This window comes from Modestobacter muralis (genome assembly GCF_010682105.1).
Taxonomy (GTDB): domain Bacteria; phylum Actinomycetota; class Actinomycetes; order Mycobacteriales; family Geodermatophilaceae; genus Modestobacter; species Modestobacter muralis.
On sequence record NZ_JAAGWH010000017.1, the window covers coordinates 1 to 92,058 of the forward strand.

Here is a 92,058-nt window from a genome sequence, read left to right on the forward strand (position 1 = left end):
GTCGAGGTCGTGCTGCCAACCCGCGTCGTCGGCAGCGTCGACGCACGCCCGCGCGCTCGGGAAGGTGAGCACCCGGCCCCCGCGGGCGGCCACCCGGTCCAGCTCGTCGGCGCCCTGTCCCCACCAGACGAAGAACGTCCGCCCGTCGAACACCAGCCCCTCGGGCCGGCCGGACACCGGCAGCTCGTCCGTCAGCTCGGCCACGTGCGCATCGTCTCCCGCATCGGGGGTCACACGACGGGTGCGTGGGCCCCGTCGCGGAAGGACGAGACGGCGGCGGCCGGGAGCGGGCGGGACAGCAGGTAGCCCTGCACCAGGTCGCAGGCGTCGGCGCGCAGCAGCTCCAGCTGGTCGACCTCCTCCACGCCCTCGGCGACGACGGTCAGCCCGAAGGTGTGCGCCGCCCGGATGATCAGCGCCACGAGCTCGCGGTTGCCCGCCTCGGCCGAGGCGATGAAGCTGCGGTCGATCTTGAGGGTGTCCACCGGCATCGAGCGCAGCTGGCCGATCGAGGTGAAGCCGGTGCCGAAGTCGTCGATGGCGATGCTCACCCCGTGCGCACGCAGGGCAGCGAGGTTGTCGATGGCAGCGGGGTCGTCGACGAGCACGGTCTCGGTCACCTCGACGATCAGCAGCTCGGCCGGGAAGCCGGAGGCGGCCAGGGCGGCCAGGACGTCGTCGACGACGCCGGCCTCGGCGAGGTGCCGGCCGGAGATGTTCACCGCGAGCGTCCGGTCGGCGGCGGCCGGGTCCTCCGCCCGCCACTCGGCCAGCTGGCGGGTGGCCTCGTTGAGCACCCAGCGGTCCAGCTCGCAGATCAGCCGGGTGGCCTCGGCGGTGGGGATGAACGAGTCCGGCGGGACCATCCCGTGGCCGGGCCGGTTCCAGCGGATCAGCGCCTCGTAGCCGGTCAGCCGGCTCGTCGCGACGTCCAGCACCGGCTGGTAGTGCAACTGCATCTCACCGTTGCGCAGCGCCGCGGTGATCGCGGCCTCCAGCTCGGCCCGGGCGGTCAGCTCGGCGCGCAGCGCCTCGTCGAACACCTCGGCCCGGCCGCGACCGTGGCCCTTGGCCCGGTAGGCAGCGGCGTCGGCCTCGGCGAAGAGCACGTCGGCGTCGGTCCCGGCGTCACGGGCGACCGCCACCCCGACGCTGGCACCGATCCACACCTGGTCGGCACCGATGTCGATCGGCCGCGCGGTGACCGCGACGACCCGCTCGGCCAGCTCGACCAGGTCACGCTCCTCGGCCACCTGCTCGACGAGGACGACGAACTCGTCCCCACCCAGGCGGCAGACGACGTCTCCGGAGCGCACCGTGGCCAGCAGCCGACGGGCCACCTCCTGGAGGACGGCGTCCCCGTGGGCGTGGCCGAAGCCGTCGTTGACGGACTTGAAGCCGTCGAGGTCGACGAAGAGCAGACCGGTCATCGCGCCGGACCGCTGGGCCCGGTGCAGTGCCGCGTTGACCAGCACCCGCGCCTGGGCTCGGTTGGACAGCCCGGTCAGCGGGTCGTGCGTCGCCTGGTGGGTCAGTGCGAACTGCAGCCGCTCACGCTCCCGCACCGACTCGACGATCTGCTGCACGGAGGCGTGCACCACCTCCCCGAGCGGGCCCGGGAGCGGCTGCTCGAGGACGGGGCTGCTGAGGTCTCCCTCGGCCACGGCGGCCGACTGGGCCTGGATGCGGCGCAGGCTCGCGACGGCGGAGCCCAGCGCGGTCGACACGGTGCGCACCTCGCGGGGCCCACCGCCCTCGACCTCGACCAGTTCGCCGCGGCTGACCCGGTCGGCCTGGCCGGCGAGCACCCGGAGCGAACGGGAGATGCTGCGGCCGGTGAGGGCGGCACCGAACGTGGCGGCCAGCAGCGCGCCGAGCGCGCCCAGCAGCGTCCGGTCCCGGCGTCCGTCGGCGGCCTCGTGGTCGGCGGCCGCTGCGGCCTGCGCGTTGCCGACCGCGGTCTGCAGCAGCCCGGTCAGGGCGGCGTCCCGGTCGGTGTTCTGGCTGACCAGGGCGGCCACCTGCAGGATCGAGATCGGCGCGGCGGAGGCGTCGTCGGCCTGGGCGGCCAGGACGTCGTCGACCGCGGTCAGCGTCTCGGAGGTCCGGACGGCGTCCCAGGCGGCCACGAGCGCCGGCTGCGTGAGCTCGTCCATCTGGGCGCGCGCGTCGGTGTAGGTGCGCCAGGCGGCACGCCAGTCCAGCGCGGGGCCGTCGGTGCCGGAGAGCGTGGTCTGGGTGCTGAGGAACAGCGGGATGGCGCGGCTGGCGGTGCGGGCCAGCCGGGCGACGAGCTCGACGTCGCGGGTCGCGCGGTTGGTCCCGACGGAGACCTCGTCCCCGCGGGCCGCCGACGCCGCGTCCCGCTGGGCGGCCGTCAGCATGTCCGAGACGGCCAGGTACCCGGTGTAGGTGTCCTGCGGGGTGTCCTGCCGGCCGGCGGCGCCGGCCCGGACGCCGGCGAGCTGAGCGGCGGCCCGCTCGGCGACCTCGGCGCCCACCGACCCGGCCGGCACCGAGGCCAGCGCGTCGTCGGTGACCTGCTGCGACTGGGCGAGGGCTCCCTCGGACTGCGCCAGCTGGGCCTGGACGAGGGCGGACGGCAGACCGGTCGCGGCAACCGCGGCGGGATCGCGCAGGACGGCGAGGGACAGCACCGGGATGATCTCGTGCTCAACGCTGCTGCGGGCGGCGTCGAGCTGGGCCACCGCGCGCACCGCCGCCTCGGCGCTGGTCGCGGTCGCGGCCTCGGCGACGGCGCTGCGCACCAGGAAGGCGGTGAGGGCGATGACGCCGATCGTCGGGACGAGCACGAGCGCGGAGAGGTACACCCACAGCGGAAAGCCGCGGCCGGCCGTACGGAACGCCGATCGAAGTCGCATGCACTCCCATCGGCGTCCCGACACGCGCCGTTGAGCGCCCCGCCCGAAGGGGTGAGGCGTCAGGGGGTGGGCGCGGAGGGTCTCGAACCCCCGACCACTCGCTTGTAAGGCGAGCGCTCTACCGCTGAGCTACGCGCCCGCGGGCCCCGCTGCAGGGTCCCGCCGTGAGCCGGCGGGGGCGAGGGGGGCCTTCGATCAGGCTGCCGTGGGCAGCGCCGCGACGGCGTCCTTCCAGCCGGACTGTGCGCGGGGGTCACCGGGCTGGTTGACCTCGGCGAAGGCGATCGTCCCGTCGGCGTCGACCAGGAAGGTGCCGCGCAGCGCCATGCCGGCCTTGTCGTTGAAGACGCCGTAGGCGCGGGCGGTGTCCCCGTGCGGCCAGAAGTCCGACAGCAGCGGGAATTCGAAGCCCTCCTTCTCGCGGAAGGCCTTGAGGCTGAAGGTCGGGTCGGTGGAGATCGCGACCACCTCGACCCCGGCCTCGGTGTAACCGGCCAGCTCGTCGCGGAGCTGGCAGAGCTCGCCGGTGCAGATGCCGGAGAAGGCGAAGGGGTAGAAGACGACGAGGACTGGCCGACCACGCAGGTCGGCGAGGGACACGACGTGCTTGTCCTGGTCCGGGAGGCTGAACTCGGGCGCGACGTCGCCGACGGAGAGGCTCATGCCCCGATCGTCTCGCACTCAGCCGAGGCCGATGAAACGGCCCCCTCGCAGGGGCCCGCCGCGAGCGTGCGAGCGGTGGGGGGCGAGGGGTCCTTCAACTCGTTCAGCGACGGGAGCGCGCGGCCTTCGGGGTGACGAGGCGGATGCCCGACCAGTCCTTGGCCGCGGAGATGCTGGAGGTCTGCGCGAGCCCGGCGGTGGGGGCGGCCTCGGTGACGTCACCGGGCTCGACGTGGCCGGGGCGCCCGGACTTCGGGACCAGCAGCCACACGACGCCGTCCTCGGCGAGGGAGGCGATGGCGTCGACGAGGGCGTCGATCAGGTCGCCGTCGTCCTCGCGCCACCACAGCAGGACGGCGTCGGCCACCTCGTCGGAGTCCTCGTCGACCATGTCGCCGCCGGAGAGCTCGACGACGGAGTCACGCAGCTCCTCGTCGACGTCCTCGTCCCAGCCGAGCTCCTGCACGACCATGCCCGGCTTGATCCCCAGCCGGGCAGCCATGCTGGTGCTGCCCGAGTCGACGCTCATCCCTGCGGTTCCTCCGTGTGCTCGGCGGCCCGGTCTGCTCCGGGCGTCTCGTTCCTGGTGCGGTGCCCCGTCGCGGTGCGCGGGGCGGGTGTCCTGCAGGGATGGTGCCCTGTCCAGGGCCGACCCGCCTGGGCGGGACCCCCGGTGGACCTCGTCGGGCCACCGTTGCAGCGGAGCGTAGGGCATCGGCGGCGCGACGCAAGGTGTCCACCCGGATGCGGGGTCCGGAGGAGGCCCCCGGAGGCGTTCGCGGACCTTGTTGGGGGTCCGATCGCGAGGCAACGTGACGTGCGCCGCCCCGGCAGGAGACCATGGGGGCATGAGTGCACCGCAGCAGTCGGACGGAGACCCCGCCCGCATCACCGGCAGCCCCCGCGCGGTCATCACCGACGGCCGGCCGAGTCAGCTCCCGGACACCGACCCGGACGAGACCCAGGAGTGGCTGGAGTCCCTCGACGCGGTCGTCGACAACGCCGGTCGCAACCGCGCCCGCTACCTGATGCTCCGCATGCTGGAGCGCAGCCGCGAGCAGCAGGTCGGCGTCCCGGCGCTGCGCAGCACCGACTACATCAACACGATCGCGCCGGAGCAGGAGCCGTGGTTCCCCGGCGACGAGGACGTCGAGCGCCGGATCCGCGCCTACATCCGGTGGAACGCCGCGATCATGGTCCACCGCGCGCAGCGGCCGGGCGTCTCCGTCGGCGGCCACATCTCCTCCTACGCCTCCTCGGCCTCGCTGTACGAGGTGGGCTTCAACCACTTCTTCCGCGGCAAGGACCACCCCGGCGGCGGCGACCAGATCTACTTCCAGGGGCACTCCTCCCCCGGCATCTACGCCCGCGCCTACCTCGAGGGCCGGCTCACCGAGGACCAGCTCGACGGCTTCCGCCAGGAGGTCAGCCACCCCGGCGGCGGGCTGTCGTCCTACCCGCACCCCCGGCTGATGCCGGACTTCTGGGAGTTCCCCACCGTCTCCATGGGCCTGGGCCCGATGAACGCGATCTACCAGGCGCGGTTCAACCGGTACCTGCACAACCGCGGCATCGCCGACACCTCCGACCAGCACGTCTGGGCGTTCCTCGGCGACGGCGAGATGGACGAGGTCGAGTCGATCGGCCCGATCGGGCTGGCCGCACGTGAGGAGCTGGACAACCTCACCTTCGTCGTCAACTGCAACCTGCAGCGCCTCGACGGCCCGGTCCGCGGCAACGGCAAGGTCATCCAGGAGCTGGAGTCGATCTTCCGCGGCGCCGGCTGGAACGTCATCAAGGTCGTCTGGGGCCGCGGCTGGGACAAGCTGCTCGCCGCCGACCGCGACGGCGCGCTGGTGAACCTGATGAACACCACGCCGGACGGCGACTACCAGACCTACAAGTCCGAGGACGGCGCCTACGTCCGCGAGCACTTCTTCGGTCGCGACCCCCGCACCCGCAAGCTGGTCGAGGGGATGAGCGACAAGAAGGTCTGGGACCTGCAGCGCGGGGGGCACGACTACCGCAAGGTCCACGCCGCCTACCAGGCCGCGATGGACCACAAGGGCCAGCCCACGGTCATCCTCGCCAAGACCATCAAGGGCTGGACGCTGGGCAGCCACTTCGAGGGCCGCAACTCCACGCACCAGATGAAGAAGCTGACGGCCGAGGACCTGGCCAACTTCCGCGACCGGCTCTACCTGCCGATCCCGGACGAGGCGCTGGACAAGACCCTGCCGCCCTACTACAAGCCCGCCGCCGACTCCGACGAGATGCAGTACATGCTCGAGCGGCGTCGTGCGCTGGGTGGGTCGATCCCCCGCCGCCGGCACACCGCCGCGCAGCTCAAGGCCCCCGACGACAAGGCCTTCGAGGTCGTCCGCCGGGGCTCGGGCAAGCAGGAGGTCGCCACCACGATGGCGTTCGTCCGGCTGCTCAAGGAGCTCATCAAGGACCCCGAGCTCGGCCCGCGCTTCGTACCGGTGATCCCCGACGAGGCCCGCACCTTCGGCCTGGACTCGCTGTTCCCGACGAAGAAGATCTACAACCCGCACGGCCAGAACTACACCTCGGTCGACCGCGAGCTGATGCTGGCCTACAAGGAGTCCACGACCGGGCAGATCCTGCACGAGGGGATCAACGAGGCCGGCTCGTCCGCGTCGTTCATCGCCGCCGGCACGTCGTACGCGACGCACGGCGAGGCCATGATCCCGATCTACATCTTCTACTCGATGTTCGGGTTCCAGCGCACCGCCGACGAGTTCTGGGCGGCCGCCGACCAGATGACCCGCGGCTTCCTGCTGGGCGCCACCGCGGGCCGCACGACGCTCAACGGCGAGGGGCTGCAGCACGAGGACGGCCACTCGCTGCTGCTGGCCGAGACCAACCCCGCCGTCGTGTCCTACGACCCCGCGTTCTCCTACGAGGTCGGGCACATCGTCAAGGACGCCCTGCGCCGCATGTACGGCGAGGACCCGGGCGCTCCGCTGGGTGGGGACCGCGACCCGAACGTCATGTACTACCTGACGATCTACAACGAGCCCTACGTGCAGCCGGCCGAGCCCGCGGACCTGGACGTCACCGGCCTGCTAGCCGGGATGTACCGCTACGCCGAGGGCCCGGCTGTGGAGGGCTCTGCCGACGGTGGCGAGGTCGCCGACGGCACCAAGGCACAGGTCCTCGCCTCCGGCGTCGCCGTGCCGTGGGCGCTGCGGGCGCAGGAGCTGCTGGCCGAGGACTGGAACGTCTCGGCCGACGTGTGGTCGGTGACCTCGTGGAACGAGCTGCGCCGCGAGGCCCTGGCGGCGGAGGAGTGGAACCTGCTCAACCCCGCCGAGGAGCCGAAGGTCCCCTACGTCACCCAGCAGCTGGCCGACGCCCCCGGGCCGGTCGTGGCGGTGTCGGACTGGATGAAGGCGGTCCCCGACCTGCTGTCGCCGTTCATGCCGCACGGGATGGTCTCCCTCGGCACCGACGGGTTCGGCCTGTCCGACACCCGCCCGGCGCTGCGGCGGCACTTCCGGGTCGACGCCGAGTCGATCGTCGTCCGCACGCTGGCCTCGCTGGCCAACCGCGGCGAGATCGAGCGCGACGTCGTCCGGCAGGCCGTGGACAAGTACCGCATCGGCGACGTCCAGGCCGCCCCGGAGGACACCAGCACCACCCCCGAGCAGCAGCCCGAGGCGTAGTCCCCCGCGGCGGCCAGCCACTGCCGTCCCGACGGTGATCAGGTGACCTGATCACCATCTGTCCCCCCGCGCCAGCGTTGGTGCGGGGGGACAGTCGTTGGTGCAGGGGGACGTCGGTTCGACGTCCGGCACGTACACGCACCGACGGACGCCGCGGCGGGAGCGGGCGTCCACAACGGCGGGCGCCGTCCACAGATCCGCGCGCACGGTCCTCGATGTGGTGGGCACGTCCGACGGTGCTTAGGTGCACACCTTCCTCGCCGACTCGATGCGCCGCCACGCCGACGTCTTCACGACGGCCGAGGCACTGGCCGTCGGCGTCGACCGCAACGCCATCGGCCCCCTCGTCCGCTCGGGAACCTGGCGGCGGGTTCGGTACGGCGTCTACACGACCGGCGAGGTGTGGCGCCGACACGAGGCCGGAGGGCGGACCCACCGGCTGGAGTGCGCTGCCGCGCTCCGCCGCCTCGACCGCCCCGATGTGGTCGTCAGCCACGACTCGGCCGCGCGCCTGCACCGACTCGTCCTCCCCCGGTCGGTCGACGCCGCGATACGACTGACCGATCCAGAGCACTTCCGCACCGGCCGTGGCTACCGCATCAGTCAGGCCTCGCTGCCCCCTGCGGACGTCGTCGTGCACGAGGGACTGCCTCTGACCACGGTCCCCCGGACACTGGCCGACGTCGGGCGGGAGTGGTCGTTCATCGACACCGTGGTCGCTGCCGACGACGCACTCGCCGACGGCCGGACGACGCCCGACGAACTGCGGGCGGCCTCCCTGGCGCAGACACACTGGACCGGCTGCGGCGACGCCGCACGTGCCTTCACGGCGGCACGGACCGGTGCGCACTCACCGCACGAGACGAGGACCCGCGTGGCCCTGCTCGCCGCCGGGCTGCCCGAACCCCTCCTGCAGCAGGCGGTCCTCGTCGACGGACAGCTCGTCGCCGTCCTGGACATGTACTGGCCCGAGCAGGGCGTGTTCGTGGAGTGCGACGGCATGGTCAAGTACGCCGACCCGTGGCGCGGTCGGACACCGGCCGAGGTGCTGTGGGAGGAGAAGCGCCGCCAGGACCGCCTGCTCGACCTGGACCTGCACGGTGTGCGGGTCGCACCGGAGGACCTCCGCACCGACTGGCACGGGAAGGTCGCGAGGCTGACCACGCTGCTGGACCGGGGGCAGCGCGTGGCCCCTCGCGTCCGGACCACCTTGTGGCACGGTGGGCTGCGGATGCCGCATCCAGCCGCCACCGCTTGATGCCGCCGTCCCCCTGCACCAATGGCTCGCCCCCTGCACCAACGCTGCTGCAGTGGGCCAGACGGTGATCAGGTGACCTGATCACCGTCCGGCGCTGCAGACCGTCAGCCCGCCAGGGCCTGGACCGCCATGAGGGCGTACATCGCGACGCCGGCGGGGAACGCGGCCTCGTCGAACACCACGAGGTTCGAGTGGTTGCCGGGCGCCGTGGCCGGGTCGAGCTCGGGCAGCCGGGCGCCGAGGAAGGCCATCGCGCCGGGCACCTGCTCGAGCACGTAGGAGAAGTCCTCCGCGCCCATCAGCGGCTGCGGCATGACCGCACTGGCGTCGGCGCCCAGCAGGACGGCGGCGGCCTCGGTCACCTGCGCGGCCACCTCGGCGTCGTTGACCGTGACCGGGTAGCCCTCGACCCGCACGAACTCCCCGCGCAGCTCGTGGGCGGCGGCGACGTGCTCGCCGACCCGCTGCACCGAGGCGACCATGTCGGCCCGCCGCTCGGGTGACAGGGTGCGGATGGTGCCGTGCACCAGCGCGGTCTCCGGGATGATGTTGTCGGTCCGGCCGGCCTCCAGGTGCCCGACGGTCACGACGGCGGGGTCGAAGACGTCGACGCGGCGGGTGACCATCGACTGCAGCGCCAGGATGATCTCCGCGGCCACCGGCACCGGGTCGGCGGACATGTGCGGGGTCGAGGCGTGCCCGCCGCGGCCGTGCACGGTGATCGTGAACTGGTCGGCCGAGGCCATCATCGAGCCGGGCCGCACGTTGATCGTGCCGGTCGGGAACATGGTCGAGATGTGCACCGCGAACGCGCCGCTGACGGGGGCCTCCGGGACGACGTCGAGCAGCCCCTCCTCGAGCATGAACCGGGCGCCGTGGTGGCCCTCCTCCCCCGGCTGGAACATGAACACGACCTGCCCGGCGAGGGTGTCCCGCCGCTCGGCGAGCAGCCGGGCCGCGCCCACGAGCATCGCGACGTGGGTGTCGTGGCCGCAGGCGTGCATGACGCCGGGGTTCTCGGAGCCGAAGTCCAGGCCGGTGTCCTCGGCCACGGGCAGCGCGTCCATGTCCCCACGCAGCAGGTAGGTGGGGCCGGGGCGCCCGCCGCGCAGCACACCGACCACCGACGTCGTGCTCGTGCCGGTGGTCACCTCGATCGGCAGGTCAGCCAGCGCTTCCAGGACCAGCGCCTGGGTGCGCGGCAGCTGCAGCCCGATCTCGGGCGTGCGGTGCAGGGCGCGGCGGAGCTCGACCGTGCGGTCGGCGTCGGCGCGTGCGGCGGCGAGCAGGTCAGCGGCTACGGATGCGTCGGCAGGCATGCCGCACAGTCTGTAGCAGCGCTCACGACCGCGGCGACCCGCTAACGTCCCCGGCATGTCCTGGGACGACAGCCGCCGATCGTTCACCGAGGCCGCGCACTGGTTCCTGCCCACGGTCGACCGGGTGGGCGAGCGGTGGGCGGAACCCGGCCTCGGCGAGTGGGACGTGCGCGCCCTCGTCGGCCACACCAGCCGGTCCTTCCTCACGGTGGAGAGCTACCTCGCCCGACCCGCCGCCGGCGTCGAGGTGGGCTCGCCGGCGGACTACTACGCGGCCACCCGCGCGATCGCGTCCTCCCCGGACGTCGCCGCGCGCGGGCGGGACGCCGGTGCCGCGCTGGGCGCCACGCCCGCCGCTGCCGTGCACGAGATCGCCGCACGGGTGCTCGCCCTGGTCGGCACCTGCGACGGCACCGAGCTCGTGACGACGATCGCCGGCGGCATGCGGCTGGCCGACTACCTGCCGACCCGGACGTTCGAGCTGGTGGTGCACACCCTCGACCTCGCCCGGGCACTTGGCGAGCCGCTCGACGTCCCCGCACTGCCGGCCGCCGAGGCGCTGTCCCTGGTGGTCGGGCTCGCGGTCACCGGCGGGCAGGCCGGAGAGCTCCTGCTGGCCGCGACCGGCCGGACGACGGGGTTCTCAGTCCTCTGACGCCCAGGCCGGTCGGGCGGCGTCCAGCTGCCAGACCAGCACCAGGTCCCCCTCGACCGGCTCCACCCCGACCAGGACGTCGTCGCCGCGGACGACCACCCGCAGCCCGTCCGGCACCCCGGCCCCTGCGGGTCCGAGCCAGAGCCGGGCGTCGGCGCGACCCAGATCGACCCAGCCGGTGGGCCGCAGCAGGACGTCGTGCGCCGGCTGCGCACCCGGGGCGGCCGCCCGCAGGTACGTCTGGACGACGTGCGCCCCGCCGGCGCCGGCCACCTCGTCGTGCTCCAGCCCCCGCCCGGCCCGCAGCACCGCGACGTCCCCCGGGCCCAGGACCGCCTCCCGCCCCCAGGCGTGCCGCAGCGAGCCGGTCAGCAGCACCGCGACCACGTCGACGTCGGCGTGCGCGTGGCGCCCGTAGCCGGCGTCGGCAGCCAGCCGGTCGTCGGCCATCCGCAGCAGCGGCCCCAGCGACCCGTCGTCCGGCGCGAGCAGCACCCGTGAGCTCATCCCGTCAGCCTGCCCGGCCAGGCGCGGGCCGCAAGCGCGACCAGCAGCGACCAGGCCACCCCGAGCGCCCAGCCGCCGACGACGTCGGACAGGAAGTGCACGCCCAGCCACATCCGGGTGCACCCCACGAGCAGGGCCAGCAGCACCCCGGCGAGCAGCGCCCGGCGGCGTCCGGCCGGCGCCAGCAGGGGCCAGGCGACCACCAGCGCGACGGTGACCAGCGTGGCGACGCCCGAGGCGTGGCCACTGGGGAAGCTGAGCGAGTCCAGCTCCGCCCCGCCCCCGGCGAACTGCGGGCGCGGCCGCCCGACCAGCTCCTTGAGCAGCGTGGTCAGCGGCCCCACCAGCGCGGTGGCGACCAGCACCCAGCCGGCGGTCCGGAGCGCGCGGCGCCGCACCAGCCAGACCAGCGTCGCCAGGACGACGACCCCCCGGAACGCCGAGGAGCCGGGTGCGGTGGCCACCTGCAGCACCGCCTCGTGCAGCCCGGACCGGTCGTCGCCGGCGTACAGGGCCCGGCTGACCGCCCGGTCCACCCGCAGCACCGGCCCGGACCCGGCCGCGACGGCCCAGCCGAGGAGGGCGAGCACCGTGACGCAGAGGGCGACGACCGCCGTCGGCCGACCCGGACGGGCGGTGTGCACGCACTCCACGATCCCCGACGGCCCGGCCCGTGACAGGCTCGGGGCATGGAAGCCGCCGGACGGACCGGGGAGAACGCGCCCTCGGAGGCGACGCTGCGCCGGCTCGAGCGCGCCTCGGGAGCCCTGGCGACGCAGGCCGTGGCCCGGATGGACGAGGAGCTGTCGTGGTTCCGGGCGATGCCGGCGTCCCAGCGCTCGTGGGTGACGCTGGTGGCCCAGGCCGGGATCGCCTCGCTGGTCGAGTGGTGCCGCAACCCCGGCCGGCCGCCCCGGCTCACCGGTGAGGTGTTCGGCGCCGCGCCCCGCGAGCTGATGCACGCCGTCCCGCTCAAGCGCTCGGTCGACCTGATCAAGGTCACCGTCGAGGTCGTCGAGGACCGGGTCGAGCAGGTCGCCGAGCCCGGGGACGCGGACCGGCTGCGGCTGACCGTGCTGCAGTTCAGCCGGGAGATCGCCTTCGCCGCCGCGCACGTCTACGCCAGCTTCGCCGAGAACCGCGGCGCCTGGGACGCCCGGCTGGAGGCGCTCGTCGTCGACGCCCTGGTGCGCGGCGACCGCTCCGAGGAGCTGCCCGGCCGGGCCGCGGCGCTGGGGTGGGCCGGGACCGAGCCGGTGTTCGTGCTGGTCGGCTCCGCGCCGCCGGACGGGCAGGACGCCCGCGCCGCCGTCCGCCGGGCCGCCCGGTCGCTGGGCTGCGAGGTGCTGGTCGGGGTGCACGCCGACGAGCTGGTCGTCGTCCTGGGCGGGGCCGCGGACCCGGCCGCGGTGACCAGCCGGGTCTGCCGGGAGTTCGGCGCGGGCCCGGTCGTGCGCGGGCCCCGGGTCGAGTCGCTGGCCCGCGCCGGGGAGTCCGCGACCGCCGCGCTGGCGGGGTTGCGCGCCGCGGCCGCCTGGCCAGACGCACCCCGGCCCGTGGAGGCCGAGGACCTGCTGCCCGAGCGCGCCCTGGACGGCGACCCGCTGGCCCGGGCCGCCCTGTCCGAGCGGGTCGCCTCACCGCTGCAGGACGCCGGCGGTGAGGTGCTCGAGACGGTGCGCACCGTGCTGGGCACCGGGGGCAACCTGGAGGCCAGCGCCCGCGCGCTGTTCGTGCACACCAACACCGTGCGCTACCGGCTCAAGCGCGCCGCCGAGCTCACCGGGTACTCCGCGACCGACCCCCGCGGGGCCTGGACGCTGCAGCTCGCCCTCGCCCTGGCCCAGCTCGAGGGCGACCGCTCGCTCTGGCACTGACCGCCGGAGTTGTGGCCTCACCCACCGACACGCGGCCCCGCGCCCGGTTGACCGGGCGCGGCTTGTAGGGATCCTCCAAAGATCCCCCCGTGTTGTTCGTGGGCGATGCCAGCCCGCGCGCGCCGTCGGACTGGCACGGTGAACAGGTGCTCGCCGTCCTCGCCCCCGGTCAGGGGGCCCAGAAGCCCGGGATGCTCACCGAGTGGCTCGACCTCCCGGGCGCCGAGTCCTTCTTCCGCTGGGCCGGAGCGATCGCCGACGCCGACCTCCTGGAGCTCGGCACCACCGGTGACGCCGAGGCCATCAAGGACACCGCGGTGACCCAGCCGCTGGTCGTCGCGATGAGCCTGTTCATCGCCCGCGAGCTGGGCGGCATGCCCGGCCCCGTCGTCCACTCGCCGCAGGCCGGCCGGGACGTCGTGATCACCGGCCACAGCGTCGGCGAGCTCACCGCGGCTGCGCTGGCCGGCGTGCTGTCGGTGGAGGCCGCGATCGCGCTGACCGCCGTCCGCGGCCGGGCCATGGCCCGTGCCTGCGCGCAGACCCCGACCGGCATGTCCGCCGTCCTGGGCGGTGACGCCGAGGAGGTGCTCGCCGCGATCGAGCGGCACGGGCTGGTGCCGGCCAACATGAACGGCGGCGGGCAGGTCGTCGCCGCCGGCTCCCTCGACGGGCTGGCCGCGCTCAAGGCCGACCCGCCCGCCAAGGCCCGGATCGTGCCGCTGTCGGTGGCCGGTGCGTTCCACACCTCCTACATGGCCCCGGCCCGCGAGGAGCTCGAGGCGCTGGTCGGTGGCCTGCGCCCGGCCGACCCCAGCCGGCTCCTGCTGTCCAACGCCGACGGCGCCGCGGTCACCAGCGGCGCCGAGGTCGTCTCCCGGCTGGTCAGCCAGGTCACGAGCCCGGTGCGCTTCGACGCGTGCCTGGCCACGCTGCGCGACCTGGGGGTCACCGCGGTGCTCGAGCTGCCCCCGGCCGGTGCGCTGGCCGGCCTGGCCAAGCGGGAGTGGAAGGGCGCCGGCATCGAGGTGCTGGCGCTGACCGGCCCGGCCGAGCTGGAGCGCGCCCGCGAGCTCATCGCCGCCGAGCGCGGCCGCGCCGAGGCCGAGCACTCCCCCGACTGGCGGGTGGTCGTCTCCCCCGCCCGCGGCACCGTCGTCCCGGCCGAGGTGCCCGAGGGCACCCACGTCCCGGCCGGCACCCCGCTGGGCCGCATCCGCAGCCGCCGCGAGGAGGTCGACGTCTCCGCCGGGTACGACGGCGTCCTGGCCGAGTGGCTCGTGCAAGACGGCGACCTCGTGGACGCCGGAGATCCGCTCGCCCGTCTCTACCCCCAGGAGTCCCGATGACCGCCATCACGCTGCGCAAGGGCGCGCCCGGCGCGCAGATCCTGGGCCTCGGGTCCTACCGGCCGCGCCGCCGGGTCACCAACGACGAGCTGTCCACGATGATGGACACCAACGACGAGTGGATCCAGAGCCGCGTCGGCATCGCCGAGCGCCGGTGGGCGTCGGAGGACGAGACGCTGGTGGAGATGGCCGTCGCCGCAGGCGGCAAGGCGCTGGCCGCCAGCGGTCTGGCCCCCGAGGACGTCGACCTGGTCATCGTGGCCAGCGCCAGCCTGACCGCCCCCATCCCGGGCATCGGCCCGCAGGTCGCCCACCGCCTCGGCATCCCCCGCCCCGGCGCCTTCGACCTCAACGCCGGGTGCGCCGGGTTCTGCTACTCCCTCGGCCTGGCCAGCGACGCCATCCGCAGCGGCGACGCCCGCAACGTGCTGGTGGTCGGGGTCGAGCGGCTCACCGACGTCACCGACCTCACCGACCGCACCACCGCGGTGATCTTCGCCGACGGTGCGGGCGCGGCCGTGGTCGGCGCCTCCGAGGAGCCCGGCATCGGCCCGGCCGTGTGGGGCAGCGACGGCGACCAGTACACCGCCATCGAGATCGCCGCGGGCCGCTCCACGATGACCATGGCCGGCCAGGCCGTCTACCGCTGGGCCACCACCAAGCTCACCGAGACCCTCGTCGCGGCGATGGACGCCGCCGGGGTCACCGCCGCCGACATCGACGTCTTCGCCCCGCACCAGGCCAACCTCCGCATCGTCGAGTCGATGGCCAAGAAGCTGGGCCTGCCCGAGAGCACCGTGATCGCCCGCGACATCGTGCAGTCGGGCAACACCTCGGCCGCCTCCATCCCGCTGGCGCTCACCGCGCTGCAGGAGTCGGGTGAGGCGGAGTCCGGCGACCTGGTGCTCGTGCTCGGGTACGGCGCCGGTCTCACCTTCGCCGGCCAGGTGCTCCGCCTGCCCTGAGACACTCCGACCTCGCCGGGACACCCGTCCCGGTCGACGGCGACAGCTCGTGAGGGCCGCCGCCACTTCGTGCACAGAGAGGACCCCCACGTGCCCAGCACTGCAGAGATCCAGGCCGGCCTCGGCGAGATCCTGGAGGAGGTGGCCGGTGTCACCCCCGCCGACGCCACCCCGGAGAAGTCCTTCACCGACGACCTGGACGTCGACTCGCTGTCCATGGTCGAGATCGCCACCGCGGTCGAGGACAAGTTCGGCGTCGCCATCCCCGACGACGAGCTCGCCAACATCAAGACCGTCGGCGACGCCATGTCCTACATCGAGAAGAACCAGGGCTGATGAAGGACCCCGTCGCCTCCCGGGACGCGCTCCGCACGCCCCGGGACCCTGCGACGGGGCCGATCCAGCACGTCCCCCGGCCGACCGGCCAGACAGTCCCAGGAAGGAACGTCCCATGAGCACGCCCACCGCCGACGTCGTCGTCACCGGGCTCGGCGCCACCACGCCCCTCGGTGGCGACGTGGCCTCCACCTGGGAGGCACTGCTGGCCGGCCGGTCCGGGGTCAGCCGGATCACCGACGACTGGGTCAAGGAGTTCCCGGCCCAGCTCGTCGCCCGGCTCGCCAGCGAGCCCGGCGAGACCCTCGACCGGGTGCGCATGCGCCGGCTCGACCGCAGCCAGCAGGTCGCGGTCGTCGCCGCCGAGGAGGCCTGGCGTGACGCCGCCGGCGCCGACTCCGGGGTCGCCCCCGAGCGGATCGCCGTCGTCTTCGGCACCGGTATCGGCGGTGCGCTGACCCTGCTGGACCAGGACGACATCCTGGAGGAGAAGGGCCCCAAGCGGGTCTCCCCCTTCACCATCCCGATGCTCATGCCCAACGGCCCTGCTGCCGCGGTCGGGCTGGCCGTCGGCGCGAAGGCCGGCGTGCACGCCCCCGTCAGCGCCTGCGCCTCCGGTGCGGAGGCCATCCGCTGGGGTCTGGACCTGCTGCGCCTGGGCCGGGCCGACATGGTCGTCGTCGGTGGCACCGAGGCGTGCGTGCACCCCCTCCCCATGGCCGGCTTCGCCGCGATGCGCGCCATGAGCACGCGCAACGACGATCCCGAGCACGCCTCGCGCCCCTTCGACAAGGGCCGCGACGGCTTCATCCTGGGCGAGGGCGCCGCTGCGCTCGTGCTCGAGCGCGCCGACGCCGCCCGGGCCCGGGGCGCGAAGGTCCACGCCGTCCTCGCCGGTGCCGCCGGCACCTCCGACGGCTACGACCTGGTCGCCCCGCACCCCGAGGGCGAGGGCGCTGCCCGCGCGATCGGTGCCGCCATCCGGGACGCCGGGCTGACCGCGGCCGACATCGGCCACGTCAACGCCCACGCCACCTCCACCCCGCTCGGTGACACCGCCGAGGCGACGGCCATCCACGACGCGATCGGCGACCACACCCTCGTCACCGCCACGAAGAGCCAGACCGGCCACCTGCTGGGCGCCGCCGGTGCGCTGGAGTCGGTGTTCGCGATCCTCGCGCTGCGCGACCAGCTCGTGCCCGCGACGGCGAACCTCGACGACCTCGACGACAACCCGGCCGTGCAGGCGCTGGACATCGTCCGGGGCGAGGCCCGCAAGGCCACCTTCGACGCGGTCCTCAACGACTCGTTCGGCTTCGGCGGCCACAACATGGCCGTGGTCTTCACCAAGGCCTAGCGGCCCCTGCCCTCACCAGTTCGCGGCGGGCCCCGTGGGCCGGCCGCGCTCCACTCCCGCTCCGAGGAGCTGCTCATGACCACCGTGCACGCCGAACCGCCCGCCGCGACCGTCGACCCGCGGGACCCCGAGCACCGGCTCGGGCAGTTCTTCGACCCAGGCTCGCTGCAGCTGCTGGCGGCCCGGGACACCTCCGGGGTCCTGGCCGCCCGCGGCACCGTGGCCGGCTCGCCGGCGATCGCCTACTGCACCGACGCCACCATCATGGGCGGGGCGATGGGCCTCGACGGCTGCCGGCACATCGTCGACGCCATCGACGCGGCGCTGCGCGAGCGGGTGCCGGTCGTGGGCATCTGGCACTCCGGCGGTGCCCGGCTGGCCGAGGGCGTCGTCGCCCTGCACGCGGTCGGTGAGGTGTTCGCCGCGATGGTGCGCGCCTCGGGCCGCATCCCGCAGATCTCCGTCGTCCTGGGTGCGGCCGCCGGTGGTGCGGCCTACGGCCCGGCGCTGACCGACCTGGTGATCATGAGCCCGGCGGGGCGGGTCTTCGTCACCGGCCCGGACGTCGTCCGCTCGGTCACCGGCGAGAACGTCGACCAGGAGCAGCTCGGCGGTCCCGACACCCACGGCCGCCGCTCCGGCGTCGTCCACGTGGTGACCGAGAGCGAGGCGGAGGCGCTGGAGACGGCCCGGACGGCGGTCGACCTGCTCGCCGCCCAGGGCAGCTTCTCCCCCGCCGAGGGCGAGCCGGCCGTCGACCTGATGAGCCTGCTGCCCGAGCAGCGCAACCGCGCCTACGACGTCAAGCCGCTGGTCGCCCAGCTGCTCGACGGCCCCGGCCTGGAGCTGCACCCCCGCTTCGCGCCCAACGTCGTCACCACGCTGGGCCGGCTCGCCGGGCGCACCGTGGGCGTGGTGGCCAACAACCCGCTGCGGCTGGGCGGCTGCCTGGACTCCGCCTCGGCGGAGAAGGCGGCCCGGTTCGTGCGGATGTGCGACGCCTTCGGCGTGCCGCTGGTCGTGCTGGTCGACGTCCCCGGCTACCTGCCCGGCGTGGGCCAGGAGTGGGACGGCGTCGTGCGGCGCGGTGCGAAGCTGCTGCACGCCTTCGCCGAGGCGGTGGTGCCGCGGGTGACGCTGGTGACCCGCAAGTCCTACGGCGGCGCCTACATAGCGATGAACGCCCGCTCGCTCGGTGCGACCGCGGTGTTCGCCTGGCCCGGTGCCGAGGTGGCCGTGATGGGCGCCAAGGCCGCAGTCGGGATCCTGCACCGCAAGAAGCTGGCCGCGGCGCAGCCCGGTGAGCGCGAGGCGCTGCACGCGCAGCTGGCCGCCGAGCACGAGCGGATCGCCGGCGGGGTCAACCGGGCGATGGAGATCGGGGTCGTCGACGAGGTGATCGAGCCGTCGGAGACCAAGCGCCGGCTGGTGGCCGCGCTGGCCGAGGCGCCGTCCGGGCGCGGGGCCCACGGCAACATCCCGCTGTGACCCCCGCCGGGATCAGCTGAGCTGATCGTCGGTGCTCCTGGCTCACCGTGTGCGCTGAGCCAGGAGCACCGACGGTGAGCCAGGACGACGCCGGCGGTGCTGCACGCGACGCGGCCCGGCTCCTCTGCGGAAGGGGCCGGGCCGCTGTCCGTGGTGCTCCTGCCGGTCCGCCACGGCAGCACGTGGCGTCCGGCCCTGCCTCCGGGTCCGGCGGTAGGCCCTAGACGACCTGGTGCAGCCAGGTGACGGGGGCGGCGTCGCCGGCGTGGCGGTAGGCCTCGAGGTCCTCGTCCCAGGCGGCGCCCAGGAGCAGGTCCACGCCGTGCCGGAAGGCCTCGACCGAGGAGGCGGTGGCGGCCAGGTGCCGCAGCTGCTGCTCGCTGATGACGAGGTCGCCGTTGGCGCTCACCGGAGAGCGGTGCACGCCGCGGCCGGGCACGTAGGACATGCGCTCGCCGTCGTTGCCGTGGCTGGCCTCCTCGGTCACCTCGAAGCGCAGCATCGGCCACTGCTTGAGGGCAGCGACCAGCTTCGCCCCAGTGCCGGGGACGCCCGTCCAGGCGACCTCGGCACGGTAGGCACCGCGCGCCATGGGCTGGTCGGCCCATGACAGGGAGACCGGCGCGCCGACGACGCGCTCGAGCGCCCACTCGACATGCTGGCAGAGCGCCTTCGGGCACGAGTGCACGAAGACAACACCCTGGGTTGACCGTCGCTGCACGGCGCACCTCCATCTGCTCGACTGACTCCGTCTTCCCCAACGGACCTGTCGTGCGGTGGACTGCTCTCGTACGTCGGCGGCTCTCAGAGCGACCGCTTCAGAGTTTGCCGGATCATGACCCCGTCGCGCCAGCCCGAGTTGCTGTGGGTGAGACGTCTGGGACGCGAGTGGTCCAGCGGGGCGCGCATCAGCGCAGCTCAGCGACGATCTTGTGGCGACACGTGGACGATCACGCCCCAGATCGTCCAGCTGTCGCCGACGGTCGCGCGGGCGCTTCACGGTGCCGTGCTCCAGGACGGCCGGTGAGCGGTGTCCGGATGGCACGGTCTTGTCGCTCGGTAGGCTGCCCGGGTCGCCGGCGCAGGTCAGCGGCGCGGGGGCGGTAGCTCAGCCGGTCAGAGCATGGGACTCATAATCCCTGGGTCGTGGGTTCGAGCCCCACCCGCCCCACACCGCTGGTGTGGTCCCTGTGTGCGTCGGACGGCTGGCGCCCGCCGAGGTGAGGCGGTCCCGGGACGTCGACATCGACGAGGTGCGATCCTGCGCGACATGACCGACGTGATCAACGACCTCGCGGCTGAAGCCGCAGCCGCCTTCGACGGCGGGGTCGCGTACACCTATGCCGCCCAGGACGCCCTGACCGCGCGCATCCTCGTCGTGGAGGAGGGCGGACTCGCCTTCCCCCGGGGGAACGACATCGGGGGACCGGACGACGTCAGCGCCGGCACGTGGAGCGGCATCCTCGAGGGGGCCGGCTTCGAGCCGGGGATGTACTCCTGGTGGAACGCCATCCCCTGTGGCCTGGACCGGCAGCCCACCGCGGACGACAAGGCGCGGGGACGCAAGTACCTGACCCGCGTCATCGCCCTCCACCCCGACCTCGAGGTCGTCCTGGCGATCGGGACCGTCGCGCACCAGGTCGTCGACGCTGCCGGCCCCCGCGCCAGGGTGCTGAAGACGCGCAGTCCAATGCGGGCCAACGCCGCCCGGCGGGAGGAGATCCGCGCGATGTTCGAGCGCGCCCGGCTGGACGCCTACCCGGTGGGGCTCCACCGGGACGAGTGACGGTCGTCGACGACGACGGCACGGCCGCGGCCGGGACGACGGACCCGCGACGAGGACCCGGCCGTCGTCCTGCGCGTCGTCGACCCGGACGGGCGAGCAGCGCGGAGCCGCCGTCCGACCGGAGGTGACCGGGCCGCCGTCGTTCTACAGTCCGGGCATGGCTGACAAGAACCGTGTCCCTCGTCCGCTCGGGTGGTGCAGCGCCTGCCTGGCCGACGACCAGCGGGAGCACCCGGCCGTGACGTCGCACCAGGGCACGTCGCTGTGCCGGGAGCACAACGCCGCGGCCCACCGCGAGCAGCAGGCCTCCCTGCGGCTGGGCGACCTGGCCGCCCAGGCCCAGACGCAGGCCGAGGCCGCCGTCGAGGAGGCTCGCAAGATCCTGGCGCGCGCCTGGCACCTCCGCGACCAGCGCTGACCCGGCGGCCCAGCACGCCGGCGCCGTCCGACCGAGGATGAGCCCGTGCCCTTCGACACCACCGTCAGCTACCCCGCCTCCCCCGACGCCGTGCTCGCCGTCCTCACCGACGAGCAGTTCCTCCGTGACCGCGCGGCGGCGCTGAACGCCCAGGTGCAGGAGGTGACGGTCACCGGGCCGGCCAGCACGGTCCGGCTCTCGGCACCCACCGCCGGCATCCCGCCGGTGTTCGCCCGCTTCGTCGGCTCCGCGGTCGGCGTCACCGAGCGCTCGGCCTGGGCCCCCGACGGCGAGGGCGGCCACCGCTCGCCGCTCGACGTGCAGTCGGAGGTCTTCGGCCGCGAGGTGCGGGTCACCGGTGAGCGGCGGCTGCGCCCCGAGGCCGGCGGCACCCGGTCGACGGTCACCGGCGACGTGCGGGTCGACGCCCCGCTGGTCGGCAGGCAGGCGGAGAACGCCGTCCGCGAGCTGATGACCGTGGTGCTCCGCAAGGAGGACGAGCTGCTCCGCGCCCGGCTGGGCTGACCGGACCGTCGGTGGGCCGCGCGAGGATGGGGGGCATGGTCGCCTTCTTCCTCCCGCGGGCCAGCGACGACGAGCAGGCCGAACGGCTCTACGACGCCCTTGCCGAGTTCGCCGGTTGCGAGCCGGCCCCGGCCGGGGCGCGGGTCGCGTCGATCGCCTTCGACCAGGACGGCGCCCAGTGGGTCGCCGCCGTGGGCGAGCCGCTGACCGGACGCCGGACCTCTTCCCGGCTGCGCCGGGGCGAGCTGCTGGAGCACACCGAGGAGCTGGGCTCCCCCAGCCGGGTGCTGGCGATCTACCCGGGCACGCCGTTCGTGGTGGTCACCGACGCCGCGCCGATCACCCCGGCCGCCTCGGAGTGGGCCAACCCGTTCACCGTCACGCCCAGCGCGGTGACCCTCTTCGACCGGTGAGTCAGCGGCCCTGGCGCTGCCGGTAGCGGGCGGCCCGCTTCTCCGCCGCCGCGCGCCGCCGCTGCGACTCCGCCGCGGTCCGGCCCACCGCGGCCTGGTCGCGGACCGCCTGGGCGGTGCCCGGCAGGAAGCCGGCCTTCTTCACCCGGTTCTCGGTCGTCTCGGGCATGTAGGCGAAGGAGAAGATCAGCCCGAGCAGCAGCCCGCCGAGCGCGGTCATGCCGCGGATCCAGAACGGCCCGGGCACCAGGACGAGCACCAGCACGATCGGCACCGACATCTGCACCAGCGCCCGCGCCAGGTGCCGCTGGCCCCAGGTGGCGGTCGTCGTGTCGTGCAGCACCCAGGCGCGGTGCCGCTCGGGCAGGCCCGCCCCCATGGCGTAGCCGAGCCAGCGCAGCGGCCCGGGGCGGTGCAGCTGCGTCCCGTCGTCGGCGGACCAGGAGTCGTCAGGCACCCACCCTGTGTACCGCAGCGCGGCGTGAGGCGGGTGAGGCGGACGGGTCCCGAAAGGTCGCCGCAGGCCCTCCCCGGCAGCGCCGGAGGGGAGGACCATCGACGCATGCTCGCTCTCGTGGTGGACGACGTCGTCCCCTTCGAGGACTGGGCGGCCGCCGCCCGCGCCTCGCTGGGGTTCCTGCACCGCACCGTCGGTCTGGACGCCTGGATGGTGACCCGGGTCCAGCCGCCCCACCAGCACGTACTGCTCTCCCATCCCCGGGAGTCCGTCCCCTGCGGCACCTCGGTCCCCTGGACGCAGTCCTTCTGCCACTCGATGGTCAACGGCTCCGGCCCGCGGGTGGCCACCGTCGCCGCCGCCGTCCCGGCCTACCAGGACCTGGTGGCCCTGCACGGCGAACGGGTGGCCGCCTACGTGGGTGTCCCGCTGGTCACCCGCTCCGCTGCGCTGTTCGGCACCCTGTGCGGGGTCTCGACCCGAGCCCAGCCGCGCTCGCTCGCCCGGCACCTCCCGCTGGTGGAGATGAGCGCCCGGATGCTCAGCACCCTGCTGCCCGCCGACGCCTGAGCGTGCTCAGCGGGCGACCAGGTCGCGGGCGTCGATCCGCCCGCGGCCCACGTAGTACAGCGTCGTCCCGTCGCCGATCGGGGTGTCCCAGGGCGGGCTGACCGCGAGCCCGTCGGCGGTGCGGACGGCGAGCACGGTGGCCCCGAACCGCCGTCCCAGGTGGGTCTGGCAGTCGCCGAAGGCGGTGAACCCGTGCCCGGCCGGCAGCCGCAGCGAGTAGGTGTTGCCGTGCCCGCCGGCGCTCATCAGGTCGCTGTAGACCTCGGTGATGCCCGGGTCCAGCGCCTCCTCGGTGATCAGCGTGGGCATGTGCCACTGCACGCAGGCGATCCCCGGGTTGACGTAGCGCAGGTTGTCGCGCCGGCCGAGGTCGCGCAGCGCCGCGACGGTGTGCACGCCGGGATTGGCGTGCTCCACGGCGACGGCGATGGCCAGGGTCTCGTTGTCGTCGCGCCCGTCGACGATCACCGTGCGGGCCCGGTGGACGCAGGCCCGGGTCATCACGTCGGCGAGGGTGAGGTCGCCGCGGACGAAGGACACCACCGGGTCCTCCGGGACCGGGTTCTCCCCCACCTCGTCCCACGCGCACAGCGCGATCGGGGTGGCGTTCTCCGCGTGCAGCTCGGCGAGCATCCGCTCGGTCCGGCCGGGCGTGTACCCCAGGACGACGACGTGCTCGCTGAGCTCCAGTGCTCCCACACCCTTCCGGCGCTTGCCGCGGGCCGACTGCAGGTAGTCGGCGAGCCGCGAGAACAGCAGGGTCAGCGTGACGATCCCGCCGACGATGACGTACGTGCCCACCAGCCGGCCGGCCCCCGACTCCGGGAAGAAGTCGCCGTAGCCGACGGTGGCGGCCGTGACGACGAAGTACCACCAGTAGTTGCCCGGTGCGGCGATCTCGCTGTCGGCCGGCTCCACCAGCGCCATCGCCAGCCAGCTGCTGAGGAACACCAGCACGATCACGGCCAGCGGCAACCGCCAGCCGTGCAGCCGGCTGCCCAGCAGGCGGGTCAGCCGGGAGATGAGGAGGAACACGGATCTCCCGCCGGGATCGGACGCTGCGCGCAACCTACCGTCCGGGCACAGGGCGTTTGGCCAGGTCGCGCGCGGAGCACCCACGTGATCATGACGTCCGGGCCCGCAGAGGGCGAGCGGCTCGTCGGCGGGCGCTACCTGCTGGGCGCCGAGCTCGGCCGCGGCGGCATGGGCGTGGTCTGGCAGGCCACCGACCAGGTGCTGCAGCGCGAGGTCGCGCTCAAGGAGATCACCTACCCGGTGCACCTGACCGACGACGAGCGCGCCGTGCTGCGCGAGCGCACCCTGCGCGAGGCCCGGGCCGCCGCCCGGCTGGACGACCCGCACGTGGTCACCGTCCACGACGTCGTCGAGGAGGACGGCCGGCCCTGGCTGGTCATGGAGCACGTGCGCTCCCGCAGCCTCCAGCAGGTCCTGGAGGACGACGGGCCGCTGAGCCCGTCCGCCGTCGCCCGGATCGGGCTGGACGTGCTGGCGGCGATCGAGGTCGCGCACGCCGCGGGCATCGTGCACCGCGACGTGAAGCCGGGCAACGTGCTGGTGGACGACGCCGGCCACGCCTGCCTCACCGACTTCGGCATCGCCACCTCCACCGACGACTCCTCGATCACCGCGCAGGGGGCGGTGCTGGGCTCGCCGTCCTACATGGCGCCGGAGCGTGCCCGCGGCGAGCAGTCCACCCCTGCGATCGACCTGTGGTCGCTGGGCGCGACGCTCTACACCGCCGTCGAGGGCCGCACGCCCTTCGACCGCGGCGCCCCGATGGCGACGCTGCTGGCGGTGGTCGACGAGGAGCCGGCGCCGGTGCGTGCCGCCGGCTCGCTGGGCCCGGTGCTGACCGGGCTGCTGACCAAGGACCCCGGCGCCCGGATGACGGCGGCCGAGGCCCGGCGCGCGCTGGAGCAGGTCGCCGCTGGAGTAGACCCCGAGCCGGCCGGACGGCGCACGCCCGTGTCCGGCGGCGCCGAGGAGGCGGCGCGCGGCGGACAGGTCGAGCGCTTCGACCTGGCCGACCTGCTGGCGCTGGCCTCCTCGTCCAAGGCCGTGATGAGCACGGTGGTCCGCGGCGCCCGCGACCAGGCCAAGGAGGCCGCCGACCGACGGCGCGCCGACGCGGCGGCGGCGCCGACCCGCACCCGGCGCGAGCGGCGACAGGCGGTCAAGCAGCGCCGGTTGCGGTTCAAGCGGCGCTGGGTCGTCGTCCCCACGGTGCTGCTGGTCCTGCTCGTGCTGCTCGTCCTGGGGGCGCTGGCGCTGCTGGTCACCGGGGTGGTCGAGCTGTCCTGACCCGGCGACGACTGCCCCGGTGGGCGGGCGGGTAGGCCGCTGGCATGGAGAGCCGTGACCTGCTGCTGACCGCGTTCGACAACGTCGAGGAGGTCGTCCGGAGGTCGGTCGACGGGATCGACCCAGCGCTGTTGAACGAGCGCCTGGACCCCGACGCCAACACGATCGCCTGGCTGGTCTGGCACCTGACCCGGGTGCAGGACGACCACGTGGCCGAGGTCGCCGGGACAGAGCAGGCGTACACGGCCGACGGCTGGGCGGACCGGTTCGGGCTGCCGTTCGAGCCCGGCGCGATCGGCTACGGCTTCAGCAGCGCCGACGTCGCGGCCACCGTCGTCACCGACCCGCAGCTGCTGGTCGAGTACCACGCCGAGGTGCACCGGCGGACCGCCGCGTTCCTGCGCACGCTGTCGGCGGAGGACCTCGACCGGGTCGTCGACGAGCGCTGGGACCCGCCGGTGACCCTGGGCGTCCGGCTGCTCAGCGTGATCGGCGACGACCTGCAGCACGCCGGTCAGGCCGCGATCGTGCGCGGGGTCCTCGAGCGGCGCTGAGCGCGCCGGGGGGCGGACGCCGGAGCCGCTCTAGCCGGGCCGCCAGAGGTGGGCGGGGGCGTGCGGCATCGCGACCGCCACGGCGGCCGCGATGCTGTGCACCCCGAGCCGCTCGCGCACGTGCTCCATGTGCTTGCGCACCGTGCCGACGGAGATGACCAGCTGCTCGGCGATGGCGGCGTAGGACAGCCCGTTCGCCGCCAGCGCCAGCAGCTCCCACTCGCGCGGGGTGAGCGCGGGGACGCCGGCCCGGCGCCGTTCGGCGTCCAGCCAGATCTCCTGGAGGTGCGGGCGGAGCAGCGTCGCGATCTGCCGGTCCCGCTCGGAGAAGGAGCCGGAGTGCCGCATGAGGACGACCCGCCGGGCCTCCCCCGGCGCGGCCGGCAGCGACATGATCATCGCAGCGCGCAGCTCCGGGAGGACCTCGCAGATGGGGTCGGCCAGCCGGTCCCGTTCGGTCGCGAGGAAGTCGCCGGTGTCGACCACCCGGCGGAGGTCCCCGGACCGCTGCGGCCACGAGCACGGCCCGTGCCACCAGTACTGCCAGAAGGGGTCCTCCGGGGCCGAGGGCGCCGGGCCCGCAGGGTCGATCCGCCGCGGCCCCGGCTCGACCGAGTGGATGAGCAGCGTCCGGCTGGCCCGCAGCTCGTGGTGCTGGTAGTTGACCTCGAGGTCACAGGGCACCAGCCGCTGGAGGCCCTCCAGCAGCGCCCAGGGCATCGCCGGCCCGGGCTCGTCCTCGTGCGCCTCGTCCAGCACGCGCACCAGGGCGTCGACGTCCGCGGCGTACAGCTCGCTGGTGCTCACGACACCCCCCCCGGCGGAGGACCCGGTGTCCTCACGCTAGGCCGGTGCGAGGCGCAGCGGAATACGCCCGAGAGCGGATACCGCGGGGACACCGGGGAGCGTCAGCCTGGACGTGCCCCGGTCATCCCGCCGGCGCACCTGATCCACCCACCCGGGCCGCCCCGCGGCCGAGAGGACCTCTCATGTCCGCGATCGCACACCTGCCTGGTCCCGCCTGGGCAGCCGCCCACCGCACCGCCGTCCTGGTGCTGGCGATGGTCCTGCTGACGGCCACCGTCCTGCTGGCGGTCGTCCTGCTGACCGGGGACACCACGGCCGCGGTACCTCCCGCCGCCCGGACCTTCCCCGACCTGCCCGCCTACGAGGACACCTGTCCGAACGCACGCGTCGGGGCGGCCTGCTGAGCGCCGGGAGCGCCGATCAGGACGCGGGTACGGCCAGCCGGCGGCACTCGGCACAGGTGGAACGGCCGGCACTCATCCGGTCCCACTGCTGGGAGCCCCAGACCTGCACGATCGCGCCGCACACGGCGAGCTCCACCTCCCCGTCCAGCTCGTCGGTGGGGCGGTGCGCCTCCACGGCGTGCCAGGACATGGGCTGGTCGACGGGCTGGGCCCAGTAACGCCGGTCCGGCCTCGCGAAGCCCACGGCGTACGTCAGCCGCTGCACTGTGGTCACGAGAGAGCCTGTGCCCTGGGACACGTCATCTCAATCATCTGCTGCACGATGCATCGTGCACCGCCGATCAGCGGTCGGCGTCCTCCGCCAGCTCGGCGAGCGCCAGCCGCAGCGCCGCGACCCGGTCCTCCCCCAGCGACCGGGCGAGCGCGGACTCCCGCGCCTCGACCAGCGCCTCCCACCGGGCCAGCCGGGTGCGGCCCGGCCCGGACAGGTGGACGACGACCCGCCGGCCGTCCTCGGGGTCGGGCAGCCGGTAGACCAGCGCCGCGTCGACCAGCCCGTCGACGACCCGGGTCGCGGTGGGCCCGGGCAGCTGCAGCCGGGCGACCAGCTGGCCCATCGTGGACCCGGGCGCGGTGGCCAGGGCACGCAGCACGCGGTAGCCCTCCAGCGTCCCGCCGTCCTCGGTCAGCACGGCGGACACGGCCCGCTCGACCTGGCGGGAGGTGGCGGTGAGCAGCTCGACGAGGTCCGGGCGGGTGGTCGTCACGGCTTCGACGTCCCGCCCCGGCATGCGGCTGACCATACTCAGCGACGTGCCCGGCACACCGTCTCCGCTGCGGGACCCGTGGGACGTCCTCGTCTCCGGCCCCGCGCCCGACGTCGTCCGGATCGGGCTGGCGGTGCCGCTGAGCGGGCCGCTGGCGCTGACCGCCCCGTCGGCGCTGGACCTCGCGTCCCTGGCCGCCGACGAGTGCACCCGGGCCGGCGGGGTCTCCGGACGGCGGGTCGAGCTGGTGCCGGTGGACTCCGGCCGGGCACCGGAGGTCGTCACCGCCGAGGCCGTCGCGCTCCGGGAGGCCGGCGTCTTCGAGAGCCTGGTCGGCTTCCACACCAGCGACGTGCACCGCGCCCTGGCACGGGCGTGGGCCGGCCGGGGCAGCTACGTGTTCACCCCGCCGCACGAGGGCGGTCGCGGCGTCGGCGGCGTCCACCGCACCGGGCACGGGCCGGGCGACCAGCACGCCGCGGCGCTGGGCTGGCTGGTCCGGCACCGCCGCGCCCGCCGGTGGGTGCTGCTGGGGACCGACTACGTGTGGCCGCGCGCGGTGCACCGAGCCGCCCGGACGACGCTGGCCGGGCTGGGCGCGCAGGTCGTCGGCGAGGCACTGGTGCCCTTCGGGCCCGGCGACCCCGGCCCGCTGCTGGACCTGGTGGTGCGCACCCGGGCCGACGCGGTGCTGCTCAGCCTGGTCGGCCGCGACCTGGTGCGCTTCCACCGCGAGTTCGCCCGCGCGGGCCTGGACCGCCGGGTGGTGCGGCTGTCCGGCGCCCTGGAGGAGAACGGCCTCTATGCACTCGGTGGGGACGCCACCGGGGAGCTGTACGCCACGATGCCGTCGTTCGCAGCCGGGTCGGCGTCGGCCGACGAGCACCAGCTGGCCCTGCAGGAGCGGCACGCCGAGCGCGTGGGGGCGGCCGCGCCGGTGGTGTGTGCCTATGCCCGCGGTCTCTACGACGGCGTGCGACTGGCCTGCTCGCTGCTCGCCGACGGGAACCGGTCCGCCGTCCCCGCTCCCCCGCCGCCCCGGCTGGCCCGGGCCGACGGGCTCAGCTTCGAGCAGCTGCCCACCGGCTGAACTTCTGTGCGGATTCGTTTCCATCCGGAAACAAATCGGCACTACGGTCCTCCCGTCCGGCCGAGGGCCGGCTGAGGAGAGGACCCGCCGTGAACGACCCACGCACCACCCACAGTGCTGCCCACGCAGCACCGGCGACAGCCACCGGCACCGACGGTGTCGAGGCGTTCGGCTACCAGCAGGAGCTCAAGCGCTCGCTGAGCTTCACCGACCTGCTGGTCTACGGCCTGGTCTTCATGGTGCCGATCGCGCCGTTCGGCATCTTCGGCAGCGTCTTCTCCGGCTCCGGCGGCATGATCGCGCTGGCCTACGCCATCGGCGCCCTGGCCATGGCGTTCACCGCGTCGTCCTACGCGCAGATGTCGCGGGCCTTCCCGATGGCCGGCTCGGTCTACACCTACGCCGGCCGTGGCATCGCCCAGCCGGTCGGCTTCCTGGCCGGCTGGATGATCCTGCTCGACTACGTGCTGATCCCCGGCCTGCTCTACCTGATCGCCTCGGTCGCCATGAACGCGATCCTCACCGGCATCCCGGTGTGGGTCTGGGTGGTCGGCTTCGTCGTGCTGAACACCGTCGTGAACTACCTCGGCATCGAGTTCACCGCGAAGATCAACAAGATCATGCTGATCGGCGAGCTGATCGTGCTCGCCGTCTTCGTGGTCATCGGCCTGCTCGCCCTGGCGGCCGGCAACGGCAACGGCAGTGACGTGTTCTCGCCGATCTACGACAGTGACACCTTCTCCGTCAGCCTGGTCTTCGGCGCCGTCTCCATCGCCGTGCTGAGCTTCCTGGGCTTCGACGGCATCTCCACCCTGGCCGAGGAGAACAGCGAGTCCGCACGCTCGATCGGCAAGTCGATGATCGCCGCGCTCGCGCTGGCCGGGACGTTGTTCATCGTGCAGACCTGGATCGCCGCGCTGCTGGTGCCGGACCCGGAGACCCTGATCGCCGAGGGTGACGCCGGGGGCACCGCCTTCTACGACGCCGCCGAGGCCGCGAGCGGGCACTGGCTCTACATCGTCACCGCCGTGGCCACCGCGATCGCCTGGGGCTTCGCCAACTCCCTGGTCGCCCAGGCGGCCACCTCGCGGCTGCTGTTCGCCATGGCCCGCGACCGGCAGCTGCCCGGCTTCCTGCGCAAGGTGCACCCGACCCGCCGCGTGCCGGTCAACGCCACGTTCCTGGTCGCCGGGGTCAGCCTGGCGCTGGGCCTGTACATGACCACCAAGGACGACTACGGCATCGGGACGCTGTCCACGCTGGTGAACTTCGGCGCCCTGTCGGCCTTCCTCGTCCTGCACGTGTCGGTCGTCGTCCACTTCGTGCTGCGCGAGGGCAGCCGGGACTGGTGGCGCCACCTCGTCGTCCCGGTCATCGGGTTCGCGATCCTGGTGGCCGTCGTGGTCAACGCCGACGTCGCGGCCCAGCGGCTGGGCTTCGTGTGGTTCGGCATCGGTGCCCTGGTGCTGGTCTTCCTGGTGACCACCGGACGCAAGCCGGTGCTGGCGGAGGAGAAGTGACCCTGGAGGTCGTCTCCCTCGACCCGACCCCCGACCAGCTGCGCTACACCTTCGGCGGCGGCGGCGAGCCACTGCTGCGGGTGCAGCCGGGGACGGTGGTCGAGCTGACCACCGAGGACTGCTTCGGCGGCCGGGTCCGGACGGTCGAGGACCTGCCCACCCGGGTCTGCGAGTTCCCCTACCTCAACCCGGTCACCGGGCCGGTGCACGTCGAGGGCGCCGAGCCCGGCGACACCCTCGCGGTGCACGTCATCGACATCGCCCCGGCCCGGGACTGGGCGGTGTCGACGACGTTCCCGCACTTCGGGGCGCTGACGGCCACCCATGAGACGGCGATGTTGCACGACCCGCTGGAGGAGGTCGTCTGGGTCTACGAGGTCGACCGGGAGGCGGGCACCTGCCTGTTCCGGCCGCGTCGTGGTGGCCCGGAGGTGGAGCTGCCGCTGGACTGCATGCACGGCACGCTCGGGGTCGCGCCGGCCGCCGGCCAGGTGTTCATGTCGATCACCCCGGCGGCGCACGGCGGCAACATGGACACCCCCGAGCTGCGCGCCGGGACGACGGTCTACCTGGGCGTCAACGTGCCCGGGGCGCAGCTGTCGCTCGGGGACGGGCACTGCCGGCAGGGCGAGGGCGAGGTGTGCGGCACCGCCGTCGAGGCGGCGATGCGCACGGTCGTGGTCGTCGACCTCATCAAGGGCGGGGCACCGGCCTGGCCGCGGCTGGAGAACGACGAGTTCCTCATGTCCACCGGTTCGGTCCGGCCACTGGAGGACGCCTACCGGGTCAGCCAGCGGGACCTCGTCGGCTGGGCGGCCGAGCTGGCCGGCTGGGACGTCCTGGACGCCTACCAGCTGGTCAGCCAGGCCGGGCTCGCGCCGGTGGGCAACGTCGTCGACACCAACTACACGATGGTGGCCAAGCTGCCCAAGCGGTTCCTGCCCGGTGCGGCCGCGTTCGACGGCGTGCACGCCCGGCTGCGGGAGACCGGCGCGGCCTATCTGTCCCAGCGCTGACCGGTCGCCGGACCCCTCCCGCGCGGCGGGGTCCGGCGGCGGTCGGTCAGTGCAGCTGGTGCACCACGGCGTGGCCCTTCCCGCGGCTCATCAGCCACCGGTCCACCGGCACCGTGAGCACGAACGCCACGGCCAGGGCACCGGCCAGGGACAGCCAGAAGAGCGCGCTGCCCAGACCTGCGTCCATCGCACCCGGGACGGCGAGCAGCACCGCGTTGTCGACGAGCTCCATCACGGCGATGGACACGGTGTCGGCGGCCAGCGCGACGCCGAACGCCGCCCGCAGGACCAGCCCGCTGCGCAGGACACCGCGCATCGTGAAGGCGTAGCCGAAGACGAACGCCAGCGCGACCGCCAGGACGACGGTGCCGGCGGCGGGCAGGCCCACCGCCGTCCCGATGGCCATGCCGAGCACCTCGCCGACGGCGCAGCCGGTGAGGCAGTGCAGGGTCGCCTGGACAGCCATCGACCAGCTGACCGACGGGGTCGAGCCGTGGGCCGCGTGGACTGTCGTGTCGTGCATGACGCCTCCTCGGGACGGATGACGCCTGAACACCCCCAGGGGGTATACGGCGCCAGGAGTCCGATCGCCGACCGCACACACCGTTGGCTACATCTGCCTACCCGATCCGGGTCATTGGTGAGACCTGCAGCACACAGCGCGCCGTCGGACTGCCGATGATGGCGACATGTCACGTCGGCTCGCAACGATGCGGACCTCGACCGAGCAGCAGGTCGCGGCCCACCCGTCCCTCTCGCCCTGGTGGCGGTCGGCGGTCGTCTACCAGGTCTACCTGCGGTCCTTCGCCGACAGCAACGGCGACGGCATCGGCGACCTGGCCGGCCTGCGCTCGCGACTGCCCTACCTGTCCTGGCTCGGCGTGGACGCGCTGTGGATCAACCCGCACTACCCCTCGGGCGGCGCCGACGGCGGCTACGACATCGCCGACTACCGCGCGGTCGACCCCGACTACGGCGACGTCGCCGACCTCGAGGCGCTGGTCGCCGACGCCCGCCGGCTGGGCCTGAAGGTCGTGCTGGACGTCGTCCCGAACCACACCTCCGACCAGCACCCGTGGTTCCAGGCCGCGCTCGCCGACCCCGAGGCCCCCGAGGCCTCCCGCTACCACTTCGCCCCCGCCTCGGAGGAGCCGCCGAACAACTGGCGGTCGCTCTTCGGCGGCCCCGCCTGGTCGCGCACCCCCGACGGCCGCTGGTACCTGCACCTGTTCGCCCCCGAGCAGCCCGACCTGAACTGGCGCGACCCGGCCGTCGCCGCGGACTTCGAGAAGACCCTGCGGTTCTGGCTGGACCGCGGCGTCAGCGGCTTCCGCGTCGACGTGGCCTACGGCCTGTTCAAGGACGCCGAGCTCCGCGACAACCCGGGGACGTACTCCCCCACCCTGTTCGGCCACGGCCCGGAGCAGGCGATGACCTGGAACCAGCCCGAGGTGCACGACGTGTGGCGCCGCTGGCGGGAGATCACCGACGAGTACCCGGACACCATGATCGTCGGCGAGGTCTGCCTGGCCGACCCGCAGGAGGTGGCGCTGTACTCGCGCCCCGACGAGATGCACCAGTCGTTCTGCTTCCGGCTGCTGAAGTCCGGCTGGGACACCGAGGCCTTCGCCGACGGCGTGCGCAGCGCGCTGGACGCCTTCGGCTCCGTCGGCGCCCCGGTCTCCTGGGTGCTGGGCAACCACGACAAGGACCGCCAGGTCACCCGCTTCGGCGGCGGCGCGCTCGGCACCGCCCGGGCCCGCGCCGCAGCGCTGCTGATGCTCTCGCTGCCGGGCTCCGCCTACCTCTACGCCGGCGACGAGCTGGGCCTGCCGCAGGCCGTCGTCCCCGACGAGGCGAAGACCGACCCGATCTTCTTCCGCAGCGGCGGTGCCCGCGCCGGCCGCGACGGCTGCCGCATCCCCATGCCGTGGAACGACACCGCCGGCGTCGGCTTCTCCCCCGACGGTGCCGCCGATCCGTGGCTGCCGATCCCCGCCGACTGGTCCGGCTACGCCGTCTCCGCCCAGACCCGCGACGGTGGCTCGATGCTCACCCTCTACCGCCGCGCCCTCGCCCTGCGGGCCGCGCACCCGGCGCTCGGGTCGGGCGAGGCGAGGGTCGAGACCGCCGGCGACGTCCTGACCGTGCACTGCGCCGGGGACGACGAGACGGTGCGCTGCGTGGTCAACATGGGCACCGAGACCGTGCTGGTGCGGACGACGGGGACGGTGCTGCTGGCGTCGTCGACCTCGGTGCGCCAGTCCGCGGGCAGCATCGCCCTCCCGCCGAACACCGCCGCCTGGATCAGCGAGGACTGACCTGCGCGCGGTGCGGCCGGATCAGTTCCAGCCGCCGAGCAGGCGGACGGCCGCCCATGCACCCAACAGCATCAACCCGAGACCCCACAGCACCGAGAAGGCGAAGGTCACCGCGACCAGCCGGTCACGCCAACGGGACGATGTCTCCACCGGCTCCGGGGTCGCGCGCGCCGGCAACGGACGGGACAACCACTCCGCTGCGTGCTGCTGGGTGCAGAAGACCTCCTCGACGTAGACGCTCGGTTCTCCGTGCGTGACCTCGAGGAAGGTGGCATCAGCTCCACCACCTACGTCGATGAGCCGGCGGCCGCACAGACCACAGGGCGCCGACTCCTCCACCGCGTCGTCCACGGCCCGCAGGGTACGGCCGGCCACCGAGACGACCCATCCCAGCAGGCCAGCGGGCCAGCGAGGAACTGCGGCAGGGACTGCCCCGAACCGGTCGCCGGTGCGCGGTGGTCGCTCCAGGCGAGGACACGCCGTCGCCCCATGTCTTCGACCGCGGGAAACGGGCCGGGAAGAGGAGTCCTTGGTCCATCCGATGGGCAGCATGCCGCTCCGAACGCGCCGGCTCCGTGCCGACACGGCCGGCCGCATCGACACGGGCTGCGGAGTGCGGTTAGAGTAATTCCTATGAACTCGGTAGGGATTGTGCAGTGCGCGCTCGTCGAGCGCCGGCACATCGACCTGCTGCGGTGCGCGAGCGCGCTCTGTCTCGACTGAGCACCGCCCGCCCCGCCCGCACCTCCCCTCCCTGGAGCCCTCGCATGACCCTGCTCGCTGTGCCCACGTCCACCCCGTCCGCCGAGCAGTCCGTGCTCGAGATCGAGCGCCTGGAGCCGACCATCGGCGCCCGGGTGCACGGCGTCGACCTCGACCGCGCCACCGACGAGCAGATCCTGGCCATCCGGGCCGCGCTCGCCGAGTACAAGGTGCTGTTCTTCGCCGACCAGCACGACCTGCACCCCGACAGCCAGATCGCCCTGGGCCGCCGCCTCGGTGAGCTCACCGAGTCCCACCCGGTCGTCCCGGGCGTCGACGAGGACCACCCGGAGATCTACGCGCTCGACAGCGCCTCCGGCGGCTTCGCCGACGTCTGGCACACCGACGTGACCTTCGTGCGCCGTCCCCCGCTGGGCTCGGTGCTGCGGGCCGTCGTCCTCCCCCCCACCGGCGGGGACACCCAGTGGGCCGACCTCGAGCTGGCCTACCGCTCGCTCAGCGAGCCGGTGCAGCGCCTGGCCGACCAGCTGGTCGCCGTGCACGACGGCACCCGCGAGTTCGGGTACTACCTCGCCCAGCGCGAGGAGCGCACCAAGTGGGAGGGCGAGGAGTTCCGCGCCCTGGTCCCGATCGAGCACCCCGTCGTCCGGGTGAACCCCGACACCGGCCGCAAGGGCCTGTTCGTCAACCCGGGCTTCGTCTCGCACATCAAGGACGTCTCCGACGCCGAGAGCCGCCACCTGCTCGACCTCTTCTACGCCCACATCACCAAGCCGGAGCACATCGTCCGGCACCGGTGGTCCGTCGGTGACGTGGTCATGTGGGACAACCGCTCGACCGTGCACTACGCCAACCGCGACTACGGCACCCAGCGCCGCGTGATGCACCGCATCACCTTCCGTGGCGAGGAGCCCGTCGGGCCGCTCGCCTGACCTCCCGCTGCGCGCCCGGCGCGCAGCTCCGCACGACACCGACGAGGCGCCGGCCCTCAGGGCCCGCGCCTCGTCGCACACCCATGCCCACGTCGGGAGCGGTTCTGACTGCCCGACGTCCTCCTCAGAGAGTCGATCCCCCATGCCCCGCACCCTCCCGCGTCCGCGCGCCTCCGCCGTCGCGCTGACCGCCCTCCTGTCCCTCACCCTCGCCGGCTGCGCCAGCGAGAAGTCCGACTCCGGTGCCGGCAGCGCCACAGCCGCCGGGGGCGAGGGCCTCACCGTGCAGACCGCCCAGTTCAGCTGGACCGCGGCCGGGCTGACCAACGGCATCCTCAGCGAGATCGCCGCCGACCACCCCGACCTCGGCGTCGCCTCGCTCGCGACCACCCAGCTGGACCCGGCCGCGGCCTGGGCCGGTGCCCAGCGCGGCGACATCGACCTGCTCACCGAGGTCGCCCTGCCCAACCAGCAGGAGCTGGCGGACGGGGCGGCTGACCGCGTCGACGTCGTGTCGGAGACCTACGGCGGCGCCGCGCAGGGCTGGTTCGTGCCCGCCTACGCCGTCGCCCCCGGTGGGCCGCTCGCCGGCCTGACCAGCGTCACCCAGCTCGACGACTACGCCGAGCAGTTGGGCGGCAAGTTCTACGACGCCGACCCCGGCTACATCACCACCGAGCAGAACACCAAGCGGCTCAGCGGGTACGGCATCGGCCTGGAGCACGTCGTGGCCAGCGAGGCGGCCGAGCTCGCGCAGCTCAAGAACTCCTACACCGCCCAGGAGCCGATCGTGCTGTACCTGTACCACCCGCACGCGGTCTTCGCGCAGTACGACATGGTCCAGCTCGAGGAGCCCACGCCCTACACCGACGGCTGCCTGACCACCGGCGACGGCGCCTGCGCCATGCCGTCCTACAGCGCGAACATCGCCGCCAGCAAGGAACTGCAGGAGCAGGCACCCGGCTTCGCCGGCCTGCTCACCGACCTGCGGATCTCCGTCGAGGAGATGGAGGCCATGCAGAAGCAGGTGGACGTCGACGGCGAGGACGTGGCCACCGTCGCGCGCCAGTGGGTGGACGGCCACGCCGACCAGATCGACCAGTGGATCGCCTGACGTGACACCGCCGGTGCTGCGCGTGTCCGGCCTGACCAAGGTCTTCGGCGGGCGCGAGCGGGAGGCGCTGGAGCTCGCCGCCCAGGGCGTCGGCCGCGCCGAGGTCCTCCGGCGGACCGGGGCGACCGTGGCCGTCCACGACGTCAGCTTCGCCGTCGAGCGCGGCGAGCTGTTCGTCGTCATGGGGTTGTCCGGCTCGGGCAAGTCCACCCTGGTGCGGCTGCTCAACCGGCTGATCGAGCCCAGCGCCGGCACCGTCGAGATCGACGGCCGGGACCTGCGCGCCCTGGGTGACGCGGAGCTGCGCACGGTGCGCAACGAGAAGATCAGCATGGTCTTCCAGCACTTCGCGCTGCTCCCGCACCGCACGGTGCGGGAGAACGCCGCCTACGCCCTGAAGGTGCGCGGGGCCCCGGCGGCGGAGCAGCGGGAGCGCGCCGACTGGGCGCTGGAGACGGTCGGGCTGCTCGACCGGGCCGGCGCCCGCCCCGACGAGCTCTCCGGCGGCATGCGCCAGCGCGTGGGCCTGGCCCGCGCGCTGGCCGCCGACTCCGAGGTGCTGCTGATGGACGAGCCGTTCTCCGCCCTCGACCCGCTGATCCGCCGCGACATGCAGGACCTGTTGGAACGGCTGCAGTCCGAGCTGTCCAAGACGATCGTGTTCATCACCCACGACCTCAACGAGGCCATGCGGCTGGGCGACCGGATCCTCATGCTCAAGGACGGACGGACGGTGCAGCTGGGCACGGGGCCGGAGATCATCGCCGCGCCCGCCGACGACTACGTCGCCGACTTCACCTCCGACGTCGACCGGACCCGCGTGCTCACCGCCGGGGACCTGGCGCGCGAGCCGCGGCTGACCGCACGGCTGGGTGCCGACCCGGGCGACGTGCTGCGGTCCCTGGCGGCCGCGGACGCCGACGGCGTGTACGTGCTCGACGACGACCGGCGCCTCGTCGGCGTCGCGCGGGACGACCTGCTGGCCCGCGCCGTGCAGGAGGGCCGCACTACGTTGGGCCCGCAGGAACTGGGCGGTGACCACGCGACCGTCCCGGCGGGCACGCCCGTGAACCAGTTCGTGCACCTGGTCGGGCGGCACGTCGTCCCGCTCGGTGTCGTCGACGACGGCGGGCGGCTGCTCGGCGTCGTCCCACGGGCGGCGGTGCTCGACGCGCTGTCGGCCGTCCCGGCCCGGAGGAGCACCCCGTGATCCCGCACGTCCCGCTGGGCCGAGGGGTCTCCGACCTCGTCGACTGGCTGCTCGCCACCGTGCCGTGGCTCTTCGACGCGGTGTCCGCGGTCATGCAGGTGCTGGTCGACGGGCTGACCGACGCCCTCGTCACACCGCCGCCGGTGGCCTGGATCGTGGTGGCCACGCTGCTGGCTCTGCTGGTGCGCGGGCCCTGGCTGGCGCTCTACACGCTGCTGGCCGGCCTGCTGATCGTGTCCCTGGAGCTGTGGGCCGAGACGATGCAGACGCTGGCCCTGGTGCTGGTGGCCGCGGTGATCGCCACCGCCATCGGGGTGCCGCTGGGGGTGCTGGCGGCCCGGCACCGGGCGGTGAGCGTCGCGGTGCGGCCGGTGCTGGACTTCATGCAGACCACGCCGGTGTTCGTCTACCTGATCCCGGCGGTGTTCTTCTTCGGCGTGGGTGTTGTACCGGGGGTGGTGGCGACCATCCTGTTCGCGATCCCGCCCGGGGTCCGGCTGACCGAGCTGGGCATCCGGCAGGTCGACCGGGAGGTCGTCGAGGCCGCGCAGGCCTTCGGCTCCCGGCCCGGGCAGGTGCTCCGGGAGGTGCAGTTGCCGCTCGCGCTGCCCTCGATCATGGCCGGCGTGAACCAGGTGATCATGCTGGCGCTGTCGATGGTGGTCACCGCCGGGCTGCTGGGCGCCGCCGGTCTGGGGGCAGTCGTGGTGCGGGCGGTGACGCAGCTCGACGTCGCGTCCGGGGTCGAGGGTGGCCTCGCCGTCGTCCTGCTGGCGATCTTCCTCGACCGGCTGACCGCCACGCTGGGGCACGAGACGGCGGTGTCCCGGCTGCTCCGGGCCCGCACCCGACGGAGCGCGTCGCGCGCGGAACCGGCGCCCTCCGCGGCAGTGGGCTGACCCGCTCAGCGGGCCCGGTCGACCCAGTCGGCCAGCAGTCCGCCGACCACGTCCGGTCGCTCGTGCAGCAGGGCGTGACCGGCTCCGTCGACCACGGCCAGCGTCGCGTGCGGGTGGCGGCCGAGCAGGTCGACCGTGTCGGCGTACCCGACGACGGAGTCCTGCCGCCCGGCGAGCAGCAGCGTCGGGACGTCGACCGGGCCGGTGCCGACGTCGACCGGCCAGCGGGCGAACACCCGCTCCAGCGCCGCCTCGTCCTGGATCGCCATGCCGGGGACGACGGAGTCGCGGTGCCGGCGGGCGGTGGCCCGGGTGCGCACCACGAAGTACTCGTCGAAGCCGGCCCGCTGGTCGGGCTCGAGCTCGTCGTGGGCGTCGGCGTCCTGGCGGACGACCACGGGCGCGGGGACGTCGCCGGTGCGCTCGGCCGCGGGGCACACCAGCGCCAGGCCGCGCACCAGGTCCGGTCGCTGCGCGGTCAGCCCGCGGGCGAGGTACCCGCCGTAGGAGTGGCCGAGCAGCAGCACCGGCTCCCCCGCCACCTGCTCGACGAACGCAGCCAGGACCGCGACGACGTCGTCGTTGCCGTGCAGGCTCTCGGCGGTGGTGCGGCCCATCCCGGGCAGGTCGACGTAGACGCGGCGGAGGTCCGTGCCCTCCAGCACCGGCTCCAGGGCGGCCTGGACGTCGCGGTGGTCGACGCCAGCGCCGTGCAGGACGACCAGCGGCACACCGCTGCCGTGCTCGACGGAGTGGACCGTGACACCGCGCAGCCGGGTCTCCATGCCGGGACGGTAGTGGCCCGGAGGCCGGTCCGGCGCCGCCGCGGGCGCCGCGGGCGCCGCGCTGGACCATGGGGCGCTGCGCTCGGCCGACGCGCCCGGTCACCCTCGGTCCTCGCCGCGCAGCGGCCCCGGGACCCGGAGCCGCCGGCCGGCACCGATGAGTTCCACCGTGGCCGCCGGTCTCCCCCGCGTACCCACTCGCACCTCCGACGGGAGACCCACCGTGACCACCCCCGCCCACCCCAGGCGCACGTTCTTCGTGACCCTGCCCGTGGTTGACGTCGCGCGCAGCCGGGCGTTCTTCGCCGCGCTCGGCTTCACCTTCGACGAGGCGTTCTCCGGCGAGGGCGCGGCCTGCATGCTCATCGGTGAGCAGGCCAACGTGATGCTCGGCGACCACGCGACCTTCGCGCAGCACTCGAAGCTGCCGATGGCCGACCCGACCACGCACGCGCTGGCGCTCTACTCCTTCAGCGTGCCGGCCCGCGAGGACGTCGACCGGGTCGTCGACACCGCGCTGGCGGCCGGTGCCGTCGAGGCGGACCCGCTGGAGGACCTGGGCTTCATGGTGTCGCGCAGCTTCTTCGACCTCGACGGCCACGGCTGGCAGGTCATGTGGATGGCCTCGGCGACGGCCGGGCAGGACGTCGAGCCGGCCGCGCAGGTCGCCGGGGTCTGACCGTGGTCCCGGCGGGAACCGGCACCCGGGTCCCGCCGGTCAGACCGCGTGCAGGCGCTGCCGCGCATCCCAGGCGACCAGGTCGTCCAGCCGCGCCCGGGTGACCTCGTCACGCGCGGTGTAGACCATCATCCGGGCACCACCGGACAGCTCCCCGGCCTGGAAGCGCTGCAGCTGCAGGTGCAGGTCGCCGACGGGTGAGCGGAAGTCCTTGGCCGGCATCCCGCGGTCCATGACGTCGTGGCGGCGCCACAGCGTCTCGAACTCCGGCGACGCCTCGCGCAGCCGGCGGACCAGTTCGGTCCACAGCGGGTCGTCGAGGTGCTCGGCGAGGCCGGCGCGAAGGTTGGCGACCAGGTGCGCGCCGGCCTCCGGACGGCGGTTGAGGCAGACGTCGCGCCACCAGGGGTGGGTGAAGAACAACCAGAGCTGGTTGCGCTCGCCCGGGTCGATCGAGTCGAGGTCGCCGGCGAGGGCGTTGAAGGCGCGGTTGTAGCCGAGGATGTCGTACCGCCGCGAGAGCACCACCGTCGGGAAGGGGTCGAGCTGGTCGAGGACGGCCTGGGCCGCCTCCCCCACGACGTCGCAGCTGTTCGTCGACGGGGCGACGACCGTGACCCCGGCGAGCTGGAAGAGGTGCCAGCGCTCCTGGGTGTCCATCCGCAGCGTGCGGGAGATGGCCTCGAGCACCTGCACCGAGGCGTTGATGTCACGGCCCTGCTCCAGCCACGTGTACCAGGTGACGCCGACGCCGGCGAGCAGCGCGACCTCCTCACGGCGCAGACCCGGCGTGCGTCGCCGTCCACCGCTGGGCAGCCCGACGTCGTCCGGGGTCACCCGCTCGCGGCGGGTGCGCAGGAAGTCGGCGAGCTCGGTGCGCCTGGAGACCGTCACGCGACCATGCTGGCGGCGGCGCCGGCTCTTAGCCAGGGGCCTGCCAGTACCAGGATCGACAGGCTCTCACCACCAGCATCCGCCCGGCCCCAGGCTGACGCCCATGAGCCAGGACACCTCCCTGCCGACGGTCGCACCACCGTCCGCAGGACCCCGCCGGATGCACCCGATCGCCCTCCTCGCCACGCTGGCCGCCGCTGTCGTACCCGTCATGTCGGTGTTCAGCGTCAACGTGGCGCTGCGCCAGATCGGCGTCGAGCTCGGCGCCTCGGCCGGCACCCTGCAGCTGGTGGTGGCCGCCTACGGCGTCGTCTACGCCGCGCTGGTCGTGATCGGTGGTCGGCTGGGCGACTCGTTCGGCCGCAAGCGGATGCTGCTGATCGGCCTGGCCGCGTTCGCCGTCACCAGCCTGCTGTGCTCCGTCGCGCAGGACCCCGGCCAGCTCGTCGCCGCCCGGTTCCTGCAGGGCCTGTCCGCCGCCGTCCTCTCCCCACAGGTGCTGGCGAGCATCCACGCCAACTCCGAGGGGCACCACCGCACCCGGGCGCTGGGTCTGTTCGCCGCCACCGCCGGGCTCTCCAGCTCGCTGGCATTCCTGGTCGGTGGGAGTCTGGCCGGCTCCGACCTCGGCTGGCGCTCGGTGTTCTGGATCAACACCCCGGTCGCGCTGCTCGTGCTGATCGGCGTTGCCCGCTACCTGCCCGAGACCAAGGCACCTGCCCGGACGTCGCTGGACTGGACCGGAGTCGCCCTGCTGGGCGCGACCATGACCCTGCTGATCTTCCCGTTGACCGAGGGGCGCGCGACCGGCTGGCCGCTGTGGACGTGGATCTGCCTGGCTGCAGCGCCGGTCGCCTTGGCCGCGCTGGTGTGGTGGCAGCTGCGGCTGCAGCGCCGCGGCAGCCTGCCCCTGCTGCCGCCGGAGCTGTTCGCCTTCCGCACGATGCGGATCGGCCTGCTGGTGGCGGCGCCGGTGTTCGTCACCTTCGGCGGCTTCATGTTCGTGTACGCATTCCTGGCCGGCAGCCACGGCCTGTCGCCGCTGCGCATCGGGCTGAGCCTGCTGCCGATGTCACTGGGCTTCTTCGCCGCGTCCATGGCCACGAGCCGGCTGATGCAGCGCTTCGGCATGAGCGTGCTGGCCGCCGGTGGAGTGCTGACCGCCGCCGGGCTCGTCTGGGTCGGGTTCGTCGTCGACGGGTTCGTCTCCACCGAGGTCTACTCGATGTGGCGGGTGGCGGGTCCGATGGTCGCGATCGGCGTCGGCACGGCCCTGCTCTGGTCGCCGCTGATGGGCGTCATCCTCAGCCAGGTGCACGGCCACCTCGCCGGTCTCGGCGGGGGCCTGCTGCTCACCGTCATGCAGGCGTCGCTCGGCTTCGGCTCCGCGGTGGTGGGGTCGATCTACTTCGGCCTCGGTGCGGAGCACGCGTTCCAGTGGACGGCGTTCATCCTGGCCGCGGTGATGGTCGTGGTCACCCCGCTGACCCAGCTGCTGCGCCCCCGCGCCTGAGGGCCGGGCCGGCGGGGTCACCCGCCGGCCCGGCTACTCGCTCAGCGCGCGGGCGGCGTCGGCGATGTCGCCCGCGGTGAGCGTCGAGACGTCGTCCCGGCTGAGGTCGTCGACGCTCTTCCCCTCGCCGCGGGTCAGCCGCAGGGCCTGGCGGTTCAGCGACTGCTCGAACAGGGTGCGGGCGAAGCGCGCGTTGCCGGACTCCTGGTCCGACGTGAGACCGCCGAGGGTGCGTCGCAGCGTCGCGGCGGCACCGGGCTCGAGCACGTACTCGTGCTGCAGGACGACGCCGGTGAAGATGGCCTCGAGCTCGGCGGTCGAGTAGTCCGGGAAGTCGATCTCGCGGGCGAACCGCGAGCGGAGACCCGGGTTGGAGGCCAGGAACGCCTCCATCAGCCGGGGGTAGCCGGCGACGATGACCACGAGCCGGTGGCGGTGGTCCTCCATCCGCTTGAGCAGGACCTCGATCGCCTCCGGGCCGAAGTCGACCCGGCCGTCGGAGTCCGGCGACAGCGAGTAGGCCTCGTCGATGAACAGCACGCCGTCGAGCGCCTTGCGGATCACGCGGTCGGTCTTGATGGCGGTCGACCCGACGTACTGCCCGACCAGACCGGCCCGGTCGACCTCCACCAGGTGGCCCTTGTTCAGCAGGCCGACCGCCCGGTACATCTCGGCCAGCAGCCGGGCGACCGTGGTCTTGCCGGTGCCCGGGTTGCCGAGGAACACGAGGTGCTGGGACGTCGCCGCCTCGGGGAGGCCGTGCTCCTTGCGGCGGGCCTGCACCTGCAGGAAGGCGACGAGCGCCTGCACCTGCTCCTTGACCGCCTCCAGCCCGACGAGCGCGTCGAGGTCGGCCTGGATGGCCTCGAGCGGTCGGGCCGGCCCGGGGCGACCGCCGAAGAGGTCGTTCATCAGGTCGTCGACGCCGCGGATGCCGGGGCGCGGGAGCTGGTCGCCGAGGCGGCCGACGGTCTCGCGGAATTCGTCCAGCGGCTTGCGGTTGGACGGCATCCCACGAGCGTAAGCGCGCCACGAGCAGGGGGCTCGGCGGAGAACAGTGCTCGGCGTCTGCCGTGTAGTAGCCGTCGCAGCGAAGTCGGCCGCCGACAAAGCCGTTGCTCCCGAAGGGAGTCGCTGTCGATATCGTCCGCCAATGATCTCGTCGCTGACGACCAGCGTCATCGAGCAGCGTTGGCCGCGCTTGTACCACCTGACGGAGATCGGGGCGTGGCCGTCGATCGAGCGCCACGGGCTGCTGTCGACGGCATCGCTGCTCGACGTGTACGGAGTCGTCGGCTCTGACCGCGAGCGCCTCCTGTGCCAGCGCCGCCCCGAGATGAGGCGACTCGAACGCTCGGGCGTAGGAACCGCGTGGGTACGCGACAACAAGCCGATGAACGAGACGGTGCTGCGCCGGACGCTGGTGGGCATGGACGTGCCTGAGTACTACCAGGCACTCAACCAGCGCGTGTTCTTCTTCCTCGATGAGTCGCCGCTCTTGAAGCTCAGGAACGCGCCCCCCTACCGGGACCGAGCACACGAGATGCTCGTCCTGGACACCGCCGCACTCTTGTCGCGATACGGCCACATGGTCGAGCTCTCGCCGTACAACAGCGGCGCCGTCCATCCGGGCTCGAGAATCGAGCGTGGGCCGCGGCCCTTCCTGCCGATCAGCGAGTACCCGTGGGAGGAGCGTCGAGGCAAGCGACCCCCCATCGCCGAACTGACGGTTCCGGGAGAGGTTCAGGACGTGAGCGGCCTACTGATCGAGCGCAGGAGACTGCAACCGGGAACCGGCGTCAGCTGAAGCCGATACGGGTTGCGGTCTACGTGAGTTGGCGCACCGGACCAGCTGATTCCGCAACAGGTGCTGATGCGGACGAAGCCCTCGCGTTGACAGGCAGCATAAGGAGACGGCGGCTTTCCGCAGCGGCGTCGCCCTGTTCGCTGACGGCCGTGCCGCGGTGCTCAAACCCCCACCCCGCGTCCGGTCGGGGCAGAGGCAGCGGCCGCAGCAAGGACGTGCGCCGGCAGGGCTGCCCAACAGCTCTCGGTGCACCAGCACGACAGAAGCCCCCTGATCAGCGACTCTGATCAGGGAGCTCGGCTTGCTCCCTCGATAGGACTTGAACCTATAACCCTGCGATTAACAGTCGCATGCTCTGCCAATTGAGCTACGAGGGATCAGCGGGCCGTGACCCGCGGACTGGACCAGGTTACTACACCGTGGGCGGGGTGCCGGGGCAGGGGTTCTCGGCGGGTCGGCCGCGGAACCGGCCGGTACCGTCAGCACTCCCCCGAACCCAGGAGGTCCCTCGTGGCCAAGCTGTCCTTCCTCGCCGGCTTCGGCGCCGGTTACGTCCTCGGCGCCAAGGCCGGTCGTGAGCGCTACGAGCAGATCCGTCGCCTCTACGCCTCGGCCAAGGACGACCCGCGTCTGCAGGCCGCCGCCGGCGTCGCCCAGGCCCGCGCCGACGCCGCCGTCGACTCCGTCAAGACCCGCATGGGCACCGACACCGGCCACTGACCGCGGTTCAGCGGCTGGGGTCGTCGGCGTCCACCGCGGCCGCCAGCCGCTCCCGCGCGACCTGGCGGGCGGCCGGGTCGTCGCGGTCGGCGTCGTCGTCGAACACCACCGTCCACTCGCGGGCGGCCTGACCGGGCACCCGGCGGGCCACCAGCAGCACCGCTCCACCACTGGGCAGCGGGTGCCGCTGGCTGGTCACCACGGTCCGGTCGACGCGGGTGCGCAGCACCGCCGGCAGCTCCCCGGCGGTGCGCAGCACGAACCGCAGCGGCGCCTCCCGCGCCTGCACGCCCGGCTCGACGTCGGCCAGCGGGACGACGGTGAACGTGCCGCCCTCCCCCGCCGCCGTCCAGCGCGCCGTGCCGACCCGGTGCCACGGCAGGACCTCTCCGTCCGACCGCAGCCCCCGGCTGGTCGCCACGAGCCAGCCGCCCGCCACCAGCTCGCCCCAGGCCAGCACCCGCTCGTCGGGGTCAGCGGCGACCAGGGCGCGCACCTGCTCGGGCGGGCGCGCGAGCCCGCCCCGCAGCCGCCCGAGCAGGTTCACAGGCCGCCGGCCGCCCGGGTGCGCAGGGCCCGGGCCAGCGCCTCCAGGTCGATCAGCTTCTGGAACATCTTCATGTAGCCGTCGGAGTCCTCGACCGGGTTGGTGCGCTGCAGCCGGCCCTTGATCGCCACCAGCTCGCGCTCGGCCGCCATCAGCTGCAGCCGGGCCATCAGCGCGTTGACGTACGTGGGGTCGTTCTCGCCCACCGAGTGCATCGGCTCGACCGCCAGCGCGGTCAGCATCGCCGTCGCCGACTCCCGGTCGCAGTGCTCGGTCACCTCGTCCAGCCAGGCCGCCCCGGACGTCGTCGCCCCGGCCGCTCCCCCGGCACCGGAGACCGCTGCGGCCACCGCTGCGTAGTCCGGGTCGGTGTAGGCCTCCGGCGGGACGGCGTCGAAGTCAGGCCCGGCGAGCTCGGGGCACTGCAGCGCCGCCTTCACCGCCTCCCGCTCGACCTCGCGCGCGGCGTCCTCCGGGGAGCGCTGCGGCGCGCGACCGCGGGACGGCGGCCGCTTCTCCCCCACCCCGTCGCCACCCTGCTGGCGGAGCCGGGCGACGACCTCGCTCTCGTCGGGCAGGCCGAGCAGCCCGGCCAGCCGGCGGGCGTACGCCGGGCGCAGCGCGTGGTCCTTGATCTGGGCCAGCAGCGGCGCCGTCTTGTCCAGCGCCGCGACCCGGCCCTCCACGGTGTCCAGGTCGTACTCGGCCAGGTGCGTCCGCAGCACGAACTCGATCAGCGGCGTGCGCCGGGCGATCAGGTCGCGCACGGCGGCGTCCCCGTGCGCCTGCCGCAGTTCGCAGGGGTCGCGGCCCTCCTGCTCGACCGCGACGAAGGTCTGGGCGACGAAGCGCTGGTCCTCCTTGAACGACTTCATCGCCGCCGCCTGGCCGGCCGCGTCGCCGTCGAAGGTGTAGATCACCTCTCCGCGGAACTCGTCCTGGTCCATCAGCAGCCGGCGCAGCACGTTGATGTGCTCGGGGCCGAACGCGGTGCCGCAGGAGGCGACGGCGGTGGTCACGCCGGCCACGTGGCAGGCCATGACGTCGGTGTAGCCCTCGACGACGACCGCCTGGTGGCTGCGGGCGATCTCGCGCTTGGCCCGCTCGACGCCGTAGAGGACGGTGCTCTTCTTGTACAGCGGCGTCTCTGGGGTGTTCAGGTACTTCGGGCCCGGGTCGTCGTCCATCAGCTTGCGGGCGCCGAAGCCGATGACGTCGCCGGTGAGGTCGCGGATCGGCCAGATCAGCCGGCGGTGGAAACGGTCGATGAGCGTGCCGCGGGAGGACTCCTTGGCGAGCCCCCCGGTGACCAGCTCCTCCTGCGTGTAGCCCAGCCCGCGCAGGTGCCGGGTCAAGGTGTCCCAGCCGGCGGGCGCGTAGCCGCAGTTGAAGTCCAGTGCGACCTGCCGGTCGAAGCCGCGGTCGGCGAGGAAGCTGCGGGCCGGTGCGGCGTCCGGCGTCATCAGCTGTGCGGCGTAGAAGTCCGCGGCCGCGGTGTTGGCCGCCACCAGCCGGGCCCGCTGACCGGCGTGCGCGCGGTCGGGGCCGGCGGTGGCGCGGCCGCCGTCGTCCTCGTACTGCAGCTGCACCCCGGTGCGGCCGGCGAGCAGCTCGACGGCCTCGGAGAACGACAGGTGGTCGATCTCCTGGATGAACCGGATGACGTCGCCGCCGACCCCACAACCGAAGCAGTTGCCGGTGAGCAGGTTGTCCTCGAGCGTGAAGGCGTGGGTCCCGGGCACCTCGGCGCAGAAGACCTCCTCGACCCGGTCGCTCCACTCGACCGACTGCACGACCCAGTTCTTGCGCTCGTACTTCTTGTCCCGAGCCAGGTGCCGCTCGCGGTGCTGCTCGATGAGGAAGAACGACTCGGGCAGGCCCTTGGTCATGAACCGCACGTTGAAGATGTCGCTGGAGACGCCGTCGATGCCGACTCGGTTCTGCTTCGCGATGCCGCAGGTGCCGATGCCGAGCCGGGTGCACAGTCGCCGCACGTACTCGAGGTCGTCGACGTTCGCCGAGTTGAGGATGGCGTCGCCGTCCTCGGCCACGCAGCCGTCAGCGGCGAAGTAGCCGGCGAGCCAGCCCAGCAGGTACGAGGTGTCCTCGTCCAGGGACGGGCGCTCGTCCTTGAAATGTGCGGGCATCCCGTAGAAGCGAGTGCCGTGCTCGTTCGACCAGCTGCGGCAGCCGTCGAAGAAGTGGGCGAGCTGAGCGTCCTTCTCGCCGTAGAGGACGGCGATGGACCCAGCGCCGTCCCGCGTGCCGTCGCCATAGACCAGTCCCCGCGCGATCCCGAAGGGCGACGGCCGCGTCGCCGGGTTCAGCACGCGGCTCACGGGGAACGAGTGCGACAGCCGGTCGCCCGGCACGAGGTCCTTGGTGAGCTTCTCCCGCCGCTGCTGCCGCAGGGCGCCGGACGGCACGAACCACCGGTGCTCGTCCGTGGCGTGCAGGACCTTGGTGCGCCCGTTGCGGCTCAGCGTCAGCCGCATGAGCCGCTGGACGCCGTAACTGCGGAACGGTGCCTCGACCCAACCACCGTCGCCGTTGAGCACGCGGACGGTCTTGCCCGCGAGCTCACGGATCGGGATGGTGCCGTCCTCGGTGAGGACCCCGGTCTCCCCCGCCAGGCAGTGGTACAGCCCGCGTGAGGGCGTGACCTGGAAGGACGGTGACTTCTCGTCGTGGAAGGGGCAGAGCCCCTTCAGGCTGCCGCCGCCGGCGCGCTTGAGCTGCAGGTGCTCACCGACGATCTCGTCGATCTTCGACCGCTCGCGGACCGTGGCGATGTCCGCGGCCCGGATGCGTCCCCGCCCGGCCATCAGACGGCCGCCGCGGCAGCGGCCCAGCGCCGGCCGAGGACGAGCTCGACCCACAGCAGGAAGACCGCGTGGTCCAGCGACAGGTCGGGGGCGGTGGTGAGCGTCGGCCGCGGGTTCCACGACCCGGTCGTGCCGCTCTCGGCCAGGGGCCGGCCGTCGACGCGGTAGCGGTGGGTGCCCTTCCAGCGGGACGCCGAGGTGACCTCGACCGGCACGCCGTCCAGCTCCGCCGTCCAGGTGCCGTTCCAGTAGGACGTCTGCCGTGCCCGCAGCCGGACGGCGTCCTCGGGGTCGACGGCCCAGCGGCCGGTCAGCTCGCGGCCGGCCTTGCCGAACACCCAGGACCGCGCGCCGACCTCGGCGGTCGCGACCTCCTTCCAGTTCAAGGCGTGCAGCGTCGCCACCACCGCCCCGCCGTCGAGCACCGGCACGGCGCCCTGCGGCGTGCCGTGCGACCCGCGCTTGCCCAACTTCAGCACTGTCTCTCCTCCTCAGCCGATGCCCGGCGCCCCGGCGACGCTCTCGCCGGTCGCGCGGTAGAGCAGGTAGGCCGCCGTCTCGCGCACGATGTACCGCAGCTGTGTGGTGCGCGTCTGCACCGCCGGGCCCTGCCGGGTCGGCGAGCTGGTCGCGTCCATGCCGGCGTCGGCGGCCATCCGCTGCGCGCGCATCGCGTGCCACGGGTCGGTCACCAGGACGGCGGTGCGCCAGCCACGCTCGTCGAACGTGCCCGCCACCGCCCGCATGCTCTCCAGGGTGTCCTCGCCCTCCTGGACGGCGAGCACCGCGTCCGCCGGGACGCCGGCCTCGAGCAGGTACCGCCGGCCGGCCTCGGCTTCGCTGAACTGGTCACCCTCGGCCTTGCCGCCCACGGTCACCACCACCGGCGCGACGCCGCTCTGGTACAGCGACAGCGCGTGCTCCAGCCGGGCCTCGAAGATTGAGGACGGGACGCCGTTGTACTGCGCCGAGCCCAGCACCACGATCGCATCGGACAGAGGCTGGTCGTCCTGCCGGGCGGTCCACCAGATGGCCAGCCCCGTGGCCCCGGCGAGCAGCAGCACCGCCGTCACCGCAGCACCCACCACCCGCACCACCAACTGCCCCGCCGACGCTGCCACGCGTCATGGGTACCACGCGGCGCGCCCGGTGCGGGGAGCCGCTGGGGACGGCCCGTCGCTCAGCCGACGAGGCGGGTCCCGCAGACCTTCGTGCCGCCCTCGGGCACCACGGTGAGCTCGGTGGTGGTGATCGTGCCGGCGTCGTCCCAGCGGACCTCCATCAGCTGCGCCGGGGCGCCGTCCACCTCGCTCCTCGTCGCAGCGGTGACCGCGGGGGTGCCCGGCTGCAGGTACTCCCCGGCGAGCTGGTCGGGGGCGATCCGGGCGCGCTCGGAGTCGCAGATCAGGGCGTAGGCGGTGACCACGTCGCCCTGCGACAGCGCGGAGGTGAACACGGTCGCGACGTCGCGGGACTGGTCCTCGCCCGAGCCGTTGACCAACGGCATCACCACGACCATCAGGACGGCGACGAGCGCCGTGCCGCCGAGCAGGCCGACGATCAGGCCGTTGCGGGTGCGCGGCTCCCCGGTGTGCAGCGGCGTCGGGTCGTCGTCGTAGAGAAAGGGTCCGGTGCTCATGTGTCGCCTCTGGTCTCGATCCGCTCCTTGATCGCTGGCGCTCCCTGCGGTGCTCCCTCGACCCTTGTTCCTGCGTCGCGCGTCATCCGCCACCCACCAGGAGCTCGGCGCCTGCGGGCGGGCGGGGGTCGTCGCGGTCGGCCAGCCAGCCCTCGGGCAGCGACACCGGCCGGGCCGACGTCGTCCGTCCGCGAGGCTCGCCCAGGACCGCCTGCGGGTAGGGCTGGTCGTCGATGCCGGCCAGCAGCTCGGCGAGCTCGTCGAGGCTGCTGACCAGGGCCAGCGCGCGGCGGGTGTCCGAGCCGACGGTGAAGCCCTTGACGTACCAGGCCACGTGCTTGCGGAAGTCCGAGCAGCCGTGCACCTCGCCGTGCTCGGCGGCCAGCAGCGTCGCGTGCCGGTGCATCACCTCGGCGACCAGGCGGAATCTGGGCAGCGTGCGCTCGCTCGAGCCGGCGAAGGCCGCGGCCAGGTCGGCGAACAGCCACGGCCGGCCCAGGCACCCGCGGCCCACGACGACGCCCGCGCACCCGGTCTCGGCGACCATCCGGAGGGCGTCGTCGGCCTCCCACAGGTCGCCGTTGCCGAGCACCGGGATGTCGACGGTCTCGACCAGCCGGGCGATGTGCGACCAGTCGGCGGTGCCGCTGTACAGCTGGTCGGCGGTGCGCCCGTGCAGGGTGATCGCGGCGGCGCCGGCGTCCTGGGCGATCCGGCCGGCGTCGAGATAGGTGGTGTGCTCGGGGTCGATGCCGATCCGCGTCTTCACCGTCACCGGGACGTCGCCGGCGGCAGCCACCGCGGCCCGGACGATGTTGCCGAACAGCACGCGGCGCCACGGCAGAGCCGAGCCGCCGCCCTTGCGGGTCACCTTGGGCACCGGGCAGCCGAAGTTGAGGTCGATGTGCGCCGGGCGGGTGCCGGCCACCTGCTCGTCGACGAGCAACTCGACCGCCCGCGCGACCGTGGCCGGGTCGACGCCGTAGAGCTGCACGGAGAACGCGTCGGCCTCGTCGGTGGTGGCGCGCACCATCCGCAGCGTCTTCTCGTTGCGCTCGACCAGCGCCCGGGTGGTGATCATCTCGCAGACGTAGAGGCCGGCCCCGAACTCCCGGCACAGCGTGCGGAAGGCCGGGTTGGTGATGCCGGCCATCGGCGCGAGGACGACGGCGGGGTCGACCGTGAGCTTCCCGAGCTGCAGCGGCGGCAGGGCCGTCGCACGCTCGAGCGTTCCGCTGGTCACGCCGTCCAGGGTAGGTGCCCCCGCTGTGTGCCCGGGACCACGCCGTCCGGGCCCTCCCCGTCTCCCGCGCGGCAGGACCCGGGTGGGGCAGTGTTGAGCCGCGTGCACACGCGGCTCAACACTGCCGCGGGCGGGTCGACCCGCTACCGCACCGCTGCCGGGACCCGCAGCCGATCGTCCCCAACGCGGTCGTCAGTGCACAGTCGTCGCTGATCGGGCCTCCAGGACCGGCTGCGGCCGCACGCTCGGGTGGTGCTCAGCTCCCCCGCCGTCCCGCTCACCGTCGACGAACCCGGTCGCCGGCGGCTGGGGCTCTTGACCACCGCCGAGCTCACGGCCAGCGGCACGACCAGGACCGAGATCGCCAGTGCGGTCCGCCGCGGCACGTGGGTCCGGCTGCGGCCCGGCGTCCTGGTCACCGCCGCCGACCTCGCCGAGGTGGAGCGGACTGGTCGACGTCCGGGCCTGGACGCGCTGGCCGCGACCGCCGCGCTGGGACGCCCGTCCGCCGTCCTGAGCGGTGCGACCGCAGCGTGGGTCTGGGGCCTGCCGCGGCCTCGGACGGCGGAGCCGACGGTCGAGCTGACCGACCCGCACCGGTGGCGCCGCGGGCACGGTTGGCTGATGACCCGGGCGCTGTTGCCGGACGACGAGGTGACCGTCCGCGGCGCCTACCGGGTGACGACGGCGGCGCGGACCCTGGTCGACGTCGCCCGGTCCTGGCCCGAGGTGCACGCCGTGGCGGCGGTCGACGCTGCCCTGCTCCGGGGGCTCACCGACCGGGACGAACTGGCGAGGGTGCTGGAGCGCCAGGCGATCGTGCCGGGCATCCCGCGATCGGTCCGGGCGGTCGCGCTGAGCGACGAGCGGGCCGAGTCGTGGCTGGAGACGTACGGCCGGCTGACCTTCGCCGCGCTGGGCCTGCCGCCGTTCGTCCCCCAGGTGGAGCTCTGGGTCGACCGTCGGCTCATCAAGGTCGTCGACGGCTGGTACCCGGAGGCGGCCCTGGCTGTCGAGTTCGACGGGCGGGTGAAGTACCGGCGTCCGGCGTACGGACGAACTCCCGAGGAGGAGCTGTGGCGCGAGAAGCGGGACGAGGACCTGCTGCGATCGCTCGGCGTGCAGTTCGTACGGGTCGCGGCCGACGACCTGGGCAGTGGACGCCAGTCGCTCGACCAACGGGTGCGTCGCTCGCTCACGCGCCCAGGCCCCACGGCGAGCGGCTTCCGGGCGGTGCCACGCGTCATCGGCAGGGTCCGCACCGGTGACCACGGGGACGACGGCTGGCTGCCCCGGGTGGACGACCGGGTGGGCGTCTCAGGCGGGTTGACCAACCCACGGCAGGGTTGAGCCGCGTACGTACGCGGGTCAACCCTGCCGCGACCGGGTTGACCCGGGCCGCCGCACCCGAGAAGGCCCGGGTGCGGCGACCGGTCGTCAGCAGCCGGGGAGGCGGGTGGCGAGGTAGGAGACGACCTGGTCCAGACCGACGCGCTCCTGGCTCATCGAGTCACGCTCGCGCACGGTCACCGCGTTGTCCTCGAGGGTGTCGAAGTCGACGGTGAGGCAGAACGGGGTGCCGACCTCGTCCTGACGGCGGTAGCGGCGGCCGATGGCACCGGCGTCGTCGAAGTCGACGTTCCAGTTCTTCCGCAGGTCGGCGGCCAGGCCACGCGCCTTGGGCGACAGGTCGGCGTTGCGCGACAGCGGCAGGACGGCGGCCTTGACCGGCGCCAGCCGCGGGTCCAGCCGCAGCACCGTGCGGGTGTCGACGCCGCCCTTGGCGTTGGGCGCCTCGTCCTCGGTGTAGGCGTCGACCAGGAATGCCATCAGCGAGCGGGTCAGCCCGGCGGCCGGCTCGATGACGTACGGGGTCCAGCGCTCGTTGGTGGCCTGGTCGAAGTAGGACAGGTCGTTGCCCGAGTGCTCCGAGTGCGTCTTCAGGTCGAAGTCGGTGCGGTTGGCGATGCCCTCGAGCTCGCCCCACTCCGACCCCTGGAAGCCGAAGCGGTACTCGATGTCGACGGTGCGCGTCGAGTAGTGGCTCAGCTTCTCCTTCGGGTGCTCGAAGTGCCGCAGGTTGTCGGGGTTGATGCCCAGGTCGGTGTACCAGCGGGTGCGCTCGTCGATCCAGTACTGGTGCCACTCGGCGTCGGTGCCGGGCTGGACGAAGAACTCCATCTCCATCTGCTCGAACTCACGCGTGCGGAAGATGAAGTTCCCCGGCGTGATCTCGTTGCGGAAGGACTTGCCGATCTGGCCGATGCCGAACGGCGGCTTCTTCCGCGAGGCGCCCATGACGTTGGCGAAGCTGACGAAGATGCCCTGGGCGGTCTCCGGGCGCAGGTAGTGCAGGCCCGACTCGTCCTCGACCGGGCCGAGGTGGGTCTTCAGCATCATGTTGAAGTCGCGCGGCTCGGTCCACTGGCCGGTGACGCCGCAGTTCGGGCAGGTGATGTCGGCCAGGCCGTTCGCAGGCAGACGGCCCTTCTTCTCCTCGTACGCCTCCTCCAGGTGGTCGGCCCGGAAGCGCTTGTGGCAGTTCTGGCACTCCGTCAGCGGGTCGGTGAACACCCCGACGTGACCGGAGGCCACCCACACCTGGCGGGGCAGGATCACCGAGGAGTCCAGGCCGACGACGTCGTCGCGGCCCTGGACGACGGTGCGCCACCACTGCTTCTTGATGTTGTCCTTGAGCTCGACGCCGAGGGGGCCGTAGTCCCAGGCGGAGCGGGTGCCGCCGTAGATCTCACCGGAGGGGAAGACGATCCCCCGGCGCTTGCAGAGGTTGACCACCCTCTCCAGGCGAGCGGGATCGGCGGTACGGGCGGGGGTGGCTTCGCTGGGCACGGGGGCTCCATCCGGCTGGCGGTCGGCGAGTGACCCCTCAACGCTAGTCGGCCGCCCCGCGCCGCTCCCCGGCCGACCCCACCGGCCACCGGCTGCTGCCGGAGCGTGCCCGGGGTCCGGTCCCCTCGTGCGGCTCGTGACCCTCTAGACGGTGGTGGAAGGCGCGACCGCAGCACCCCTCGCGGAACACGATCGGACGGAGAACGCGCAGGTCACGGCCCTCATGGGTGTCGATCAGGTCGTGCACTGCCGATTCGTGGAGCAGCACACCTGCGCCTGCAACAAGCCGGGCGCCGTGCACTCCGAGAGGAGCCCGACCGTGACCGGTCACCGTCTGACCACCGTCCTGCGCCTGCGTTCGCTGCGCACCCTGCTGGTGCTGGTCGTGCTCGCCTGCAGCACGGTCCCGCTCGCCGGCCTGGGCGTCTTCGCCTGGCAGCGCAGCGAGGGCGACTGGGTGCGCAACTCCGGGGAGCTGCTGCAGAGCGAGGCCCGGTCGACCATCGACAAGATCGATCGCAACCTCTTCGAGCGCTACGGCGACGTGCAGGCGTTCGCGTACAACCCCGACGCCTCCGCCGAGCCGTCCACGGTGGCCGGAGCGGCGGACTTCTACAGCCGGAACTACGTCATCTACGACCTGCTGCTCGTGGTCGACCGGGACGGCCGCGTGGTCGCGGGCAACAGCGTCACCGGCGACGGCCAGCCGATCGACCCCGCGACCTACGCCGGCGCCGACCTGTCCACCCGGGCGTGGTTCGCCGACGCGATGGCCCTGCCGGCCGGGCAGACCTACGTGCAGGACCCCGAGGTCGACCCGCTGGTCGGCGCGGCGACCGGCCGGGACGACGCGACGCTGGTGTTCGCCGCCCCGGTCTACGGCCCCGACGGCCGGGCCGAGCGGCTGTGGGTCAACTGGGCCTCGGTGCCCCGGGTGATCGGCCAGATCATGGACGAGCAGGTCGCCGCGCTGCAGACCCGCGGCGTCACCGCGACCGCGCAGATGCTGCGCGCCGACGGCGTCGTCCTGGTCGGCCCGGGGGCGCAGGACTCCCTCGACCTGGCCGCGACCGGCTCCCCCGCCGCCGCGGAGCTGACCGCCGGCCGGTCCGGGCACGGCACCGACGAGCTCGCCGACGGCACCGGCGAGGACGTCGAGAAGGTGCGCGGCTGGTCGGCGTCCGAGGGCGCCCTGGGCTTCGCCGGCTACGGCTGGGGCGTGGTGCTCAGCGAGCACCTCGGCGACGCCGTGGCCCCCGCGTCGGCACTGCTGCAGGCGGTGCTGCTGGTGGCGGTGCTGGTCGCCGCCGTCGTCGCGGTCGTCGCCCTGCTGGTGGCCCGCGCCCTGACCCGCCCGCTGGACCACGCCGTCGCCGCGCTCGAGCAGGTGGCCGACGGGGACCTGCGGCCACGCCTGCCCGAGTCCGGCACCGACGAGCTGCGCGCGCTGGCCGTCGCGCTCAACCGGTCGCTGGACGACATGGGCAGCGCACTGAGCGGCCTGCGCGACCGCACCGGGGACCTGTCCACCGCCTCCGACCAGCTCCGCGGCCTGTCCGACGACGTCTCTCGGGACGCCGCCCGCGGCACGGAGGTGGCCGGCACTGCCCAGGCAGCCACCGAACGGGTCAGCGAGAACGTGCGCACCGTCGCCGCCGGCGCGGAGGAGATGGGCGTCTCGATCCGGGAGATCGCGCACTCCACCTCCGAGGCCGCCCGGGTGGGTGCCTCGGCGGTGGTCGCCGCGCAGCGGACGACGGCCCAGGTCGCCCGGCTCGGCGAGTCCTCCCGGCAGATCGGGGACGTCGTCGCGGCGATCACCTCCATCGCCGAGCAGACCAACCTGCTGGCCCTCAACGCCACCATCGAGGCCGCTCGCGCCGGGGAGGCCGGCAAGGGCTTCGCGGTGGTGGCCAACGAGGTCAAGGAGCTGGCCCAGGAGACGCAGCGGGCCACCGAGGACATCACCCGCCGGGTGGAGACCATCCAGGCCGACACCGCGGGGGCGGCGGCCTCGATCGCGGAGATCGCCGCCATCGTCGGGCAGGTCAACAACCACCAGCAGACCATCGCCTCGGCGGTGGAGGAGCAGAGCGCGACGACGGCGGAGATGAGCCGCAACGTGGCCCAGGCCGCCACCGGCACCGAGGGCGTCAGCGCCGACGTGCGTACGGTGACCGCGGCGGCCCGCTCCACCGCGGACTCCACTGAGCTCACCCGGGAGACCGCCACCGCGCTGGCCTCGATCACCGAGGAGCTGCGCGGCCTGGTCTCCCGCTTCCAGCTGCCCTAGACGGCCCGTGCCGGGTCGATCATGGGCGTGTTGCCGGTGACACGCAGCGGCACGCCGCGCTGCCGTGCAACACGCCCATGATCAACGGCCGACCGAGGGCTCTAGGCGCTGCCGAAGCGGCGCTGGCGGCTGGCGTACTCCTCGCAGGCCTGCCACAGGTGCCGGCGGTCGAAGTCCGGCCACAGCGTGTCCAGGAAGACCAGCTCGGCGTAGGCCGACTGCCACAGCAGGAAGTTGCTGGTGCGGTTCTCCCCCGAGCTGCGCACGAACAAGTCGACGTCGGGCATGTCGGGCTCGTCGAGGAACCGGGCGACGGTCTCCTCGTCGACCTTGTCCGGCCTGAGCCGCCCGGCGGCGACCTCGCGGGCGATGGCCTGGGCGGCATCGGCGATCTCGGCCCGTCCGCCGTAGTTCACGCACATCGTCAGGGTCAGGACGTCGTTGTCCTTCGTCAGCTCCTCGGCGACCTCGAGCTCCTTGATGACGCTGCCCCACAGCCGCGGACGGCGCCCGGCCCAGCGCACCCGCACCCCGAGCTCGTGCATCTCGTCGCGGCGGCGGCGGATGACGTCGCGGTTGAAGCCCATCAGGAACTTCACCTCGTCGGGGCTGCGCTTCCAGTTCTCAGTGGAGAACGCGTACGCGCTGATCGCCTTCACGCCCAGCTCGATGGCGCCCTCGACGCAGTCGAACAGCGAGGCCTCACCGGCCTCGTGGCCGGCCGTGCGCGGCAGCCCGCGGGACTTGGCCCAGCGGCCGTTGCCGTCCATCACGATCGCGACGTGGTGCGGCACCTTGTCGGCCGGGATCGCCGGCGGGCGCGCACCGGAGGGGTGCGGCGTGGGCGCCTTGACCTCGCGCTTCACCACGTCACCCGGCCGCTCCCGGTCGTCTGTCGGCGCACGCGGGGAGCCCCGCTCACGTCCGGTCCACCAGCGGCAGCGAGCGCAGCCCGCGCTCCAGGTGCCACTGCAGCAGGGCCGCGACCAGGCCGCTGCCCTCCTTGCGGTTGATGCTCAGGCTGTTCTCGGCCTGGACCCAGTCGCCGGACAACAGCGCCTCCAGCAGTTCGATGGTGACCGGGCTCGGCATCGCCGAGCCGGTGGGACGGCAGGACGGGCATACCGTCCCGCCGGCGGGGACGGAGAAGTGCCGGTGCGGCCCGGCCTCGCCGCAGCGGGCGCAGTCGCCCAGCGCGGGCTCCCAGCCGGCCACCGACATGGCGCGCAGCAGGAAGGCGTCGAGCACCAGCGAGGGCGACTTCTGCCCCTCGGCCAGGGTGCGCAGCGCACCGATGACCAGCAGGAACATCCGCAGCGACGGCTCCTTCTCCTCCACCGTCAGCCGGTCGGCGGTCTCCAGCACCGCGGTGCCGGCGGTGTAGGCCCGGTAGTCGGAGACGATCTCGGTGCCGTAGGGGCGGATCGACTCTGCCTGGCTGACGATGTCGAGGTTGCGGCCGGTGTAGAGCTGCAGGTCGACGTGGCTGAACGGCTCGAGCCGGGCGCCGAACTTGCTCTTGGTGCGCCGCACGCCCTTGGCGACCGCGCGCACCTTGCCGGTGCGGCGGGTGAGCACGGTGACGATGCGGTCGGCCTCACCGAGCTTCTGGGTGCGCAGCACCACGCCCTCGTCGCGGTACAGCGCCTGCGGAGTCGAGCCGTTCACCGGGCGGGCGCCGGCCTCACCTGCGATGGTCACTGGCCCGCCGCCTCAGTAGCCCAGCCGGTTGAGCTTCTTCGGGTCGTCCTGCCACTCCCCCAGCACGGTGACGTGCAGGTCCAGGTGCACCCGGCCGCCCAGCAGCGTCTCCAGCCCGACCCGGGCCTCGCTGCCGATCGCCTTGATGATGCTCCCGCCCTTGCCCAGCAGCATCGGCTTCTGGGTGGCGCGCTCGACGTGCAGCAGCGCGTGGATCTCGGTGAACACCGCGCTCGCGTCCCGGGGGTCGGGCTTGCGGATGATCTCCTCGACGCTGACGGCCAGCGAGTGCGGCACCTCCTGGCGCACCTTCTCCAGGGCCGCCTCGCGCACCAGCTCGGCGATCTGCCGCTCGACGTCCTCGTCGGTGGTCTGCTCCTCCGGGTACAGCGGCGGGCCCTCGGGCAGCATCTTGATCAGCAGGTCGGACAGCAGCTCGACCTGGTCGCCGGCCACGGCGCTGACCGGGACGATCTCCACGGCGTCGACCAGCTTGCTGGCCGCGAGCAGCTGCTCGGTGATGGCCTTCTTGCCCGCGGCGTCGGTCTTGGTGACGACCAGCACCACCGGGGTGGTGACGTTCTTCAGCTGGCGGGCGATGAAGGCGTCACCGGTGCCCACCGGCTGGTCGGCCGGGATGCAGAACACGATGACGTCGACGTCGGCGAGGGTGTCGCGGACGACGTCGTTGAGCCGCTGACCGAGCAGGCTCTTGGGCTTGTGCAGACCGGGGGTGTCGACGAGCACGAGCTGGCCGGCCGGGCGGTGGACGACGCCGCGGATGGCGTGCCGGGTGGTCTGCGGCCGGTTGCTGACGATGCCGACCTTCTCCCCGACCAGGGCGTTGGTGAGCGTGGTCTTCCCGGCGTTGGGACGCCCGACCAGGGCGACGAAGCCGCTGCGGTGGACGGGCTGATCGGGAGGAGTCACGCCGTCCAGTCTCCCACTGCACACCGACCGTTCCCGCCTCCCGCTCGACCGGGCCCGGCTGCGCACGCGGGAGGGGCCGGCGTGGCCCTGCGATCATGGTCGGCATGCCTCCCCGGTCGCGACGCAACGACGGTGAGCCCCTGGCGGTCCAGGCGGCGCGGGCCCGGGAGCAGCACCGCACCCAGATGGGCAGCTACGGCTACCTCGCCCGGCGCGGGCCCAAGCGGCACGTCACGGTGGTGCCGCGCCCGCTGCGCTACTGGCAGTACGACCTCGCCGGCCCGGTGGTGATCGCGCTGACCGTGCTCGCCGTCGCGGTCTGGCTGGGCTTCCTAGGCTGGCGGGACGGCGGCGCCGCGGCCGCCGCCGAGGCACCGGTCGCGGTCGGCCTGGGCCTGCTGGTCCTCGTCGTCTCCACCGGGCGGTTCACCATCGGCGACTGGGCGGTCTCCACCGACATCGCCGGGCTGCGCCAGACGTCGTCCTTCGGGGTGGTCCCGCTGGTGCTGGTCACCGAGGTGGTGCTCGGGTCACCGCCGGCCGGGTGGCCGACGCCGCGCCGCCGGGGCGGCTGGTGGCCGGGGCGGAAGCGGGTCGGCGTGGCCCACCTGGACACCGACGGGGAGACCCCGCGCTCGTTCACCGTCTGGGTGCGCGACCCGGCCGCCGTCGCCGACGCCCTCGGCCACCCGCTCCGCTAGGACCGCCGCTGCCGGCAGCGGTTCAGTCGTCGAGCGTGGGCGGCAGCAACCGGGCCCGGGTGGCCCGGCGGACGGCGTCCAGCCGTGACGTCGAGCCGAGCTTGCTGTTGATGTTGCTGAGGTGCCGCTTGACGGTGCCCTCGGTGATCCGCAGCTCGGTGGCGATCCCGGCGTTGGAGCAGGCGCGGGCGACCAGGGACAGCACCTCGACCTCACGGTCGGACAGCATCGGCGCGGCCGGCGAGGTCAGCCCGGCCAGCCCGCTGCGGGACACCGACAGGGTGACCAGGTCCTGCTCGTGCTCGGTGCTGGCCCGGATCGCCGCGACCAGCTCGTGGTGGCCGATGGTCTTGATCAGGTAGGCGGAGGCGCCGCGCAGCAGCAGCTGCCGGGCCAGCGGGGTGTTCTCGTGCATGGTGAGGACGACGACCTTCGTCGTCGGCGACGCCCCGCGGATCTCCACCAGCGAGGTGAGCACCGACTGGCCGGGCATCTCGACGTCCAGCAGCACGACGTCGGGGCGGTGCTGGCGGGCCAGCCGCACGGCCTCCTCGCCGTTGGAGCCCTCCGCCACCACCTCGATGCCCTCGTGCACCGACAGCAGCGCGCCCAGGCTCTCCCGGAACAGCCGGTGGTCGTCGACGAGGACGACGCTCAGCTGCCGCACCGAGCCGGTCACGCCTGCGCCACCGTGAGCGGCACGGTCAGCGTCATCGTGACCCCGTCGGGCCCGGCGTCCAGGACGGCGCGGCCGCCCAGCCCCTGGGCGCGCTCGCCCAGCGAGGCCAGGCCCACGGTGCGGGTGGTGTCGACCGTGGCCGGGTCGAAGCCGGCGCCGTCGTCGTCGACCACCGCGGTCAGCTGGGCCCGGGCGATACGCAGGGTCACGTCCAGGCGGGTCGCCCCGCGGGCGTGGAGGAGTGAGTTGCGGACGGCCTCGCGCACGATCAGGTAGCTCTCCTCCTTGACGTGGGACGGCAGCTCGACCGCCTCCTCACCCTGCTCGGTCAGCGTCACCGAGCGCCCGATCGGGACGGTGAAGTCCAGGTACTCCTGCAGCGCCTGGGCCAGGGTCCGGTGGCCCACCACGTCGCGCAGCCGGGTGGCCAGGCTGCGGACGTCGTTGAGGGTGTCCAGCAGCAGCTGGCGGGTGGCGCGCAGTCGGTCGGGGTCCAGCGGCCGGCCGGTGTCGACCAGGTGCAGGGCCAGGTCCAGCCCCTGCATGGCCGCGCCGATGCCGTGGCTGGTGTGGTCGTGCAGGTCGCGGGCGACCCGGCGGCGCTCGTCGCGGTTCGCGTCGCTGATCCGGGACAGCAGCACGTCGACGTAGGAGATGGCGGCGGGCACGACGAGTGCGTCGATGACCTCGTGCAGGACGACGGCGATCCGCTCGGCGGCCCGGGGACCGGTGGCCAGGCCCGCGGCCTGGGACAGCAGCGGGGGCAGCGCGTGCCGGAACAGCAGGCTCGCCGCCCGCAGCGACTCGGCCGGGTGCACGTGGCTGCGCGCCCGGACGGCGCCGACGTCGGCTGCGCGTTCGGGCGTGGCCTGGCCGCGCAGCCGGGCGCGGGTGGTGTGCAGCACGGCCAGCGCACGGCCGGCCAGCAGCGCGCGGAGGTCGGGGTCGTCCACCAGCCGGGGCGAGACCAGGGCGACGTCGGCGAGGAACGCAGCGACGACCTCGTCGTCGACCGCCGCGTCCTCCGCCGCGCTCCCCCGGAGGTCCTCCTCGGCGGCACCCCCGTGCGCGTCGCCGAGGAGGACGTCGGGGACCCCGTCGTCCGCCGGCGTCACCGGAGGCCGGTGGCGGGCGGCAGGTCCGCGGGGCCCGGACCGGCGGACGCCGCCCCCTGGGCGCGCGTCCCCACCGGGACGGACCGGGACAGCAGCACGGCCGTGCTCTCGTCCCTGGTCACCTCTCCAGCCTGTCTCATCGACGACGAAAGCTCAGCCCCCGAAGGGTGTACTCCCGCTACACCCTTCGACACATCGACGTCGCTGCGCCGCGGTCGGACCAGGACTCAGGCCCGGGTGCGCAGCACGCCGTCGGGTCCGGCGAGCAGGACCGGCGCGGACGGCGCCAGGTCGTGGACCGCAGCCAGCCCGGCCGGCTCGACGGCATCGCCGGCGGAGACCACCGCGGCCGCCTCCAGCCCCTCGACCCCGCTGGAGACCGCGGCCGCGACCGCCGCCTGCAGCGCGGAGAGCTGCAGCGAGGGCAGCGTCACGGTCGCGGCGAGGTAGGTGCGGCCGTCGGTGTCGCGCACCGCGGCGCCCTCGGGCGCGCCGGTGCGGCTCCGGGCGGAGCGGGCCAGCGTGACCAGCTTCGCGTCCTCGGGGTCCAGGTCGGCCACCGGGTCACTCTCCTGTCCGTCGGTCCGGCCCTCCTGCAGGTGGGGGGCGGGAGGGTCCTCCGTCAGCCTTCCACGACGGCGTGCTCGGGCTCCCGGGCGGCCTGCTCGGCGGCCTCCTCGCCGGGCTCGGGCACCCGGACGACGAGGATCGTGTCGATCTGGTTGCGCCGTCCGCCGGTGCTCTCGGCGACCAGCCGCAGCCCGCCGACCTCGGCCTCGGAGCCCTCGATCGGCACCACGCCGAGCTCCCGGGCGAGCAGCCCGCCCACGGTCTCGACGCCGTCGTCCTCGGGCAGCTGCACCTTGAACAGGTCGGCGAGGTCCTCGACCGGCAGCCGGGCGGTGATCCGCACCGAGCCGTCCGGGAGCTCCTCGATCGGCGGCCGCTGCACGGCGTCGTGCTCGTCGGCGATCTCGCCGACGATCTCCTCGAGGATGTCCTCGATGGTGACCAGGCCCGCGAAGCCGCCGTACTCGTCGACGACGACGGCCATGTGCGTGCGGCTGGCCTGCATCTCCCGCAGCAGCTCGTCGACCGGCTTGGACTCCGGGACGAAGCTCGCCCGGCGCATCAGCTCCTCGACCCGCGGCTCGCTCACCCGGGAGTCCGAGGAGCCCTGCGACCGGCGGACGAGGTCCTTGAGGAAGACGACGCCGATGATGTCGTCGACGTTCTCCCCGATGACCGGCAGCCGGCTGAACCCGCTGCGCAGGCACAGCGCCAGCGCCTGGCGCAGGGTCTTGCCGCGCTCGATCCACACCACGTCGGGCCGGGGCACCATCACCTCGCGGGCGATGGTGTCGCCGAGCTCGAACACGCCGTGGATCATGTTGCGCTCGCCGGACTCGACGACGCCGCGCTCCTCGGCCATGTCGACCAGCTCGCGCAGCTCGACCTCGCTGCTGAACGGGCCGTCGCGGTAGCCCTTGCCGGGGGTGATCGCGTTGCCGATGAGGATCAGCAGCGTGGCGATCGGCCCGAGCATGCGGCCGAGCAGCCGCACCAGCGGGGCGGCGGCCAGCGCGATCGGGTAGGCGTGCTGCCGGCCGACGGTGCGCGGGCCGACGCCGACCAGCACGTAGCTGACCACCGTCATGACCGCGGCGGCCACGGCGACGCCGAGCGGCACGGAGTCGAAGAGCCGGAAGAACACCCCCGCGACGAGCACCGCGGCGGTCATCTCGCACACGATCCGCAGCAGCAGGAGCAGCGCCACGTGCCGCGCCCGCTCCTCGACCACCGCCAGCAGGGGGCCGGCACGCTTGGCGCCGTCCCGCCGCAGCTCTTCCACGCGCGCGACCGACAGCCGCTGCAGCGCGGCGTCGAGCGCGCCGAAGACGCCTGCGACCAGCACGAGGAGGACCGCGATCACCAGCAGGACGATCGCTGTCGGGCTCATCGGTCGGCCGGCTCCACGGGTTCGCCGGTCACCGGTTCCCGCGGGACGGAGCGCCAGCCCTCGAGCAGCTTGCCCTGCAGGCCGAACATCTCCTTCTCCTCGTCGGGCTCCATGTGGTCGTAGCCCAGCAGGTGGAGCACGCCGTGGGTGGCGAGCAGGAGGAGCTCGTCGGCCATCGAGTGGCCGGCCGCCCGGGCCTGCCGGACGGCGACGGCCGGGCACAGCACGACGTCACCGAGCAGCGCCGGACCCGGTTCGGGGTCGTCGGGCCGCTTGGTGTCCAGGTCGTCCATCGGGAAGGCCAGCACGTCGGTGGGGCCCTTCTCGCCCATCCACCGCTCGTGCAGCGTGGCCATGTAGTCGACGTCGACGCACAGCACGGACAGCTCGGCGAGCGGGCTGACCTCCATGGCGTCGAGCACGTAGCGGCAGACGCCGGCCAGTGCGGTCTCGTCGACGGGGATCTCGGACTCGTTCGCGACCTCGACGGGCACGGCGATCAGCTCCCCTGCTGGCGGGCCGGGCGCGCGGGCCGGGCGGGGTTGCGGGACTGGCCCATGGGAGCGGGCTGGCTCGCGGCGTCCCAGCGCTCGTAGGCGTCGACGATGTCGCCGACCAGCCGGTGCCGGACGACGTCGGAGCTGGTCAGGGTGGCGAAGTGGACGTCGTCGATCCCCTCGAGGATGTCGCGGACCACCCGCAGGCCGCTCTGTGCGCCACCGGGCAGGTCGACCTGGGTGACGTCGCCGGTGACGACCATCTTGGAGCCGAACCCGAGCCGGGTGAGGAACATCTTCATCTGCTCGGCGGTGGTGTTCTGCGCCTCGTCGAGGATCACGAACGCGTCGTTGAGCGTGCGGCCGCGCATGTAGGCCAGCGGGGCGACCTCGATGGTGCCGGCGGTCATCAGCCGCGGGATCGACTCGGGGTCGACCATGTCGTGCAGCGCGTCGTACAGCGGCCGCAGGTAGGGGTCGATCTTGTCCGACAGCGAGCCGGGCAGGAAGCCCAGCCGCTCGCCGGCCTCCACCGCGGGGCGGGTCAGGATGATCCGGTTGACCTGCTTGGTCTGCAGCGCCTGCACGGCCTTGGCCATCGCCAGGTAGGTCTTGCCGGTGCCGGCCGGGCCGATCCCGAAGATCACGCTGTGGGTGTCGATGGCGTCGACGTAGTGCTTCTGGTTCAGCGTCTTGGGCCGGATGGTGCGGCCCCGGCGGCTGATGATGTCGAGGCTGAGCACCTCCGCGGGCCGCTCGCCGCCACCGGCACGCAGCATGCCGACGACGCGGCGCACCGAGTCCGGGCGCAGCGTCTGGCCGGTGGCCAGCAGTGCGATCAGCTCGTCGAAGACCCGGACGGCGAAGGCGTTGTCACCCGGCTGCCCGGTGATCGCGATCTCGTTGCCGCGGACGTGGACGTCGGCGGCGAGCTCGCTCTCGACCAGCCGGAGGTGCTCGTCGCCGGAGCCGAGGAGCGCGACCATGGAGACGGTGGCGGGGACGGTGATGGAGGTGCGGACGGCGGCCGAGACGGCCTGATCGTCCGCGGCACCCTCGGAGACCGCCGCAGCGCGAGCGGAGAGCTCACGCGCAGAGGCGCTGCCGGTCGGGGTGCCTGGTGAGGTGTCGGGCAAGAACGCTCGACCCTGCCTTCCGTGACGGGGCTGTGACCTGGGCGAGTCTACGCGCCGACGGCCGTTCCCCGCCCCGCTCGCCGCGACCGGGTCACCCCGGGCCCGCCGGGTCAGCCGGGCGGCCAGCCCAGGCCGCGGCCGCCGAGCACGTGCAGGTGCACGTGGTGGACCGTCTGGCCGGCGCCCGGGCCGCTGTTGGCGACCAGCCGCCAGCCGGGCTCGGGGCCCGCCTCGGTGGCCAGCCCCTCCTGCACGGCGACCGCCTGGGCGGCGGCGAGCAGCTCGGCGGCCAGCACCGGGTCGGCGGCAGCGAGGGCACCGATCGTCGCGTGGTGGGTCTTGGGCACCACCAGCACGTGCGTGGGCGCCTGCGGATCGAGGTCCCGGAACGCCAGCGTCGTGGCGGTCTCGGCGACGACGTCCGGGGTGATCTCCCCGGCCACCATCCGGCAGAACACGCAGTCGGGCGCGGCCTCGGTCATGGCCGTGACCCTAGTGGCGGTGCCGGACGCGGGCCGGCCGCCGGTGCGGTGGCCGGCCCGCGCGCGTCAGGCCAGCTTCGTCGAGGAGATCCCGCCGTCGACGTAGAGCGTGGTGCCGTGCACCATCGCCGCGTCGTCGGAGGCCAGGTAGAGCACGCCGCGGGCGACGTCCTCGGGCCGGACGACGACGCCTGCCGGTGTCGTGGCGGTCATCGCGTCCAGGACGGCGCGGGCCGCCTCGTTGCCCGGGGTCAGCGTGACCCCGGGGGCGACGGTGTTGACCCGCACACCGCGGGGCCCGAACTCCGCCGCCCACGCCCGGGTCAGCTGCTCGGCGGCGGCCTTGGTGGCGGTGTACATCGCGCCGAACGGGCTGCCGACCGAGGCCATCCAGGAGCCGATGGTCACGACGACGCCGCTCCCCCGCTCGACCATCGCGGGGGCGAGCTCGCCGACGAGCACGTGCGGGGCCCGCACGTTGACCGCGAGCATCGCGTCCAGGTCGGCGTCGGGCAGGTCGGCGGTGGCGGTCACCGGGTAGATGCCGGCGTTGTTGACCAGGACGTCCACCCGGCCGCCGAGCGCTGCGGTCGCCGCCGCGGCGAACGCGCGCAGGTCGGCGTAGGAGCCGCCGAGGTCGGCCGGCACGAAGGTGGCCCGGCCACCGGCGGCGGTGATCGCGGCGACGACGGCCCCGCCGCGGGTGGCGTCGCGGCCACTGACCGCGACGGTCGCGCCCTCGGCGGCGAGCAGGTGGGCGGTGGCGGCACCGATGCCGCTGGTGGAGCCGGTGACGAGTGCGGTGCGGCCGGCCAGGCGGCCGGCAGGAGCGGGAGAGGTCATGTCCCCACTCGACCGGTCGGGCGGGGCCGGGGCCAGGTCCGGGTCAGCCTGGGCACGGCGTGACCAGCCAGGACGCGCCGTCCTCGCCCTACCGTGGGTGCATGCCGACCGACCGCGCCGCCCTGGGTGCCTTCCTGCGCTCCCGCCGCGACCGGCTGAGCCCGGCGCAGGCCGGCATGGCGGCCTTCCCCGGGGCGCGGCGGGTCCCGGGGCTGCGCAAGGAGGAACTCGCGGTGCTCGCGGGGCTGAGCCCGGACTACTACTCGCGGCTGGAGCAGGGCCGGCAGGCCAACGTCTCCGACGAGGTGCTCGACGCGCTGGCCCGCGCGCTGCGGCTGGACGAGGTCGAGCACGCCCATCTGCGCGACCTCGCCGCCCCCACCCGGCGCCGCCGGGCCACCGCCTCGGTCCCGCAGCGGGCCGATCCGGGGCTGCTGCGGCTGATGACCGGCCTCGACCACCTGCCGGCGCTGGTCCTGGGCCAGCGGGGCGAGGTGCTCGCCAGCAACGCACTCCTGACCGCCGTCCTCGGGCACGCGTTCGACCCCGGGTCGTCGCTGCTGCGCTGGCTGTTCCTGGACCCGCTGGCCCGCGAGCGGATCGTCAACTGGGCGCAGTTCGCGATGGCGTCGGTGGGCGCGCTCCGCCGGGACGCCGCCCGCCACCCCGACGACGTCCGGCTGCACGCGCTGATCGAGGACCTCCGTGCGGCCGACCCCGACGTCGCCCGCTGGTGGGACGACCAGGGGGTGCGCGACTACGCGTCGGTGCCCAAGCGGATCCAGCACCCGGTCGCCGGGCCGCTGTCCTTCGACATCGAGCTGGTCTCCGCACCGCACGACCTGGACCAGCGGCTGATCGTCTACACCGCCGAGCCGGGCTCCCTGACCGCCCGGCAGCTGCCCCTGCTGGCCAGCTGGGGTGCGACCGCCCCCGCGCCGGCCGGCTGAGGGTCGGGGCCGACCGGGCGGACGGCGTGGACGACGATGGGCGCCGTCCGCTCCCGCCGTCCTCCGGAGGTCCCGTCATGCCCGCTCTGCAGCCCATCGCGAGGACGTAGTGAGCACCCGTCGCGCCGTCCGGTCGGGTGGTCGAGTCGAAGCACAGCTCTCGCGTCGCGGGTTCCTCACCGCCACCGCGGCCACCGCCGCGGCCGCCGCGCTCGCCGCCTGCGGCCGCACCTCTCCCGTGTCGTCCCCGGGGGCAGCACCCTCCTCCGGCCGGGGCGCCCTGCGGCTCGGCGCCATCCCCGACCAGGACCCCGAGGTCCTCCAGCGCCTGTACGGCACGGTCGCGGACTCGATGTCCGCCGCGCTGGACCTCGACGTCAGCTACTCACCGGTGACCGACTACGGCGCCGCGGTCTCCCTCTTCCGCACCGGCGACCTGGACCTGGTCTGGTTCGGCGGGCTGACCGGCGTGCAGGCCCGGCTGCAGACCCCCGGCGCGCAGCCGGTCGCCCAGCGCGACATCGACCAGGACTTCCACTCGGTCTTCGTGGTCAACACAGCCACCGGGCTGGCCCCGGCCGACGACCTGACCCCGCTGGCGCCGCTGCGCTTCACCTACGGCAGCGAGACCTCGACGTCGGGCCGGCTGATGCCCGCGTTCTTCCTGCGCGAGCAGGGCGTGGACCCGCAGGGCTTCCCGGGCGGCCCGGGGTTCTCCGGCTCGCACGACGCCACGCTGGCGCTGGTGGCCGCGGGCAGCTACCAGGCCGGCGTGCTCAACGAGCAGGTGTGGGGAAGCCGGACGGCGGCCGGCACGGTCGACCCCGCGGTGGTGCAGTACGCCCGGACGCCGGCCTTCCACGACTACCACTGGCTGCTGGGCCCGCAGGCGACCCAGCGGCTGGGCGCCGACCTCGCCCCCCGGCTCACCGAGTGGTTCACCGGCCTGCCCGCCGGCGACCCGGTGCTCGAGCTGTTCGGCGCCGACGGCTTCGTCCCGACCGAGGCCGGCAACTACGCCCAGATCGAGCAGATCGGCCGCTCCCTGGGACTGGTCAGCTGACCGCCGTCCTCCGGCTGCACGGCGTCTCGGTCACCCACGGCACCACCACCGCGCTGGAGGGCGTCGACCTCACCGTGGACGCCGGCGAGCGGGTGGCCGTGGTCGGGGCGTCGGGCGCCGGCAAGTCGATACTGCTCGCGGTGGCCAACGGCTCGGTGCCGGCCACCGCGGGCACGGTCGAGGTGCTCGGCGCCGACCCGGGTGCGCTGTCCGGCCGCGCGCTGCGGCAGCTGCGCGCCCGGGTGGGCACCGTGCACCAGCACCTGGAGCTGGTCGGGCAGCTGCGGGTGGTGCACAACGTCAACGCCGGGCGGCTGGCGGCCTGGCCGGCGTGGCGGGCCGCGTGGTCGCTGCTGCGCCCGCAATGGCTGCCCGAGGTGCTGGCCGCGCTGACCGAGCTGGAGCTGGCCGACCGGGTCTGGGAGCGCACCGACCGGCTGTCGGGCGGGCAGCGGCAGCGGGTCGCCGTGGCCCGGGTGCTGGTGCAGCGGCCCGAGCTGGTGCTCGCCGACGAGCCGGCCTCCGCGCTGGACCCCGTGCTCGCCGACCGCACGATGACCCTGCTCGCCGGCACCGGCAGCACCCTGGTGGCCTCGCTGCACGACCCGGCTCTGGCGCTGCGGCACTGCACCCGGGTGGTCGGGCTGGCCGCCGGGCGGGTGGTGCTCGACTCCCCCGCCGCCGGCCTGTCGCTCGCCGACCTGAGCGCCTTCTACGGCGCGCCCCGATGACCGCGGTGCTCACGCCCGTCGCGGCCCCGGCCGTGCTCCGGCGGGACGGCGTGCGCTGGGCGTGGGGGCTGGGCACGCTCGTCGTCCTCGGCTGGTCGCTGGCCGGGGCCGGGCTGTTCTCCGGGGCGGTGGTCAACGGCGCCGGCACCCGGCAGTTCGGCCGGTTCGCCGCGGCCGCCCTCTCCCCCGCCACCGACGGCGCGTTCCTCGGCGTGCTCGCGTCCTCGGTGCTCATCACCGTCGCCTACGCCGCCCTCGGTGCCGCGCTGGCGGTCGGGCTGGGCGCGGTCGGTGCGGTGGCGGTCGCCCGCACCACCTGGGGACGGCGTCGGCTGGGCTGGGCGCTGGCCCGGGGCGCGCTCGCCGTCCCGCGCGGGCTGCACGAGGCGGTGTGGGGGCTGCTGCTGGTCAACCTGCTCGGGCTGGACCCGTGGGTGGGCGTGCTGGCCATCGGCGTCCCCTACGGCGCGGTCACCGCCAAGGTGTTCGCCGACCTGCTCGACGAGGTGCCCCGCGGCCCGTACGACGCGCTGCGCGCCACCGGCGCCGGACCCGTCCCCGCCGCGCTGTACGGGCTGCTCCCCGCGGCGTCGGGCGGCCTGCTGTCCTACTCGTTCTACCGGCTGGAGTGCGCCGTCCGGTCCGCGGTCGTGCTGGGCCTCATCGGCGCCGGCGGGCTGGGCTACCAGCTGTCGCTGTCGTTCAGCTCTCTGCGCTGGCCCGAGGTGTGGTCGTGCGTCTACGCGCTGTCGGTGCTGTGCGTGCTGGCCGTGGTCGCCGGGCGGGCGGTGCGCCGGCGGGTGGCCGACCCCCGCCCGGCCGGCGACCGGCTGCGCCGCGACCCGCTGCTGACCACCGCCGTGCTCACCACGCTGGCCGCCGTGGCGTGGTCGTGGTGGTACCTGGCGGTCTCCCCGGCGACGCTGGTCTCCGACCGCACCGGCGACCAGCTGCGCTACGTGCTCGCCGCCGCCTGGCCGCCGGACGTCGACGGCCCGCTGCTGTCGGCCGTGGCCTCGGCGGCCGTGGACACCGTGCAGATGTCGGTCATCGCGATCGCCGTGGCCACCGTCGGGGCGGTGCTGCTGGCCGGGGTGGCCGCGCACCCGGTCCGGCCCACGGTCGCGCGGCGGCTGACCGGAGCCGTCGTCCGGGCGGCGCTGCTGGTGCTGCGCGCCGTCCCGCCGCCGGTGTGGGCGCTGGTGCTGCTGTTCGTGCTGCTGCCCGGGATCCTGCCGGGCGCGCTGGCGCTGGGCGTCTACACCCTCGGCGTCCTGGGCCGGCTGGCCGCGGAGGCCACCGAGGAGCTCGACCCGCGGCCCCGGGCGGCGCTCACCGCACTGGGCGCCGGGCCGGTGGCGGGGTGGCTGTACGGGGCGCTGCCGGCCGCGACCGGGCCCGTGCTGGCCTACGCGCTCTACCGCTGGGAGGTGGCCATCCGGGACACCGTGCTGGTCGGGCTGCTCGGCGCCGGCGGGCTCGGGGCGCTGCTGGCCTCGCGGCTGGCGGTGTTCGACTGGGGCGCGGTGACCACCGTGCTGGTCGCGCTGATCGTGCTGACCACGGCGGTCGACCTGGTCAGCGCCCGCGCCCGCGCCGCCCTGCGCTGACCCTTGGCCACCCCCTGTTGATCATGGGCGTCCTGCTCCTCGACACACCGCAGCCCGGCGTGTCCCCGGCACGACGCCCATGATCAACGGCGCGGGTGGCCGACCGGCGGCCGAGTGGTCAGTTGCTGCTCCCAGGACCGGCGTGCCGGTGCGGGTCGGCGACCGCAACTGCTCACTCGACCGGGCGGCTCACGCCCAGCGGGTGCGGGCGCTGAGCGCGGCGAGGGCGGCCGCGCCGGCCGTGGACGTGCGCAGGACCTCGGGGCCGAGCCGCACCGAGTGCGCGCCGGCCGCGCGGAAGGCGACCACCTCGCCGTCGGTGATGCCGCCCTCGGGGCCCACGATCACCGCGACGGTGCCGCTGGCCGGGACGTCGACCTGGGCCAGCGGACGACGGGCCTGCTCGTGCAGCACCAGGGTCAGGTCGACGTCGCCGAGCAGGCCGATGACCTGCCGGGTGCTCATCGGTGCCGTCACCTCGGGCACCCGCGGACGGCGGGCCTGCTTGCTCGCCGCCCGGGCCGCCGAGCGCCACTTGGCCAGGCCCTTGTCGATGCGGTCGTCGCGCCACTTCGTCACGCAGCGGGCCGCCGTCCACGGCACGATCCGGTCGACGCCCAGCTCGGTGGCCAGGTCGACCGCCAGCGGCCCGTGGTCGCCCTTGGGCAGCGCCTGCACGAGCACGAACTCCGGCTCGGGCGCGGGGACGTCGTGCCGGGCGAGCACGTGCACCTGCAGCGTCGAGCCCTCGGCGGCGAGCACCGAGCCCTCGACCAGCAGCCCGCGGCCGTCGGAGACCCGCACCCGCTCACCGGCGCCCAGCCGCAGCACGTCGACGGCGTGCCGGCCCTCGGCGCCGGCGACGGTCAGCACGTCGCCGGCGGGCACCTCCTCGAGCAGGAAGAGCGGGGCGCCGTCGGCCTCAGGAGCCGGCCCGGCCTCGCTCATCGGCCGTTGAACGCGTCGCGCACCCGGGAGAACAGCCCGCCGTGGTTGGCCTCGGTGCCCTGGGTGAGGTCCTCGTTGCGCAGCGCGGCGAGCTCGCGCAGCAGCTCGGACTGGCGGTCGTCGAGCCGGGTCGGGGTCTGCACGTCCAGGTGCACGAGCAGGTTGCCCCGGCCGGTCCCGCGCAGCCGCGGGGCGCCGTGCGCCCGCAGGGTGAGCACGCTGCCGGACTGGGTGCCCGGCCGGATGTCGAGGTCCTCGGCGCCCTCGAGCGTCTCCAGCTTCAGCGAGGTGCCCAGCGCCGCCGCGGTCATCGGCAGGGTGACCCGGCAGTGCAGGTCCTCCCCGTCGCGCGTGAACACGTCGTGCGGGCGCTCGTGCACCTCGACGTAGAGGTCGCCGGCGGGGCCACCGCCCGGGCCGACCTCGCCGTAGCCGGCCAGCCGGATGCGCATGCCGTCCTCGACGCCGGCGGGGATCTTCACCGGGATGTCGCGGCGGGCGCGGACCCGGCCGTCGCCGCCGCACTGGCCGCACGGGCTGGGGATGACCTGGCCGGTGGCCTGGCACGTGGGGCAGGGGCGGCTGGCGATGACCTGGCCGAGGAAGGAGCGCTGCACGCTCTGCACCTCGCCGCGGCCGTTGCAGGTGCTGCAGGTCTCCGGGTGGGTGCCGGGCGCGGTGCCGGCGCCGGTGCACACGTCGCAGAGGACGGCGGTGTCGACGGTGATCTCCGTCGTCGTCCCGAAGACCGTCTCGTCGAGGTCGAGGTCGACCCGGATCAGGGCGTCCTCGCCCTCGCGGGTGCGGCTGCGCGGCCCGCGGCCACCGCCCTGGCCACCGAAGAAGGCGTCCATGATGTCGCCGAGACCACCGAAGCCCGCGGCGTTGCCGAACGGGTTGCCGCCACCGCGGCCGCCGCCGGTGTCGAAGGGGTCACCGCCGAGGTCGACGATGCGCCGCTTCTCCGGGTCGGTCAGCGCCTCGTAGGCCCGGCTGACCTGCTGGAACCGCTCCTTGGCGCTGTCGTCGGGGTTGACGTCGGGGTGCAGGTCGCGGGCCATCTTGCGGTAGGCGCGCTTGATCTCGGAGTCGCTGGCCCCCTGCTTGAGGCCCAGGACGCCGTAGTAGTCGGTTGCCATAGAGAGTTCTCAGTCCTCAGCTCTCGGCCAGCAGGTGGCCGACGTAGCGGGCCACGGCTCGTACCGCGGCCATGTTCCCTGCGTAGTCCATCCGGGTGGGGCCGACGACGCCGAGGCCGCCGAGGGCCTCGTCGCCCGAGCCGTACCCGACGGACACGAACGAGGCGCCGGTCAGCGCCTCGTGCTGGTTCTCCTCGCCGATGCTCACGATCACCGCACTGGAGTCCACCTCGGCCATCAACCGCAGGACCACCACCTGTTCTTCCAGCGCCTCCAGCAACGGCCGGACGGTGCCCGGGAAGTCCAGCGCGCTGCCCTGCGCCAGGTTCGCCGTGCCGCCGATGACCAGCCGGTCCTCCGAGGGCTCGACGAGGGTCTCCAGCAGGGTGGCGCTGACCGCTGCGACCAGCGGGCGCAGGTGCAGCGGGGCGCCCTCGACCAGGCCGGGGGCCTTGTCGCTGGCCTCGGCGAGCTTCGCGCCGGTGAAGGTGGCGTTGAGCAGGGTGCGCAGCTCGGCGACGGTCTCGGCCTCGGTGTCGACCGGCACCTCCACCACGCGCTGCTCGACCCGGCCGGTGTCGGTGATGAGCACCATCAGCAGCCGGGACGTCGACAGCGGCACCAGCTCCAGGTGCCGGACGGCGCTGCGCGACAGCGTCGGGTACTGGACGACAGCGACCTGGCGGGTCAGCTGGGCCAGCAGCCGGACGCTGCGGCCGAGGACGTCGTGCAGGTCGACGGCGCCGTCGAGGAACTTCTCGATCGCGGTGCGCTCGGCGGCCGACAGCGGCTTGACCGTGCTGAGCCGGTCGACGAAGAAGCGGTAGCCCTTGTCGGTGGGCACCCGGCCGGCGCTGGTGTGCGGCTGAGTGATGTACCCCTCCTCCTCCAGCACCGCCATGTCGTTGCGGATGGTGGCTGGTGAGACGCCCAGGTCGTACCGGGCGGCCAGGGCCTTGCTCCCCACCGGGTCGTTGGTGGAGACGTAGTCCTGGACGATCGCCCGGAGGACGCGCAGGCGGCGGTCGTCGTGCGCCACGGCTGACACCTCCCGTACCGGTCGACGGGCCGCTCTGGCACTCCAGCGGTCCGAGTGCCAGCATACGGCGGCCCGGCCCGACCGTCGTCCGGCTCACGAGGTGACGAGCCCGCCCGGGATGGGATCGGTCCCGCAAGAGGGCCCCGGCGGCCGCGCGGCGAATCACACTACTGTGATTCGCAGTCGACGGGCCCTCCAGCAGCAGGGGCCCGGGGAGCGGGAGGCTCAGCCCTGATCTTCAAGGCGGTTCGGGACGGACGCCCCTACCCCGACCACAACTTCTCGACCAAGGACTGGGCGATGATCCCGCCGCGCCAGATCCGGCTGGACACCCTGGTCACCACCAAGCGCGAGCTGGCCCTCGACGCGCTGCTGGCCGACGACTCGACCTTCTACGGCGACCTGTTCCCGCACGCGGTGCAGTGGCACGGCGAGACCTACCTCGAGGACGGCGTCCACCGGGCGCTGCGCGCGGCCCTGCAGCAGCGCAACGTCATCCACGTGCGGGTGCTCGACCTCGACGCGCTCATGCCCGCCGACCAGGACACCACCGCCGACGCCCCCTGACGCCCCCGGCTCGGCCCTCTCGCAGGGGCCCACCGCGAGCGCAGCGAGGAGCGGGGGGCGAGAGGGTCCTTCCTCAAAGCCAGCCCTTGTCCGCGGCGACCCGGGCGGCCTCCACCCGGGTGCGGGCGCCGGTCTTGCCGATCGCGGCGGACAGGTAGTTGCGCACCGTCCCCTCGGAGAGGAACAGCCGCCCGGCGATGTCGGCGACCGTCGCGCCGTCGGCGGCGGCGCGCAGGACGTCGGCCTCCCGGCCCGACAGCGGGGTCGCCCCCAGTGCCAGCGCGGCGGCGGCCAGGTCGCGGTCGATCACCCGCTCCCCGGCCACCACCGCCCGGATCGCCCGCGCGAGCTCGGCCACGGGTGCGTCCTTGACCAGGAAGCCGGCCGCGCCGACCTCCATCGCCCGGCGCAGGAACCCCGGGCGGCCGAAGGTGGTGAGGACGACGGCCCGCACGCCCGGCAGCTGCGCGGCCAGCTCGCGGGCGGCCTCGATGCCGTCCTGCCCGGGCATCTCGATGTCCAGCAGCGCGACGTCGGGCCGGTGCTCGTGCGCCGCGGCCAGCACCAGGTCGCCCCGGCCGACCTCGGCCACCACCTCGATGTCGGGCTCGAGCTCCAGCAGCGCCCGCAGCGCCCCGCGCACCAGGGTCTGGTCCTCGGCCAACAGCACCCGGATCGTCACGCGTCCACGGTCCCCGACGTCAGCGACACCCGGATCGTCATGCGTCCACGGTCCCGGACGTCAGCGGCACGCGGATCGTCACGCGTGCACGGTCGCAGACCTCAGCGGCACCCGGATCGTCATGCGTCCACCGTCGCAGACGTCAGCGGCACCGACGCGCGGAGCCGGTAGCCGCCGTCGTCCCCGGGTCCGGCGACCAGCTCACCGCCCAGCGCGCCCACCCGCTCGCGCAGCCCGGCCAGCCCCGAGCCGGGCGACGTCCCCAGCACGGTCACCCCGGGCACTCCCCCGCGGCCGTCGTCGGTGACCGTGAGCACCGCCCGGCCGCCGTCCTCGGTCAGCGCGACGGTGACCTGCCCGGCGCCGCTGTGCCGCAGCACGTTGGTGGTGGCCTCGCGCACCACCCAACCCAGCGCGGCGTCGGTACCGACCGGCAGCACCGGGACCCGGTCGGGCAGCCGCACCGTGATGCCCGCGCCGGTCAGCGCCGCCCGCGCCTCGGCCAGAGCCTGCCCGCAGGTCACCTGCCGGTAGCCGCTGACCGCCTCGCGCACCTCGGCCAGCGCCTGGCGGGCGGCGTCCTCGACGTCGGCCATCTCCGCGCCCGCCCGGACCGGGTCGACCAGGGCAAGCCGCCGGGCCAGCTCGCTCTTGAGCGCGATCAGCGACAGCGAGTGCCCGAGCAGGTCGTGCAGGTCCCGGGCGAAGCGCAGCCGCTCCTCGGCGACGGCGTGCCGGGCCAGCTCCTCACGTGCCTGCTGCAGCTCGCGGTTGACGGTCATCAGGTACCCGGTGCCGCGGATGCCGAAGGCGGTGAGCAGGCAGATGGGCGGCAGGAACAGCAGCCCGGAGTCCTCGTCGGCCAGGATGACCGCCAGGCACAGCAGGGCTGCGGCGACCACCGCCGGCCAGACCCACCGCCACGGCAGGGCGGCGGCGGCCGCGGCGGAGACGTAGATCATCAGTCCCGACCAGTTCGCCCCGAACCCCCCGGCCAGGGCGGCGGCGAGCACCACCATCACCACGAAGTCCGCCCGCAGCGCCCGCGGCCGGCCGAGCTGCCCCATCACCCGCAGGTAGACGAGCGTGAAGGCGAGCAGCCCGATCGCGCCGGCCCACCGGGCGGGCGCCGGCCGGTCGGTGGTCACCAGGTCGCTGACCGGGAACCACTGGAACAGCAGCCACGGCACGGCCCAGATCGCCTGCCCCCACCGGGTCGACCGGTCCACCCGCCGGACGCTCCCGCCCGTCGGCCCCGCTGCAGGGAGCCCGCCGCGAGCCTGCGGGTGGTGGGCGGTCGTGGGGTCCTCCATCAGCCGGCGACCGCGTGCAGCGGACGACGCCGGACGACGGCCACGGCGGCGGTGCAGAAGACGGCGGTGAAGGCGAGCAGCACCAGCACCGCCTGCGCGGAGGGGGCGTTCCCGGAGACGACGTCCCGGCCCAGCTGGGCGTACCAGTAGGAGGGCATCGCGTGCGCCAGCGCGACCAGCCCGCCGGGCAGGATCTCGACCGGCCACCACAGCCCGCCCAGTGCCGCCAACGCCGTCCCGGCGATGCCCATCGCCGCCCCCGCGGCCTGGGAGTCCAGGGCGATGCCCAGCCCGATGCCGAGCGCGACGAAGACCACCGAGCCGGCCCACAGGACGCCGATCAACGCCAGCCAGCTGCCCAGCCCCAGCTCGACGCCGTTGACGAACCGCCCGACCAGCGCCACCACCACCAGGCTGGGCAGCACCAGCAGGGCGCCCACGGCGACGTCGACGGTGAGCGCGGTGCCCGACGGGACAGGCGTGACCCGCAGCTGGCGCAGCCAGCCGGTGGAGCGGTCGAAGGCCAGCCGGATGGTCGCGCCCAGGGCCGCGCCGATGGCGCCGTAGCTCATCATCGAGACCATGTAGAGCTCGGCGTAGTCGGCCTGCCCGCCGTCGGCGGTGGCCTGGGCGCCGAACACCTGGGTGAACAGGACCGTGAACAGCGCCGGCAGCACGATGGTGAAGAACACGTACTGCCGGTTGCGGCCCACCCGGCGCAGCTGGAACAGCAGCAGGTCGGTCATCGGGTGCTCCGCTCGTCGACGGTCCTGGTGGTCGGGTGCTGGGTGGTGGTGTGCTGGGTGGTCAGGTGCAGGAAGGCCTGTTCGAGGGTGGCGCCGCGCACCTCGAGGCCGGGCAGGGAGGCGCGGTCGGCCAGCAGGGCGCGCAACGTGCTCTCCGCGTCGGAGGTCGCCAGTTCCACCAGCTCACCCACCCCGCCGACGGCGGTGACCCCCGGCAGCCCGGTCAGCCCGTCGCGCGACCCCGGGCAGCGGAACGAGACGGTGCGGCCGGCGACGCGTGACTTGATCGCGGCGGCGGACCCGTCGGCGACCACCCGGCCGGCGTCGACGACCACCACCCGGTCGGCGACCGCGTCGGCCTCGTCCAGGTGGTGGGTGGCGAAGACGACGGTGTGCCCGCGGTCGGCCAGGCCGCGCATCGTGGTCCAGAAGGCCTGCCGCCCCTCGACGTCCATGGCCGAGGTGGGCTCGTCGAGCACCAGCAGCGGCGGGGCACCGGCCAGGGCGAGCGCCAGCAGCACCCGCTGCCGCTGACCGCCGGACAGGGCGTCGACCCCGCGGCCGAGGAGGCCCTCGATGCCGGCGGTGGCCAGCAGGTCCTCCAGCGGCCACGGATCGGCATACCGCCGGCGGACCAGGGTCAGCACCTCACCGACCTTCGTCTCACTGGGCAGGCCACCGTGCTGCAGCATCGCCCCGACCCCGCCGGAGCGGATGGCGTCGGCCGGCGCCCGGCCCAGCAGCCGGACGTGTCCGGCGGCCGGGCGGAACAGGCCGAGCGTGGCGTTGAGGACCGAGGACTTGCCGGCCCCGTTGGAGCCGAGGAGGGCGACGGTCTGCCCACGCGGGACGTGCAGGTCGAGCGCGTCGACGGCCACGGTGGCGCCGTAGCGGACGGTCAGCCCCTCGACGTCGAGGGCCGGGTTCTCGGGCATGCGGTCAGCCTGCGGGAGCGGACCTGCCGGGCGGTAGTGCCGGACGTCGTCCACAGCGTCTGACGGATGTCAGACGAGGGCCCGGCACCCGCCTACGCTCGCGGTGTGGACGTCATCGAGGCCCCCGTGGACCCCGCGCTCGAGGTGCTGGAGCGGGTGTTCGGCTACGACGCCTTCCGCGGCCCGCAGCGCGAGGTGGTCGACCACGTCGTCGCCGGCGGTGACGCGCTGGTGCTCATGCCCACCGGTGGCGGCAAGTCGCTGTGCTACCAGGTGCCCTCGCTGCTGCGGGAGGGCGTGGGCGTGGTCGTCTCCCCGCTGATCGCGCTGATGCAGGACCAGGTCGACGCCCTCACCGCCCTCGGCGTCCGGGCGGGGTTCCTCAACTCCAGCCAGGACCGGGACGAGCGCCGCGCCGTCGAGCAGGCGTTCCTGGCCCAGGAGCTGGACCTGCTCTACGTCGCTCCAGAGTCCCTGGGCGGCGGCTCCTCCCCCACCGCCCGGCTGCTCGAGCGCGGGAAGATCGCGCTGTTCGCGATCGACGAGGCGCACTGCGTCGCCCAGTGGGGTCACGACTTCCGGCCCGACTACCTGGCCCTGTCGATGCTGCACGAGCGCTGGCCCGACGTCCCGCGGATCGCGCTGACCGCGACGGCCACCCCGACCACGCACGCCGAGATCAGCACCCGGCTGCAGCTCGACGACGCCCTGCACGTGGTCGCCGGCTTCGACCGGCCCAACATCCAGTACCGGATCGCGCCGAAGGACCAACCGCAGAAGCAGCTGCTGGACCTGCTGCGCACCGAGCACCCCGGCGACGCCGGCATCGTCTACTGCCTGTCCCGGGCGTCGGTGGAGAAGACCGCGGACTTCCTGGTGGCCCAGGGCATCCCGGCGCTGCCGTACCACGCGGGCCTGGACCAGCAGGTGCGCGCGCGCAACCAGTCCCGCTTCCTGCGCGAGGACGGCCTGGTGATGGTGGCGACCATCGCCTTCGGCATGGGCATCGACAAGCCCGACGTCCGGTTCGTCGCCCACCTGGACCTGCCCAAGTCGGTGGAGGGGTACTACCAGGAGACCGGCCGCGCCGGCCGCGACGGGCAGCCGGCCACCGCGTGGCTGGCCTACGGCCTGGCCGACGTCGTCCAACAGCGCAAGATGATCCAGACCTCGGACGGCGACGCCGCGCACCGGCGGGTGCTGTCGGCCCAGCTGGACGCGATGCTGGCGCTCTGCGAGACCGTCGAGTGCCGGCGGGTGCGACTGCTGGCCCACTTCGGGCAGGAGAGCGCGCCCTGCGGCAACTGCGACACCTGCCTGACCCCACCGGAGTCCTGGGACGCCACCGTGCCGGCGCAGAAGCTGCTGTCGACGGTGCTGCGGCTGCAGCGCGAGCGCGGCCAGTCCTTCGGGGCCGGCCAGTCGATCGACATCCTGCTGGGCAAGCGCACCGAGAAGGTCGCCCAGCACTCGCACGACGAGCTGACCACCTTCGGCATCGGCACCGACCTGACCGAGGGCCAGTGGCGCGGTGTCGCCCGCCAGCTGCTGGCCCAGGGGCTGCTGGCGGTGCAGGGCGAGTACGCCACCCTGGCGCTCAGCGAGGCCAGCGGGCCGGTGCTGCGCCGGGAGCAGACCGTGCTGATGCGCCGCGACCCCGACCGCCCCGCCCGCTCGGGCCGGTCCGCGCGCAAGGACCGCGCGACCGCCGCCCCCGAGCTGCCGGCGGCGGCCGCCGGTGCCTTCGAACGGCTGCGGGCCTGGCGCGCGGCGACGGCCAAGGAGCAGGGCGTGCCGGCCTACGTGGTCTTCCACGACGCGACGCTGCGCCAGATCGCCACCGAGGAGCCGGCCACCCTGGCGGCCCTGGGCACGGTCAGCGGCGTGGGCGCGGCCAAGCTCGAGCGCTACGGCCAGTCACTGCTCGCCGCCCTGCACGCCTGACGGCCCCCGCCCCGGCCACGGCCCCGCTGCAGGGGCCCGCCGTGAGCCTGCGAGGGGCAGGGGGCAGCGGTGCTTCCTCAGTCGGTGAGGTCGCGGACGACGGCGTCGGCGAGCAGCCGGCCGCGGTCGGTGAGGACGGCGAGCCCGGCCTCGTGCGGCGCCGCCTCCAGCAGCCCACGGACGACGGCCTCGGCGGCCCGCGCCTGCCCCGCCGCCGACAGGGCCGCCAACGGCAGCCCGTCGCGCAGCCGCAGCCCGAGCATCACCCGCTCCAGCGCCTGGTCGTCGGGGCTGAGGAGCTCGGTGTCGGCGGCCGGGTGCAGACCGGCGGCGATCCGGTCGGCGTAGGCGGCCGGGTGCTTGACGTTCCACCAGCGCAGCCCGCCGACGTGGGAGTGCGCGCCCGGGCCGATCCCCCACCAGTTGGCGTTGGCCCAGTACAGCTCGTTGTGCCGGCAGCGGGCGGCGCGGTCGCGGGCCCAGTTGGACACCTCGTACCAGCCGAGCCCCGCACCGCCGAAGGCCTGGTCGGCCATCTCGTACCGGTCGGCCAGCACGTCGTCGTCGGGCATGGGCAGCTCGCCCTTGGCGACCCGGCGGGCCAGCCGGGTGCCCTGCTCGACGATGAGGGCGTAGGCGCTCACGTGGTCGACGGGTGCGGCCAGCACGGCGTCGACCGAGGCCTGCCAGTCGGCGTCGGACTCCCCCGGTGCGCCGTAAATGAGGTCCAGGTTGACGTGCTCGAAGCCGGCGGCCCGGGCCTCGTGCGCCGCCTGCACCGCGCGCCCGGGGGTGTGCCGGCGGTCCAGGACGGCGAGCACGTGCTCGGCTGCGGACTGCATGCCCAGGCTGATCCGGGTGAAGCCGCCCGCACGCAGGGTGGCCAGCGACTCCGGCGTCACCGACTCGGGGTTGGCCTCGGTGGTGACCTCGACGTCGGTAGCGACCGGGAAGAGCTCGCGGACGGCGTCCATCACCGCGACCAGGTCGTGGGCGGGCAGCAGCGTGGGAGTGCCGCCGCCGACGAACACGGTCTGCACCGCGGGCAGGTCCGGGCCCAGCACCTGCGCGGCCAGCCGCAGCTCGGCGATCGCCGTCCCGGCGTACTCGCTGCGGTTGGCGCCGGGGCCCAGCTCGTCGGACGTGTAGGTGTTGAAGTCGCAGTAGCCGCAGCGGGTCGCGCAGAACGGCACGTGCACGTAGAGGCCGAAGGGCGTCGTCCGCAGGCCCGCGCGCGCCGACGCCGGGAGCATCGAAGGGTCGGCCGGCAGGGCGGGGGTCTGGCCGAGGAGCGGCAGGGTGGTGGTCATCGCTGGTCCCAGTGTGACCGCCCGCGGCAACCCACCGACGCTGCGCGGCGGGTGACCTCCACAACGGTGCTCTGCCGACGCTTGTGCTCTGCTCCCTCGGAGGGAGCAGAGCACAAGCGTCCGCGGACCCCTTGCCGCCTGCTGATCAGCACTCCACGCTGGGCGGATGACCGATCCGGAGGACCCGCGGGCGCAGTACCGGCAGCTCCCTGAGCGCGTCCAGCCCGAGGAGGTCGTGGAGACCTCGGACGCCGACCCGCGGGTGGTCGTGGACCCTCCGGTGCCGGAGGCCTGGCGGTCGGCGCTGTTCGGCCCCACGACCTGACCCAGAGGTCAGAGCACGTAGGTGGCGATCATCTGGCCGAGCTGGCGGATGTCGGCACTGCCCTTGAACTCCAGCCGGACCTTGCCCAACCCGCTGAACCAGAGGTCGAGCTCGGCGTCGAGGTCGAAGGTGCCGGCGGTCTCGATCGAGAACGCCTGGACCTTGCTGTAGGGCAGGGAGGTGAAGTCCCGCTTCTTGCCGGTGATGCCCTGCACGTTGACCGCGATGAGCCGCTTGTCGGTGAAGACGACGAAGTCGCGCACCGCCTTGAAGGTCGCGACGAACTGCTCGCCGGGCACGAGCAGCGGTGCGACGGCCGGCGCGATCTCGTCGGGCTTGCACGGGCTGAGCTTGAACACGGAACCGTTCGAGAAGTCGATCACCGCGTCACCATAGGGACGAGACCGTCCGGAACAGCGCTCCCACGCCGGTCAGCGCAGGCGGCGGGTGTTGTCCGGCTGGCGCACGGTGACCCCGCGGGCGTCGAGCCACTCGGCCAGCGGGACGGCGACCCGGCGGCTGGTGCCCCACGCCTGCCGGGCCTGGCTCAGCGTGAACGGCTGCGGCAGCCCGGCCAGCCGGGCCCGAGCCACCTCGGCGGCGCCGGGTGCGAGGTAGATGCCCTCGCTGATCCGCACCAGCTGCTCGTCGCGCACTGCCGCCGCCAGCTCCCTGGCACCCAGCCCGGCCGCGACCAGGTCACCGGCCTCCGGTGCGGCGAACGGCTCCTGGGCCAGCCGGGCGCGGATGCCGTCGACCGCACGCTGCACCTCCGGCGGCAACCCCGCCGACTCGGCCACCACCCGGCCGTCGCGCAGCGACAGTGGCGGGCGCACGAACGCCGGCACCAGCTCCGCATCCGGCAGCTCCAGCGCCGAGCGCAGCACGGCCACCGGCGGGCCGGGCTCCAGCGGGCGGAGCTGCCGGTAGCGGGCCACCACCTGCGGCACCCGGGCCGCCAGCTCGTCGACCAGCGCGGGCGCGACCAGCCACGGACCCACGGCCGGGACGCCGGCCGGCACCGGCCAGCCCATCGCCACGAAGTCCGCCCGGCGCACGAACCGCCGCCGGGCCAGGTCGGCGAGCGCCCCCGCCTCACCGGTCGGCTGCTCGGCCAGCTCGGCCGCACGGGTGGCGGCCGCACCCCGGCGGCGCAGCTCAGGCGGGTCGACGTCCCGTACGTCCGCGCCGAACACCCGGCGGGCACCGGGGTCGCGCAGCAGCAGCCGGTCGCCGACCCGGAGCGGCAACGGCTCGGTCAGGCGCAGCCGCAGCGCACTGCCGTCCAGCGGTCGCACCCGGGCCGCCACCGTCGCCGAGCCGATGTGCACGACCAGCTCGGCGGGCAGCCGGTCCTCGACCGGGGACACCAGGGAGACGTCGAGGTCGGTGGTGCGCCGGAAGGCGTCCGGGGTCAGCAGCGCCGCACCCCGGGACAGCTGCTCGACCGCGACGCCCCGCAGGTTCAGCGCCACCCGGGCGGTCGCGGTGGCCGACTCGACCGGCTCACCGAGGGACTGCAGGCCGCGCACCGTGACCAGCTCGCCGCCCAGGTCCAGCCGGTCGCCGGCGGCCACGGTGCCCGCGGCGAGGGTGCCGGTGACCACGGTGCCGGCGCCCTTGATCGTGAAGGCGCGGTCGACCCACAGCCGCACCGGCGCGACCGGGTCGGGCGCGGGCAGGCCGGCGAGCAGCTGCTCCAGCAGCGCCGACAGCTCGGCCAGACCGGCGCCGGTGCGGGCGCTCACCGCGACCGCGGGCAGCCGGCCCAGCGAGGTGCCGGCCAGCCGCTCCCCGGCGTCGGCGAGCACGGGCGCGGCGTCGGCGAGGTCGGACTTGGTGACCGCGAGCAGCCCGTGCCGCACCCCGAGGGCGTCGAGCACCGCGACGTGCTCGGCGGTCTGCGCCGACCAGCCGTCGTCGGCGGCGACCACGACCAGGGCGGCCGGCACCGAGCCGACGCCGGCGAGCATGTTGCCCACGAACCGCTCGTGCCCGGGGACGTCGACCACCGCGAGCCGGCGACCCGAGGGCAGCGTCGTCCAGGCGAACCCGAGGTCGATGGTCAGGCCGCGGCGGCGCTCCTCCTCCCACCGGTCGGGCTCCATGCCGGTGAGCGCGCGGACCAGCGTCGACTTGCCGTGGTCGACGTGGCCGGCGGTGGCGATCACGTCCACCTGCGCGCCACCTCCAGCACGACGCGGGTGAGCTCCTCGTCCTGGGCCGGCTGCAGGCTGCGCACGTCCAGCAGCGTGCGGCCGCCCTCGACGTAGCCGACCACCGGCGGGCTGGCCGTGCGCAGCGGCTCGGCGAACCGGACGTCGAGGGCGACGGCGGCGCTGGGCAGCTCGAACTCCGGCGCCCCTCCCCCGCCGACCCGGGCGGTGGCCTCGACCGCGACCGCCTCGACGCCGCCGGCCCGCAGCGCGGCGGCGACCGCGGTGGCCCGGGCGTGCAGCTGCGCGGGACCGGCGTCGAGCATGTGCCGCACCGGCGGCACCGGGCCGCGCAGCGTGGCCTCCAGCGCGGCGAGGGTGGTCTTGTCGACGCGCAGCGCCCGGTAGAGCGGGTGCCGGCGCAGCCGCTGCACCAGGTCGGCGCGGCCCAGCACGATGCCGGCCTGCGGCCCGCCGAGCAGCTTGTCCCCGCTGCACATGACCAGGTCCGCGCCGGCGGCCAGCGTCGTCTGCAGATCCGGCTCGTCGGGCAGCAGCAGGTGCGGGCGCAGCAGCCCACTGCCGACGTCGGCGACCAGCGGGACGCCGGTGCCGGCCAGCGCCGGGGCGAGCTCGGCGACCTCGACCGACCGGGTGAAGCCGCGGACGACGAAGTTGGACGGGTGCACCTTGAGCACCGCGCCGGTGTCCGGGCCCAGGGCCGCGGTGTAGTCGGCGACCGAGGCGCGGTTGGTCGTGCCGACCTCGTGCAGCCGGGCGCCGGTGGACTCCAGCAGGTCCGGGATCCGGAAGCCGTCGCCGATCTCGACCAGCTCACCGCGGGCGATGACCAGCTCACCGCCCAGCGCGGTGGCGACCAGGGCGAGGGCGGCCGCGCAGTTGTTGACCACCAGTGCGGCCTCGGCGGCCGGGACCGCCTCCAGCAGCGCGCCGAGCGCACCCTCCCCGCGCGGACCGCGGCGGCCGGTGCCCAGGTCCAGCTCCACGTCGGTGGTGCCGCTGGCCGCGACCACCGCCTCCACGGCCGCGGCCGACCACGGCGCCCGGCCGAGGTTGGTGTGCACCAGCACCCCGGTCGCGTTGAGCACCGGCGACAGGCTGGACGCGGTGCCGGGCAGCTGCGCGAGCACCGCCGGGACGACACCGTCAGGAGCGAGCTCACCGGCGCGCACCCGCTGCTGGACGGCCTGCACGGCGGTCTTCACCAGCTCCCGGCCCAGCCGTGCGACGGCGGCGGCCACCGGCGGCTCGGCCAGCACGGCGTCGGTGCGGGGGACGGTGCGGCGGGGGTCTCCGGTCATGACCGGACCAGCGTAGGTCGCCGGTGCGGAGCCGGCCCCGAGGCCGGCTCCGCACACCGGATGGCGGAGGCGGACGGGAATCGAACCCGCCTGACCGAGATGCTCGATCACGTCGGCTTTAGAGGCCGCGGGGGCCACCAGACACCCTGACGCCTCCACCGCCGAGCCTACTGGCCTCCCCGCCGACGGGCCGCGCGCACCGGTCGTAGATTCGGGCCATGACCGCGACCGCTGTCCGCCTGACCCAGTTCGCCCACGGTGGCGGGTGCGCCTGCAAGATCCCGCCCGGCGAGCTGGAGGCGGTCGTCGCCGGCCTGACCCACACCGGCCCCCGGGACCCCGCGGCAGAGCTGGTCGTCGGCCTGGACGACGGCGACGACGCCGCGGTGGTGCGCCTGGCCGGCGGGCAGGGCCTGGTGCTCACCACCGACTTCTTCACCCCGGTCGTCGACGACGCGTACGCCTTCGGCCGGATCGCCGCGGCCAACGCGCTGTCCGACGTCTACGCGATGGGCGGCACCCCGGTCGTGGCGGTGAACCTGCTCGGCTGGCCGCGCGACGTGCTGCCCACCGAGCTCATCGCCGAGGTGCTGCGCGGTGGGCTGGAGGTCGCCCACGAGGCCGGCTGCCACGTCGGCGGCGGGCACTCGATCGACTCCCCCGAGCCCACCTACGGCATGGCCGTCACCGGCCTGGTCGACCTGGAGAAGCTGATCCGCAACGACGCGGCGGTGGCCGGCACCGCGCTGTCGCTGACCAAGCCGCTGGGCGTCGGAGTGCTCAACAACCGGATGAAGAACACCGGCGAGCCCTCGCCCGAGGCGATCGCGTCGATGGGCGCGCTCAACGCCGAGGCCTCGGTCGCCGCCGTGGCCGCCGGGATCCGCGCGGGCACCGACGTCACCGGCTTCGGCCTGCTCGGCCACCTCTACAAGATGGCGCGGGCCAGTGGCGTCACTGCGGTCGTCGACGCCGCCGCCGTCCCGTACCTGGCCGGCGCCCGGCAGGCCGTGGCCGACGGGTGGGTCTCCGGCGGCACCCGGCGCAACCTGGACTGGGTGCGCCCGCACACCGACCTGTCGCACGTGTCCGACGACGAGGCGCTGCTGCTGGCCGACGCGCAGACCTCCGGTGGCCTGCTGCTGGGCGGCGAGGTGCCCGGCGCCCCGGTGATCGGCGAGTTCGTGGCCCAGCAGGAGTTCGCGGTCGTCGTCCGGTGACTGCACGGAGCATCGCAGCGAGCGCCAGCGAGCGAGGAGCGGACCGAGTGGGTCGTCCGGTGAGCGACGTCCGGGTCTGCGCCGTCGGCGACTCGTTCGTCGCAGGCGTCGGGGACCCGGACCACCTGGGCTGGGTCGGCCGGCTGGCCGCTCGCAGCCCGGTGCCGCTGACGTCCTACGTCCTGGGCGTCCGCGGGCAGACCAGCCGGCAGGTGCTGGCCCGCTGGCGCGCGGAGTGCGACCTGCGGCTGCCCGCAGACGTCGACGGACGGGTCGTCGTCTCCTTCGGGGTCAACGACACGACGCTGGTCGACGGCGTCCCCCGGGTCGCCCCCGCCGACTCGGCCGCCCACCTGGCCGCCCTGCTGGCGGACAGCCCCTGGCCGGTGCTCGTAGTCGGCCCCCCACCAGTGGACGACGTCGCGCAGAACGGGCGCACGGCCGGGCTGGACGCCGCGTTCGCCGAGGTCTGCCGGGAGCGCGGGGTCCCCTACGTCGGCGTCCTCACCCCGTTGCTGGCCAGTCCGGTGTGGATGCGCGAGGTGACCACCGGCGACGGGGCGCACCCCGGTGCGGCCGGGTACGCCGAGCTGGCCGTGCTCGTCCGCCCTGCCTGGGACGACTGGATCGCCGAGCCGGGGCGCTGACCGGCCCGCTCGGATACCGTCCCGGCATGCTGGCCGCCTTCGTCTCCACGCCCTCGCCCGACGACCCGCTCTCGGTGCTGGAGGTCGGCGAGCGCCCCGAGCCCGAGGCGCCCGAGGGCTGGACGACGGTGACGGTGAAGGCTGCGGCCCTCAACCACCACGACCTGTTCAGCCTGCGCGGCGTCGGGCTGCCGGCCGAGCGGATGCCGATGGTGCTGGGCTGCGACGCCGCGGGCACCGACGCCGACGGGAAGGAGGTCGTCGTCCACGCGGTGGTCTCCAGCCCCGGCTGGACCGGTGACGAGACGCTGGACCCGAAGCGCTCGCTGCTGTCCGAGCGGTACCAGGGCACGCTGGCCGAGCGGGTCGTCGTCCCGGCGCGCAACGTCGTCCCGAAGCCGGCGGCGCTGTCGTTCGCTGAGGCCGCCTCCCTGCCCACCGCCTGGCTGACCGCCTACCGGATGCTGTTCGTCCGCTCGGGCCTGCGGCCGGGCCAGACCGTGCTCGTGCAGGGCGCCAGCGGCGGCGTGGCCACCGCGCTCGTGCAGCTGGGCAGTGCGGCCGGCTACCGGATGTGGGTGACCGGGCGCAGCGAGGAGAAGCGGACGGCGGCGCTCGCACTCGGCGCGGAGCAGGCCTTCGAGCCCGGCGCGCGGCTGCCCGAGCGGGTGGACGGCGTCATGGAGAGCGTCGGCAAGGCCACCTGGGGCCACAGCATCCGGTCGCTGAAGCCGGGCGGCGTCGTCGTCACCTGCGGGGCGACCACCGGCTTCGACCCGAGCGCGGAGCTCAACCGGGTGTTCTTCACCCAGCTGTCGGTGGTCGGCTCGACGATGGGCACCCGCGAGGAGCTGCAGCAGCTGATGCGCATGCTGGAGGTCACCGGCGTGCGGCCGCAGATCGACGTCGAGCTGCCGCTCACCCAGGCGCACGAGGGCTTCGCCCGGATGCTCGAGGGCCGGACCGCCGGGAAGATCGTCTTCTCGGTCTGAGCTACGCCCGGGCGCGCTGCCGCTCGATCTTGGCGGCGAGCACCGACTGGTCCTTGACCGGCATGAACGGCAGCGCCGGCTCGAGTTCGGGCAGCCGCGCGCGCTGGGTCATCACGATCCGGAAGCCGGTCTGCACCGTGATCCCGTGGTCGGGACGGGAGACCACCCCGACGGCGTCGCCGGCACCGATCTCGCCGGTCTCCAGCACGCGGAGGTAGACGCCGGTCGCGCCATGGGCGGCGAAGCGCTTGACCAGGTCCGGCACGCCCCAGAAGCGGGCGAAGTTGGCGCACGGGGTGCGCCAGGCGGTCACCTCGAGCAGGGCGGTCCCGATCTGCCAGCGCTCGCCGAAGACCGCCTCGTTCAGGTCCAGCCCGGACGTGCGCAGGTTCTCCCCGAACCGGCCCGGCGGCAGCTCCCGGCCCAGCTCCGCGGACCAGAAGTCGGCGTCGGCCTGGGCGTAGGCGTAGACCGCCTGACCCTCGCCTCCGTGGTGCTTCTTGTTGACCTGCACGTCGCCGTCCAGACCCAGCGGGTGGACGGCGACGCGACCGGCGACCGGGTGCTTGTCGATCCCGGAGCGGTTCGGGCGCTTGTCCGGCAGCGGCAGGAGGTCGCTCCCTGAGACGCAGACCGCCTCCAGCCGCCCGGTCACGCGCCCAGCTCGCTGGCGCTCGCCGAGCACGTGCCCGAGGGTGCCGTGCCGCTGAGTGAGCTCGCGAGCTCGCTCACTTCTTGCTGGCCGTGGACTCGTTGGTGGAGAGCGCGGCCACGAAGGCCTCCTGGGGGACCTCGACGCGGCCGACCATCTTCATCCGCTTCTTGCCCTCCTTCTGCTTCTCCAGCAGCTTGCGCTTGCGGGTGATGTCACCGCCGTAGCACTTGGCCAGCACGTCCTTGCGGATCGCGCGCACCGTCTCGCGGGCGATGACCCGGGCGCCGACGGCGGCCTGGATCGGCACCTCGAACTGCTGGCGCGGGATGAGCTCGCGGAGCTTGCCGGCCATCAGCACGCCGTAGCTGTACGCCTTGTCCTTGTGCACGATCGCGGAGAACGCGTCGACGGCCTCGCCCTGCAGCAGGATGTCCACCTTCACCAGGTCGGACACCTGCTCGCCGGCCTCCTGGTAGTCCAGGCTCGCGTAGCCGCGGGTGCGGGACTTCAGCGCGTCGAAGAAGTCGAAGATGATCTCGCCGAGGGGTAGCACGTAGCGCAGCTCGACGCGGGTCTCGGACAGGTAGTCCATGCCGGTCAGCGCGCCGCGGCGGCCCTGGCAGAGCTCCATGATCGCGCCGGTGTAGTCGCTGGGGGCGATGATCGTGGCGTTGACGACCGGCTCGTAGACGGCCTCCATCTTGCCGTGCGGCCAGTCGCTGGGGTTGGTGACGACGACCTCGCTCTTGTCCTCCATGACCACCCGGTAGACGACGTTGGGTGCGGTGGAGATCAGGCTCAGCCCGGCCTCGCGCTCCAGCCGCTCGCGGACGATCTCCAGGTGCAGCAGGCCGAGGAAGCCGACCCGGAAGCCGAAGCCCAGCGCGGCGGAGGTCTCGGGCTCGTAGACCAGCGCGGCGTCGTTGAGCAGCAGCTTGTCCAGCGCCTCGCGCAGCAGTTGGTACTCGCTGCCGTCGATCGGGTACAGGCCGGAGTAGACCATCGGCTTGGGGTCGCTGTAGCCACCGATCGGCTCGGCGGCCGGCTTGTGCTGCAGGGTGACGGTGTCACCGACGCGGGACTGGCGGACGTCCTTCACCCCGGTGATGAAGTAGCCGACCTCGCCGACCCCGAGCCCCTCGACCGGCTTGGGCTCCGGGGAGATGACGCCGATCTCCAGCAGCTCGTGGTTCGCGCCGGTGGACATCATCTTGATCCGGTCGCGGCCGCTGATCCGGCCGTCCATCACGCGGACGTAGGTGATGACGCCGCGGTAGATGTCGTAGACGGAGTCGAAGATCATCGCCCGCGCGGGGCCCTCGGCGTTGCCGACCGGGGCCGGGATCTTGGCGACGATCTCGTTCAGCAGCTCCGGCACGCCCACGCCGGTCTTGCCACTGACCCGCAGGACGTCGCCGGGCTCGCAGCCGATGATGTTGGCGATCTCCGCGGCGAACTTCTCCGGCTGAGCGGCCGGCAGGTCGATCTTGTTCAGCACCGGGATGATCGTCAGGTTGTTCTCGAGCGCCAGGTACAGGTTCGCCAGCGTCTGCGCCTCGATGCCCTGCGCGGCGTCGACCAGGAGCACCGCACCCTCGCAGGCGGCCAGCGACCGGGACACCTCGTAGGTGAAGTCGACGTGCCCGGGGGTGTCGATCATGTCGAGGACGAACTCCTCGTCCCCGACCGTCCAGGGCAGCCGCACGTTCTGCGACTTGATGGTGATGCCGCGTTCGCGCTCGATGTCCATCCGGTCGAGGTACTGGGCGCGCATCTGGCGCCCCTCGACGATGCCGGTCACCTCGAGCATCCGGTCGGCCAGCGTCGACTTGCCGTGGTCGATGTGGGCGATGATGCAGAAGTTCCGGATCCGGGCGGGATCGGTGCTGGCAGGAGTCGTCACAGTGCGCCCATCGTCCCATGGACTCGCACCCGGCGAAGCGATCGGCCGTCGAGTCGCCGTGGCCCCCGGCGGCCCGGTGCCCCTGCCGGGCGGTCCGCTCCCGCCCTCCGACCGCTCCCCGCCAAGCCGCGGACGCCGACCGGCCCCCGTCCCCGGGTCGCGGGTGACCTGCGGCTGTTGGGTGGGCGGCACAGGGCTGGTATCTTCAGAGACCGGTCCGCAGTGCGCTCAGTTGCGCCGTGGACGCGCGACTCAGCACCAGCACCGACCCAGACTCCCAGCAGACATTCGAGGCTCACGCGTGGCGAACATCAAGTCCCAGATCAAGCGGATCAAGACCAACGAGATCGCGCGCAAGCGCAACGTCGCGGTCAAGTCCTCGCTGAAGACGCAGGTGCGTCGTTTCCGCTCGGCCGCCGAGGCCGGCGACAAGGAAGCTGCCGCCACCGCGCTGCAGATCGCCAGCAAGGCGCTGGACAAGGCCGCCAGCAAGGGCATCATCCACAAGAACCAGGCGGCGAACCGCAAGTCGGCGCTGGCCAAGAAGGTCGCCAGCCTCTGACCTCCCGAGGCGACCGCCCGCCGGTCGCCTCGCCGACGAGCCCCTCTCCCCCGCCGGGAGAGGGGCTCGTCGCCGTTCCGGGGCCCGACGCGGGACCGCCGGGCCGATCGACCCGGCGGGTCGGTCAGCGGAAGGAGCGGGCCCGCTCGCCGCGGCCAGCGGCGCCGGCCGACCGGATCTCCACCAGCTGCCGGATGGCGCGCTCGAGGGCGTAGTCGGCGCTCGCGGCGGCGCCCTTCACGTCCGCATTGAGCGTGGCGGCCACGCCGATCGCCTGCTGCAGCGCGTCGATGGTCCAGCCGCGGGCCTGGGACTGGGCCTTCTTGACCTTCCACGGCGGGAGCTTGAGCTGGCGGGCCAGCTCACCGATGTTCGTGGTGTTCAGCGAGGCGACCCGGGCCGCGGTCCGGACGCCGTCGGCCAGCGCGTCGGCGATCAGCACGTGGGCGACCCCGCGGTCGAGCGCCCAGCGCAGCATCTCGACCGAGCCGGCCGTGTCGCCCACCAACACCCGCTCGGCGACGGTGAAGCCGGTGACCTCGGCCTGCCCGCGGTGGAAGCGGGCGACCGCGTCGGCGTCGATCGACCCGCCGAAGTCCGACACCAGCTGGCTCGCCGCGGCCGACAGCCCGCGGAGGTCGTTGCCGACGGCGTCCAGCAGGGCGGTGACGGCGTCCGGGGTGATCCTGCCGCCGGCGTGCCGCACCTCGTTGCGCACAAAGGCGATCCGCTCCCCCGCCGAGCTGATCTTCGGGCAGTCGTCGATGGCGGCACCGGCGGCCTTGAACGCCTTGACCAGCGCCTCGTTCCGCTTGCCGCCGTGGTGGACCAGCACCAGGGTCAGCTCCGGGTCGGGGTCCTTGGTGTAGCTGATCAGGTTCTCGGCCAGCGCAGCCGCGGCCTCGTGCACGCCGGTGACGACGACGAGCCGGTGCCCGCCGAACAGCGAGGGCGCCAGGGAGTCGGTCAACTGCCCGATCGCCAGCCCGGCAGCGGCGAGCTCGTGCTCCTCGCTGTCGGGGTGGGCCTCGCGCACCGCGGCGCGCACGGCGCTGACCGCCCGGGCGCGCAACAGCTCCTCCTCGCCGGCCACGACGCGCAGGCGGGACGTCGGTGCCGGGGGTGCTGCTGCCACGGTCCCATGCTGCCACGCGGTACCGACCGGACCGGGACGTCGCCGCCACCCCGGTCCGGGCAGCCGGTGCGGACCCCGCGACGCGGGCGGCCGGTGCGGACGCCGCGGCGCGGGCGGCCGGTGCGGACGCCG

At 74.0% G+C, this 92,058-nt stretch carries 93 protein-coding genes and 4 tRNA genes; 44 read left to right on the forward strand and 53 right to left on the reverse strand.

Annotated features, from left to right (window positions below; genetic code table 11):
* From GCU67_RS08265 to GCU67_RS08285, 5 genes are all read right to left on the reverse strand, one after another.
* Positions 1-204 (reverse strand): hypothetical protein (locus GCU67_RS08265; protein ID WP_163610632.1); only part of this gene is annotated, 204 nt, incomplete at its 3' end.
* Between the two features lie 26 nt (positions 205-230).
* Positions 231-2,882 (reverse strand): putative bifunctional diguanylate cyclase/phosphodiesterase, encoded by a 2,652-nt coding sequence (locus GCU67_RS08270; protein WP_163610633.1) that lies wholly within the window; start codon positions 2,880-2,882, stop codon positions 231-233.
* Between the two features lie 67 nt (positions 2,883-2,949).
* Positions 2,950-3,021 (reverse strand) — tRNA-Val (locus GCU67_RS08275).
* 56 nt (positions 3,022-3,077) lie between these two features.
* Positions 3,078-3,545, reverse strand: coding sequence for a peroxiredoxin (locus tag GCU67_RS08280; RefSeq protein WP_163610634.1), 468 nt, complete (start codon positions 3,543-3,545; stop codon positions 3,078-3,080).
* A 103-nt stretch (positions 3,546-3,648) separates the two neighbouring features.
* Positions 3,649-4,074, reverse strand: coding sequence for a DUF3052 domain-containing protein (locus GCU67_RS08285; RefSeq protein ID WP_163610635.1), 426 nt, complete (start codon positions 4,072-4,074; stop codon positions 3,649-3,651).
* Positions 4,075-4,393: 319 nt separating this feature from the next.
* Between GCU67_RS08285 and aceE the strand changes: the two genes are divergently transcribed.
* A complete protein-coding gene (gene aceE / locus GCU67_RS08290; protein ID WP_163610636.1) occupies positions 4,394-7,234 on the forward strand; it encodes a pyruvate dehydrogenase (acetyl-transferring), homodimeric type in 2,841 nt (946 codons plus the stop codon).
* A 244-nt stretch (positions 7,235-7,478) separates the two neighbouring features.
* On the forward strand, positions 7,479-8,492 hold the full coding sequence (locus GCU67_RS08295) for a type IV toxin-antitoxin system AbiEi family antitoxin domain-containing protein (RefSeq protein ID WP_163610637.1): 1,014 nt from the start codon (positions 7,479-7,481) through the stop codon (positions 8,490-8,492).
* Between the two features lie 104 nt (positions 8,493-8,596).
* Here the strand turns inward: GCU67_RS08295 and GCU67_RS08300 are convergent, their stop codons facing one another.
* A complete protein-coding gene (locus GCU67_RS08300; protein ID WP_163610638.1) occupies positions 8,597-9,811 on the reverse strand; it encodes a M20 metallopeptidase family protein in 1,215 nt (404 codons plus the stop codon).
* A 55-nt stretch (positions 9,812-9,866) separates the two neighbouring features.
* Here GCU67_RS08300 and GCU67_RS08305 point away from each other — a divergent pair, with 55 nt between their 5' ends.
* Entirely contained in the window at positions 9,867-10,466 is a 600-nt protein-coding gene (locus GCU67_RS08305; RefSeq protein WP_163610639.1) for a maleylpyruvate isomerase N-terminal domain-containing protein, read from the forward strand.
* Here the strand turns inward: GCU67_RS08305 and GCU67_RS08310 are convergent.
* Both GCU67_RS08310 and GCU67_RS22740 read right to left on the reverse strand, forming a co-directional pair.
* Positions 10,455-10,973, reverse strand: a complete 519-nt coding sequence (locus tag GCU67_RS08310) for a pirin family protein (RefSeq protein ID WP_163610640.1) — start codon at positions 10,971-10,973, stop codon at positions 10,455-10,457. The genes GCU67_RS08305 and GCU67_RS08310 overlap by 12 nt on opposite strands.
* Positions 10,970-11,617, reverse strand: coding sequence for a phosphatase PAP2 family protein (locus GCU67_RS22740; protein WP_163610641.1), 648 nt, complete (start codon positions 11,615-11,617; stop codon positions 10,970-10,972). Before GCU67_RS22740 ends, GCU67_RS08310 begins: the two co-directional genes overlap by 4 nt.
* A gap of 45 nt (positions 11,618-11,662) precedes the next feature.
* On the opposite strand from GCU67_RS22740, the gene GCU67_RS08320 reads away from it, so the two are divergent.
* The 6 genes from GCU67_RS08320 to GCU67_RS08345 all read left to right on the forward strand — a co-directional run bounded on the left by GCU67_RS08320 (position 11,663) and on the right by GCU67_RS08345 (position 18,345).
* On the forward strand, positions 11,663-12,850 hold the full coding sequence (locus tag GCU67_RS08320) for a PucR family transcriptional regulator (RefSeq protein WP_163610642.1): 1,188 nt from the start codon (positions 11,663-11,665) through the stop codon (positions 12,848-12,850).
* A gap of 89 nt (positions 12,851-12,939) precedes the next feature.
* Positions 12,940-14,199: an acyltransferase domain-containing protein gene (locus GCU67_RS08325; protein WP_338104872.1), complete on the forward strand. Its 1,260-nt coding sequence runs from the start codon at positions 12,940-12,942 to the stop codon at positions 14,197-14,199.
* On the forward strand, positions 14,196-15,164 hold the full coding sequence (locus GCU67_RS08330) for a beta-ketoacyl-ACP synthase III (RefSeq protein ID WP_163610643.1): 969 nt from the start codon (positions 14,196-14,198) through the stop codon (positions 15,162-15,164). The genes GCU67_RS08325 and GCU67_RS08330 overlap by 4 nt, the downstream gene beginning before the upstream one ends.
* Before the next feature lie 90 nt (positions 15,165-15,254).
* A complete protein-coding gene (locus tag GCU67_RS08335) occupies positions 15,255-15,500 on the forward strand; it encodes an acyl carrier protein (RefSeq protein WP_163610644.1) in 246 nt (81 codons plus the stop codon).
* A 115-nt stretch (positions 15,501-15,615) separates the two neighbouring features.
* Positions 15,616-16,857: a beta-ketoacyl-[acyl-carrier-protein] synthase family protein gene (locus tag GCU67_RS08340; protein WP_163610645.1), complete on the forward strand. Its 1,242-nt coding sequence runs from the start codon at positions 15,616-15,618 to the stop codon at positions 16,855-16,857.
* Positions 16,858-16,932: 75 nt separating this feature from the next.
* Positions 16,933-18,345, forward strand: a complete 1,413-nt coding sequence (locus GCU67_RS08345) for an acyl-CoA carboxylase subunit beta (protein ID WP_163610646.1) — start codon at positions 16,933-16,935, stop codon at positions 18,343-18,345.
* A 220-nt stretch (positions 18,346-18,565) separates the two neighbouring features.
* On the opposite strand, the gene GCU67_RS08350 is transcribed toward GCU67_RS08345, so the two are convergent.
* A complete protein-coding gene (locus tag GCU67_RS08350) occupies positions 18,566-19,066 on the reverse strand; it encodes a DUF3145 family protein (RefSeq protein ID WP_163610647.1) in 501 nt (166 codons plus the stop codon).
* Positions 19,067-19,442: 376 nt separating this feature from the next.
* On the opposite strand from GCU67_RS08350, the gene GCU67_RS08355 reads away from it, so the two are divergent.
* The 5 genes from GCU67_RS08355 (at position 19,443) to GCU67_RS08375 (ending at position 21,487) form a co-directional block, all read left to right on the forward strand.
* Positions 19,443-19,516: transfer RNA gene (locus GCU67_RS08355), tRNA-Ile, on the forward strand.
* A 99-nt stretch (positions 19,517-19,615) separates the two neighbouring features.
* Positions 19,616-20,131 carry a uracil-DNA glycosylase family protein gene (locus GCU67_RS08360; RefSeq protein ID WP_163610648.1) on the forward strand — a complete coding sequence of 172 codons (516 nt, stop codon included), beginning with the start codon at positions 19,616-19,618 and terminating at the stop codon, positions 20,129-20,131.
* 157 nt (positions 20,132-20,288) lie between these two features.
* Positions 20,289-20,549, forward strand: a complete 261-nt coding sequence (locus GCU67_RS08365; protein ID WP_163610649.1) for a hypothetical protein — start codon at positions 20,289-20,291, stop codon at positions 20,547-20,549.
* Positions 20,550-20,594: 45 nt separating this feature from the next.
* Positions 20,595-21,074 (forward strand): DUF2505 family protein, encoded by a 480-nt coding sequence (locus GCU67_RS08370; protein ID WP_163610650.1) that lies wholly within the window; start codon positions 20,595-20,597, stop codon positions 21,072-21,074.
* A gap of 35 nt (positions 21,075-21,109) precedes the next feature.
* A complete protein-coding gene (locus tag GCU67_RS08375; protein WP_163610651.1) occupies positions 21,110-21,487 on the forward strand; it encodes a hypothetical protein in 378 nt (125 codons plus the stop codon).
* A 1-nt stretch (position 21,488) separates the two neighbouring features.
* Here GCU67_RS08375 and GCU67_RS08380 read toward each other — a convergent pair whose 3' ends face one another.
* Positions 21,489-21,944 (reverse strand): DUF5313 family protein, encoded by a 456-nt coding sequence (locus GCU67_RS08380; protein WP_338104873.1) that lies wholly within the window; start codon positions 21,942-21,944, stop codon positions 21,489-21,491.
* A 105-nt stretch (positions 21,945-22,049) separates the two neighbouring features.
* Between GCU67_RS08380 and GCU67_RS08385 the strand changes: the two genes are divergently transcribed.
* Positions 22,050-22,514 carry a histidine kinase gene (locus GCU67_RS08385; RefSeq protein WP_163610653.1) on the forward strand — a complete coding sequence of 155 codons (465 nt, stop codon included), beginning with the start codon at positions 22,050-22,052 and terminating at the stop codon, positions 22,512-22,514.
* A gap of 6 nt (positions 22,515-22,520) precedes the next feature.
* On the opposite strand, the gene GCU67_RS08390 is transcribed toward GCU67_RS08385, so the two are convergent.
* Positions 22,521-23,549 (reverse strand): ion channel, encoded by a 1,029-nt coding sequence (locus GCU67_RS08390; RefSeq protein WP_163610654.1) that lies wholly within the window; start codon positions 23,547-23,549, stop codon positions 22,521-22,523.
* Positions 23,550-23,639: 90 nt separating this feature from the next.
* On the opposite strand from GCU67_RS08390, the gene GCU67_RS08395 reads away from it, so the two are divergent.
* Entirely contained in the window at positions 23,640-24,836 is a 1,197-nt protein-coding gene (locus tag GCU67_RS08395; RefSeq protein WP_163610655.1) for a serine/threonine-protein kinase, read from the forward strand.
* A gap of 44 nt (positions 24,837-24,880) precedes the next feature.
* Entirely contained in the window at positions 24,881-25,390 is a 510-nt protein-coding gene (locus tag GCU67_RS08400; protein ID WP_163610656.1) for a mycothiol transferase, read from the forward strand.
* Between the two features lie 30 nt (positions 25,391-25,420).
* On the opposite strand, the gene GCU67_RS08405 is transcribed toward GCU67_RS08400, so the two are convergent.
* Positions 25,421-26,197, reverse strand: coding sequence for a helix-turn-helix transcriptional regulator (locus GCU67_RS08405; RefSeq protein WP_338104874.1), 777 nt, complete (start codon positions 26,195-26,197; stop codon positions 25,421-25,423).
* Positions 26,198-26,379: 182 nt separating this feature from the next.
* Here GCU67_RS08405 and GCU67_RS08410 point away from each other — a divergent pair, with 182 nt between their 5' ends.
* Positions 26,380-26,601: a hypothetical protein gene (locus GCU67_RS08410; protein WP_163610657.1), complete on the forward strand. Its 222-nt coding sequence runs from the start codon at positions 26,380-26,382 to the stop codon at positions 26,599-26,601.
* A gap of 16 nt (positions 26,602-26,617) precedes the next feature.
* On the opposite strand, the gene GCU67_RS08415 is transcribed toward GCU67_RS08410, so the two are convergent.
* Entirely contained in the window at positions 26,618-26,875 is a 258-nt protein-coding gene (locus GCU67_RS08415; RefSeq protein WP_338104875.1) for a hypothetical protein, read from the reverse strand.
* 67 nt (positions 26,876-26,942) lie between these two features.
* Complete coding sequence (locus GCU67_RS08420; RefSeq protein ID WP_211661027.1) at positions 26,943-27,392, reverse strand: MarR family winged helix-turn-helix transcriptional regulator; 450 nt, start codon at positions 27,390-27,392, stop codon at positions 26,943-26,945.
* Positions 27,393-27,414: 22 nt separating this feature from the next.
* Here GCU67_RS08420 and GCU67_RS08425 point away from each other — a divergent pair, with 22 nt between their 5' ends.
* The 3 genes from GCU67_RS08425 (at position 27,415) to GCU67_RS08435 (ending at position 30,994) form a co-directional block, all read left to right on the forward strand.
* Positions 27,415-28,458 carry an ABC transporter substrate-binding protein gene (locus tag GCU67_RS08425; protein WP_163610659.1) on the forward strand — a complete coding sequence of 348 codons (1,044 nt, stop codon included), beginning with the start codon at positions 27,415-27,417 and terminating at the stop codon, positions 28,456-28,458.
* Between the two features lie 89 nt (positions 28,459-28,547).
* A complete protein-coding gene (locus GCU67_RS08430) occupies positions 28,548-29,978 on the forward strand; it encodes an amino acid permease (protein ID WP_163610660.1) in 1,431 nt (476 codons plus the stop codon).
* A complete protein-coding gene (locus GCU67_RS08435) occupies positions 29,975-30,994 on the forward strand; it encodes an acetamidase/formamidase family protein (RefSeq protein ID WP_163610661.1) in 1,020 nt (339 codons plus the stop codon). The genes GCU67_RS08430 and GCU67_RS08435 overlap by 4 nt, the downstream gene beginning before the upstream one ends.
* 46 nt (positions 30,995-31,040) lie before the next feature.
* Here the strand turns inward: GCU67_RS08435 and GCU67_RS08440 are convergent, their stop codons facing one another.
* Positions 31,041-31,517, reverse strand: coding sequence for a DUF4396 domain-containing protein (locus tag GCU67_RS08440; protein ID WP_163610662.1), 477 nt, complete (start codon positions 31,515-31,517; stop codon positions 31,041-31,043).
* Positions 31,518-31,704: 187 nt separating this feature from the next.
* Between GCU67_RS08440 and GCU67_RS08445 the strand changes: the two genes are divergently transcribed.
* Entirely contained in the window at positions 31,705-33,315 is a 1,611-nt protein-coding gene (locus GCU67_RS08445) for a glycoside hydrolase family 13 protein (protein WP_246214813.1), read from the forward strand.
* A gap of 21 nt (positions 33,316-33,336) precedes the next feature.
* Here the strand turns inward: GCU67_RS08445 and GCU67_RS08450 are convergent, their stop codons facing one another.
* The gene (locus GCU67_RS08450; RefSeq protein WP_163610664.1) at positions 33,337-33,666 is read right to left on the reverse strand and encodes a hypothetical protein; all 330 of its coding nucleotides are present in this window, start codon (positions 33,664-33,666) and stop codon (positions 33,337-33,339) included.
* Between the two features lie 416 nt (positions 33,667-34,082).
* Between GCU67_RS08450 and GCU67_RS08455 the strand changes: the two genes are divergently transcribed.
* The 4 genes from GCU67_RS08455 (at position 34,083) to GCU67_RS08470 (ending at position 38,193) form a co-directional block, all read left to right on the forward strand.
* Positions 34,083-34,970: a TauD/TfdA dioxygenase family protein gene (locus GCU67_RS08455; RefSeq protein WP_163610665.1), complete on the forward strand. Its 888-nt coding sequence runs from the start codon at positions 34,083-34,085 to the stop codon at positions 34,968-34,970.
* A gap of 142 nt (positions 34,971-35,112) precedes the next feature.
* On the forward strand, positions 35,113-36,084 hold the full coding sequence (locus GCU67_RS08460) for a glycine betaine ABC transporter substrate-binding protein (protein WP_163610666.1): 972 nt from the start codon (positions 35,113-35,115) through the stop codon (positions 36,082-36,084).
* A gap of 22 nt (positions 36,085-36,106) precedes the next feature.
* Positions 36,107-37,294 carry a quaternary amine ABC transporter ATP-binding protein gene (locus GCU67_RS08465; RefSeq protein ID WP_338104876.1) on the forward strand — a complete coding sequence of 396 codons (1,188 nt, stop codon included), beginning with the start codon at positions 36,107-36,109 and terminating at the stop codon, positions 37,292-37,294.
* Positions 37,291-38,193, forward strand: coding sequence for an ABC transporter permease subunit (locus GCU67_RS08470; protein WP_163610668.1), 903 nt, complete (start codon positions 37,291-37,293; stop codon positions 38,191-38,193). The genes GCU67_RS08465 and GCU67_RS08470 overlap by 4 nt, the downstream gene beginning before the upstream one ends.
* Before the next feature lie 5 nt (positions 38,194-38,198).
* On the opposite strand, the gene GCU67_RS08475 is transcribed toward GCU67_RS08470, so the two are convergent.
* Positions 38,199-38,978 carry an alpha/beta fold hydrolase gene (locus tag GCU67_RS08475; protein ID WP_163610669.1) on the reverse strand — a complete coding sequence of 260 codons (780 nt, stop codon included), beginning with the start codon at positions 38,976-38,978 and terminating at the stop codon, positions 38,199-38,201.
* A gap of 223 nt (positions 38,979-39,201) precedes the next feature.
* Between GCU67_RS08475 and GCU67_RS08480 the strand changes: the two genes are divergently transcribed.
* Entirely contained in the window at positions 39,202-39,657 is a 456-nt protein-coding gene (locus tag GCU67_RS08480) for a VOC family protein (protein WP_163610670.1), read from the forward strand.
* A 39-nt stretch (positions 39,658-39,696) separates the two neighbouring features.
* Here the strand turns inward: GCU67_RS08480 and GCU67_RS08485 are convergent, their stop codons facing one another.
* Entirely contained in the window at positions 39,697-40,551 is an 855-nt protein-coding gene (locus GCU67_RS08485) for an MmyB family transcriptional regulator (protein ID WP_163610671.1), read from the reverse strand.
* Between the two features lie 103 nt (positions 40,552-40,654).
* Between GCU67_RS08485 and GCU67_RS08490 the strand changes: the two genes are divergently transcribed.
* The gene (locus GCU67_RS08490; RefSeq protein ID WP_163610672.1) at positions 40,655-42,064 is read left to right on the forward strand and encodes an MFS transporter; all 1,410 of its coding nucleotides are present in this window, start codon (positions 40,655-40,657) and stop codon (positions 42,062-42,064) included.
* A gap of 33 nt (positions 42,065-42,097) precedes the next feature.
* On the opposite strand, the gene GCU67_RS08495 is transcribed toward GCU67_RS08490, so the two are convergent.
* Complete coding sequence (locus GCU67_RS08495) at positions 42,098-43,075, reverse strand: AAA family ATPase (protein ID WP_163610673.1); 978 nt, start codon at positions 43,073-43,075, stop codon at positions 42,098-42,100.
* Positions 43,076-43,217: 142 nt separating this feature from the next.
* On the opposite strand from GCU67_RS08495, the gene GCU67_RS08500 reads away from it, so the two are divergent.
* A complete protein-coding gene (locus GCU67_RS08500; RefSeq protein ID WP_163610674.1) occupies positions 43,218-43,871 on the forward strand; it encodes a DUF7002 family protein in 654 nt (217 codons plus the stop codon).
* 304 nt (positions 43,872-44,175) lie between these two features.
* On the opposite strand, the gene GCU67_RS08505 is transcribed toward GCU67_RS08500, so the two are convergent.
* Positions 44,176-44,248: transfer RNA gene (locus GCU67_RS08505), tRNA-Asn, on the reverse strand.
* A gap of 133 nt (positions 44,249-44,381) precedes the next feature.
* Here GCU67_RS08505 and GCU67_RS08510 point away from each other — a divergent pair.
* The gene (locus GCU67_RS08510) at positions 44,382-44,591 is read left to right on the forward strand and encodes a hypothetical protein (protein WP_163610675.1); all 210 of its coding nucleotides are present in this window, start codon (positions 44,382-44,384) and stop codon (positions 44,589-44,591) included.
* 7 nt (positions 44,592-44,598) lie between these two features.
* Here the strand turns inward: GCU67_RS08510 and GCU67_RS08515 are convergent, their stop codons facing one another.
* The 6 genes from GCU67_RS08515 to dusB form a co-directional block, all read right to left on the reverse strand.
* Complete coding sequence (locus tag GCU67_RS08515) at positions 44,599-45,138, reverse strand: hypothetical protein (protein WP_163610676.1); 540 nt, start codon at positions 45,136-45,138, stop codon at positions 44,599-44,601.
* Entirely contained in the window at positions 45,135-47,963 is a 2,829-nt protein-coding gene (gene dnaG, locus GCU67_RS21735; RefSeq protein WP_163610677.1) for a DNA primase, read from the reverse strand. The genes GCU67_RS08515 and dnaG overlap by 4 nt, the downstream gene beginning before the upstream one ends.
* Positions 47,963-48,442 carry a hypothetical protein gene (locus tag GCU67_RS08525; protein ID WP_163610678.1) on the reverse strand — a complete coding sequence of 160 codons (480 nt, stop codon included), beginning with the start codon at positions 48,440-48,442 and terminating at the stop codon, positions 47,963-47,965. Before GCU67_RS08525 ends, dnaG begins: the two co-directional genes overlap by 1 nt.
* A 12-nt stretch (positions 48,443-48,454) precedes the next feature.
* Positions 48,455-49,084, reverse strand: a complete 630-nt coding sequence (locus GCU67_RS08530) for an ElyC/SanA/YdcF family protein (protein WP_163610679.1) — start codon at positions 49,082-49,084, stop codon at positions 48,455-48,457.
* Positions 49,085-49,143: 59 nt separating this feature from the next.
* Complete coding sequence (locus GCU67_RS08535) at positions 49,144-49,602, reverse strand: Rv0361 family membrane protein (protein ID WP_163610680.1); 459 nt, start codon at positions 49,600-49,602, stop codon at positions 49,144-49,146.
* Positions 49,603-49,684: 82 nt separating this feature from the next.
* A complete protein-coding gene (gene dusB / locus GCU67_RS08540) occupies positions 49,685-50,845 on the reverse strand; it encodes a tRNA dihydrouridine synthase DusB (RefSeq protein ID WP_163610681.1) in 1,161 nt (386 codons plus the stop codon).
* Between the two features lie 252 nt (positions 50,846-51,097).
* On the opposite strand from dusB, the gene GCU67_RS08545 reads away from it, so the two are divergent.
* Positions 51,098-52,195, forward strand: coding sequence for a type IV toxin-antitoxin system AbiEi family antitoxin domain-containing protein (locus GCU67_RS08545; RefSeq protein ID WP_163610682.1), 1,098 nt, complete (start codon positions 51,098-51,100; stop codon positions 52,193-52,195).
* A gap of 87 nt (positions 52,196-52,282) precedes the next feature.
* Here the strand turns inward: GCU67_RS08545 and GCU67_RS08550 are convergent, their stop codons facing one another.
* A complete protein-coding gene (locus tag GCU67_RS08550; protein WP_163610683.1) occupies positions 52,283-53,695 on the reverse strand; it encodes a glycine--tRNA ligase in 1,413 nt (470 codons plus the stop codon).
* A 319-nt stretch (positions 53,696-54,014) separates the two neighbouring features.
* Between GCU67_RS08550 and GCU67_RS08555 the strand changes: the two genes are divergently transcribed.
* Positions 54,015-55,988: a methyl-accepting chemotaxis protein gene (locus GCU67_RS08555; RefSeq protein ID WP_163610684.1), complete on the forward strand. Its 1,974-nt coding sequence runs from the start codon at positions 54,015-54,017 to the stop codon at positions 55,986-55,988.
* Positions 55,989-56,089: 101 nt separating this feature from the next.
* Here GCU67_RS08555 and GCU67_RS08560 read toward each other — a convergent pair whose 3' ends face one another.
* Genes GCU67_RS08560 through era form a run of 3 tightly spaced genes read right to left on the reverse strand, consistent with a single transcriptional unit; the run spans position 56,090 to position 58,619 of the window.
* Complete coding sequence (locus GCU67_RS08560; RefSeq protein WP_163610685.1) at positions 56,090-56,854, reverse strand: isoprenyl transferase; 765 nt, start codon at positions 56,852-56,854, stop codon at positions 56,090-56,092.
* Between the two features lie 52 nt (positions 56,855-56,906).
* The gene (recO, locus tag GCU67_RS08565) at positions 56,907-57,689 is read right to left on the reverse strand and encodes a DNA repair protein RecO (RefSeq protein ID WP_338104877.1); all 783 of its coding nucleotides are present in this window, start codon (positions 57,687-57,689) and stop codon (positions 56,907-56,909) included.
* A gap of 12 nt (positions 57,690-57,701) precedes the next feature.
* Positions 57,702-58,619 carry a GTPase Era gene (era, locus tag GCU67_RS08570; protein ID WP_163610686.1) on the reverse strand — a complete coding sequence of 306 codons (918 nt, stop codon included), beginning with the start codon at positions 58,617-58,619 and terminating at the stop codon, positions 57,702-57,704.
* A gap of 104 nt (positions 58,620-58,723) precedes the next feature.
* Here era and GCU67_RS08575 point away from each other — a divergent pair, with 104 nt between their 5' ends.
* The gene (locus GCU67_RS08575; RefSeq protein WP_163610687.1) at positions 58,724-59,320 is read left to right on the forward strand and encodes a hypothetical protein; all 597 of its coding nucleotides are present in this window, start codon (positions 58,724-58,726) and stop codon (positions 59,318-59,320) included.
* Between the two features lie 22 nt (positions 59,321-59,342).
* Here GCU67_RS08575 and GCU67_RS08580 read toward each other — a convergent pair whose 3' ends face one another.
* From GCU67_RS08580 to GCU67_RS08615, 8 genes are all read right to left on the reverse strand, one after another.
* Positions 59,343-59,999 carry a response regulator gene (locus tag GCU67_RS08580; protein WP_163610688.1) on the reverse strand — a complete coding sequence of 219 codons (657 nt, stop codon included), beginning with the start codon at positions 59,997-59,999 and terminating at the stop codon, positions 59,343-59,345.
* Positions 59,996-61,114: a histidine kinase gene (locus GCU67_RS22745; protein ID WP_163610689.1), complete on the reverse strand. Its 1,119-nt coding sequence runs from the start codon at positions 61,112-61,114 to the stop codon at positions 59,996-59,998. Before GCU67_RS22745 ends, GCU67_RS08580 begins: the two co-directional genes overlap by 4 nt.
* 227 nt (positions 61,115-61,341) lie before the next feature.
* Positions 61,342-61,674, reverse strand: coding sequence for a cytidine deaminase (locus tag GCU67_RS08590; protein ID WP_163610690.1), 333 nt, complete (start codon positions 61,672-61,674; stop codon positions 61,342-61,344).
* A gap of 62 nt (positions 61,675-61,736) precedes the next feature.
* Positions 61,737-63,074 carry a hemolysin family protein gene (locus GCU67_RS08595; protein WP_163610691.1) on the reverse strand — a complete coding sequence of 446 codons (1,338 nt, stop codon included), beginning with the start codon at positions 63,072-63,074 and terminating at the stop codon, positions 61,737-61,739.
* Entirely contained in the window at positions 63,071-63,568 is a 498-nt protein-coding gene (gene ybeY, locus GCU67_RS08600; protein WP_163610692.1) for an rRNA maturation RNase YbeY, read from the reverse strand. The genes GCU67_RS08595 and ybeY overlap by 4 nt, the downstream gene beginning before the upstream one ends.
* A 5-nt stretch (positions 63,569-63,573) precedes the next feature.
* The gene (locus tag GCU67_RS08605) at positions 63,574-64,707 is read right to left on the reverse strand and encodes a PhoH family protein (RefSeq protein ID WP_246214814.1); all 1,134 of its coding nucleotides are present in this window, start codon (positions 64,705-64,707) and stop codon (positions 63,574-63,576) included.
* 110 nt (positions 64,708-64,817) lie between these two features.
* Positions 64,818-65,189 carry an HIT domain-containing protein gene (locus GCU67_RS08610; RefSeq protein ID WP_163610693.1) on the reverse strand — a complete coding sequence of 124 codons (372 nt, stop codon included), beginning with the start codon at positions 65,187-65,189 and terminating at the stop codon, positions 64,818-64,820.
* A gap of 66 nt (positions 65,190-65,255) precedes the next feature.
* On the reverse strand, positions 65,256-66,032 hold the full coding sequence (locus GCU67_RS08615; protein WP_163610694.1) for an SDR family NAD(P)-dependent oxidoreductase: 777 nt from the start codon (positions 66,030-66,032) through the stop codon (positions 65,256-65,258).
* Positions 66,033-66,133: 101 nt separating this feature from the next.
* On the opposite strand from GCU67_RS08615, the gene GCU67_RS08620 reads away from it, so the two are divergent.
* The 4 genes from GCU67_RS08620 (at position 66,134) to GCU67_RS08635 (ending at position 70,386) form a co-directional block, all read left to right on the forward strand.
* Positions 66,134-66,982, forward strand: a complete 849-nt coding sequence (locus tag GCU67_RS08620; protein ID WP_163610695.1) for a helix-turn-helix transcriptional regulator — start codon at positions 66,134-66,136, stop codon at positions 66,980-66,982.
* Between the two features lie 109 nt (positions 66,983-67,091).
* Complete coding sequence (locus GCU67_RS08625) at positions 67,092-68,045, forward strand: putative selenate ABC transporter substrate-binding protein (RefSeq protein WP_163610696.1); 954 nt, start codon at positions 67,092-67,094, stop codon at positions 68,043-68,045.
* A gap of 53 nt (positions 68,046-68,098) precedes the next feature.
* The gene (locus tag GCU67_RS08630; RefSeq protein WP_246214830.1) at positions 68,099-68,776 is read left to right on the forward strand and encodes a phosphonate ABC transporter ATP-binding protein; all 678 of its coding nucleotides are present in this window, start codon (positions 68,099-68,101) and stop codon (positions 68,774-68,776) included.
* A complete protein-coding gene (locus tag GCU67_RS08635; RefSeq protein ID WP_163610697.1) occupies positions 68,773-70,386 on the forward strand; it encodes a PhnE/PtxC family ABC transporter permease in 1,614 nt (537 codons plus the stop codon). Before GCU67_RS08630 ends, GCU67_RS08635 begins: the two co-directional genes overlap by 4 nt.
* Before the next feature lie 189 nt (positions 70,387-70,575).
* Here GCU67_RS08635 and GCU67_RS08640 read toward each other — a convergent pair whose 3' ends face one another.
* From GCU67_RS08640 to hrcA, 3 genes are read right to left on the reverse strand one after another with little or no spacing between them, the layout of a single operon-like run.
* Positions 70,576-71,334 carry a 16S rRNA (uracil(1498)-N(3))-methyltransferase gene (locus GCU67_RS08640; RefSeq protein WP_163610698.1) on the reverse strand — a complete coding sequence of 253 codons (759 nt, stop codon included), beginning with the start codon at positions 71,332-71,334 and terminating at the stop codon, positions 70,576-70,578.
* On the reverse strand, positions 71,331-72,473 hold the full coding sequence (gene dnaJ / locus GCU67_RS08645; protein WP_163610699.1) for a molecular chaperone DnaJ: 1,143 nt from the start codon (positions 72,471-72,473) through the stop codon (positions 71,331-71,333). Before dnaJ ends, GCU67_RS08640 begins: the two co-directional genes overlap by 4 nt.
* A gap of 16 nt (positions 72,474-72,489) precedes the next feature.
* Complete coding sequence (gene hrcA / locus GCU67_RS08650; RefSeq protein WP_163610700.1) at positions 72,490-73,512, reverse strand: heat-inducible transcriptional repressor HrcA; 1,023 nt, start codon at positions 73,510-73,512, stop codon at positions 72,490-72,492.
* 54 nt (positions 73,513-73,566) lie between these two features.
* On the opposite strand from hrcA, the gene GCU67_RS08655 reads away from it, so the two are divergent.
* Positions 73,567-74,079 (forward strand): type II toxin-antitoxin system VapB family antitoxin, encoded by a 513-nt coding sequence (locus tag GCU67_RS08655; protein WP_460695221.1) that lies wholly within the window; start codon positions 73,567-73,569, stop codon positions 74,077-74,079.
* 73 nt (positions 74,080-74,152) lie between these two features.
* Here the strand turns inward: GCU67_RS08655 and GCU67_RS08660 are convergent, their stop codons facing one another.
* From GCU67_RS08660 to GCU67_RS08675, 4 genes are all read right to left on the reverse strand, one after another.
* Positions 74,153-74,761: a response regulator gene (locus tag GCU67_RS08660; RefSeq protein WP_163610701.1), complete on the reverse strand. Its 609-nt coding sequence runs from the start codon at positions 74,759-74,761 to the stop codon at positions 74,153-74,155.
* Between the two features lie 119 nt (positions 74,762-74,880).
* Positions 74,881-75,990: a histidine kinase gene (locus tag GCU67_RS08665; protein WP_163610702.1), complete on the reverse strand. Its 1,110-nt coding sequence runs from the start codon at positions 75,988-75,990 to the stop codon at positions 74,881-74,883.
* A gap of 83 nt (positions 75,991-76,073) precedes the next feature.
* Positions 76,074-76,820 (reverse strand): ABC transporter permease, encoded by a 747-nt coding sequence (locus GCU67_RS08670; protein WP_163610703.1) that lies wholly within the window; start codon positions 76,818-76,820, stop codon positions 76,074-76,076.
* Entirely contained in the window at positions 76,817-77,755 is a 939-nt protein-coding gene (locus GCU67_RS08675; RefSeq protein ID WP_163610704.1) for an ATP-binding cassette domain-containing protein, read from the reverse strand. The genes GCU67_RS08670 and GCU67_RS08675 overlap by 4 nt, the downstream gene beginning before the upstream one ends.
* A gap of 105 nt (positions 77,756-77,860) precedes the next feature.
* On the opposite strand from GCU67_RS08675, the gene recQ reads away from it, so the two are divergent.
* Complete coding sequence (gene recQ, locus GCU67_RS08680) at positions 77,861-79,699, forward strand: DNA helicase RecQ (protein ID WP_163610705.1); 1,839 nt, start codon at positions 77,861-77,863, stop codon at positions 79,697-79,699.
* A 77-nt stretch (positions 79,700-79,776) separates the two neighbouring features.
* On the opposite strand, the gene hemW is transcribed toward recQ, so the two are convergent.
* Positions 79,777-81,009, reverse strand: coding sequence for a radical SAM family heme chaperone HemW (hemW, locus tag GCU67_RS08685; RefSeq protein WP_163610706.1), 1,233 nt, complete (start codon positions 81,007-81,009; stop codon positions 79,777-79,779).
* A 166-nt stretch (positions 81,010-81,175) separates the two neighbouring features.
* Between hemW and GCU67_RS08690 the strand changes: the two genes are divergently transcribed.
* Positions 81,176-81,334, forward strand: a complete 159-nt coding sequence (locus tag GCU67_RS08690) for a hypothetical protein (RefSeq protein ID WP_163610707.1) — start codon at positions 81,176-81,178, stop codon at positions 81,332-81,334.
* 8 nt (positions 81,335-81,342) lie between these two features.
* Here the strand turns inward: GCU67_RS08690 and GCU67_RS08695 are convergent, their stop codons facing one another.
* From GCU67_RS08695 to GCU67_RS08710, 4 genes are all read right to left on the reverse strand, one after another.
* Complete coding sequence (locus GCU67_RS08695) at positions 81,343-81,717, reverse strand: PH domain-containing protein (RefSeq protein WP_163610708.1); 375 nt, start codon at positions 81,715-81,717, stop codon at positions 81,343-81,345.
* Between the two features lie 48 nt (positions 81,718-81,765).
* A complete protein-coding gene (selB, locus tag GCU67_RS22750; protein ID WP_163610709.1) occupies positions 81,766-83,511 on the reverse strand; it encodes a selenocysteine-specific translation elongation factor in 1,746 nt (581 codons plus the stop codon).
* Positions 83,502-84,812, reverse strand: coding sequence for an L-seryl-tRNA(Sec) selenium transferase (gene selA, locus GCU67_RS08705; protein WP_163610710.1), 1,311 nt, complete (start codon positions 84,810-84,812; stop codon positions 83,502-83,504). The genes selB and selA overlap by 10 nt, the downstream gene beginning before the upstream one ends.
* 61 nt (positions 84,813-84,873) lie before the next feature.
* A tRNA-OTHER gene (locus GCU67_RS08710) sits at positions 84,874-84,969 on the reverse strand.
* A 61-nt stretch (positions 84,970-85,030) separates the two neighbouring features.
* Between GCU67_RS08710 and selD the strand changes: the two genes are divergently transcribed.
* The 3 genes from selD to GCU67_RS08725 are packed head-to-tail and all read left to right on the forward strand — an operon-like array spanning position 85,031 to position 87,671.
* Entirely contained in the window at positions 85,031-86,032 is a 1,002-nt protein-coding gene (selD, locus tag GCU67_RS08715) for a selenide, water dikinase SelD (RefSeq protein ID WP_163610711.1), read from the forward strand.
* Positions 86,033-86,091: 59 nt separating this feature from the next.
* A complete protein-coding gene (locus GCU67_RS08720; protein ID WP_163610712.1) occupies positions 86,092-86,679 on the forward strand; it encodes a GDSL-type esterase/lipase family protein in 588 nt (195 codons plus the stop codon).
* A 26-nt stretch (positions 86,680-86,705) separates the two neighbouring features.
* Entirely contained in the window at positions 86,706-87,671 is a 966-nt protein-coding gene (locus GCU67_RS08725) for a zinc-binding dehydrogenase (RefSeq protein ID WP_163610713.1), read from the forward strand.
* A gap of 1 nt (position 87,672) precedes the next feature.
* Here the strand turns inward: GCU67_RS08725 and GCU67_RS08730 are convergent, their stop codons facing one another.
* Both GCU67_RS08730 and lepA read right to left on the reverse strand, forming a co-directional pair.
* Positions 87,673-88,326 (reverse strand): MOSC domain-containing protein, encoded by a 654-nt coding sequence (locus tag GCU67_RS08730; RefSeq protein WP_163610714.1) that lies wholly within the window; start codon positions 88,324-88,326, stop codon positions 87,673-87,675.
* A gap of 73 nt (positions 88,327-88,399) precedes the next feature.
* Complete coding sequence (lepA, locus tag GCU67_RS08735) at positions 88,400-90,229, reverse strand: translation elongation factor 4 (protein WP_163610715.1); 1,830 nt, start codon at positions 90,227-90,229, stop codon at positions 88,400-88,402.
* Positions 90,230-90,530: 301 nt separating this feature from the next.
* Here lepA and rpsT point away from each other — a divergent pair, with 301 nt between their 5' ends.
* On the forward strand, positions 90,531-90,791 hold the full coding sequence (gene rpsT, locus GCU67_RS22755) for a 30S ribosomal protein S20 (protein ID WP_163610716.1): 261 nt from the start codon (positions 90,531-90,533) through the stop codon (positions 90,789-90,791).
* Positions 90,792-90,915: 124 nt separating this feature from the next.
* On the opposite strand, the gene holA is transcribed toward rpsT, so the two are convergent.
* On the reverse strand, positions 90,916-91,926 hold the full coding sequence (holA, locus tag GCU67_RS08745; RefSeq protein WP_163610717.1) for a DNA polymerase III subunit delta: 1,011 nt from the start codon (positions 91,924-91,926) through the stop codon (positions 90,916-90,918).
* Positions 91,927-92,058: the final 132 nt, after the last annotated feature.

Excerpts from the sequence above, each read along its gene's own strand:
- GCU67_RS08495 (WP_163610673.1), bottom strand. The coding sequence starts at position 43,075 with ATGCCGTCCAACCGCAAGCCGCTGGACGAATTCCGCGAGACCGTCGGC.
- GCU67_RS08410 (WP_163610657.1), top strand. The coding sequence starts at position 26,380 with ATGTCCGCGATCGCACACCTGCCTGGTCCCGCCTGGGCAGCCGCCCAC.
- GCU67_RS08310 (WP_163610640.1), bottom strand. The coding sequence starts at position 10,973 with ATGAGCTCACGGGTGCTGCTCGCGCCGGACGACGGGTCGCTGGGGCCG.
- GCU67_RS08305 (WP_163610639.1), top strand. The coding sequence starts at position 9,867 with ATGTCCTGGGACGACAGCCGCCGATCGTTCACCGAGGCCGCGCACTGG.
- GCU67_RS08375 (WP_163610651.1), top strand. The coding sequence starts at position 21,110 with ATGGTCGCCTTCTTCCTCCCGCGGGCCAGCGACGACGAGCAGGCCGAA.
- GCU67_RS08575 (WP_163610687.1), top strand. The coding sequence starts at position 58,724 with ATGCCTCCCCGGTCGCGACGCAACGACGGTGAGCCCCTGGCGGTCCAG.
- GCU67_RS08420 (WP_211661027.1), bottom strand. The coding sequence starts at position 27,392 with ATGCCGGGGCGGGACGTCGAAGCCGTGACGACCACCCGCCCGGACCTC.
- GCU67_RS08620 (WP_163610695.1), top strand. The coding sequence starts at position 66,134 with ATGCCGACCGACCGCGCCGCCCTGGGTGCCTTCCTGCGCTCCCGCCGC.
- aceE (WP_163610636.1), top strand. The coding sequence starts at position 4,394 with ATGAGTGCACCGCAGCAGTCGGACGGAGACCCCGCCCGCATCACCGGC.
- GCU67_RS08500 (WP_163610674.1), top strand. The coding sequence starts at position 43,218 with ATGATCTCGTCGCTGACGACCAGCGTCATCGAGCAGCGTTGGCCGCGC.
- GCU67_RS08280 (WP_163610634.1), bottom strand. The coding sequence starts at position 3,545 with ATGAGCCTCTCCGTCGGCGACGTCGCGCCCGAGTTCAGCCTCCCGGAC.
- GCU67_RS08400 (WP_163610656.1), top strand. The coding sequence starts at position 24,881 with ATGGAGAGCCGTGACCTGCTGCTGACCGCGTTCGACAACGTCGAGGAG.
- GCU67_RS08385 (WP_163610653.1), top strand. The coding sequence starts at position 22,050 with ATGCTCGCTCTCGTGGTGGACGACGTCGTCCCCTTCGAGGACTGGGCG.
- GCU67_RS08395 (WP_163610655.1), top strand. The coding sequence starts at position 23,640 with ATGACGTCCGGGCCCGCAGAGGGCGAGCGGCTCGTCGGCGGGCGCTAC.
- GCU67_RS08460 (WP_163610666.1), top strand. The coding sequence starts at position 35,113 with ATGCCCCGCACCCTCCCGCGTCCGCGCGCCTCCGCCGTCGCGCTGACC.
- GCU67_RS08490 (WP_163610672.1), top strand. The coding sequence starts at position 40,655 with ATGAGCCAGGACACCTCCCTGCCGACGGTCGCACCACCGTCCGCAGGA.
- GCU67_RS08725 (WP_163610713.1), top strand. The coding sequence starts at position 86,706 with ATGCTGGCCGCCTTCGTCTCCACGCCCTCGCCCGACGACCCGCTCTCG.
- GCU67_RS08640 (WP_163610698.1), bottom strand. The coding sequence starts at position 71,334 with ATGAGCGAGGCCGGGCCGGCTCCTGAGGCCGACGGCGCCCCGCTCTTC.
- GCU67_RS08610 (WP_163610693.1), bottom strand. The coding sequence starts at position 65,189 with ATGACCGAGGCCGCGCCCGACTGCGTGTTCTGCCGGATGGTGGCCGGG.
- GCU67_RS08345 (WP_163610646.1), top strand. The coding sequence starts at position 16,933 with ATGACCACCGTGCACGCCGAACCGCCCGCCGCGACCGTCGACCCGCGG.
- GCU67_RS08690 (WP_163610707.1), top strand. The coding sequence starts at position 81,176 with ATGACCGATCCGGAGGACCCGCGGGCGCAGTACCGGCAGCTCCCTGAG.
- GCU67_RS08475 (WP_163610669.1), bottom strand. The coding sequence starts at position 38,978 with ATGGAGACCCGGCTGCGCGGTGTCACGGTCCACTCCGTCGAGCACGGC.
- GCU67_RS08440 (WP_163610662.1), bottom strand. The coding sequence starts at position 31,517 with ATGCACGACACGACAGTCCACGCGGCCCACGGCTCGACCCCGTCGGTC.
- GCU67_RS08445 (WP_246214813.1), top strand. The coding sequence starts at position 31,705 with ATGCGGACCTCGACCGAGCAGCAGGTCGCGGCCCACCCGTCCCTCTCG.
- GCU67_RS08635 (WP_163610697.1), top strand. The coding sequence starts at position 68,773 with ATGACCGCGGTGCTCACGCCCGTCGCGGCCCCGGCCGTGCTCCGGCGG.
- dnaJ (WP_163610699.1), bottom strand. The coding sequence starts at position 72,473 with ATGGCAACCGACTACTACGGCGTCCTGGGCCTCAAGCAGGGGGCCAGC.
- GCU67_RS08285 (WP_163610635.1), bottom strand. The coding sequence starts at position 4,074 with ATGAGCGTCGACTCGGGCAGCACCAGCATGGCTGCCCGGCTGGGGATC.
- hemW (WP_163610706.1), bottom strand. The coding sequence starts at position 81,009 with ATGACCACCACCCTGCCGCTCCTCGGCCAGACCCCCGCCCTGCCGGCC.
- GCU67_RS08365 (WP_163610649.1), top strand. The coding sequence starts at position 20,289 with ATGGCTGACAAGAACCGTGTCCCTCGTCCGCTCGGGTGGTGCAGCGCC.
- GCU67_RS08340 (WP_163610645.1), top strand. The coding sequence starts at position 15,616 with ATGAGCACGCCCACCGCCGACGTCGTCGTCACCGGGCTCGGCGCCACC.
- GCU67_RS08615 (WP_163610694.1), bottom strand. The coding sequence starts at position 66,032 with ATGACCTCTCCCGCTCCTGCCGGCCGCCTGGCCGGCCGCACCGCACTC.
- GCU67_RS08595 (WP_163610691.1), bottom strand. The coding sequence starts at position 63,074 with ATGAGCCCGACAGCGATCGTCCTGCTGGTGATCGCGGTCCTCCTCGTG.
- selD (WP_163610711.1), top strand. The coding sequence starts at position 85,031 with ATGACCGCGACCGCTGTCCGCCTGACCCAGTTCGCCCACGGTGGCGGG.
- GCU67_RS08670 (WP_163610703.1), bottom strand. The coding sequence starts at position 76,820 with ATGACCGACCTGCTGCTGTTCCAGCTGCGCCGGGTGGGCCGCAACCGG.
- GCU67_RS08535 (WP_163610680.1), bottom strand. The coding sequence starts at position 49,602 with ATGAGCACCGGACCCTTTCTCTACGACGACGACCCGACGCCGCTGCAC.
- GCU67_RS08675 (WP_163610704.1), bottom strand. The coding sequence starts at position 77,755 with ATGCCCGAGAACCCGGCCCTCGACGTCGAGGGGCTGACCGTCCGCTAC.
- GCU67_RS08455 (WP_163610665.1), top strand. The coding sequence starts at position 34,083 with ATGACCCTGCTCGCTGTGCCCACGTCCACCCCGTCCGCCGAGCAGTCC.
- GCU67_RS08360 (WP_163610648.1), top strand. The coding sequence starts at position 19,616 with ATGACCGACGTGATCAACGACCTCGCGGCTGAAGCCGCAGCCGCCTTC.
- GCU67_RS08320 (WP_163610642.1), top strand. The coding sequence starts at position 11,663 with ATGGAAGCCGCCGGACGGACCGGGGAGAACGCGCCCTCGGAGGCGACG.
- selA (WP_163610710.1), bottom strand. The coding sequence starts at position 84,812 with ATGACCGGAGACCCCCGCCGCACCGTCCCCCGCACCGACGCCGTGCTG.
- GCU67_RS08300 (WP_163610638.1), bottom strand. The coding sequence starts at position 9,811 with ATGCCTGCCGACGCATCCGTAGCCGCTGACCTGCTCGCCGCCGCACGC.
- GCU67_RS08270 (WP_163610633.1), bottom strand. The coding sequence starts at position 2,882 with ATGCGACTTCGATCGGCGTTCCGTACGGCCGGCCGCGGCTTTCCGCTG.
- GCU67_RS08330 (WP_163610643.1), top strand. The coding sequence starts at position 14,196 with ATGACCGCCATCACGCTGCGCAAGGGCGCGCCCGGCGCGCAGATCCTG.
- dnaG (WP_163610677.1), bottom strand. The coding sequence starts at position 47,963 with ATGGCCGGGCGGGGACGCATCCGGGCCGCGGACATCGCCACGGTCCGC.